The sequence below is a fragment of the Shewanella sp. QJM3NY_23 genome, from assembly GCF_056173105.1.
Genome location: NZ_CM149657.1, coordinates 1,557,133 through 1,672,475 on the forward strand (window position 1 = coordinate 1,557,133; position 115,343 = coordinate 1,672,475).

Annotated in this window: 90 protein-coding genes and 2 pseudogenes (2 of these 92 only partly in view); 61 read left to right on the forward strand and 31 right to left on the reverse strand. The window is 47.4% G+C overall.

Annotated features, from left to right (window positions below; genetic code table 11):
• From AC0VXX_RS07210 to AC0VXX_RS07220, 3 genes are all read right to left on the reverse strand, one after another.
• Window positions 1-114, reverse strand: partial view of an ABC transporter permease subunit gene (locus AC0VXX_RS07210; RefSeq protein ID WP_475516538.1) — the start only. 723 nt of this gene lie to the left of the window's left edge; 114 of the gene's 837 nt are visible here — the first part of the coding sequence; the start codon lies at window positions 112-114; the stop codon falls past the left edge of the window.
• Between the two features lie 247 nt (window positions 115-361).
• Complete coding sequence (locus tag AC0VXX_RS07215; RefSeq protein WP_475516539.1) at window positions 362-1,039, reverse strand: YceH family protein; 678 nt, start codon at window positions 1,037-1,039, stop codon at window positions 362-364.
• Between the two features lie 102 nt (window positions 1,040-1,141).
• Window positions 1,142-1,975, reverse strand: coding sequence for a CvfB family protein (locus AC0VXX_RS07220; protein ID WP_475516540.1), 834 nt, complete (start codon window positions 1,973-1,975; stop codon window positions 1,142-1,144).
• Window positions 1,976-2,406: 431 nt separating this feature from the next.
• On the opposite strand from AC0VXX_RS07220, the gene speA reads away from it, so the two are divergent.
• The 4 genes from speA (at window position 2,407) to pdxH (ending at window position 6,990) form a co-directional block, all read left to right on the forward strand.
• Window positions 2,407-4,320 (forward strand): biosynthetic arginine decarboxylase, encoded by a 1,914-nt coding sequence (speA, locus tag AC0VXX_RS07225; protein ID WP_475516541.1) that lies wholly within the window; start codon window positions 2,407-2,409, stop codon window positions 4,318-4,320.
• Between the two features lie 96 nt (window positions 4,321-4,416).
• Complete coding sequence (locus tag AC0VXX_RS07230; RefSeq protein ID WP_475516542.1) at window positions 4,417-5,337, forward strand: adenosylmethionine decarboxylase; 921 nt, start codon at window positions 4,417-4,419, stop codon at window positions 5,335-5,337.
• A gap of 28 nt (window positions 5,338-5,365) precedes the next feature.
• Window positions 5,366-6,289, forward strand: coding sequence for an agmatinase (gene speB, locus AC0VXX_RS07235; RefSeq protein ID WP_475516543.1), 924 nt, complete (start codon window positions 5,366-5,368; stop codon window positions 6,287-6,289).
• A 59-nt stretch (window positions 6,290-6,348) separates the two neighbouring features.
• A complete protein-coding gene (gene pdxH, locus AC0VXX_RS07240; RefSeq protein WP_475516544.1) occupies window positions 6,349-6,990 on the forward strand; it encodes a pyridoxamine 5'-phosphate oxidase in 642 nt (213 codons plus the stop codon).
• A gap of 161 nt (window positions 6,991-7,151) precedes the next feature.
• Here pdxH and AC0VXX_RS07245 read toward each other — a convergent pair whose 3' ends face one another.
• Entirely contained in the window at window positions 7,152-7,928 is a 777-nt protein-coding gene (locus AC0VXX_RS07245; protein ID WP_475516545.1) for a hypothetical protein, read from the reverse strand.
• Window positions 7,929-8,159: 231 nt separating this feature from the next.
• On the opposite strand from AC0VXX_RS07245, the gene cysB reads away from it, so the two are divergent.
• Window positions 8,160-9,134, forward strand: a complete 975-nt coding sequence (cysB, locus tag AC0VXX_RS07250) for an HTH-type transcriptional regulator CysB (protein WP_475516546.1) — start codon at window positions 8,160-8,162, stop codon at window positions 9,132-9,134.
• Window positions 9,135-9,449: 315 nt separating this feature from the next.
• Here the strand turns inward: cysB and AC0VXX_RS07255 are convergent, their stop codons facing one another.
• Window positions 9,450-10,826: an L-serine ammonia-lyase gene (locus AC0VXX_RS07255; protein ID WP_475516547.1), complete on the reverse strand. Its 1,377-nt coding sequence runs from the start codon at window positions 10,824-10,826 to the stop codon at window positions 9,450-9,452.
• A gap of 354 nt (window positions 10,827-11,180) precedes the next feature.
• Between AC0VXX_RS07255 and nagZ the strand changes: the two genes are divergently transcribed.
• The 3 genes from nagZ to AC0VXX_RS07270 all read left to right on the forward strand — a co-directional run bounded on the left by nagZ (window position 11,181) and on the right by AC0VXX_RS07270 (window position 13,622).
• Window positions 11,181-12,194 (forward strand): beta-N-acetylhexosaminidase, encoded by a 1,014-nt coding sequence (nagZ, locus tag AC0VXX_RS07260; RefSeq protein WP_475516548.1) that lies wholly within the window; start codon window positions 11,181-11,183, stop codon window positions 12,192-12,194.
• Between the two features lie 75 nt (window positions 12,195-12,269).
• On the forward strand, window positions 12,270-12,824 hold the full coding sequence (gene ycfP, locus AC0VXX_RS07265) for an alpha/beta hydrolase YcfP (RefSeq protein WP_475516549.1): 555 nt from the start codon (window positions 12,270-12,272) through the stop codon (window positions 12,822-12,824).
• Between the two features lie 528 nt (window positions 12,825-13,352).
• Window positions 13,353-13,622, forward strand: coding sequence for an acylphosphatase (locus tag AC0VXX_RS07270; RefSeq protein WP_475516550.1), 270 nt, complete (start codon window positions 13,353-13,355; stop codon window positions 13,620-13,622).
• A gap of 179 nt (window positions 13,623-13,801) precedes the next feature.
• Here AC0VXX_RS07270 and AC0VXX_RS07275 read toward each other — a convergent pair whose 3' ends face one another.
• From AC0VXX_RS07275 to AC0VXX_RS07295, 5 genes are all read right to left on the reverse strand, one after another.
• Complete coding sequence (locus tag AC0VXX_RS07275) at window positions 13,802-14,461, reverse strand: c-type cytochrome (RefSeq protein WP_475516551.1); 660 nt, start codon at window positions 14,459-14,461, stop codon at window positions 13,802-13,804.
• A gap of 5 nt (window positions 14,462-14,466) precedes the next feature.
• Window positions 14,467-15,780, reverse strand: coding sequence for a molybdopterin-dependent oxidoreductase (locus AC0VXX_RS07280; RefSeq protein ID WP_475516552.1), 1,314 nt, complete (start codon window positions 15,778-15,780; stop codon window positions 14,467-14,469).
• Between the two features lie 372 nt (window positions 15,781-16,152).
• Window positions 16,153-17,175 (reverse strand): peptidoglycan binding protein CsiV, encoded by a 1,023-nt coding sequence (locus tag AC0VXX_RS07285; protein WP_475516553.1) that lies wholly within the window; start codon window positions 17,173-17,175, stop codon window positions 16,153-16,155.
• The gene (gene mfd / locus AC0VXX_RS07290; protein ID WP_475516554.1) at window positions 17,168-20,650 is read right to left on the reverse strand and encodes a transcription-repair coupling factor; all 3,483 of its coding nucleotides are present in this window, start codon (window positions 20,648-20,650) and stop codon (window positions 17,168-17,170) included. Before mfd ends, AC0VXX_RS07285 begins: the two co-directional genes overlap by 8 nt.
• A gap of 78 nt (window positions 20,651-20,728) precedes the next feature.
• Window positions 20,729-21,322: a hypothetical protein gene (locus AC0VXX_RS07295; RefSeq protein ID WP_475516555.1), complete on the reverse strand. Its 594-nt coding sequence runs from the start codon at window positions 21,320-21,322 to the stop codon at window positions 20,729-20,731.
• 95 nt (window positions 21,323-21,417) lie between these two features.
• On the opposite strand from AC0VXX_RS07295, the gene AC0VXX_RS07300 reads away from it, so the two are divergent.
• Genes AC0VXX_RS07300 through lolE form a run of 3 tightly spaced genes read left to right on the forward strand, consistent with a single transcriptional unit; the run spans window position 21,418 to window position 24,630 of the window.
• Complete coding sequence (locus AC0VXX_RS07300) at window positions 21,418-22,650, forward strand: lipoprotein-releasing ABC transporter permease subunit (protein ID WP_475516556.1); 1,233 nt, start codon at window positions 21,418-21,420, stop codon at window positions 22,648-22,650.
• Between the two features lie 4 nt (window positions 22,651-22,654).
• The gene (lolD, locus tag AC0VXX_RS07305) at window positions 22,655-23,377 is read left to right on the forward strand and encodes a lipoprotein-releasing ABC transporter ATP-binding protein LolD (protein WP_475516557.1); all 723 of its coding nucleotides are present in this window, start codon (window positions 22,655-22,657) and stop codon (window positions 23,375-23,377) included.
• On the forward strand, window positions 23,374-24,630 hold the full coding sequence (lolE, locus tag AC0VXX_RS07310) for a lipoprotein-releasing ABC transporter permease subunit LolE (RefSeq protein ID WP_475516558.1): 1,257 nt from the start codon (window positions 23,374-23,376) through the stop codon (window positions 24,628-24,630). Before lolD ends, lolE begins: the two co-directional genes overlap by 4 nt.
• Before the next feature lie 111 nt (window positions 24,631-24,741).
• Here lolE and AC0VXX_RS07315 read toward each other — a convergent pair whose 3' ends face one another.
• Window positions 24,742-25,254 (reverse strand): DUF2062 domain-containing protein, encoded by a 513-nt coding sequence (locus AC0VXX_RS07315; RefSeq protein WP_475516559.1) that lies wholly within the window; start codon window positions 25,252-25,254, stop codon window positions 24,742-24,744.
• 31 nt (window positions 25,255-25,285) lie between these two features.
• On the opposite strand from AC0VXX_RS07315, the gene AC0VXX_RS07320 reads away from it, so the two are divergent.
• The 5 genes from AC0VXX_RS07320 (at window position 25,286) to AC0VXX_RS07340 (ending at window position 31,855) form a co-directional block, all read left to right on the forward strand.
• Complete coding sequence (locus AC0VXX_RS07320) at window positions 25,286-27,916, forward strand: DNA internalization-related competence protein ComEC/Rec2 (RefSeq protein ID WP_475516560.1); 2,631 nt, start codon at window positions 25,286-25,288, stop codon at window positions 27,914-27,916.
• A 35-nt stretch (window positions 27,917-27,951) separates the two neighbouring features.
• On the forward strand, window positions 27,952-29,766 hold the full coding sequence (gene msbA, locus AC0VXX_RS07325; protein ID WP_475516561.1) for a lipid A export permease/ATP-binding protein MsbA: 1,815 nt from the start codon (window positions 27,952-27,954) through the stop codon (window positions 29,764-29,766).
• Between the two features lie 4 nt (window positions 29,767-29,770).
• Window positions 29,771-30,808, forward strand: a complete 1,038-nt coding sequence (lpxK, locus tag AC0VXX_RS07330; protein ID WP_475516562.1) for a tetraacyldisaccharide 4'-kinase — start codon at window positions 29,771-29,773, stop codon at window positions 30,806-30,808.
• Complete coding sequence (locus AC0VXX_RS07335) at window positions 30,798-30,962, forward strand: Trm112 family protein (protein WP_475516563.1); 165 nt, start codon at window positions 30,798-30,800, stop codon at window positions 30,960-30,962. Before lpxK ends, AC0VXX_RS07335 begins: the two co-directional genes overlap by 11 nt.
• 170 nt (window positions 30,963-31,132) lie before the next feature.
• On the forward strand, window positions 31,133-31,855 hold the full coding sequence (locus tag AC0VXX_RS07340) for a serine/threonine protein phosphatase (protein WP_475516564.1): 723 nt from the start codon (window positions 31,133-31,135) through the stop codon (window positions 31,853-31,855).
• A gap of 68 nt (window positions 31,856-31,923) precedes the next feature.
• On the opposite strand, the gene AC0VXX_RS07345 is transcribed toward AC0VXX_RS07340, so the two are convergent.
• The 4 genes and pseudogenes from AC0VXX_RS07345 to AC0VXX_RS07360 all read right to left on the reverse strand — a co-directional run.
• The gene (locus AC0VXX_RS07345) at window positions 31,924-34,974 is read right to left on the reverse strand and encodes an efflux RND transporter permease subunit (protein WP_475516565.1); all 3,051 of its coding nucleotides are present in this window, start codon (window positions 34,972-34,974) and stop codon (window positions 31,924-31,926) included.
• Window positions 34,971-38,231, reverse strand: a complete 3,261-nt coding sequence (locus AC0VXX_RS07350) for an efflux RND transporter permease subunit (RefSeq protein WP_475516566.1) — start codon at window positions 38,229-38,231, stop codon at window positions 34,971-34,973. The genes AC0VXX_RS07345 and AC0VXX_RS07350 overlap by 4 nt, the downstream gene beginning before the upstream one ends.
• A gap of 14 nt (window positions 38,232-38,245) precedes the next feature.
• Window positions 38,246-39,310: an efflux RND transporter periplasmic adaptor subunit gene (locus AC0VXX_RS07355; protein WP_475516567.1), complete on the reverse strand. Its 1,065-nt coding sequence runs from the start codon at window positions 39,308-39,310 to the stop codon at window positions 38,246-38,248.
• An 838-nt stretch (window positions 39,311-40,148) separates the two neighbouring features.
• A pseudogene (locus AC0VXX_RS07360) lies at window positions 40,149-40,505 on the reverse strand (integrase core domain-containing protein); the annotation flags it as partial.
• A 300-nt stretch (window positions 40,506-40,805) separates the two neighbouring features.
• Here AC0VXX_RS07360 and AC0VXX_RS07365 point away from each other — a divergent pair.
• The 4 genes from AC0VXX_RS07365 to AC0VXX_RS07380 are packed head-to-tail and all read left to right on the forward strand — an operon-like array spanning window position 40,806 to window position 47,010.
• The gene (locus AC0VXX_RS07365) at window positions 40,806-41,624 is read left to right on the forward strand and encodes a hypothetical protein (protein ID WP_475516568.1); all 819 of its coding nucleotides are present in this window, start codon (window positions 40,806-40,808) and stop codon (window positions 41,622-41,624) included.
• 9 nt (window positions 41,625-41,633) lie between these two features.
• A complete protein-coding gene (locus AC0VXX_RS07370) occupies window positions 41,634-42,335 on the forward strand; it encodes a hypothetical protein (RefSeq protein ID WP_475516569.1) in 702 nt (233 codons plus the stop codon).
• Window positions 42,332-46,444: an Ig-like domain-containing protein gene (locus AC0VXX_RS07375; protein ID WP_475516570.1), complete on the forward strand. Its 4,113-nt coding sequence runs from the start codon at window positions 42,332-42,334 to the stop codon at window positions 46,442-46,444. Before AC0VXX_RS07370 ends, AC0VXX_RS07375 begins: the two co-directional genes overlap by 4 nt.
• A gap of 56 nt (window positions 46,445-46,500) precedes the next feature.
• On the forward strand, window positions 46,501-47,010 hold the full coding sequence (locus AC0VXX_RS07380) for a hypothetical protein (protein ID WP_475516571.1): 510 nt from the start codon (window positions 46,501-46,503) through the stop codon (window positions 47,008-47,010).
• Between the two features lie 299 nt (window positions 47,011-47,309).
• Here AC0VXX_RS07380 and AC0VXX_RS07385 read toward each other — a convergent pair.
• The 3 genes and pseudogenes from AC0VXX_RS07385 to AC0VXX_RS07395 all read right to left on the reverse strand — a co-directional run.
• A pseudogene (locus AC0VXX_RS07385) lies at window positions 47,310-47,886 on the reverse strand (transposase); the annotation flags it as partial.
• A gap of 211 nt (window positions 47,887-48,097) precedes the next feature.
• A complete protein-coding gene (locus tag AC0VXX_RS07390) occupies window positions 48,098-48,985 on the reverse strand; it encodes an IS982 family transposase (protein WP_475514295.1) in 888 nt (295 codons plus the stop codon).
• A gap of 797 nt (window positions 48,986-49,782) precedes the next feature.
• Complete coding sequence (locus AC0VXX_RS07395; protein WP_475516572.1) at window positions 49,783-51,072, reverse strand: citrate synthase; 1,290 nt, start codon at window positions 51,070-51,072, stop codon at window positions 49,783-49,785.
• A gap of 435 nt (window positions 51,073-51,507) precedes the next feature.
• Here AC0VXX_RS07395 and sdhC point away from each other — a divergent pair, with 435 nt between their 5' ends.
• The 9 genes from sdhC to AC0VXX_RS07440 all read left to right on the forward strand — a co-directional run bounded on the left by sdhC (window position 51,508) and on the right by AC0VXX_RS07440 (window position 61,687).
• Entirely contained in the window at window positions 51,508-51,882 is a 375-nt protein-coding gene (gene sdhC, locus AC0VXX_RS07400) for a succinate dehydrogenase cytochrome b556 subunit (RefSeq protein ID WP_475516573.1), read from the forward strand.
• The gene (sdhD, locus tag AC0VXX_RS07405) at window positions 51,876-52,223 is read left to right on the forward strand and encodes a succinate dehydrogenase, hydrophobic membrane anchor protein (protein WP_110458168.1); all 348 of its coding nucleotides are present in this window, start codon (window positions 51,876-51,878) and stop codon (window positions 52,221-52,223) included. Before sdhC ends, sdhD begins: the two co-directional genes overlap by 7 nt.
• A complete protein-coding gene (sdhA, locus tag AC0VXX_RS07410; protein WP_475516574.1) occupies window positions 52,224-53,990 on the forward strand; it encodes a succinate dehydrogenase flavoprotein subunit in 1,767 nt (588 codons plus the stop codon).
• 10 nt (window positions 53,991-54,000) lie between these two features.
• The gene (locus AC0VXX_RS07415; protein WP_475516575.1) at window positions 54,001-54,708 is read left to right on the forward strand and encodes a succinate dehydrogenase iron-sulfur subunit; all 708 of its coding nucleotides are present in this window, start codon (window positions 54,001-54,003) and stop codon (window positions 54,706-54,708) included.
• A gap of 216 nt (window positions 54,709-54,924) precedes the next feature.
• The gene (gene sucA / locus AC0VXX_RS07420; RefSeq protein WP_475516576.1) at window positions 54,925-57,744 is read left to right on the forward strand and encodes a 2-oxoglutarate dehydrogenase E1 component; all 2,820 of its coding nucleotides are present in this window, start codon (window positions 54,925-54,927) and stop codon (window positions 57,742-57,744) included.
• Between the two features lie 30 nt (window positions 57,745-57,774).
• On the forward strand, window positions 57,775-58,962 hold the full coding sequence (gene odhB / locus AC0VXX_RS07425) for a 2-oxoglutarate dehydrogenase complex dihydrolipoyllysine-residue succinyltransferase (RefSeq protein WP_475516577.1): 1,188 nt from the start codon (window positions 57,775-57,777) through the stop codon (window positions 58,960-58,962).
• Between the two features lie 101 nt (window positions 58,963-59,063).
• Window positions 59,064-60,230, forward strand: coding sequence for an ADP-forming succinate--CoA ligase subunit beta (gene sucC, locus AC0VXX_RS07430; protein ID WP_475516578.1), 1,167 nt, complete (start codon window positions 59,064-59,066; stop codon window positions 60,228-60,230).
• A complete protein-coding gene (gene sucD / locus AC0VXX_RS07435) occupies window positions 60,230-61,102 on the forward strand; it encodes a succinate--CoA ligase subunit alpha (RefSeq protein WP_110458162.1) in 873 nt (290 codons plus the stop codon). The genes sucC and sucD overlap by 1 nt, the downstream gene beginning before the upstream one ends.
• Window positions 61,103-61,423: 321 nt before the next feature.
• Window positions 61,424-61,687, forward strand: coding sequence for a PepSY domain-containing protein (locus AC0VXX_RS07440; protein WP_475516579.1), 264 nt, complete (start codon window positions 61,424-61,426; stop codon window positions 61,685-61,687).
• 255 nt (window positions 61,688-61,942) lie between these two features.
• Here AC0VXX_RS07440 and fur read toward each other — a convergent pair whose 3' ends face one another.
• Window positions 61,943-62,374, reverse strand: coding sequence for a ferric iron uptake transcriptional regulator (gene fur / locus AC0VXX_RS07445; RefSeq protein ID WP_110458160.1), 432 nt, complete (start codon window positions 62,372-62,374; stop codon window positions 61,943-61,945).
• Between the two features lie 319 nt (window positions 62,375-62,693).
• Here fur and cobB point away from each other — a divergent pair, with 319 nt between their 5' ends.
• The 11 genes from cobB (at window position 62,694) to AC0VXX_RS07500 (ending at window position 73,352) form a co-directional block, all read left to right on the forward strand.
• Complete coding sequence (gene cobB, locus AC0VXX_RS07450; RefSeq protein ID WP_475516580.1) at window positions 62,694-63,434, forward strand: Sir2 family NAD+-dependent deacetylase; 741 nt, start codon at window positions 62,694-62,696, stop codon at window positions 63,432-63,434.
• Window positions 63,435-63,478: 44 nt separating this feature from the next.
• Entirely contained in the window at window positions 63,479-63,949 is a 471-nt protein-coding gene (locus AC0VXX_RS07455) for an ATP-binding protein (RefSeq protein WP_475516959.1), read from the forward strand.
• A 62-nt stretch (window positions 63,950-64,011) separates the two neighbouring features.
• Window positions 64,012-64,713, forward strand: a complete 702-nt coding sequence (locus AC0VXX_RS07460; protein ID WP_475516581.1) for a Type 1 glutamine amidotransferase-like domain-containing protein — start codon at window positions 64,012-64,014, stop codon at window positions 64,711-64,713.
• A 360-nt stretch (window positions 64,714-65,073) separates the two neighbouring features.
• Entirely contained in the window at window positions 65,074-66,264 is a 1,191-nt protein-coding gene (locus tag AC0VXX_RS07465; protein WP_475516582.1) for a thiolase family protein, read from the forward strand.
• Window positions 66,265-66,380: 116 nt separating this feature from the next.
• Window positions 66,381-67,886 (forward strand): CoA-acylating methylmalonate-semialdehyde dehydrogenase, encoded by a 1,506-nt coding sequence (locus AC0VXX_RS07470; RefSeq protein ID WP_475516583.1) that lies wholly within the window; start codon window positions 66,381-66,383, stop codon window positions 67,884-67,886.
• Window positions 67,887-68,082: 196 nt separating this feature from the next.
• Complete coding sequence (locus tag AC0VXX_RS07475) at window positions 68,083-69,240, forward strand: acyl-CoA dehydrogenase family protein (RefSeq protein WP_475516584.1); 1,158 nt, start codon at window positions 68,083-68,085, stop codon at window positions 69,238-69,240.
• Window positions 69,241-69,261: 21 nt separating this feature from the next.
• A complete protein-coding gene (locus AC0VXX_RS07480) occupies window positions 69,262-70,035 on the forward strand; it encodes an enoyl-CoA hydratase (protein ID WP_475516585.1) in 774 nt (257 codons plus the stop codon).
• A complete protein-coding gene (locus AC0VXX_RS07485; protein WP_475516586.1) occupies window positions 70,035-71,168 on the forward strand; it encodes an enoyl-CoA hydratase/isomerase family protein in 1,134 nt (377 codons plus the stop codon). Before AC0VXX_RS07480 ends, AC0VXX_RS07485 begins: the two co-directional genes overlap by 1 nt.
• Before the next feature lie 74 nt (window positions 71,169-71,242).
• Window positions 71,243-72,142: a 3-hydroxyisobutyrate dehydrogenase gene (mmsB, locus tag AC0VXX_RS07490; protein ID WP_475516587.1), complete on the forward strand. Its 900-nt coding sequence runs from the start codon at window positions 71,243-71,245 to the stop codon at window positions 72,140-72,142.
• A gap of 4 nt (window positions 72,143-72,146) precedes the next feature.
• The gene (locus AC0VXX_RS07495) at window positions 72,147-72,905 is read left to right on the forward strand and encodes an SDR family oxidoreductase (RefSeq protein ID WP_110458151.1); all 759 of its coding nucleotides are present in this window, start codon (window positions 72,147-72,149) and stop codon (window positions 72,903-72,905) included.
• A 216-nt stretch (window positions 72,906-73,121) separates the two neighbouring features.
• A complete protein-coding gene (locus tag AC0VXX_RS07500) occupies window positions 73,122-73,352 on the forward strand; it encodes a hypothetical protein (RefSeq protein ID WP_475516588.1) in 231 nt (76 codons plus the stop codon).
• Between the two features lie 3 nt (window positions 73,353-73,355).
• On the opposite strand, the gene AC0VXX_RS07505 is transcribed toward AC0VXX_RS07500, so the two are convergent.
• Window positions 73,356-73,745 carry a MerR family DNA-binding protein gene (locus AC0VXX_RS07505; protein ID WP_475516589.1) on the reverse strand — a complete coding sequence of 130 codons (390 nt, stop codon included), beginning with the start codon at window positions 73,743-73,745 and terminating at the stop codon, window positions 73,356-73,358.
• A gap of 95 nt (window positions 73,746-73,840) precedes the next feature.
• On the opposite strand from AC0VXX_RS07505, the gene AC0VXX_RS07510 reads away from it, so the two are divergent.
• Window positions 73,841-76,150, forward strand: a complete 2,310-nt coding sequence (locus tag AC0VXX_RS07510; protein WP_475516590.1) for a heavy metal translocating P-type ATPase — start codon at window positions 73,841-73,843, stop codon at window positions 76,148-76,150.
• Between the two features lie 373 nt (window positions 76,151-76,523).
• Complete coding sequence (locus tag AC0VXX_RS07515) at window positions 76,524-78,119, forward strand: ABC-F family ATPase (protein ID WP_475516591.1); 1,596 nt, start codon at window positions 76,524-76,526, stop codon at window positions 78,117-78,119.
• A gap of 82 nt (window positions 78,120-78,201) precedes the next feature.
• Here AC0VXX_RS07515 and AC0VXX_RS07520 read toward each other — a convergent pair whose 3' ends face one another.
• The 3 genes from AC0VXX_RS07520 to AC0VXX_RS07530 form a co-directional block, all read right to left on the reverse strand.
• On the reverse strand, window positions 78,202-79,563 hold the full coding sequence (locus tag AC0VXX_RS07520; protein ID WP_475516592.1) for a leucyl aminopeptidase family protein: 1,362 nt from the start codon (window positions 79,561-79,563) through the stop codon (window positions 78,202-78,204).
• Window positions 79,564-79,641: 78 nt separating this feature from the next.
• Window positions 79,642-80,076 (reverse strand): hypothetical protein, encoded by a 435-nt coding sequence (locus tag AC0VXX_RS07525; RefSeq protein WP_475516593.1) that lies wholly within the window; start codon window positions 80,074-80,076, stop codon window positions 79,642-79,644.
• Window positions 80,077-80,384: 308 nt separating this feature from the next.
• Window positions 80,385-82,301, reverse strand: a complete 1,917-nt coding sequence (locus tag AC0VXX_RS07530) for a methyl-accepting chemotaxis protein (RefSeq protein ID WP_475516594.1) — start codon at window positions 82,299-82,301, stop codon at window positions 80,385-80,387.
• Window positions 82,302-83,179: 878 nt separating this feature from the next.
• Between AC0VXX_RS07530 and rnk the strand changes: the two genes are divergently transcribed.
• Both rnk and AC0VXX_RS07540 read left to right on the forward strand, forming a co-directional pair.
• Window positions 83,180-83,593 carry a nucleoside diphosphate kinase regulator gene (gene rnk, locus AC0VXX_RS07535; protein WP_475516595.1) on the forward strand — a complete coding sequence of 138 codons (414 nt, stop codon included), beginning with the start codon at window positions 83,180-83,182 and terminating at the stop codon, window positions 83,591-83,593.
• A gap of 460 nt (window positions 83,594-84,053) precedes the next feature.
• Window positions 84,054-85,100: an NAD(P)H-dependent flavin oxidoreductase gene (locus tag AC0VXX_RS07540; RefSeq protein ID WP_475516596.1), complete on the forward strand. Its 1,047-nt coding sequence runs from the start codon at window positions 84,054-84,056 to the stop codon at window positions 85,098-85,100.
• Window positions 85,101-85,120: 20 nt separating this feature from the next.
• Here the strand turns inward: AC0VXX_RS07540 and AC0VXX_RS07545 are convergent, their stop codons facing one another.
• The 6 genes from AC0VXX_RS07545 to AC0VXX_RS07570 all read right to left on the reverse strand — a co-directional run bounded on the left by AC0VXX_RS07545 (window position 85,121) and on the right by AC0VXX_RS07570 (window position 89,798).
• The gene (locus AC0VXX_RS07545) at window positions 85,121-85,774 is read right to left on the reverse strand and encodes a cupin domain-containing protein (RefSeq protein WP_475516597.1); all 654 of its coding nucleotides are present in this window, start codon (window positions 85,772-85,774) and stop codon (window positions 85,121-85,123) included.
• A 113-nt stretch (window positions 85,775-85,887) separates the two neighbouring features.
• Window positions 85,888-86,637 carry a ribonuclease H family protein gene (locus tag AC0VXX_RS07550; RefSeq protein WP_475516598.1) on the reverse strand — a complete coding sequence of 250 codons (750 nt, stop codon included), beginning with the start codon at window positions 86,635-86,637 and terminating at the stop codon, window positions 85,888-85,890.
• A gap of 39 nt (window positions 86,638-86,676) precedes the next feature.
• Complete coding sequence (locus AC0VXX_RS07555; RefSeq protein ID WP_475516960.1) at window positions 86,677-87,192, reverse strand: DUF1415 domain-containing protein; 516 nt, start codon at window positions 87,190-87,192, stop codon at window positions 86,677-86,679.
• Between the two features lie 115 nt (window positions 87,193-87,307).
• Entirely contained in the window at window positions 87,308-87,901 is a 594-nt protein-coding gene (locus AC0VXX_RS07560; protein ID WP_475516599.1) for a LysE family translocator, read from the reverse strand.
• Window positions 87,902-88,286: 385 nt separating this feature from the next.
• A complete protein-coding gene (locus tag AC0VXX_RS07565) occupies window positions 88,287-89,129 on the reverse strand; it encodes a DUF2797 domain-containing protein (RefSeq protein WP_475516961.1) in 843 nt (280 codons plus the stop codon).
• 171 nt (window positions 89,130-89,300) lie between these two features.
• Entirely contained in the window at window positions 89,301-89,798 is a 498-nt protein-coding gene (locus AC0VXX_RS07570; protein WP_475516600.1) for a glycine cleavage system transcriptional repressor, read from the reverse strand.
• Window positions 89,799-89,981: 183 nt separating this feature from the next.
• Between AC0VXX_RS07570 and AC0VXX_RS07575 the strand changes: the two genes are divergently transcribed.
• The 6 genes from AC0VXX_RS07575 (at window position 89,982) to AC0VXX_RS07600 (ending at window position 98,780) form a co-directional block, all read left to right on the forward strand.
• Window positions 89,982-92,240: an ABC transporter permease subunit gene (locus AC0VXX_RS07575; protein ID WP_475516601.1), complete on the forward strand. Its 2,259-nt coding sequence runs from the start codon at window positions 89,982-89,984 to the stop codon at window positions 92,238-92,240.
• A 60-nt stretch (window positions 92,241-92,300) separates the two neighbouring features.
• Complete coding sequence (gene pstA, locus AC0VXX_RS07580; RefSeq protein ID WP_475516602.1) at window positions 92,301-93,953, forward strand: phosphate ABC transporter permease PstA; 1,653 nt, start codon at window positions 92,301-92,303, stop codon at window positions 93,951-93,953.
• A 77-nt stretch (window positions 93,954-94,030) separates the two neighbouring features.
• On the forward strand, window positions 94,031-94,849 hold the full coding sequence (pstB, locus tag AC0VXX_RS07585) for a phosphate ABC transporter ATP-binding protein PstB (RefSeq protein ID WP_475516603.1): 819 nt from the start codon (window positions 94,031-94,033) through the stop codon (window positions 94,847-94,849).
• An 87-nt stretch (window positions 94,850-94,936) separates the two neighbouring features.
• A complete protein-coding gene (phoU, locus tag AC0VXX_RS07590; RefSeq protein ID WP_110458136.1) occupies window positions 94,937-95,638 on the forward strand; it encodes a phosphate signaling complex protein PhoU in 702 nt (233 codons plus the stop codon).
• Between the two features lie 635 nt (window positions 95,639-96,273).
• Window positions 96,274-98,253 carry a BCCT family transporter gene (locus AC0VXX_RS07595; RefSeq protein ID WP_475516604.1) on the forward strand — a complete coding sequence of 660 codons (1,980 nt, stop codon included), beginning with the start codon at window positions 96,274-96,276 and terminating at the stop codon, window positions 98,251-98,253.
• Window positions 98,254-98,414: 161 nt separating this feature from the next.
• Complete coding sequence (locus AC0VXX_RS07600) at window positions 98,415-98,780, forward strand: YajD family HNH nuclease (RefSeq protein WP_110458134.1); 366 nt, start codon at window positions 98,415-98,417, stop codon at window positions 98,778-98,780.
• Window positions 98,781-98,824: 44 nt separating this feature from the next.
• Here the strand turns inward: AC0VXX_RS07600 and AC0VXX_RS07605 are convergent, their stop codons facing one another.
• A complete protein-coding gene (locus tag AC0VXX_RS07605) occupies window positions 98,825-99,085 on the reverse strand; it encodes a DUF1289 domain-containing protein (RefSeq protein ID WP_475516605.1) in 261 nt (86 codons plus the stop codon).
• Window positions 99,086-99,292: 207 nt separating this feature from the next.
• On the opposite strand from AC0VXX_RS07605, the gene AC0VXX_RS07610 reads away from it, so the two are divergent.
• The 11 genes from AC0VXX_RS07610 (at window position 99,293) to AC0VXX_RS07660 (ending at window position 114,317) form a co-directional block, all read left to right on the forward strand.
• Window positions 99,293-99,607, forward strand: a complete 315-nt coding sequence (locus AC0VXX_RS07610; protein WP_475516606.1) for a hypothetical protein — start codon at window positions 99,293-99,295, stop codon at window positions 99,605-99,607.
• Window positions 99,608-99,622: 15 nt separating this feature from the next.
• On the forward strand, window positions 99,623-100,453 hold the full coding sequence (locus AC0VXX_RS07615) for a chemotaxis protein (protein ID WP_475516607.1): 831 nt from the start codon (window positions 99,623-99,625) through the stop codon (window positions 100,451-100,453).
• A gap of 76 nt (window positions 100,454-100,529) precedes the next feature.
• Window positions 100,530-101,852, forward strand: a complete 1,323-nt coding sequence (locus AC0VXX_RS07620; RefSeq protein WP_475516608.1) for a methyltransferase — start codon at window positions 100,530-100,532, stop codon at window positions 101,850-101,852.
• Between the two features lie 225 nt (window positions 101,853-102,077).
• A complete protein-coding gene (locus AC0VXX_RS07625; protein ID WP_475516609.1) occupies window positions 102,078-103,127 on the forward strand; it encodes a 3-oxoacyl-ACP synthase III in 1,050 nt (349 codons plus the stop codon).
• Window positions 103,128-103,230: 103 nt separating this feature from the next.
• On the forward strand, window positions 103,231-104,103 hold the full coding sequence (locus AC0VXX_RS07630; RefSeq protein ID WP_475516610.1) for an alpha/beta fold hydrolase: 873 nt from the start codon (window positions 103,231-103,233) through the stop codon (window positions 104,101-104,103).
• Window positions 104,103-105,887, forward strand: a complete 1,785-nt coding sequence (oleC, locus tag AC0VXX_RS07635) for an olefin beta-lactone synthetase (protein WP_475516611.1) — start codon at window positions 104,103-104,105, stop codon at window positions 105,885-105,887. Before AC0VXX_RS07630 ends, oleC begins: the two co-directional genes overlap by 1 nt.
• 132 nt (window positions 105,888-106,019) lie before the next feature.
• Window positions 106,020-107,120 carry a 2-alkyl-3-oxoalkanoate reductase gene (gene oleD / locus AC0VXX_RS07640; RefSeq protein ID WP_475516962.1) on the forward strand — a complete coding sequence of 367 codons (1,101 nt, stop codon included), beginning with the start codon at window positions 106,020-106,022 and terminating at the stop codon, window positions 107,118-107,120.
• Window positions 107,121-107,297: 177 nt separating this feature from the next.
• The gene (locus AC0VXX_RS07645) at window positions 107,298-108,185 is read left to right on the forward strand and encodes an IS982 family transposase (protein ID WP_475516612.1); all 888 of its coding nucleotides are present in this window, start codon (window positions 107,298-107,300) and stop codon (window positions 108,183-108,185) included.
• Window positions 108,186-108,705: 520 nt separating this feature from the next.
• On the forward strand, window positions 108,706-111,993 hold the full coding sequence (locus AC0VXX_RS07650) for an nSTAND1 domain-containing NTPase (RefSeq protein WP_475516613.1): 3,288 nt from the start codon (window positions 108,706-108,708) through the stop codon (window positions 111,991-111,993).
• 246 nt (window positions 111,994-112,239) lie between these two features.
• Complete coding sequence (locus tag AC0VXX_RS07655) at window positions 112,240-112,617, forward strand: DP-EP family protein (RefSeq protein ID WP_475516614.1); 378 nt, start codon at window positions 112,240-112,242, stop codon at window positions 112,615-112,617.
• A gap of 563 nt (window positions 112,618-113,180) precedes the next feature.
• Window positions 113,181-114,317 carry a GGDEF domain-containing protein gene (locus tag AC0VXX_RS07660; RefSeq protein ID WP_475516615.1) on the forward strand — a complete coding sequence of 379 codons (1,137 nt, stop codon included), beginning with the start codon at window positions 113,181-113,183 and terminating at the stop codon, window positions 114,315-114,317.
• Window positions 114,318-114,424: 107 nt separating this feature from the next.
• Here AC0VXX_RS07660 and bioA read toward each other — a convergent pair whose 3' ends face one another.
• On the reverse strand, window positions 114,425-115,343 hold the 3' portion of the coding sequence (bioA, locus tag AC0VXX_RS07665; RefSeq protein ID WP_475516616.1) for an adenosylmethionine--8-amino-7-oxononanoate transaminase. It continues 419 nt past the right edge of the window; 919 of the gene's 1,338 nt are visible here — the last part of the coding sequence; its start codon lies beyond the right edge, outside the window — the gene reads right to left on this strand; the stop codon is at window positions 114,425-114,427.

Here is a 115,343-nt window from a genome sequence, read left to right on the forward strand (position 1 = left end):
GGCAAATGCGATAACCGCAACTAATCCTCGCGTGCTGAACAAGATTTTTTTTAGCTCAAATTGAGCTAATAACCATACCCCAGAAATGGAACCTTTTGGGCTGACAATATCCAATGATTAATCCTTTATCTAAAATTGACCGCGCTACACTCACATGAGGTGTAATGCTGCACAGTATTGATGTTATTAATGGTGGTTAATTTGTGTAAATGATATCAATCACATTATTGTGGTCGTTATCAAACAATGGGGCAATGTGCTTCTTCGATACAGTAAATTTATAATTAGAATAACTTGTTATCTCAATTTACGTCTTGATATAAACCACTCTAATCATCAATAAATTAATCACTTATTCCATTCAATCGGTTTTATTACTCAGTAGCTGTGCTACCTGCGCTTTTAGCTCAGCCATTTCTAGCTCTAATTGTTCAACACGGTCAATCAGTTGTGGTTTATTGTCTGAAGACTCTGAGTGGATGGTACCATTTGATATCTGTGTTGGGCTGCTGATGCTATGCTGGCTGAATTCGATGCCGTGTTGACTAATTAACTCTGTAAAACGGCACTCTCGTTTACCTGGTTCTCGCGGCAATTGCTGCACCAGTGGGGTTTGCATATCACTGAGGCCCTTTAAGGCTTGTTCGACTTCGGTGACATCGGCAAAGGCATGGAGACGATTGCTACGTGTTCGCAGCTCACCAGGCGTTTGTGGGCCACGCAGCAGTAATAAACAGATAATGGCGACTTGGGCTGATGTTAATTGCAGATCGCTAAATTCGGTATTGCAAAAGCGGTGTTTGTATTTTACGACCCGTGAGCCGAAGCCGCTTTGCTCGGCAATAAGGCGTTTTTTACTCAGTGAATCTAAGGTGATTTGGGTGTCGTTTTCACTCAAAGCCATCACGGGATCTCGGCTCGATTTTTGGTTACACGCTAGCGTTAAGCTGTTGAGTGACAATGGATATTGTTCTGGAGTGGTGATTTCTTTTTCTAAAAGGCAACCAATGACACGTGCTTCATAAGGGGTCAGATTCATAGGTGTAGGATATTCCGCATAAAAAAAGCATAGCTTTGTTATATCAGAGCTATGCTTTTATGCAAAGGCAATCGTCGTAAAGGACGGCTTACTGCTGGTTATCTATTCAACTAAACGAATACCGTCGGTGTCGATAGTGATTTTTTGCTGCTTATATAAGCCACCAATGCTCTTTTTAAATGCTTTTTTACTCATGCCCAGTGCGGCATATATTTGTTCAGCATCGGTTTTATCTGTAAGTGGTAAAAAGCCGCCTGCTTGTTTTAGTTTGATAATAATAGTGTTGGCATGTTTGTCGAGTTCTTCTTTGACACCTCGTTGTAATACCAAATCAATTTTATCGTCACTTCTTACACGCTTAATAAAACCTTTGAGACGTTGGCCAAAACGCAGTTCTCTAAATACTTCATTTTTATAGATAACGCCCCAATGAGCATGGTTAATGATGGCTTTGTAGCCCAAATCGGTCGTCCCACCAATGATTAAGCTGACCTCTTGGCCATTGCTGTAAGGAGGTGGCGTTTTGTCTAAAAATTTATCTACTTTCGATGAGGCAACAATGCGTTCATCGGCGCTATTAAGATAGACATAGACTAAGTAAGAGCGACCGACTTCAATCTCTTTATGTTGTTCACCGAAGGGTAAAAACAGATCTTTATCCAGTCCCCAGTCCAGAAATGCACCAAATGGACCGGTAGCCACGCATTTTAAGTAGGCAAATTGGCCCACTTCGACTTTAGGGATCTTGGTTGTCGCAATCACCATGTCTTCAGAATCAAGATAGAGGAACACATCGATTTTATCACCGATGTTAAACTGTTTTGGTGCCACTTTTTTAGGCAGTAGCACTAGGCCTAATTCGTGCGCATTAAGATACACACCGAAATCGACTTGTTTGACGATCTCGAGATTACAGGATTTTCCTATCTCAATCATGGGATTCTCTATGGTATTGGCTAACAAACTCGACTGCGGATTATAGTGGAATTTTACTTAAGATGCTGCATTGCACTTAAGTTAAAATGGTTTATTTTTTTATGGGGTTAATCGCTGCATCTTGAGCACTACTGCACCAAAAGTCGGTTACGATAAAGTGTAATCCCCCTTGTGATAAATTATTGTGATAATGTTACTTGCATTGAGTGAGTTTCGAGGTTTTAATTGCGCGCCTTTTTTACTTTAAAGCAGAGTCAATCTAGGTGGTTAAATGACGGGGACTCGGAGTCATTTCTTCGATAGCTGACACTCGAAAATGGTGTTGATGTTGCGGCTTATTTACCTGATATGGTGCGATATTGAGTAACATTAATGTGTTGGTAAGCAAGCAGCTTACTGAATATAAATGTCAATAGACAGGTTGAGAAAATATGAGTAATTGGTCTATTCAAGATGCTTACGCTGGTTATAACGTAAATTACTGGAGCTCTGGGCTCTACGGCATAAGCGAGGCCGGTGAGGTGACCGTATCACCCGATCCGAATCATCCTGAGCACAGTATTGGGTTAAATGAGTTAGCCAAGGATATGGTTAAGTCTGGTGTGGCTTTGCCCGTATTAGTCCGTTTCCCACAGATCCTTCACCACAGAGTTAATAGCTTGTGTCATGCGTTTAACCAAGCCATTCAACGTTACGAATATCAGTCAGATTATTTGTTGGTTTATCCGATTAAGGTTAATCAGCAACAAACTGTGGTTGAAGAGATCTTAGCCAGCCAAGTGTCAAAAGAGGTGCCGCAATTAGGGTTAGAAGCGGGCAGTAAGCCTGAATTAATGGCGGTTCTTGCCATGGCACAAAAAGCCAGTTCGGTGATCATCTGTAATGGTTACAAAGATGTCGAATATATTCGTCTGGCCTTGATCGGTGAAAAACTGGGGCACAGCGTTTATATCGTGCTCGAGAAACTCTCTGAGCTGAAAGTGGTACTCGAAGAAGCCAAAAAGTTGGGCGTCACGCCGCGTTTGGGTTTACGGGTGCGCTTGGCATTCCAAGGCAAAGGCAAGTGGCAAGCCAGTGGTGGAGAAAAATCTAAATTTGGTTTATCTGCGGCGCAAGTGTTAACCGTTATTGACTCATTAAAAGCCAATAATATGTTGGATTGCTTACAGTTGTTACACTTCCACTTAGGTTCGCAAATCGCCAATATTCGCGATATTCGCAGTGGTGTAAGTGAAGCAGGACGCTTTTACTGTGAGCTGCAAAAGCTGGGCGCTAATGTTAAATGTTTCGATGTCGGTGGCGGTCTCGCGGTTGATTATGATGGCACTCGTAGCCAAAGCAGTAACTCAATGAACTACGGCTTGACTGAATATGCCAATAATATTGTCAGTGTGCTTAAAGATATGTGCACCGAGTATGGTCAGCCCATGCCAAGGTTGATTTCTGAGTCTGGCCGCTATTTAACGGCGCACCATGCGGTGTTGATCACCGATGTCATCGGCACAGAAGCCTATAAGTGTGAACAGATTGAGCAGCCGAGTGACGACGCTCCCCAACAACTTAAAAATATGTGGCAATCATGGACAGAAGTGAGCGTACGTGCCGACCAGCGTGCCTTGATTGAAATTTATCATGATGTGCAAAGTGATTTGACTGAAGTGCATTCACTGTTTGCGCTTGGGCAAGTGAGTCTAGCCGACCGAGCCTGGGCCGAACAGATGAATCTGCGTGTTTGTTACGAACTCAAAGGAGTGATGAGCAGTAAATATCGCTTCCATCGCCCAGTGATCGATGAGTTAAATGAGAAACTAGCCGACAAATTCTTCGTTAACTTTTCACTGTTTCAGTCGCTGCCAGATGCCTGGGGGATCGATCAGGTTTTTCCTGTGATGCCACTAAGTGGCTTAGATAAAGAACCTGAACGCCGCGCGGTGATGTTAGACATCACCTGTGACTCAGATGGCATTGTCGATCAATACGTTGACGGTCAAGGTATTGAAACCACGCTTCCTGTCCCTGCATGGAGCGCTGAAAGCCCCTACCTAATAGGTTTCTTCTTGGTGGGCGCTTATCAAGAGATTTTGGGCGATATGCACAACCTATTTGGCGATACTAATTCTGCCGTTGTGCGCCTGGAAGACAATGGTGTGGTCAATATCGAATCAGTGCTTGCTGGTGATACCGTCGCCGACGTTCTGCGTTACGTTAACCTTGATGCAGTTTCGTTTATGCGTACCTATGAAGAACTGGTCAATCAACACATTGAAGAGGGTGAGCGGGCCAATATTTTAGAAGAGCTGCAGCTAGGTCTAAAAGGCTACACCTATTTGGAAGATTTTTCTTAAGCACATCATCATAATGGTATGCAGCATAAAGCCAGAGATAAACCTATGCTAAAGCTGGCTTTATGCACTTTGATGGATTGTTAGGTAGTTAAGACTATGTTGTTTGAAGGCGCAGAGAAGCGGTTAGAGATGGTGATTGACGATGCCAGTGCATCGCTGCGCGGTTTTACTCGTGAATTTTGGTCATCAGCCTTGGCGAAAGCCGGAGCCGAGATATTGTCGGTGCAGACTAATGCCGACTGTGACGCTTATGTATTGAGTGAGTCGAGCTTATTTGTTTGGCATAACAAACTGCTATTGATCACCTGCGGTAATACCAGTTTAGTCGATACAGCTTTGCATATTGTAAAAAGCATTGGCATTGACCATATTGTCTGGTTTAGCTATCAACGCAAGAGCGAACTGTTTCCTCATCTGCAGGCGACTCGCTTTGAAGAGGATATTGATCGATTAAAGCTGTCTATTGCTGGGCAGGCTTATCGTATTGGTGATCTGGACAGCCACCATCATTATCTTTTTTGTAGCGCATCATCTTCCCACAGACAGTACAGCTGCGCGTTACAGCTTTACCATATAAAGGGTGAGATTGCCGATTATCTGTGTGGGCCGCAGCAGTGTAAAGCCACTATTTTATCCTTATTACAACTGTCTGTTATCTGGCCTGAGTTTACCTTTGATGACTATCTATTTAGCCCCATGGGATATTCGGTTAACGGCATTCATGGGCGCGAATACATTACCCTGCACATTACGCCACAACAACCTAGCTCATATGTCAGCATAGAGACCAATATGAAGGCGGGGCACCGGCTAATGGATGGGTTAAACTCATTAATTACTATTTTTAAACCAAGTAGTTGGGATATGGTAGGTGTTAATGCTCCGTTAAGTCATAACGAGTTTATGGCTTCGCAATTATTGGCGCAAAACCACTTAGCATTAAACGATACCAATACCCTTTATATTAGCCATTACAAACCGCACGTTAGCGAACCGCTAACGGTAGTGAGCTTGTGATCATTAGTTAACAACATATGGAGCAGCCATGACCACGATTGCAGATAAGCCTGACTATTCGCTTTATTCCAATGCATTTGGTTACTTAAGACAACCTCTGGATTTTAAACCACTGCAAAGCGATGCCGATGTGGTGATATTGGGTTTACCGTTTGATATGGCAACCACGGGTCGTTCTGGTGGTCGAATGGGGCCAGGTGCGATTCGTCAAGCCTCGGTTAATCTAGCTTGGGAAGAGCAGCGTTGGCCTTGGGATTTTAAATTAAGCGAACGCCTTAAAATGGTCGATGCCGGCGATCTGGTATACGACTGCGGTGATGCGGCAGATTTTACCCAAAGAGTAGAAGATTTTGCTACGGCCATTATCAGTTCAGGTAAGGCGATGCTGAGCTTTGGTGGGGATCACTTTGTGACCTTACCCTTGTTAAGGGCACACTATAAAAAACACGGTAAAATGGCCTTGTTACATTTTGATGCCCATACTGATACCTATTCTCAGGGCAGCAAGTATGATCATGGCACGATGTTTTACCATGCGCCGAATGAAGGCATTATCGATGCTGCTCATTCGATTCAAATTGGTATTCGCACCGATTTCGATACCAGTAACCATCTATTTAAGGTGATTGATGCCGCGACAGCCAATGATTTAAGTGCCGATGATATTGTGGCGCAAATTAAGTCGCGAGTGGGTGATATGCCACTTTATGTCACCTTCGACATTGACTGCCTCGATCCTGCCTATGCGCCAGGTACCGGCACCCCTGTGTGCGGCGGTTTAACCAGCGATAAAGCGATGAAAATCATTCGTGGCCTGCGCGGAATGAACGTGGTGGGCATGGATGTTGTAGAAGTGGCGCCAGCCTACGATTCGGCGGAGATCACGGCGTTAGCAGGCGCAACGTTAGGACTAGAAATGCTGCATGTGTGGGCTAGTGCGCATAAAAAGTAATTGCCACAGCGCACTTGACGACAGTGCTTTGATCCCATTTAGCAAGGAAAGGTAGAGAGATGTCTAAGATCAGTGATATCAGGCGAGAATATACTTTAGGCGGCTTACATCGCGATGAGCTCCCTGAACACCCGATGGCGTTATTCGAAACCTGGTTAGAGCAAATTCGTGATGCCGAGGTGTTGACCGATCCCACCGCCATGTCTGTAGCCACGGTGGATGAAACAGGGCAACCTTTTCAGCGTATCGTATTGCTTAAACGGTTTGATAATGACGGATTTGTCTTTTTTACCAATCTTGCGAGTCGTAAGGCGGAGCAGATTGCCCACAATGCCAAAGTGAGCCTGTTGTTTCCATGGCATGCATTAGAGCGACAGGTGGCGGTCACGGGCGTTGCCGAGCCGCTGTCGACTGCAGAGGTGTTAAAGTACTTTATTACTCGCCCTAAAGAGAGCCAGATAGCTGCGTGGGTATCTAAGCAATCGAGTAAAATTTCGGCAAGACAAGCGCTAGAAAGCAAATTTGCTGAAATGAAAGCCAAATTTAGTCAAGGTGAAGTGCCTTTGCCAAAGTTTTGGGGGGGGTATCTAGTACGTCCATCGAGCATTGAGTTTTGGCAAGGTGGGGAGCATCGTTTACACGATCGCTTTTTATACACTAAAGAGGACAATAGTTGGCAAATTGACCGTCTAGCGCCTTAAGCTGCTTAGTCTTTTTGAGCTAGTCTTTTGAGCTAAGCGAGTAACCTAGTCATCTTAGCTATGTTTGTGACTTGCTCGTATGAAACATAAAAAAATCGCCCATCAATGGGCGATTTTTTATGGAGAGCATTTATGGGTGCGCTGTTAATTTGTTAGCCGCACTACCACTTTTTCTTCGGTTGGAACAATACATCAATATCGTCATCATCATTTTTAGGCCGCGGCGCGTTAGGCGCAGCTTGCTTCTGTGCCCCCATGATCTCATCGAGTAATATTTTAGCTTCATCGACTTTTTTAGTAATAAATGGGTCGTTAGGAGTCATGGCTTTAATAGTATGCAAGGTCGCCAGCGCCTTAGTCACCATCTGTTTAGATGAGCCATATTGTTTCATAAAACTGGCACTGCGGGCGCGCGATAACATTGAGTCGACATTAATTCTTAATTGTAAACTGTCGATACGTGCCTCTTCTTGAGCAAAAATGGTGGGATCAATTTTGCCTTTATTATGCTCGGCTCTCAAAATGGCTTTAAGCTTTTTAAGCACTTGCACTAAGGTGAGGATCTGTTTATCGGTGTCGGGTAAGCGAAAGCTCTCCACCGACGGATTCTGTTTTGTACCGTTATTGAGGGTTTCGATTTGAGCATTAATGTCTTGTAAGCGACGCTGGTAATCCGTTGCCTGATTGCCTCCTAGGCTTACCGACAGTGATAACGCCTCTTGAACGCGTTTATAGAGAATAAGCACAATATTGGTCGAGCAAGGAAACATACCGGTGCAAGACAATACAGTTTCAGTTTCATCTATTATGGCTCTCTGCCTGGCTAATTCTGTTCTTCTTTCTGTCTCGGCACGTTCTTTCTGCTGTTGGATAACATTGATACCGATAACCAGTAGAAGTAATGCACCGATGAGGATCAGAACCAAAGTAAATATCATAGGTCTACCATAATTTATGCAATTCCGTTAATGCTACTATAAATCAACACTCTAGCATAGCTATCTTAGTCTAGCTTTGCGCTAATGTCGTGTGATCTGCCACAACTCTATGCTATATTCTATTTGCTTTAATTTTTTCCGTATACTATAACTAATTCTTATACTTAGGTTCCTATTTAGGCGGTGTTAAGCCTTGGAGCACAGACCTTGCTACTTGCTAAAGGATAGACGATGAAGCTGCAGCAACTTAGATATATCGCCGAAGTGGTTAATCATAACCTAAATGTTTCTGCCACAGCTGAAAATTTATATACATCGCAGCCGGGGATCAGTAAACAAGTCAGGATGCTCGAGGATGAACTGGGCATTCAAATCTTTGGCCGCAGTGGTAAACACCTTACTCATGTCACACCTGCGGGCTTGCAAGTGATCAGTATTGCGAATGATATTCTCGGCAAAGTCGAGAGTATCAAAAAAGTGGCTGAGGAATACACTAAGCCAGATCAGGGCGAGCTGAATATTGCCACCACAGATACTCAGGCACGTTATGCCTTGCCTAATATTATTCGCGCTTTTATCGACCGCTATCCTAAAGTGAATTTGCATATGCATCAGGGTACGCCCTCGCAGATAAGTGAATTGGCCGCCCGAGGTGATGCCGATTTCGCTATCGCAACCGAAGGGATGCATCTGTATTCAGACTTAATTATGTTGCCGTGTTACCACTGGAATCGCTCGATTGTGGTGCTTAAGGATCATCCATTAGCAACACGGTCAAAGATCAGTATCGAAGATTTAGGCCGCTTTCCATTAGTCACTTATGTCTTTGGTTTCGATAGAGAGTCTGAAATCGAGAAAGCCTTTAATCAGGCGGGTATCGACCCTAGAGTGGTGTTTACTGCCACCAGTGCTGATGTATTAAAAACCTATGTCCGCTTGGGCTTAGGTGTGGGGGTTATCGCCTCTATGGCTATCGATCCTGTGATAGATAAAGATTTGGTGGCTATCGATGCCAGCCATCTTTTTGCCCACAGTACAACTAAAATTGGTTTCAGAAAAGGGAACTTTTTACGTACATATATGTATGAGTTTATCGAGCATTTTGCGCCACACTTGACCAAAGATATCGTGGAGAAAGCGGTGGCATTACGGGATCCGCAGCTGATTGAAAATCTTTTTGCTGACATTGAGTTGCCCATACGCTGACGCTAATCGCTTGGATGTTACCTTAGGTGTTGCGACTATACTCCAGGACAAATATCGAAAGTCATACTCGCCAGAGACAATCGATAACAACATTTGATAGTGACACAAACCGATAGTAATAAAAAACTCGCCAAGGCGAGTTTTTTTATGGCTATTTTTTAGCAAAAGCATTGGGGATTAAGCTTTGCTGTCTGCATAGTTTATGCTCAAGCTCCATAACCTCGAGTGCTTGCTCGGCTAGAAGGTTAAGTTAACTGCTAAAATCACGGCAAGGTTACAGGCTAAGCCGTCGGCGACAGATGCAGTATTGTCAGCTTAACACTCTACAATGTTAACCGCTAAACCACCTTTGGCAGTTTCTTTGTATTTACTGCGCATGTCTTTACCTGTATCCATCATGGTCTTAATCACCTTGTCTAATGACACCTTATGGTTACCATCACCGCGCATCGCTAGGCGAGAGGCATTAATAGCCTTAACAGCTCCCATAGCGTTGCGTTCAATACATGGCACTTGCACTAAGCCTCCAACGGGATCGCAGGTTAAACCTAGGTTATGTTCCATGCCAATTTCAGCGGCGTTTTCTACATGTTCTACCGTGCCGCCCATGATCTCGGTTAGCGCTGCTGCGGCCATAGAGCAGGCTACACCGACCTCACCCTGACAACCCACTTCGGCGCCAGAAATCGAAGCGTTTTTCTTATATAAAATCCCGATAGCCGCAGCGGTTAATAAGTATTGGCAGCAGATATCGATATCGACTTCCTGAACAAAAGTATCGTAATAACATAATACCGCAGGAATAATGCCCGCCGCGCCGTTAGTGGGGGCGGTAACCACGCGATCGCCCGCCGCATTTTGCTCATTCACGGCTAATGCAAATAGGTCGACCCAGTCGAGTGCCGTTAACGGATCGACAGAGTTTTTGCCTTCGGCTTTAAGGCGACGATAAAGGGCTGGGGCACGGCGACGTAATTTGAGGCCACCAGGCAAAATGCCTTCTTTTTGATAGCCGCGTTCAACGCAAGTTTTCATGGTTTGCCAGATATGCCATAAGCGCTGTTTAATTTCTTGCTCTTCACCCACCGAGCGCTCATTGGCCATCATCAGTGCTGATATGCTTAAACCGTTATCGACACACATGCTGAGTAATTCAGTGGCACTATTAAAATCGTAAGGAGCAGCCTCTATAGGCGCTGCTGGAGAGGCGTTTTTAGCTAAAATTTCATCTTCATCGAGAATAAAACCGCCACCCACAGAATAATAAGTACGCTGATAGATACACAGTCCTTTTTCATAGGCATATAGCGTCATCGCATTGGCATGGGCGGGTAAACTCTTACGTCTGTGGTAGGTAATGCCATGCTCGCGGCTGAAGCGAACCACTTTTTGATTTGGCATGTTCAATGATTGAGTGTCGTTAACATGAGCTAAAATTTCATCGATAGCATCGGTGTCTACGGTTTCGGGATCTTCACCCATTAGTCCTAAAATAACGGCTTTACCCGTACCGTGGCCTTTACCTGTTTGTCCAAGCGACCCAAAGAGTTCAGATCTTAGCTCATCGGTTGCTGCCAAATGACCATGCTTTTCTAAATCTTTGATAAAGATATTACCGGCTTTCATCGGCCCCACAGTATGTGAGCTCGATGGTCCAATACCAATTTTAAACATGTCAAATACGCTAATCATTTATAAAACCCTGCTTTTGTTCATGGTGATCGTTATTCAATCTTATAATTTTAGGTCTATACATCAGTTTATGCTGACCAAACCTGTGAAAATGTTGTGCTAAGTGTGTCAGCAAATTAAGATTGATAAAGTAGCAGTATCCCATACTTTTGCACTATATTTCGCATTAGTTATTTTTGGGGAAGGGTGTTCGGATTAGGCATATTATGTATATGTATCTTGCAGCGTGAAGCAATTTTAATCAATTGAATCCATTTCTTTTAAGATACATATATTTATCGTTAATCGATATTTTTTGATTTATATATTACAGTACAGATAGCCTTGGTGTTAACCATGTTTTAGGGAGATAAAGTGAGCTATTTAATGATGGATCTGCTGTCGACAACCTTGTCTGAACAGGAGAAGACCCAGTTACAGCATCCTATGGTCGGCGGGATAATTTTATTTAGCCGTAATTATCATGACCGGGCACAGTTATGTGAGCTGGTGGCCTCTATCCGAGCACTACAGCCCGATCTGTTAATTGCCGTTGACCATGAAGGTGGACGAGTACAACGCTTTATCGATGGTTTTAGCCGCATTCCTGCCATGGGCGACATCTTGCCAAAAGCCAATGGCGATATTGAGCAGGCTAGGCTGTGGGCTCGCGAGCTGGGTTTTTTAATGGCAGTAGAGCTATTGAGCTGTGATATTGACTTAAGCTTCGCGCCAGTGCTTGACCTTAATCGGATAAGTCAAGTGATCGGCACGCGTGCCTTTAGTGGCCACCCCCAAGAAGTGATCAGCTTAGCCGATGCCTTTATTGAGGGGATGAGCAGCGCAGGTATGGCTGCGGTAGGTAAACATTTTCCCGGACATGGTAGTGTCGCAGCAGACTCTCACATCGCCCAACCGGTGGACTCAAGATCAGAGCAAGAGATTAGACAGCTCGATATGCTGCCCTTTAAGCAGCTCATTGCCGAGCAACGATTGCAGGGGATTATGCCTGCCCACGTGATTTACGATAGCGTCGATCCTAATCCCGCCGGTTTTTCTCATTACTGGTTACAAGAAGTACTGCGTAGCGAGTTACAGTTTAATGGGGTGATCTTTTCTGATGATCTTGGCATGAAAGGGGCGGGGGTGGTCGGGGGTTATCGCCAGCGTGCCAAAGCCGCACTCGATGCGGGATGCGATATGATTTTAGTATGTAACGATAACCTAGGCGTCACCGAGTTGCTCAGCGATTTTAGTTGGCCAACTTGCTCGCCTAAGGCATCGGTTTCGCAATTACGCGCCGATCCGGTGCAAGTTGCGATCGCGCTTCAAGATGAGGTTCGTTGGCATAAGGCTAAATTGCTAGCCGAGAAAATGGTAATGAACTAACTTTGATATAGCGCAAATAGTAGCAGTAGTAAGTTAGCTAAAGTTAATGTTAAATCTTTATCAATAGGTGACAGGATGATCCTCTATTTTCACGGCTTCGATGCAACCAGTCCGGGTAATCACGAAAAAATGCGTCAATTACAGTTTATTGATAATGATGTGCGTTTGGTCAGTTATAGTACTCTGCATCCTAAGCATGATATGCAACACTTGTTACATGAAGTGAATCGCCAATTACAAGTGTGTGACGATCCGCATCCTATCGCCATTGGTGTGGGCTTGGGCGCATATTGGGCTGAGCGTATCGGCTTTCTTAATGGGCTCAGAACCGTACTGATTAATCCCAATATTCACCCCGAAATCACCATGGTGGGTAAAATTGATCGCCCAGAAGAGTACGCCGATATCGCCAATAAGTGTGTCAGTCAATTTCGCGCTAAGCATCGTGGTAATGGTTTGTGTATTTTATCGCGCCATGATGAAGTGAATGATAACCAAGCAGTGGCCGCGGCGTTAAGCCCTTATTATGAAGTGGTATGGGATGAAGAACAGCGCCACAAGTTTGCTTCATTAGCGGCTCACCTCGCTCAGATTAAAGACTTTAAGTTAGCCCAAGCCTCTCTTGACTGAGTCAGTTCGCGATAACCTGATTGAGCTGAGCAAGGTTGTTGCTCAGCTCAATTTCCCCCATTTTATTTTACGAGCCTTAGCCACCCCGTTTGATTTGGCATAGCTTTGGTTTCGCCTCAGCTTAATTAACTGAAGCTAACCTAGCTATTATTTTTATTTTCAATATCTTTATCTAGAGTTTTTTAACTTAGTTTTGTCGGCGCTCGCTAGGTTTTTTATTGTGTGATTGTTTTATATACATAAAGGGGGCTGTTTAAGCGAATGAGGGTAAAAGTTTATGCTTTTTAGTGTGTTTTCTCTGTCTAGATATAGCTTTAGTAACAGGTTTTGTGATACAAAATGATACATATTGTTCCGCTTGGGTCTAATAGACCGTTCCTGTTTGCGTATGTCGCCCGATGCAGCTAACCACTTTATTAGTTAGCTGTTTTTTTTGCCTAAATTTTGCCCATCTCGATACTTTAGGTTATCTTCTAAGGAGCCAATCAGGTTATCTTCAAACAGTCGAGTTGAGCAAATGAGGCACAGATGAAACGGGTATTATTGACGATATCAGGTAAAGTCCAAGGTGTGTGTTTCAGGCGTTATAGCCTGCAAAAAGCCAATGAGTTTGGCCTGACAGGTTATGTGAAGAACCTGGATAACGGCAACGTTGCCGTGTTATTGCAAGGAGGCAGTAATGCCGTCGATCGATTTATCGCTTGGAGTCATGAGGGCGCGCCTCAATCTCATGTTCAAGATGTGTTAGTCGAAGAAGATGAGGCAGATAATATCTACCTCGATTTTTCGATACATTGAGGCCGATGACCTGCGTATTGTGCCCAAGCAGCAAGAGGGCAGGCCTTGACGTTATCATCGGTTTGTTTGTGCAATTGACCACATTTGATGTACACCTACATTTAATGCACATCTTGTGTAACTAGTGTATTGATTAATGACTGTTTATCATCACTTGACACAAAAGTTTAGTCAATGAGTTATAAGCCATAATAGGTCGAGAGATAGATAAGAATCGCTTCGTGATCTTCAGCTGTTAATTCATTCATTCCCTGCTCATCGACCATCCACTCCAATGTCTCATCCCAGCTTGCTTTGCTTAATCCTTGTTGTGCAACGAGATGCAGCGAGTGACACGAGGAGCAAACCGCAGCGACGAGCTCCATGTTCTCTCCCGGGAGCAGAATACCATCCCCCGCAGATTTTACTGGCAATTGGGCTGCTGGAGTGAGCCAATTTGGCGCTACAGGATTTTTAGTTGCGAGCCACGCAATGATGGCCGCGCGCGTACCAGGATCTTTTACACCTGGAAATGTCATCTTGGTGCCTGGGGCAAATTCGCTGGGTGATGACAAGAATGCATCGAGCCTTTGCGCATTCCATTTTCCCTCATATTGCTTTAAACCATCACTGTAATTAAAGCTGGTGACACTGGCTATCTCTCTCTGTGCCAACCCCCATAGAGGAGGACCTACTAAGGTGACACCGTTGGGCGTCATTTGATGGCATGACTTGCAAACCATGGCTTGTTGTTCACCGGCTAAAATGAGCGCCTCGTTTGCTGAAAGTGGTAAGCTAATCAATATAAATAGACAAAATGAGAGCGGGAAAACCCGCTCAAATAATTTTAGTTTATGCATTACTATCAACCTTTAACTACTAATGCCACACGGTGAAAGGTATTATTAAGGTAGCCTTTTGGATTCCACGCAATAGCAAATGGTTGGCTAATACCATGATCATCAACAGCTTTGGCCCACACTTCATAGTATCCAGCCTGAGGGAACTTCACTTTAGTATTAAAGGTTTGCCAAGCCCCTTCATTGGATGGCGCAGATAGCTTTGCGTCCATCCAAGTTGCGCCAAAGTCGATAGAAATCTGTACTTTATCAACCTTGCGATCGCCAGACCAAGCATGACCCCGAACTAATACTTCGCTGCCATGGATTTCGGTATTGGTTTGTGGCGAGGTGATCAGTGACTTCACTGGCATACGTTCGATAATCTCGAAATCTTCATTAGCGACTTTTTCACCCGGTGCAATAGGACGATTAGGTACACGGTAAGCGGTGCCTGTCATTTTAGGACCATCATGTATCTGATCTCTAACCTGAATACGTGTCAGCCATTTTTGTGAGCACGATCCTGGCCAACCGGGCACGACTAAGCGAAGAGGTGCACCATTCATCGGGTGAAGTGGTTTTCCGTTTTGTTCAAAGGCGATAAGGTTTTCACTGCCCATGGCTTTCGCGATGGGTAGACCCCGGGAGATGGGGAGTTTTTCTTCATCGCCAGAGAGGTGCTTATCTGCACCGTAGTGAGCAGTGTAAACTGCGCCATCCTTAACTCCAGCAGCCTTAAGCACATCAGCGAGTCGTACGCCTGTCCAGTTCGAGCAAGCTACAGCACCGTAGGTCCATTGATTACCTTTGGCTTTGGGTTCAAAGAAAGCACGGCCATTACCACCACACTCCACTAATAGCTGCTGTTCTATTACATCGAAATTTTCCTTGAGATCATCGATGCTGAGTGTCAAAGGCTTATCGACCAATCCATTAATGGTTAAGGTCCAGCGTTCGGCGTTGACCGCAGTCGGTGGAATACCGTTGTTTCGAATAAAATGGCGCGAGGTTGGGGTGATGTCGTCATTTAAGAGGTGAGGTGGCGTCTCTGCGTTCATCGGCCTGTCGTTGAGTACTGTCAGCCCTTCTTTTCCTTCGATCACAACATCATCCAGGCCTTCTGCAAACGCAGCAGGGATCATACCTGCGGGCATGTTTCGATGAAAGGGGATAGCTCCTCCAAGTACCGCGGCCATGGTTGCCAGCCCCGCCCCTTTCAAAAAGCCTCGTCGGTCGGGATAACTGACTCTGCCGAAGATTTTTTCATCGGCTGACTCTGGGTTTTTCGCGTAATACTCGTAGATTCCTTTGTGCTTTTTTTGCTTTCTGTCATCCATATTAAGGTTCCTTTTTAGTCAACGTCTAAGCGGCACGCGTTTATTGAAAGTCAGACGAGTCGGTCTCAATAAAGTACGATTCAATGATGCTGCTAATCTGTAATATTAGTTGACTATATGGCCTTAACAAGATTGATTGCTAAAAATGCTTTAGTAAAACGGCAATGGATGTTTGCTGAAAATAGCTGATTTTTTAATTGTCCGATTGCTATGCATTCGGTCTGATAGAAAGGGGAGAAATTACGGCAGTGAAAACCTTCGGTTGTATGAATATGGTCGAAGATCATATCAATTGCATTGGTATCATGGTGTAACAGCTTGCTGCAAGAATCTAGATAACGCTAACCACTAGCGTTATCTATCAATCACACCTTAATACGATAAAGTCTGATGAGCCGTGTTACCTGCTTGTTCTAGGCTATCTGTTGCAGGCATTGGTGAAGTGGTATCGAGCATTACCCCAATCTGTTTTAAGGTATCAGCACTGATGTCGCTCGGGTGAGTCATTTTTCTGATTTGTAAAATAATGCCCATATTGGGGTGGTCAAAGTAATGAATTTCATCACTTTTAACTCGTCTATTTTGCGCCATCCAGATCTTAAAGAGATAGGGTACCTTAGCCCCAGCGTTATTGGAGGGCAGGCCGTCAGCGGTTTGTGCTGGTAATACTTTGGTGCCTTCTTCGCGAAGCGTTAGCGCGGTTTCGACATATAAGTAATGGTTAAGATAGATATTGATCTTCCCATCGAGCTGCCACAAAGGTGCAGAAGTGGTGGTTGGATTGAGGCCAAGATCGAAATTAAATTCAGGGATCTCACTTGGTGCCATCTGCTGGGATATCGACATACCATCGGGATAATAACGGCCAGAAAAGTCTTCACCAGCAAACAAGCGTACAGGGGTGGCTAAATGGCGTGGCAGCATCGACTGTTGCCATGTCATGTGCAGTAAGCCGCGATGGCCTGACTCTCGATTGAGTTTCTTGATGATGTCGCCAAATTGAGCCTGAGATTGCGCCAATAACACCGTCGACTGGCCCACTTTGGCATACTGAGGTGTGCTGGCGGCGACCGTCATCGGGATGCGACTGGGATGACTGACTTGGCTCGATTTAAGTTGCTGATCACATCTATTTGCATCGTCTATCCACTCTTGGGCGCTGCAGCCTTCAAGCCCAAGACTCGCACCGGTAATATTGGTGCTAAACAGTGGCGTTATCATATCTATAGGCGCGCGTTTATTGATATTGGCCGGGTTTTTCACCATCTCTTCAAATGGCGTGCCTTGGCGCTCAAATAGGTAAATCTCCACTTCAAACCAGCGCTCATCCGCGGCCAATACTGAACTGGAAAGAGTGAGCAGTGTGGTGACCAATAATAGACTTTGTTTAAGCACGTGGTTCTCCAAGGCGGTGTTGCATCAGTTGCGAGATCAGCAATGAAAGTAAGGCTAATCGCTCTTTATCGGTTTCTGTAGGCATGATGAATTTTAACTTACTTGGTCCATCCATACGATAATTTTGTGGCTGGCTTTGCAGCAGACCGATGATAAAGCCAGGATCAACAATATGATCGTCTCTAAATTCAAGGCTGCCGCCTTTGGCGTGCATCTCGATTTTTGCGATACCAAGAGCCGTGGCTTGATGTTTATAAAGGGTTAATTCGAGTAAGTTTTTGGCTGGCTGTGGCAGCAGACCAAAGCGGTCGATCAGTTCCACTTTTAACTCATCGAGGGCGTTTTCATTGGTGCAGTTGGCAATGCGCTTATACAGCGATAAGCGAATATTGACATCATGCACATAATCTTCAGGCAGCAGGGCTGGTATGCGCAGGTCGACTTCACATTGGCCTCTGAGCATCTGCTCCAGTGACGGCTCTTTGCCCTCTTTAAGCGACTTGACGGCATCTTCTAACATTTCCATGTAGAGGGTAAAGCCAATTTTAGAGATGTGGCCGCTCTGTTCATCGCCCAGTAGTTCTCCTGCGCCGCGGATCTCTAAGTCTTGGGTGGCGAGCATAAAGCCTGCGCCGAGATCTTCCAGTGCGCCAATGGCTTCAAGCCGTTTTCTGGCATCTTTGGTCATGCGTTTGGGGTGCGGTGTCATCAAATAAGCATAGGCTTGATGGTGCGAACGTCCCACACGGCCCCGCAGTTGATGCAACTGTGCCAAGCCAAAATGATCGGCGCGCTCAATCACAATGGTGTTCGCGCTGGGCACATCGATACCGGTTTCGATAATCGTGGTGCACACTAGCACGTTGTATTTTTGGTGATAAAAGTCAGACATGACTTTTTCGAGTTCACGCTCGCGCATCTGACCATGGGCGGTGATCACCCGAGCTTCTGGCAACAGGAGTTCTAATTCTCGCGCACGTTTTTCAATCGTCTCGACATTGTTATGCAGAAAATAGACCTGACCCCCACGCAAGATCTCACGCAGTAGCGCTTCGCGCACAGTTGCTTCATCGTATTCACGCACAAAGGTTTTTACTGCTAAGCGCTTAGCTGGCGGAGTGGCGATAATCGACAGATCTCGCATGCCCGACATGGCCATATTCAAGGTGCGGGGAATAGGTGTAGCGGTTAGGGTAAGAATATCGATATTGGCCCTAAGGGCTTTGATTTTTTCTTTTTGTCTTACACCAAAACGGTGCTCTTCATCGATGATGAGCAGGCCTAAATTGTCAAATTTAGCGTCGGTTTGCAGCAACTTATGGGTGCCAATAACGATATCCACTTGGCCATTGCTGAGTTGCTCGAGAATGGCCTGTTGCTCTTTGGCCGTTTTAAAGCGCGATAGCACTTCAATTTTAATCGGCCAATCGGCAAACCTGTCTTTAAAGTTTTCGTAATGTTGCTGGGCAAGCAAGGTAGTAGGCACCAGTATGGCGACCTGCTTGTTGTCATTTACGGCGACAAAGGCGGCGCGCATGGCGACTTCGGTTTTACCAAAGCCAACATCACCACACACCAAGCGGTCCATGGCGATAGGCGAGCACATATCGTTGAGTACCGCTTCGATAGCCGTTTCTTGGTCGACGGTCTCCTCAAACGGAAAACTGCCAGCAAACTGCGCATACTCTTCTTTGTCGAGTTTACAGGCGGTGCCGGGTCTGGCTTGGCGTCTGGCGTAAACATCTAATAGCTCGGCGGCCACATCGCGGATTTTTTCGATAGCCTTGCGTTTTGCCTTAGTCCAGCTTTCGTTACCCAGCTTATTAAGGTGAGCCTCATCATCGGGGCCGACGCTGTAGCGGCTAATCAGATTGAGTGACGCCACAGGCACATAAAGTTTATCGCCACCCGCGTACTCGAGTTTTAGGTACTCAGCAACCAAGCCGCCGGTATCTAAGGTTTCGAGGCCTTGATACAAGGCCACACCATGATCTAAGTGCACTATGGGTTGGCCAACTTTGAGTTCGGCTAAATCTTTAATCAGTGCATCGCTGCTAATTTGGCGCTGTTTATCGCGGCGGCGTTGCTGTGAAATCCGTTGGCCAAACAACTCGGTTTCGCATACCAATGCCCAGCGTTTATCATTTTTGTCGCTAATAATTGCGCCCTGAGATAAGGGCGAGACAATCAAGCCAAAGGCAACAGGTTGGTTGACATATTCATAAAAATGCTCAAACAGCGTGGGCTTGATGTTTATTTTGGCCAGCAGTTCTAGTAGGGCTTCTCGGCGTCCTTCAGATTCGGCGCAAAACAGTATCGGCATGCCCGATTGCACATATTGCTGCAGCGCCAATAGTGGTTGCTTTAATTTATGGTTGGAGGCGATATCGGGTAAGGCTTCAACCTTGGCAGCAATACTGGTGCCTTGATAATCAGTGCCTTTACATAAAATGCGGGGCAGACGTTTGAAGGCTTCAAAAACTTGCTCTGTTAACAGGTATAAGTCTTTAGGCGGCAGTAGTGGCCTTAAAGGATCGACACGGCGATTTTCATAGCGCTGGCTGACCTCATTTAAATGGGTCTTGGCGGCGGTATCTAAGTCACCAATGCCCACTAATTGGGTATGCTCTGGCAGATAATCAAACAGTGTGGCCGTTTCATCGAAAAATAGCGGTAAATAGCTTTCAATGCCTGCGGGCATCACTTTTCGGCTGACCATTTGGTAAACCGATTCGGGCTCTTTAACCACAACCTCAAATTGACGGCGATAGCGCTGACGAAACCCTTCGATAGCGGCATCATCGGTGGGAAACTCTTTGGCTGGCAATAGTCGAATGGCGTCAATTTCACCGCTGGAGCGTTGGGTCTCTGGGTCAAATTGGCGAATAGACTCTACTTCGTCGTCAAACAGTTCGATACGGTAAGGGTGGTTAGATCCCATAGGGAAGATATCGATAATAGAGCCGCGCACTGCAAATTCGCCGTGTTCGTAGACCTGTTCGACCAGTTGATAGCCAGTGTTTACCAACTGTTGACGCACCTGTTGCAGCTGATACGTATCGCCTTTATTGAGCAATAGCACGTTACCGGTTAAAAACGACTGCGGCGGTAATCGCACCATCAGGGTGCTAATGGGCACAATCACCACACTCTTCTTCGCGCTGGGTATACGTGACAGCGTTTCTAGGCGTTGGGAAACCAAATCTTGATGGGGTGAAAAGCTGTCGTAAGGCAAGGTTTCGCGGTCGGGAAACAGCAACACAGGTATCGATTTCGCGCCCAGTAAATAGTGAAGCTCAGTGTCGAGTTGCAAGGCGCTGGGCGTATCGTGAGTGACCACTAAGGTTAAGCCATCATGGGCATCACAAATATTGGCTAGTGTGATGGCCTGAGCGGCGCCATGCAAGTGGCTCAGTGTTTGCGGCGTTTTAACCCCTTTGACTTTCGGGGGCGTTAAGACTGAAAAAGCATTCATTGGGATGAGACTAGTGGCCAAAAATCGACAAAGATGCCCGACATTGTAGAGGCTTAGTCTCGCTAGTGCCAGTGAAAACTAGGGGGCGGTTTGATTGTCTTTTTTCCGTTGTTGTAACTGTTTTTGTTGCACATTAAGGCTGGCTTTGACCAATTGTTCAATATCTTCATCGAGGATTTGGCTAAAGCTTAAGTCACAGATAAAGCCGTTATGTTGGTCATCATTGCCGGCAATGGGGGCGCAAGCGGTGCATTGCGCCATGCACAACATCGAAATCAATGCCTCTTTTATGTGTAGCGTGACCCTATATTGACGCCCCACAAGTAAAGGCTGATCACTGATGACCCGAATGCCACTGCCGCCAAAACACTCTCCAAGGCATTTATCACCTTCATAGGTTTGTTGTTCAAGCACATGTTGCAATACTAAATCGATTTTACGCGATTGCAGTTTTAAGTATTCGACCACGGTACGAGCGTCGTCATCGAGATTTCTCAGCTGTAATAAACAGCCTGCTTCCATGGCTTTTACTTCGCTGATAAGCTGCAGCCCTAGGGGCAACATCGCTTTGAGTTGGCTCTCAGAGGGAAGAGGCTGATCCTCTGGCCATGCGGACAGGTATACTGAAAACCTGTGCTTGACGCTAAAAAAGGAGTTTGAGTCGGTGTTCACAGGATTGCCTCTTGTTTTTATAGTGCTATTACCCCTATTATCGTGCGCATCTCAATGATTTATCAAGGCTCCTGAGCAAAGAGACCCAGCGAAACATGAATTTAGCGTTATCTTGGACCATAGGTTACCGATATTGGCGTGCACGCAAAGCCAACTCCTTCGCCTCTTTTATTACCCTTTTTGCCGTGTCAGGCATTGTACTTGGTGTGGCAGCGCTGATCATTGTCAGCTCTGTGATGAACGGCCTCGAAGGTCAATTAAAACAGCGTATTTTAGGCGCAGTGCCGCAGTTAACCGTGTATAGCGAACAGGATATGGCGCAGTGGCAACAGGCTGCGGCTAAGCTAATGCAACTGGATGATGTGGTCGCGGTGAGCCCCAGTATCTCGACTCAGGCGATGTTGCAGTCGCCGAGCAACATCAGCGCGGTGCAAATTTATGGCATCTACCCCGAAATAGAACAACAAAATGTGGCCTTGATGAACCCCCGTTTTCATCGCTCATTAGCGGTATTAACGCCGGGCGATTACCAAATCGTGCTGGGCGCCGAATTGGCTCGCCGTTTAAGCGTTTCTCCAGGAGATAAAGTCAGGGTGCTCAGTGGTGATGGCGTGGTTTATTCTCCCTTAGGACCTGTGCCAAGCCAACGTCATTTTTACGTGGCGGGTGTGTTTGAGATGGGCTCGCAAGTCGATGCTAATTTGGCCTATGTACACCATGACGATGCCCAGCGCGTGATGCGTCAACAAGCTGGAGAGATCAAACAGTTAAGGTTATATCTGCGTGACCCGTTTAACGCTTCGTCTATTCAACCACAAGTGGTGGCGGCTTTTGCCGAGGATGGTGTTAGCGTCACCACCTCAGATTGGCGCGATAATTATGGCCATCTGTTTTCGGCAGTTAAGATGGAAAAAAATATGATGTCGTTAATGCTTAGCCTTATCATCGCGGTCGCGGCGTTTAATATTGTGTCGGCTTTAGTGATGATGGTGGTTGATAAAACCACCGATGTAGCCGTGCTAAAAACCCAAGGGTTACCCACCGCCAGTGTGATGGGCATTTTTATGATCCAAGGCTCGCTCAATGCGATATTAGGCTTAGTGGGCGGGGTATTATTGGGGGTACTTATCACCCTTAACCTTAATAGCATTATGTCGGCTTTAGGCATCTCCATCTTAGGGGCTGGGCAGTCGTTGCCAGTGCAGTTAGCCCTATCGCAGTTGAGTGCGATTGTGATTGGCACCTTGTTAATCACCTTTTTAGCCACGGTTTATCCAGCATTACGCGCGGCCAATGTTCAACCCGCTAGCGCATTAAGGTATGAATAGTAATATGACACAACAGCAAGACAAGAGCTTATTGTTACAAGTTAACAATGTCAGTAAAGGCTACCATGAAGGCAGTATCGACACCCAAGTGCTGCAAGGTGTTAATCTCGATGTGTATCGCGGTGAGCAGCTCGCCATTGTGGGCACATCGGGCTCGGGTAAGAGTACCTTGCTGCATATCATGGGCACGTTAGATCAACCCAGTAGCGGCACAGTGACCCTGCTTGGCGAAGATTTATATCGGCTTTCGGCGGCGCGTCAAGCTAAGGTGCGTAATCAAGATTTAGGTTTTATCTATCAGTTTCATCACCTGCTACCTGAGTTTTCCGCATTAGAGAACGTGGCAATGCCGGGACTGATTCAGGGACGCCCCCGTCAAGAGGTCGAGCAGCAAGCTAAGGCATTGCTGGAACGAGTCGGCTTAAGTCATCGATTGCAGCACACTCCCAGCGAAATGTCAGGTGGTGAGCGACAACGCACCGCCATCGCACGCGCCTTGATTAATCAACCCAAATTAGTATTAGCCGATGAGCCCACGGGTAACCTAGATGCGGCCAGCGGTGAGGCTGTCTACCAACTTATACGCGAGCTGGGTAGCCAGTTTGGTACCGCATTTGTGGTGGTGACTCACGATCCTAAACTGGCTGAGCGCATGGACAGGCAACTGCAAATGCAAGATGGCTTACTTTATGAGCAAAGTCAGCCGCTAAGTGTGGAGAACTCATGAGTCAGATGCTCTCCTTGTGGGTTGGTTGGCGGTTTTACCGTGCGCGTCAATCGAATCGGTTTATCAGTTTTATCTCTTTTGCCTCAACAGCCGGAATCGCCTTAGGGGTGGCGGTATTGATCACTGTGTTGTCGGCAATGAATGGCTTTGAACGTGAATTAGAACAACGCCTGCTGGGCGTCGTGCCCCATGGGGAGCTGACAGGGGTCAATGAGCCTATTCGTGATTGGCCGCAAATCGCCCAAGATGCGCAGCAGATCGCCGGGATAGTAGCCACTGCGCCTTTTGTGCGTTTACAAGGTTTAATCCAAAAGCCGGGCGGGTTCCAAGGGCTCACCGTGATAGGTATCGAGCCTAGCCTTGAGTCCAAGGTGTCTAATATTGCCCACTATATGAGCCCACAAAGTTGGCAGTCACTGCAACAAACGGGTAATAATATTGTGCTGGGCCGCGGGCTTGCCGACAGTTTATCGCTGCAAATAGGTGATAGTTTAAGCCTTTACACCCCTAATTTGAGTGCGAAATCAAATGAGACTAAACGCATTGGCGCGGCTAAAAGCCATCGATTTGTGGTGTCGGGCATTTTTGAAATTGGCGGCGAATTAGATCTAACCACCGCCTATATACCGCTGCAATATGGTGCGACCATTTTAGGGCTTGCTGACGGAGTGAGTGGCGTGCGCATTAAAGTGGATGACGTATTTGCCGCGCCTAATTTGATCCGCAGCCTTGGTTATAGCCAGCAACAATATATGTACCTTTCTGACTGGACCCGAACCCAAGGGCATCTTTATCAAGATATTCAGTTGGTTAGAGCTATAATGTATTTAGTGCTTGCCTTAGTGATCGCGGTGGCCTGTTTTAATATCGTCTCGACCTTGGTGATGGCGGTGCGCGATAAACAGTCTGAAATTGCCATTTTGCTGACCATGGGAATGGCTAAAACCACGGTAATGGGGATATTTATTGTGCAAGGGGCGTTAAATGGCATGCTTGGCTGCCTCATTGGCGGGGTGTTAGGCGTCACTATTGCACTGAATTTAAGCACGATTGCCAGCAGCATTGAGCAACTCTTAGGTATACAACTGCTGTCAGCCGATATCTATTTTATTGATTTTTTACCCTCGCAGCTGTATTGGCCAGACGTGGCGATGGTGATCGCTTTAGCCTTGGTGATGAGCCTTATTTCGACCCTGTATCCGGCGTGGAAAGCCAGCCGTATTCACCCAGCGCAGGCTCTTGCTGGGCGTTGAGTTTAAGGTCAACATATAGAGATAAAACAAAGGCATTGGTGCAATTAAGTGCCAATGCCTTATTTTTTGCTGGTGCTTAGTACCATGCTTTTATCGCTTATCGCTTATCGCTCAATACTGTCGTTTCTTTCGCTTCCACTTGAATAAAATCGAGTATTTCCACAAGTTGTGAACCACAAAGTACCCTAAGGTGGCAAAAATGATCGCAAATGCCAGGCATCCCACTAGAAAGGGCGGGCCTATGGTTGAAAGTGAGGCTTCAATCCATTGCCAGCTGGCTTGAAAGGCAAACTCTTGTGGCGGATGGCTGAGTAATTTGGCACCAAAAAGATAGGCGGCGTAAAACATAAAGGGCATGGTAATGGGGTTTGTCACCCAGACTAAGGCTACGGCGATGGGCAGATTACAATTAAATATGATGGCTAACGCCGCCGCTAATACCATTTGAAAGGGCATAGGGATCCACGCGACAAACAGACCTACGGCAAATGCCATTGGGGCCGAGCGACGATTAAGCGCCCATAAATTGGGTTTATGCAACAACTTCCCAAACATCTGCAAGTGTTTATGATTTCGCAGTGTTTCTGGTTTTGGCATAAATCTTTCGATGATTTTTTTTGGCATAGCTTAGGTTTGCAGTCTTAAATGATTCAATATGAATCCATTTATGTTCGGTTACTGTGCCACAGTCATCACGGCACTTCTCTGGCCCTCTCTACTGACAACAACCCAAGCTTGGTGCTGTGTAGCGGCCGCTATTATTATCATTCGCTGGTCAAAACTCTTGGCAGGCGGTGTGTTTGCACTCGCTTGGGTAAGTTTGTTTAGTCATCAGTTATTAGCGTTTGAAACGAGTAATGATGATGCCACGATCTCAGTGAGGGCGGAAATCATATCACTAGTTCAGCGAAACAGCGACCAGATAAGTGTCGATATTCGCGTGTTAGACGATAATTCTTATCTCTTTTTTAATAAATTTATGCGTTTAGAGTGGCAAGTCTCCGACCCTGTAAGCCTAGGCGAGGAGTGGTTACTCACCCTCAAGCCTAAGTCGATTTCTAGCCCACTGAATCAAGGGGGCTTTAACCGCCAGCGTTATTACCTTGGTCATCATATTATAGGTAAAGGTAAGGTGGTTGCGGCGCAGCAATTACGCAGTGCCAGTGGTTTACGCTTTAAACTGATTGAGCGACTGCGTCAGCAGGTGAGCCATTTAGCCAATGGTGACTTGATGTTAGCCTTGATGCTCGGGGATAAACAGCAGGTAAGTGAAGCGCACTGGCAAGGGTTGCGCCAAAGCGGTACCGGGCACCTTATTTCTATTTCAGGCTTGCACCTGTCGGTGCTGGCGCTGTGGTGTGTGGGGCTCGCGCGTTATGCGCTCAATCGTTGGCGCCTTGCGCCCTCAATGACTAATTGGCATCTAGCAGGCATCATCGCTTTGGTGATGTGCAGCTTTTACGCCTATTTGGCGGGATTTGCCCTACCGACCCAGCGCGCCTTAACTATGCTGTTGTTAGTGATAGGGCTAGGAATGCTGCGCCGTTTTTCAGCCCCGTTTGAGCGTTTGTTGTGGGCGCTGTTTATTGTGTTAGTACTCGATCCTTTAAGCATTATGAGCGCCGGATTTTGGCTCTCTTTTGGGGCGCTGGCGATTATTTTGTGGTTTGCCCACCGTCAGCAGAAGAGGGGGAGTAGCATTGATGACCATGAAACAGATAGCTGGCGAGGTTATAGGCAAGGGCTTTGGCAAAAACTGGCTCAACTTTGGTCAATTCAGTGGCGCCTAAGTCTGTTGCTGGGCTTACTGCAAGGCTTGCTGTTTGGCGGTATTGCACCCTATTCATTGCTCTTTAACTTAGTGTTTGTGCCTTGGTTTAGTGTGGTGGTGATCCCCTTAACCTTTGCTGTGATGCTGATGTGGGTTTTGGCTGACCTTATACTAAGCAGCATAGGTTTAAGCAGCTTAAGTAGCTTGAGCATGGGGCCTCTGCTGAACTGGTTAGATAGTGCCATCACGCCACTCACGGCGAGTTTCTCTCTGTTAGGTTCATTGCCTTTAAACTGGGTAGCCTTGCCAGCGAATATCGCGGTAGCACTGATATTTGCCTTATGTGGGCTGTTTTTGCTGCGGCTGTTATACGCAAGCACCATTCCCGCGCTAACAATGCACGCTTATTCAAATGGCCGCTTAAAGCATGCTAGCTTTGATGAGCCCGTTATGGGTCATTCAAGCGGTAAGGCGGCTCGCGTCAGCGCCGCCAAGTTATCGGTAAGTGCTGTGATTGTGGTGGGTATCTTATTATTGCCTAGCCTATTATTGCTGCTCACCCCTTGGTTGACTCAATACGACAAGCGTTGGGCGCTACATTTACTCGATGTTGGCCAAGGCTTAAGTGCGGTGGTGATTAAACAAGGCCGCGCCGTGGTGTATGACACTGGCGCCGCCTTTGGTAGCCAATTTAGTTATGCCAAATACACGGTTATTCCTTTTCTGCAGCAGCAGGGGATTACTGAGGTGGATTACTTATTTCTGAGCCACGGCGATAACGATCATGCCGGTGGCGCCGATGTGCTAGTACACATGTATCCGCACACTCAAGTGGTAACCGATCTTGATCATCATGGTGCAATCGCTTGCCGCCCACAACGTTGGCATTGGCAAGGGCTGGTTATTACCTTGCTTGGACCACTGCAGCCCCAGCAAGGCAATAATGGTTCCTGTATTGTGCGCGTCGGTGACGATACACATCAAGTGTTGCTACCTGGCGATATTGAAGTTGAAGCCGAGCAGCAATTAGTTGAACGAGCCAAGATATTGAGTTTGTTTATGGCGGATATGAGCCAAGGCAGTGCACCGCGCGGCTATGGTGTGAGTGATGACGTTACTAATAGTTTTAAAAATGGCGTTAATAACGGCAACGGCTTTGATGATGCATCTAAGGACCAAGCGAGCGGCAGTTTTTATGATGGGCTGCGCAGCAGCATCTTAGTCGCCCCTCATCATGGCAGTAACACCTCGTCGAGCGAGGCGTTTATCCAAGCCGTCTCACCCGCTGCTGTGCTGTATGCGGCTGGCTTAAATAATCGTTATGGATTTCCTAAGGCAAAAGTGATTGAGCGCTATCAAATGGCCGAGGTTGAGCAATACACTGTGGGGCATAACGGCCAGATCAGCGTGATTTTTGACCAAGATAATGTGAAAATAAAAGGCTATCGGTATGATTATGCACCGTTTTGGTATAATCGAACGTTTGAATTTGGTCAGATGCTCAATACAGAGTAGAATGTGTTTCTTTGCACCAACATATAGAATCGTGAATGACAAACTCTTCTAAAAGTGAAGTGAGCACCGTTTTTTTCAGGTTGCTGACTTATCTTGTTCCCCTTAAAGGGGTGCTATTTTTGTCTATCGTTGGCCTAGTGTTATACGGCCTTGTAGACGCAACGTTTATCTATTCGATCACCCCGTTTATCGATCAGGGATTTGCCAGCAATGTGCCAAGCACACCGAGCATAGTCAACGGCGTTGATATGGGCTTAAGTGGCGGCTTCAACTCCGATAATGATGTGCTAAAAATTGCACCCTTTGTGGTGGTTGGCTTATTTACCCTGCGGGGCTTAGCGAACTTCTTATCCACTTATGGCATCTCTTACATCAGTGCGCGCATGATCATGGATATGCGCCAGCAAGTGTTCGAACATTATCTTAAGCTGCCAGTAAGCTATATCGATTCTGAAAGCAGTGGCAATCTGATCTCCAGAGTCACCTATGATACCGAGCAGATCGCCAGAGCCTCTGGCAGCGCGCTGATCACCATAGTGCGTGACGGTATTACTGTTATCGGTATGCTTGGGGTGATGTTCTATAACTCGTGGAAATTATCCCTGTGTATTTTGATTGTCGGCCCCTTGATTGGCGTTGTGATCACTGTCGTTAGCCGCAAGTTCCGTAAGGTGTCTAAACAGATCCAAACGGCCATGGGGGGCGTGACCTCTGTGACCGAGCAGATGATCAAAGGCCATAAAAACGTACTGGTCTTCGGTGGACAAAAAACCGAATCCGCACGTTTTGCTCAGGTGAATAACGAAAACCGCTCACGCACCATGAAGCTGGCCTTAGCGCAAGCGATTAGCCAACCTTTGGTGATGGTGATAGGTTCATTTGCATTGGCATTTGTGCTTTATGCGTCAAGCCTTGACAGTATGAAGGCCGACCTTACCGCGGGTACGTTTGCCACCATATTGGCCGCCATGATGGCGATGCTACAACCGATTAAGAGCTTAACCCGCGTGAACGCCGAGTTTCAGCGTGGTATTGCTGCTTGTAGCACCATTTTTGAAATTTTAGATACGCCAGCGGAAGTCGACACCGGTACCTATGAAACCGATCGCGTCGAAGGCCGTTTACGCTTTGATAACGTCTGTTTTCGTTATAATAACCAAGAAAACTTGGCGCTTAATGGCGTGGACTTTAGTGTTAATCCTGGCGAAACTTTGGCCTTGGTTGGCCGTTCGGGATCGGGTAAATCCACTATTGCTAGTTTGATCACCCGTTTCTATTCCGATTTAGAGTCGGGCGATATCACTCTGGATGATATCAGCTTACGAGACTACAAGTTGGCGTCACTGCGCAAGCAAGTGGCGGTAGTGTCACAGCAAGTGACCTTGATCAACGACACTATTGCAGCCAACATCGCCTATGCCTATCCGGGTGAAGTGAGCGAAGAGAAAATCATCGAAGCGGCTAAACTGGCCAATGCGTATGAGTTTATCGCCGATATGCCTGAGGGTATTTATACCCAAGTGGGTGAAAATGGGGTGATGTTATCGGGCGGCCAACGTCAACGTATCGCCATTGCCCGAGCCATATTACGTGATGCGCCGTTATTGATCTTAGATGAAGCGACCTCGGCGTTAGATACCGAATCGGAAAAAGCGATTCAGGGCGGCTTAGATAATTTAAAGCAAAACCGTACCTCGATTGTGATTGCTCATCGATTATCGACGATTGAGAATGCCAACCAAATCTTAGTCATAGATCAAGGCCGCGTAGTAGAGCGCGGCTCACATGCTGAGCTGCTGGAAAAACAAGGCATCTATTACAACTTGTACCAAATGCAATTTAGTAGCTAAGTCGATGCAAGGTTTTGTTAATCGCCTCTGGTACGCTAAGGCAAATGTGGGTTATCGACTGCTTGCCTTAGCCTTGCTGCCACTTTGTGGGTTGTTTTACCTGGTGACGGCCACTCGGCGTCTATTGTTTCGAGTCGGCATAAAGTCAGCGACTCAGATGCCTGTGCCGGTTATCGTGGTCGGCAATATCACCGTTGGTGGCAGTGGCAAAACGCCCACCGTTATCCACTTAATTGAGCTACTACGTCGCCATGGCTATCGTCCCGGTGTGGTGAGTCGTGGTTACGGTGTGCAGTTTAGCGGCGTTAAGTCGGTATTACCGGGCATGCCCGCCCGAGAAGTTGGTGACGAGCCCGCGATGATAGTGGCGCGAACCCAAGTGCCTATGGTAATTGGAGCCAAGCGAGTTGAAGCCTGTCATGCCCTGCTGCAAGCACATGATGTTGATATCATCATCTCCGATGATGGCCTACAGCACTATGCGCTGGCCCGAGACATTGAACTATTGATCCTCGATGGTGAGCGCCGTTTCGGTAATGGTTATCTGTTACCCGCAGGCCCGCTGCGAGAAGGGCGCTGGCGTCAGCAGGCGGTTGACTTTACTTTAGTTAATGGTGATGAGTGCCAAGAGGGTGAATGGTTAATGCAACTGCATGCAGCTCAGTGGCAACCAGTTAAGCCCCCACAGGGCGATGGCTTATCGGCAGCGGCATTTAGCGTTGAATCACAGGCGGTCGCCATTGCTGGCATTGGTAATCCTCAGCGTTTTTTTAATACCCTAAACCAGCTGGGGATCTCGACGCAAAAGCAACATGCATTTGATGATCACCACCCGTTGACCTTAGCCGATATCGATACCATTGCCTGTGGTGCACAGGTCTTGATGACAGAGAAAGATGCGGTTAAATGTCGCGAATTTGCAAAGCAAAACTGGTGGTATCTGCCGGTAGATGCCAAGATAGCTCCACAGTTCGAACAGCAGTTGATAGCTCAGTTACAACAGCGTAAATCAGTACAACAAGGAAATTCAAATGGCGTTTGATAAGAAACTTTTAGAGATAGTTGCCTGCCCAGTTTGTAAAGGCAAACTTGAATATAATAAAGCTAAACAGCAGCTTATCTGTAAAGCTGATCGTCTCGCTTATGCAATAGATGACGGGATCCCGGTATTATTAGCCAATAAAGCCGAGCCGTGAACCGACGAGGCTTAATCTGCCACAGGCGCGCTTGTACAGGCGCGCTTGCTTTACTACTCATCTGTTATCTTGTCCCCATTGCCTATAGTTACAGCAGCTAAACGGCGATATATTGATTTTCTCTAATCGACTGCCCATAATCCCCCCTCAGCCTAATCGGAGTTCAACGTGTGACTAAACCTGCTATACAAGCTGTTATCGATAAAGTGTTAGCCGACAATAAGGGTAAGCGGGTGGTCAGTTTCGATGTTGAAGGCCAGACTTATTGGTTGAAGCAACCTGAGCGCTTAACTGGCGCCATGCGATGGTTAAAGTCTCAGCCGATGCAGTCGTTTCAACTTGAAATTAGCACACTGCAAAGCTTAGCCGCGAAAGGCGCACCTGTGCCTGAATTAGTGAGTTTTGGCGATGACTACCTAGTGGTCGCCGATGCAGGTATGCCTGTCAACGGTCTGTTGGCCGATAGTGATGACCCACAACAAAAATTACAGATTTTAAAAGACAGTGCTAAAGGCTTAGCCCAATTGCATCAAGCCGGTTTTGCCCATGGGCGCCCAGCCCTGCGTGATATCTGCTGGCAAGAAGGTCATATCACCTTTATCGATTTTGAAGCCAACCAACAAGATAAAGATATGGCGCGCCAGCAAGTACGTGATCTACTTGTGTATATCCATAGTCTGTATCGTTATTTAGGCGCCGAGCATCAGCTGATAAACCCTGCATTAGCCCATTATCGTCAATGCGGCGGCGAAACGTGCTGGCGTTATGCGCAAAAACGTCTCTCGCCTTGGCAATGGTTAGGGCAACTTTTATGGCCATTTCGTTACAAAGGCGGCAAAGATCTTAAGCCTATGTACTGGGTGCTTAAAGCCTTTCGCAGTAAAACACACTAAGCCCTATATCATCCTCTTGGATGATCTCTCCCCTAAGCGATATCGGCGCCAACGAGTACCTCAACTGACTAACGACTTACCCACGGGGTAAAACGCTGTGCGCGCTGCTGTGCCTTGCTCAGTGTGATGCTGGCTTGGTGTCGCAGGCGATATAGCGCCTGATAACACAGTGGCACCAGATAGAGGCTAGTGATGGTGGAAAAACTCAAGCCGCCGATGATGGCGATGGCCATAGGTGCGTAAGGCGGGCCACCGCCACCGAGTTGGGTGTCACCCATTGCCAAGGGGATTAAACCTAGCACAGTCGTCGCCACCGTCATCAGCACCGGACGAAGGCGGGTGATGCACACCTTGTGTATGGTATCAGGCAGTTGTGATAATTGCGGCGTTTGCTGATTAATTTGATCCACCAAAACGATACCGTTATTGACCACGATCCCCATTAAAATCAATATACCAATCATAGACATAATATCCATCGGCGTGTTAGTTATCAGCAGTGCCCAAAACACACCAGTGATGGAAAACAAGATCGAGGTGATAATGGCTGTGGGCAGCAGCAAGGATTCAAACAGCGCCGCCATCACTATGTAGATCATCGCCACCGCCAATATCATATTGGTGGCCATAATCGCTTGGTCTTCATCTTGGCGCTCAAATCCGCCGCGCAGCGAGTAACCGTATCCTGGAGGAAATGACACCGCCTGCATCACATCTATGATGGCTTGCTGCGCCTCTTCGGTGGTGATGTCGTCAAGGTTAGCGCCAATTGATAATGCCGTGAGTCGCCCGTAATGACGGATAGTATCGAAGCGGGGCTTAATGTTGATGTCGGCAAGGCTTTGCAGCGGATAAACGCGATTGTCGATACGCACTATGGGTAATTGCTTGAGTTTTTCAAGTGAGGTTTGCCACTGCTTTTCATAGGCAAGCTCGATACGCAGCTCACCGTTGGGATCGTGCCGAAATGAGCGCAGAGGCACGCCGCGCAGTGCCATAGATACGTTTTGCGCTAGCTCTGTCAAGCTTAGCCCGAGCCTCGCCGCTAAGGTGCGGTTAAGCTGGATCACTACCTCTTGCTGAGTGCCATTAAGCTCAGAATGGACATCCGTTAGCCCTTTGATGTTGCTTAGTAAGGGGACCACTTGCTCGCTGATATTGATTAAGTCTGATGTTGAGCGGCCCGTTAAGGTGACACGTATGCCGCTATTTTCATCGCCCCAGCCAAATTGCGGCGTAGCGATCGAGAACTTAGGAAAGCCATCACGAATTTGGCGTTTAAGTGCCTTGATATCGATATCCATATCTTCTTGTAGTAATAACGTGGATTGACCGCGATCGGCCGCGTAGTAGCTGTAAACTGAATCGATATAAAACGCCTCTTTGTTGGCGTAGAGATAGTCCTCCATGCGGTTTATCATCGCTTCAGTGACGGCTAAACTATGACGCCCATCGACTTGATAATTAATATAAAGGCGATTATTGCCTTCACCGTCAGATTGATCTTGTTTCACTTGGCTCAGGGGCAGTGCGGTGGAAGCCAAAATAAGCAGCGCAAAGACGCCAGCACGTTTTGGCCGGTGTAAGATCCAGTCAAGGCTTTGCTCATAATAAGCTTGTAAGGTGCTAGTTTTTGGTGTGCTATCTACCTTGAAGTGCAGCTTACTTAGCATCAAGGGGATTAAGGTTTTCGCGACCAGCAGTGATGCGGCCAATGAGATACAAATGGCCACGGCCACATGTTCAAGAAAGATGGTCAACTGCACTTTAACCCCAAAAATATTGGGCAAAAATACAATGGCGGTGGTGAGCGTGCCAGCCAGCACCGCCAGAGCCACCTTGTTAACGCCATTTTGTACCGCTTGCTCTGCACTGGTGTTATTGGCGTGTTGTTTTTCCTGTAATACGCTTTCTGTCACGACCACGGCATTATCAATCAACATGCCGACGGCCAGCAGTAAGCCCATCATGGATAAAATATTTAAGCTGTAGCCTAAAAAGTACATGCCGGCTAAGGTCATGCACAGTGAGATAGGTACCGAGGAGACCACCACCAAGGTCATTTTGAGATCCCGCAGAAACAGGTACAGCACAGCAAAGGAGAGCAGGGCGCCCATTAAGCCGGCCAGCAGCAGATCTGACAATGACGACTTTACCCCATAAGCTTGATCTTCCATGATAAACAGCTTGATCCCTTGAAATTGGGGATCTTGTTTGGCCGCTTCAATCACCTTGAGTACGCGTTCAGAGACATCGACTAAGTTAGCCCCCGACTCCTTAAACACATCTAGCCCTACGGCATAATTTTGGTCCAGATGGCGGCCATCGAGCCGTTCTGGCAGGGCGTAATGGATACTGGCAATATCGCCTAAGGTGATGCCCGGGGCTAAGGCTAAGGCCTTGATCTCATCTAAACCACGAAACTCGCCTTTAGGCGATACTTGATACACCTTATCATTGGCGCGTATTGTGCCGGCGCTGACAATAAAGTTCGCTTGGCGCAGGCGCGCTTGTAACGCGTTAAGGGATAGGTTGCTGGCAGTGAGCTTATCGGCATCGAGCCTTATCTCTATCTGTTTTTGCTCCACGCCATATAGGGTCACTTGCGATACCCCCTCGATCCGCTCCAAGGGCCTTTTTAACTGTTTATCGAGCAGATCAAAGGCGCCAGAGAGTGCACGGTCGCTGGAAATTCTCACCGTCAGCAGTGGCATATCGGCGGTGGAAAACTGCCTGATAAACACCCGCTCAACATCTTGGGGCAACAGGTGGCGTACGGCATCGACCTTTTCTCGCGCTTCTAGGCTTTTCGTTGCGACGTTCTCGCCCCATTTCATCCGCAGTTCAATCTCGGCGCCATTTTGCGATGAGCGCGATCTTAACTCCTCAATCCCGCCCATGGTCGCCAGAGATTGCTCTAAAATATTGGTGATTTCCCGCTCCACTTCGCTGGGGGTCGACCCCTTATAGGGCACCTCAATCAATACCTGAGGAATATCAATACCGGGAAACATCTCCAGCGGTAACAGACGGCTGGAGGCAAGGCCGAACAGTAAAATGGCGACAAAAAACATGCTGGTGGTCACGGGACGGGCAATCGCTAAGCGGGTGATATTCATTGTGCCTCTCCCATGGCTGGCGCGGCTGGTGTAGGCTCAGGTTCTACTTGATACTGCTTACGGTCAAAGAGTGAGTAAAGGGCTGGGATCACCACCAAAGTTAATAAGGTGGCAAGGCTCAAACCAAAGATGACGGTTATCGCCATAGGCGCACGCACTTCACTGCCATCACCCAGCCCTAATGCCATCGGGGCAAGCCCCAGCGCGGTGGTCATGGTGGTCATGATAATAGGGCGCAAACGGGATTTGGCCGCTTGTTCTATCGCCTGCGCTTTTTCTATGCCTTGCTGGCGCAGTTGATTAATTCTATCCACCAAGACGATGGCGTTGTTGACCACTATGCCGGCCAGCATGATAAGGCCAATAAATACCACCACGCTTAAGTGGGTTTGTGTAATGTATAAGCCTAATACACTGCCGCCGACAGCCATGGGCACGGCAATCAAGATAAGTAGCGGATGGATAAGGGATTCAAATTGACTGGCCATCACGAGGTAGACCAAAAATATGGCCAGCACTAAGGCGATTTGCAGTGATTTAAATGAGTGTTCCATCTCTTCATTTTGGCCGCCAAAGCGGATCTGTATGGTGCTTGGTATGGTTTGCTGGCGTATGAGCGCCTTGGCTTCTGCCACTGCCTCGTTTAAGTCACCAAAAGCCAAGTTTGCCGAAACAATGGCCACACGTTGCTGACTGATGCGATTAATCGCAGACGGCCCCAAGTTAAGCGACACCTCAGCCACAGCGCTCAGTGGAATGGGCTGAGCGCTGTTGGGGTTGATTATCATCGAATCGATATCGCTTATCTGGTTACGCTCTTCAATATGGCTGCGCACCAAGATATCAATTTTACGATCTCGCACTGTGTATTGGCTGGCGATAGTGCCGCCAATGCGCTGGGCGATGCGGTTAGCAACCGTTGGGGCATCCATCCCTAAGGCGGCAAGCCGTGCATGATCGAAGCGAATACTCAGCTCGGGTTGGCCATCGCGCAGGCTGGTGTTGAGATCGGCAAAACGTGCAGACTCAGATAGCGTGTTAACTAGGTTATCGGCTGTGTGTTTTAACTGGGCTAAATCGTAGCCAATCACTTCGATTTCCAGCGGCGTTTTAAAGCTAAACAATTGAGGGTGCTCGATAGTGGCATTGAGCGCTGGAATGCGCATAGCGGTGCTTCTGAGCGCTTGGCTGACCGCAATAAAGGCATGGTGATCGGCTAATACCACTTGTAATCGGCCCCAGTTTTCGCCGCCGCGAGAGGTGTCGGATGTCATTAACCCCCCGCTACCGGCTTGACTATAAGTGTGTTTAACATCACTGCGGTCTTTAATCGCCAAGGCGAGGGTTTGCAGTACCTTGTCGGTTTCGCTCACCTGAGTCCCTGGGGGTAACTCGATCTCTAGGTAAAATTCGCCTTGCTCCATCGCCGGAATAAGCTCCATGCCTAAACGAGGCACTAAAGTCATGGTGCTCGCAGTAATGACCATGGCAATAACGACAGTAAGCCTGCTCCGTTTAAGCGCAAAAGGGAGCAAACCATGATACGCCAGTTCTAATAGCTGATAACCACGATTAAATAACTGACTGATGGGGCGCATAATAAGACCGATTAACCAAGCAAGCACCCGAGTGAGCATTAAGACTAAGGTCAATATTAGCGAGGGTAAATAGCTAAATAGCAGTACAAATGGCAGCGAAAACACTGTGGTGGCGTAATGTTTCGCTTTCGCCATCTTGGTGTCCGCCAGCGGCTTTTTAGCTTGGGGCAATAGCTGTGGCAGGGCGCTAAAGCCTTTACGCGAAGCGAGCATAGGGATGGTGGTTAATGCCACCAGTAATGAGGCGAGCAGGGCAAAAGTGACGGTTAACGCTTGATCAGAAAACAGCGCCCCAGCGACCCCGTCGACAAAAACCAAGGGCACAAATACCGCCAAGGTGGTTAGGGTCGAGGCAAAAATAGCGCCAGCGACCTCTTTGGTGCCAGTCACGGCCGCGTCGAGTTTACTCATGCCGAGTTTTTTACAACGGTCGATGTTCTCCAATACCACAATCGCGTTATCAACCAGTAAGCCTACCGCCAGTGCGATGCCGCCAAGCGACATGATATTGAGGCTGATGTTGGCAAAATACATCATGTTAAAGGTGGCGATAACCGAGAAGGGGATAGAGATGGAGATAATCAATGTGGGCAGGATATCGCGTAAAAACAGATAGATCACTAACATAGACAACAGGCTGCCCAGTAGGGCGGCCATGGTCACTTCACTGACCGCGCTTTCGATAAATTCTGATTGATCGTAAATGACTTGCAGCTGAGTTTTTTCGCTGAGCTTATTGAGCTTTTCCAGTTCAGCTTTGATGTTGCGCGCAACCGCGACCGTATTAGCATCACCTTCTTTATAGATAGCCAGCTCGATAGATTCTTGCGAGCCGATGCGGGTGATGTCACTGCGATCTTTGTGGCTGTCGATAATGTCAGCGATGTCTGACAGTCGCACCAATGTGGTGTTATCACGGTAGATGATGATCTGCCCGAGATCTTGCAAGGAGTTAAATTGATTTAGGGTGCGCACCAGATATTCTTTCTCGCCTTGCACCACCTTACCAGCGGATAAGTTAATGTTTTCAGAGGCTATGCGCTCACGTATGGTGTCGGCGTTAAGATTAAGTTGGTTTAACTTTTGCTGGTTTAATTGAATATGAACCTCTTGCTCTAGCCCGCCTGAGAGCCTAACCGCCGCGACACCGCTTAATGCCTCGAGCTGGCGTTTGAGCTCCTCTTCTGCAAAGGTGCGCAGCTGTTTGAGCTCAATGGGCGTAGCCTCTGGTTGCGATAGGGCTAAACGTACAATAGGGTCGAGGTTAGGGTTAAAACGCAGTAATAGGGGTTTATTGACATCGAGTGGCAATGCGATGGTGTCGAGTTTTTCGCGCACATCGAGACTGGCCATATCCATGTCGGTGCCCCATTCAAACTCAAGCACCACATCTGACATCCCAGAGCGTGAAATTGAGCTGATTTTACGCAGCCCTTTGACAATGCCAGCAGCTTCTTCGATGGGTTTTGAGACTAACTGCTCAACTTCAACGGGCGCAGCGCCGTTATATTGTGTGCGGATCGTGATGGTCGGGTAACTCAGGTCTGGCAGTAGTTTTACCGCAAGGCGAGAAAAGCCCACCATACCAAATAACAAAACCGCCAACATGAACATCCATACCGAGACAGGACGCTTGACTGATGTAGTAATTATCGACATAAGCTCAACTCCTGTTATTGCTGCGCGCGGGCGACATCGAGTGCACTTATGACATCAACTAACGACTTATCTTTCAGGTTTTGCTGACCTCGAACCACAATTTGCTCACCCGGTTTGATCCCCGAGATCACTTCGACTGTGTCGGCTTCACGATACCCGAGGCTGACTTGGCGACGAGTGGCATTGTCTCCTTCAATCACATAAAGGGCATACTGGTTATCTTGATTGATCACCGCGCTGTAAGGCACAGTGATCACATTGGTGTGCGTGTCGTATCTGAGCTCAACCCGGGTAAACATGCCGGCTTTTAATTGGGCCTGTTGGTTGGGCACCGACAGCGTCACCTTAAAGGTGCCACTTTGGGCATCGACAATGGGGCTGATCCGCAGCACTTGGGCGACAATGCCGTTATCGGCTTGCTGACTGGCAAACAGTTGTGCGTCTTGCCCCAGACGCAGGCGATCGAGCTGAACTTCCGGCAGGTGCACTATGGCATATAATTCATCTTGGTTGACCACGTAGAAGAGCTCATCAAACTCTTTAGCCATATTGCCTTGCTTAACAAAGCGGGTGGCGATGACCCCATCGATAGGCGATCGCACCAGACTCTCCTCTACTTGCAATGCAGCTAAGTCACGTTTTGCGCTGGCCGCCTGCAGGTTATATTCAAGTTTTGCCATCGTGTCGGCGCTGATAAAGGCTTTATCGGTCATTTTATTGAGTCGGTTGAGCTCTTGCTCGATGATCTCAACCTCGGCTTGAGAGCGGGCTAAATCGTAGCGTTGACGTTTAGCGTCTATGACCGCCAGTAACTGCCCTTTAGTGACGCGATCGCCTTCTTCCACTTTAATGGTTTCGATAAGCCCAGCAATACGGGAAACCACCTTAGCTTCAAGCGGCGCCTCTAACGTACCAGTTGTGCTGTAGAAGGAGGAGACATCCCCTTGAACGACAGTCGTGGTTTCAACGGGAATGGCGTATTTAACCTCCTCTTTTTCCTCGGGGGCAGGGCTGCAAGCACTCAATAGTGCTGCAAGTAGGATAGGTAGGATGACGGTCTTATTATTGTGTGCTTCCATGTCGTTAAACTCATTGGTGTGATTTCATTAGCGGTTATAAAGCATCAAATGTGCCAAATATTTTATAGCTTTATATACAATAAGTTAGCTTTGAAATGGGTTGTTTTGTTGGTGAGCCGTATGAAAGATGTAGCGTAAAAGTTTAAATGTTGCGGTTTTTAACAATCGGTGGTGAACTCGATGGTGATATCGGCATTGGCCGCGTCTTATTGCTTAAGCGTGTTTGAAGACACACCTACACTGACGCACCTACATTAGGCTATTTCGTTATTTCGTTTCTTCGATTCAACTTCATCTGGTGCGAGTAGTGAGTTAAAAGCTAACGTGGTTTTGCCCCAAAGTTTGGTGGCCTTGGCATGAAGAACAATGACATTTGCTTGAGTAGCGGCAGGCAGCATTCTCATTTATTGAAAGTGTTTGAAGGTCGAACCTTCACTGTTATTAATCGCCTGTCCGGCGGGGAATGTGCAAGCGCTCTTTTGGCTCGGTGAGTGAAGCGTCGCTTCATGCTAACGAACGAGAGACAGGGATTGTCGAACTGGCTTTTAGATAGGGATATCGTTGTGAGCCGTCCATGGAGGCTCCACGGCGGCATCCATGCCGCCAAGGGCCAAAACCGCGCTTACACCTATCTCTAACGCCTCTTCGATTTGACTGCATTTGGTGTGAGTGGCGAGTAGAAAGCTAACTTAGTTTTGCCCCGTTACGAGTTAGCGCCAGCATATTGCTCAATGCTGCGGTCAACTCTTTGTAATACATTTTCTAATTTCGTTTTGTTGATTGTCCCCACGTCATAGAACGGTGTTTTTCAAGGTAGTAGTCACTCTTTGCTTAAATATTAAGCTGCATTTATTACATCATCTGCGGGTGCCTTATCTGGGTTTAACACTACAGGGTCAACCGCCTAACAATTTCTAACGTCTTTGGACCAACGCATGGGCTTTCTTGCCTTAGCCGTTTCGAGAACGTCCTTTCTCTTGGCTTAGATAGTGCTATCTTGCAGCATATGACGTTGTCCTAGTGAGACAAAGTTGAGCTTGTTATGTTTATGCTCTTTGTTATACCTCCTCATAAACTTCTCTACCCATTCCCTTGCCGCGGCTGAACTGCCAAAGGCTGATTTTGGCCACTGCGGACGGTATTTTAAGGTATTAAACAGTGACTCTGAAAAGTTTTTTTCATTATTCACTCTGGGCCATCATCATTAATCTGCATTTCACCGAGTTGTTCGACTCATTGAGCAGGATCTGACCGAACGATTGCAAGGCCTCGCTAAGGGGGAGGCTATAGACGTTGTCTTCTAGTCTAGGGAAGATTATTCCTACAAGGGTTGGATTACTCAGTAATTAAATAAATTTCGCTGCCAATAAGCCAAACTAAACATTTGGCCCCAAGACCTGCCGGGACCGAATTATTACGTTGACAAAAGTTAATGTCCTTGGTAGCTTGCGAGCTCGAATTAACAATTTGACAACAATTTTACAGGGATGTAATAATGTTTAAAGTAATTGCGCTGTTCGCTGTGTTACTCTTTTCTGCATACATAGAATCTGCTGAATATCCTTCTCATGTCGGTAAATCACCGTTTAGTTTCGATAAAATTAACACCCCTTCAAATACGTTTGTTGTTTCGGATAAAGGTCAAGACAATGACGTATATCTCAAGCGCGACGATGCAAAAATTTTTGACTTTCAATTCAGCCTGAAAATCGATCGTTATGTCGGTGATGTCGCCAAACTCAAAGAAAACAGGTTGATATCGGATAAGTTCATAATATCTATGCCGGTATTCGATGTCGACAACGAATCCGCATTACAAGACTGCGATTATGATGGTGAGTTAGACCATTTGGCCGCAGAAATAGATGAAGTGTATTTCAATGGCGAGAAAATTGGTGTCTTATCAGGTTCAAATGAATTATGGGTAAATAATACCTTTGAACTGGATATTTCGAAATTAAATCTGCCTACATCTCCTGGCGAGGTTAGTGAAAACTTAGTACAGATAAGAATCGATGCCGGAAATGAGTTTGTGGAACTAAGTTCTGGCGCCATTGGTTGTCAAAAATGGGCGGTTGAAGTTGATTATGTGACTCTGGAATATGAAGTGGCCGATCCCGTTCTGTTTTTACCTGGCATGGGGGGGAGTACATCTGCATTTAACAATAGTGGTTACATACAAGTCGTAGAAGACTTGGGTTTGCCATATCGGATAGTTGACCATGACCATTACCCAGAAAAGAATGCTTGTATCAATAATGATGCTGGATCAATAAAAGAGTTTGGTGTTGATATTTTAAATGCAGCTAAATAATTTTCAGAAATGTATAAAAATAATAACTTTAATCTGATAGCACATTCAAAAGGAGGATTGAATGCAAGGTATTTTGTATACCTGACCAATGATAGACATGTCTTAGTTGAAAATGGGGTGATGGATGGCAGTGTTATCTTAAAACCTATGCGCGTCAATTCGCTAGTGAGTCATGGTTCACCATTCTACGGCACCATACTCGCTGATGCTATTAAATTTGACCAGATTAAATATTCTATTGCAGCTAAAATATTGTTTGCAGATATATGTGATATCACTATTGATGTGGCGACAAAATTTTCTGACGATTATAGTTTTACACCTGATCAGAATTTTTTGTCTATTAGTGGCAATATTGATGCTGATGATAATGGAACACTCTCTTCTGATGAAGTAAGCGGCAATCAGGTTAATCAGCATTTCTCTCAGAGAATGTTCGATTTAATAAAGGGGGTAAATCATTATGAAGTAAATTACGAGAAAGCGTACTTTCAAAGTTTTGAATACGATAAGCCAATTTATGTGCCGATACCGAATTATTTACCAAAACAGAATGATTCAATGGTCAGTGTTGATAGTGCATCGCCAATGGACTCAAATAAAAATGTTTCAATTTATGCGAATCATGGAACTGTAATTAAAGAAGAAGCTCAAAGGATTTTTTTAGACGAGGTTCATAATGGTATATTGGGTTGGAGTGTTATAAAATGAGAAAGCTAACTCTGAATATAATTGCATGTATTTTTGCTATACTTCATGTTTTTACTGCTGATGCAATCCCACAAAGCATACAGATCCATAAATCAACCGAGATTATAAGTGGAGGGTTTTCAACGTCATTTATGTCACCTAGCGTTGATAAGTTTATTATCACAATCCCGGTGTTTGATGGTCTTAATATAAACGAAAGTGATATTGAGTTAATTACACCATCTGGGGTGATTATTAATGCTAATAACGCTTCACTCTACAACTGTAATTTTTTCTTTTTTACTCCTTCTACTCCAGAGGAACATCTGTTTTCTGTAACAAGTAGCTATATTATTGAACTCAGTAATGTTAGCGCAGGTAGCTATATCATTTTAGGGAAAGCGAATGGTTCGTCAACTACAATCCCAATAAATATTAAATTCCCTACTTCAAAAGTTAATTTCGCATTGACAGTCGGGGAGGTCGGCCCAAATAAAAAGCCAATTACCGTTGGAAATATTTTTCCTGTGTATGTTCAACTAACTGATGGCGGTGTTCCAATCACTACAGCCGATGTCTCGTTTGAGCTCTTAAAAGATGGCATTGAAATAAGTAAAGTCATAGCTTTAGATGATGGATCCGAAATGGACTTTAAAGCTGGTGATGGGAGTTATCATGCTTTTTTCACCCCTGAGGTTGAGGGGGAGTACACTGTGCTTGTCAGAATTAATGGTACTAATTTAAACGGTGAGAGGTTTGAAGTCAGTGTTGACCAAAGCTTTAATTCTATACTCCCACAAGTATATGTTACCGGCAGTGTTAATGAGATATTGGTCGACTTGGATAAAGACGGTTATATTGATGAACTCAGATTGGAGTTTGAGACGACTGGCCCATTTCAATCGACAGGATTTTATTACAATAGGGTTACGTTAGAGACCGAAGATGGTACTAAGATTTTTGCTGGGAGCAAAATGGATGCTACAGAAAATAAAATTTTTGTAACGTTTAAGGGCGAGAAACTAAGGAGTCTAGGGTATTCAGGTAAATTTACAGTTTCAGATTTCTGGCTTGATTATGGTTATTTGAGGATTCAAGATAAAGATAATTTATACACTACTTCATATTTTGAACAAGATTCCTGGGAGCGTGACGATTTACTTTATTTAGGTAATGTGACATTCGAGCCTATTGACAGTGAGGATGGCCGTTTCATCGAGATGATAGACGTTTCTTTTGAGGTAGATACGTTGCCAGCGGCAGCAAATTTCGGCTACTCAGTAACAGTTACCACTGAAAGTGGCGAACACGTTGGAGTTTATGGGAGTTCTAGCATTGAGCTGATTAAGGGGACTAATAGAATCACATTTTCTATTCCCGCAGCTGATTTTTCAAAACTTCAGTCAAATACGGCTTTGAAGATAAAAGACTTACTCATGTATCCCTTGATAAAAGGCGGCAATGTTATATCGAAACGAAATGTGGCAACCAGTTTATTATATTCATGTTGGGACTTTCGAGGCTGTTCAACGGCCGACAATGCGATTCCTGTGGCGGTAGATGATGCAGTGACTTCTATTGGAAAAGCAATGTATGTACATGCTGCTCAAAATGATCTTGATGATGACGGCGACTTACTTAAGGTTAACTCAGTAACACCCGCTCAGCATGGGGTAGCAGAAATAGTCGGTAATTCTATTCAATATACGGCAAGTTCAGGCTTTGAAGGTGATGACGTTTTCCAATACGAAATAGTTGACATTTATCCAAGAAATAATATTTTGAAGGGCGGTTCTGCAATTGGCACTGTGCGCGTATCGGTAAAACCCAACCATGCACCTATTGCCAATGCTGATTCCTATCATATCCCCGAAAACATGACCTCGTATTTCAAGGTGCTAGTTAATGATACTGACTCGGACGGCGACGGACTCTACATTTCTTCGTTCACGCAACCCAGTCAAGGCACTCTTGTCAATTATGGCAATCAACTTGGATACACTCCAAGCCCAGGTTACCTCGGCAATGATAGTTTCAGTTACACCATCATTGACTATGATGTTGTCACCAACATCGCCAAGGGCGGAACCGCGACATCTCAGGTGACTGTGCAGATAGGCAACGTGGTAAATCGTCCTCCAGTTGCAGTGAATGACGCCTATTCACTGTCTCCTGGATCCCAGTCAGTTTTGAATGTGTTGGCAAACGACACAGATCCTGATCAGGATGACTTGCGAATTTCAGCCTACTCTCTGCCCGGCAAAGGCAGTATTGTGGTAACAGATAAGCTCATCACTTACACTGCCAATCTCAATGCCAGTGGTACAGATACTTTTGCCTATTCGATTTCAGATGGCAGGGGCGGGTCTTCCACTGCAATAGTTAATATTAACTTTGTGCATGCAAACAACCCTGCAGTGGCCGTGGATGATGTGTTCGAAACGACCCAAAATACCACTCTAGTGATAGATGTGCTGCGCAATGACTATGATCTCGAAGGGGACTCCTTCAATGTTATCCGCTTCACTCAGCCATACAATGGAACGGTGACAAGAGGTATAGCAAACGAGCTGATTTACTCCCCTGACGTTGACTTTGTTGGTGAAGAAATCTTCTCATACACAATTCAAGATGCCCAGGGCAACCTTTCTACCGCACCGGTGCATTTGTCGGTCAGTAATAATGGACCTCAAGTTGTTGCCCTTGACGATGCTGTCTCTATTGCCATCAATACGTCAATCGAGATCGATGTCTTAAGCAACGACTCGGCGTCATCATCTCAAGCATTGACTATTTCTGATTTTACTCAGCCGGCACATGGGACGGTAAGTCTTGCAAACGACAAGTTAACCTATACCCCACAAGCTGGCTTCTTTGGGGATGATGTGTTCACTTATAGGGTAGTAATAGATACACTTGGCAATGCAGCTTCTGCTTCTGTATATGTTACTGTGAATAAAGGCAACACAGCTCCAGTTGCCATGGATGATGTTGCCTTTACCCAGGCCAATGTTGCCGTGAGTATCGATGTGCTTTCTAATGATACTGACGCGGATAAAGATCCCATTCAGTTAATCGACTTCAGTCAGGGCGCTCATGGCGGCACTCTTTTGTCTGGCAGCAACATAATCTATCAACCAGAGTCTGGTTATATCGGCCAGGATTCTTTCACTTACCTGATTGCCGATCCATCAGGTGACAGATCTCAGGCGACAGTCCTAGTGAACATTGTTGATGGCAATCGTGCACCTTCAGCCGAAGACGATGCCATTAGGGTCTATCAGGGCGCAAGTATCAAATATGACGTTCTGTCCAACGATTCAGATCCCGATGGAGACCTGCTGACTATTGAGTCTGTCACTCAAGCAACTAACGGCTTCACGGAAATAGAAGACAATAAGGTTAAGTACACGGCTCCGGCAAATTTTGTCGGTACGACCCAATTTACTTATGAGATCACAGATGGTCAGTCAAGGGCTACTGCTAGCGTCTTAGTCACTGTTGAGCCAAACCCAAACACCGCACCTGTTATCGAAATTCATGCTCCAATCGATGGTCAAGAATTTGGTTTTGGATCGTCAATCCAGCTAAATGCCACCGCATGGGATATTGAAGACGGTGATCTAGGTAACTTTGTAACTTGGACCTCCAATATCGATGGTGAATTAGGGGAGGGGAAATTGGTGGATGTCATCTTGTCCCCTGGCCAACATGATATAGAGGCAATCATTGTCGATTCCAGACAAGAAGTGTCTTCAGATTCAGTGACTATTATCATTGTGCAAGCTGCTGGTCAGGTATTCACCAACGTTTCACAGTTCGAGATACCTGATAATAAAGGTTATGGTGTGTCTTCAAGCATCACAGTGCCCTCGGATATCTATCCATCGGGCATCACAGTATCAGCCAAGATATCGCACCCCAACCTGGCCGACATTGCGATTCAATTAATATCACCTTCTGGTCGACATTATAACTTGGCCAACCCTGGTAGCTATGTTTTGAATGAAACATGGATTATTGACTCGAATATGATTGAAACGGTGAAGGGTGTTTGGACGCTCAAGGTTAGCGATCAAAAGAAAGATAATCTTGGCACATTAACACAGTGGAGCATTCAGTTTGATTAAGTTAAGAATGTTAGAGGCGTTGTGTTCGCTATTATTCGGCGCTGCACTGTTTTACAGTGCAGCGCCCGGAGATTAAAGGTGTCTCTTTTTTCCCTATGTTGCTGGATTTGGAGCCGCTCTACATATGCTTTGCTATCTGGCTGATATTATCCGGTCTTGTCGCTTGGTATTTCGGGCCTACTAAATGGCCGAATATGTTGATTTTTGGGGCCATAGGCATGCTGGCTGTTGTCTTGGCATACCCTGTTGAAAAAAGAATCTATCAGCCCCCAAGCAAGATAGTTGCCGCGGCGGCACAGTATTTGGACGACAACAATGTCTTATATAGTGATTTCAGGGCAATTGCACGGACTAGAAGCTTGTTTGATCCATTTAGACCTCATTATTGGGCTATTCGTGTTTACGCCAATAATAAATTTCCCAGTGAAGTAGAAACTGATGATTCCTGGGATCTAGAAAAGCATGGGCAGTTTGAGGTGTTTGTTAGAGAATCATTTTGGGGAACTCTGGATATTAAAAGTGGAACATGGTCATCCGATCCCTCATTTATTTGGCATAAGAAATAAGTCGCATAAATTATGGACACCATCCAACAACACTTCAACATCATTCAAGACCGTCGCTAGAGCGCAAAAGAAATTAATCGGGCTAGCCATTATAAAACAATAACATAATGCACTTTCGGCATGTGCTCAGCAAGATTCTGGGATGATACCGCTAGAGGGGCAATATGGCATGAATTTATGTAAGCAGATTAGCTAAATGAACTGATTTCCTTTAAAAATAGTGATTTTTAGCCACAATGTCCCAACCCAATTGTTGGTTAATTTGATTGGGAATAAATGGCTGTTACAGAACTTTGGGATTAGCCCACTTTTAAGTGCTGGCAGCAACTGGAAAAGTGTCGTCGCCGTTTCTCTAGATGCTCACAATAGCTGGTAATCTCTTGAAGTGTGTCCACTGGGCCATGAAATAGCTTGCCAAACTCAGTGGTGAGTTTGAGCCAATTGTCTTGAGGGATATTCAATCTTGTGAGCAACTTAGCGCTATTTGTGCTGATAGCGCCACATTTATCGTTGCGAATAATTCGACCTGTATCATCGACCAGTTCGAGATAATCTTGCAATGAAAACGCAATGCCTTTTGGTTGATTTTTACGCTTTCAGTGCCGCCTTAATTCGTAATTGAATGCTGGTATGGTCCGATTGCTCTGGAGTGTCAGCCATCTTAGCTCTGATAGGATTCAGATCGACATAAGCCATACAGGCTAATACTGCAGCTTCATCAAGCAGAGCTTGCGACTTAAAACGTCCTTCCCAGAAGCGACCAGTACAGTTGTCCTCTTGATTTGCCTGCCGAGCAATAGGCTCATTAAGACAACGCATGAACCAGATAATGTCGCATAACCTGCTTCGATAAATGGCAATGATGTGCTCTGATCTGAGTTGTCTTGGTAAAAAGAAAGATTCTGTGCCTCAGTGGTTTAAAGGCTATTCGAAAATTGGGTATATTAGCCTAGAAAGTGAAACCTTGTATAAGTTTTGGGTTAGAGTTCATGATAATGCTTATCTCGCTCTATATTTGACGCAAAATGAAACTGGATTTGATTTGCTCGAATTCGGCCTCGGCGAAGTTAACTAACCTCAGATCGGTTTAACGTAACACTGAAATCACGTTGAATTCTGCTGATGTAATATTGAGTTGTGGCTTATTCTCTTTGAGTTGATAAGCCACTAAACCTCCTATCACATTAAGCATGAAACCATGTACGCTGCGGTGCCGCGTATGCTCTATTTGTGAGATGTTTTTTAGCTGGTCATTGATTGTTTCGATAATAAATCGTCTAGAAAGCATGGCTCTATCCCATAATGATAAAGCCTTTGCTTTCATGTTTTTACGCACGTTATTAACGATAGTTACCCCACGTTCTAATAGGTCGCCTGCTAACGCTTTGCCGATATACCCCTTATCAGCATAGAGTTTATCCATTGATTCAACGACCATACCTTTTACGGGTTTCGTGTCATGCACATTCGCAGGTGTTATTTTGGCTGCAACGATGCCGCCTCGATGGTTCACAATAAGATGAAGTTTAAAACCATAGAACCAGCCCATCGTGCCTTTTCCTCGGCTGGCGAGACCTGCTAGCGTTTTATGCCTTGGAATTCGTAAATTATGACAAACCTTAATGCTCGTTGAGTCAACGAATTCGATGCCTGTTGGGGCGCTTTTTAAAGAGGAAAAATAACTGCACATTGGAATGACTGTACTCGGCATGACTTCAAGAAATCGAGTGTAGCTGAGTAAGTTTGGAAAATCAGATTTGTAGAAACGAGCCAGATATCCTGTGTAAAAATTCTTGAAGTCACGATGATTAGACATATGGAAGGCAATGATAATTGTCATAATTTCACTCATCGTCATTCTGCCAGCGCGCTTACGCTTGCGGGTTCCATCAGTTAGACACTGTTGTTCCCATTGAGGAATAAAAGCATTACAAAAATCATCGACATCACAAAATACATCCACTAAATTATTCATATGCCCTCTGCGTGATTGATTAATCTTGGTCGAGAGATCTGATCACAAAGAGGGCTATTAGTTCAATTTCTTATCCCGAGTTCAGGTTAACTAGTACACCTGACATGCATATTCAAATTGACGTCTAACCGTTGGCTGGCGTTACCCATAGAAATTTTAATCCGAAATTCACGAATTAGAGCTAAAAATCTAACAAAGTTCTGTCCAAAAATAATTTAGCTTTTAATGCCCAGAATGACACCTGTAATGCAAAATCGAAGAGGGTTAGAACTCGGGGGGATTACCTAGGTGCGGCTGAGGCCTTCGATTTCAGGGATGAAATCGCAGAGCGCCCAAGGATGGGTTTACAGCGGTGCCGAGGAAGTACCTGCACGAAAGGCCTGCGGCAAGCAATTCAAAATGATGAAGGTTAACGCTACCATCAATCAATAAAAACCAACTCGACTAAATGCTACAAGCCAAAAATGCCTCAACCTTCATTCGAAGGCCAAGATAATTTTGTCCAAAAGCGATTTGCTTTTAACGGTTCTGTGGATACCAATTACGGCTAAACCGAAGATATAGATAAGTCGGTGTAGGTGCGGCTGTGACCTTCGATTTCAGCAGTGAAATCGCAGAGCACCTAGGGATGATTCTTTTCAAAAAGAGAGTCAGCGGTGTCGAAGAAACACCTGCACGTAAGCATGCTGTAAGCAATTGGTTGCCATGAGCATGAGAGTTAACGCTACCATTAGATAGATGCGAATAAAAAAGGCACTCAATGAGTGCCTTTTAACGTTTAGCAAAGATCGTTCTGATTAGCCGCGTTTGTCTAAATCGACAAAGCTACGCTCAGGTGAACCTGTGTATAGCTGACGCGGACGACTGATCTTGTGACCAGGCTGATCTAGCATCTCTTTCCAGTGGGCAATCCAGCCAACAGTACGTGCCAATGCAAATAGCACGGTAAACATACTGGTCGGGATACCGATAGCTTTCATGATGATGCCTGAATAGAAATCGACATTCGGATACAGCTTCTTAGACACAAAGTACTCATCTTCAAGTGCAATGCGTTCAAGTTCCATCGCCACATCAAGTAGCGGATCGTTCACTTTAAGTTCGGCAAGCACTTCATGACAAGTTTCACGCATCACTTTAGCGCGTGGGTCGAAGTTCTTGTAAACGCGGTGACCAAAGCCCATTAGGCGGAAAGGATCGTCTTTGTCCTTAGCGCGTGCAATAAACTCAGGGATGCGATCAACTGTGCCAATCTCTTCAAGCATGTTTAAACAGGCTTCGTTGGCGCCGCCGTGAGCCGGACCCCAAAGTGAGGCGATACCCGCTGCGATACACGCAAATGGGTTAGCTCCAGAAGAACCCGCTAAACGAACGGTAGAGGTTGATGCGTTTTGTTCGTGATCGGCGTGAAGGATGAAAATACGATCCATCGCGCGTTCAACAATTGGGTTGACCTTATATTCTTCGCACGGTACAGCAAACATCATGCTTAGGAAATTACCCGCGTAACTTAGGTCGTTGCGTGGATAGATAAAGGGTTGGCCAATTGAGTATTTGTAGCACATGGCTGCAATCGTCGGCATTTTAGACACTAAACGGAACGCGGCGATTTCGCGGTGATGCTCATCGTTTACGTCTAAAGAGTCTTGGTAAAACGCAGATAATGCGCCCGTCACACCACATAGCATCGCCATTGGGTGAGCGTCACGGCGGAAACCACGGAAAAACGAAGCCAATTGCTCGTTAACCATAGTGTGAGTCTTAACCGTGTAGACAAACTTATCGTATTGGGCCTTAGTGGGTAACTCACCGTAAAGCAATAGATAACAAAGATCTAAATAATCTGAATCGACGGCTAATTCGTCGATTGCGTAACCACGGTGTAAAAGTATACCTTGGGCGCCATCAATGTAAGTGATAGCGGATTCGCAGGATGCTGTCGCTAAAAATCCTGGGTCAAATGTAAAGTGACCTTTGCTACCTAGTTTGCTGATGTCGATTACATCAAATCCTGCTGTCCCTTTTTTAATAGGCAGGTCAATCGAATCGTTCCCTGGTAATTCCAATTTGGCTATATTATCAGCCATACCCCGTTCTCCTTACTTCATTCTTATGTGAGTGCGGCTTTGTCAAACGCCAATACTTTACAGTGAATCTAGATCACATTTCAATTTAAATAAGCGTTTAAATTCGTTAGACCATGGTCTTAAATTGGCTGAAGCCCTTATCAATACAGGAACTTGGCAGATTTTTTTACCAAAAAAACTAAATTTGCATAATGTGATGTTTGTATTTGACATTTCGGCGGCGTATACTTGCCTCGGCTCGAAAAGAGCTACAAACAAACCAATTCATAAACCATTTCTTACAAGCTTAATTAGTGATTTTTGAATTAGTTAACAGTTTGTTTAAACTTTTCTTTTGTGGCGAGACGAGGTGGTAAGTTTGCTTGCTGATCAAATTTCGTTCGAAAGGGGTTCGATAACAAAAATAATGCTCAATGGAGCAGAAGTGAGCAGAACGTGAAAAAGCAAAGACCTGTCCATCTAGATCTGCAGACCATTCGCTTTCCTGCAACAGCGATTGCGTCAATCCTACACCGTGTATCCGGTGTTATCATGCTGTTTGCCGTCGGCATTCTTATCTGGTTGTTGAGTGAATCACTCGCATCTGCTGAGAGTTTCGCAGGCATACAATCTCTGTTTGATAACTTGTTCGTTAAGTTTGTCGTCTGGGGAATTCTAACCGCGCTGGGTTACCATCTTGTCGTTGGCGTACGCCACCTCATCATGGATACCGGACGTTGGGAAGAGTTAGACTCAGGTAACGCTTCAGCGAAAGCCGCCTTCGTTATTGCCGCGGCACTGTCAATCATTGCGGGGATTTGGGTATGGTAACAAATGCAGCAAGTCTTGGACGCAGCGGCGTTCATGATTTTATTCTTATTCGTGCTAGTGCAGTTATCCTTACTTGTTACACTATCTTTTTAGTAGGATTTATCGCCGCTAGTTCTCCTCTCACTTATGACGTCTGGCATGGTCTATTTAGCACTCTGCCGATGAAAGTGTTTACATTATTGGCCCTAGTTGCACTATTAATCCACTCATGGATTGGTATTTGGCAGGTGCTGACAGACTACGTGAAATGCGTCAGTTTGCGTGGTGTACTCCAATTCGTCTTCGTCGTGGCTGCCTTCTCTTATTTGGCTGCTGGCATTGTTATTGTGTGGGGTGTTTAAGTGAGTATTCCAGTTCGTGAATTTGATGCAGTCGTTATTGGCGCTGGTGGCGCAGGTATGCGCGCTGCACTACAGATTTCTAAAGAAGGTAAGAGCTGCGCGCTGTTATCGAAAGTGTTTCCAACGCGTTCTCATACCGTATCAGCGCAGGGTGGTATCACCGTAGCGCTGGGTAACGCCCATGAGGATCACTGGGAACAACACATGTACGATACCGTGAAAGGTTCCGATTTTATCGGTGACCAAGAAGCGATTGAATTTATGTGTAAAACCGGTCCTGAAGCCATTATCGAGCTTGAGCAGATGGGTTTACCATTCTCACGTTTTGACAATGGTAAGATTTACCAGCGTCCGTTTGGTGGCCAGTCAAAGAACTTTGGTGGTGAGCAAGCGGCCCGTACCGCAGCGGCTGCCGACCGTACCGGTCATGCTTTATTGCACTGTCTTTATCAGCAGAACGTAAAGCACAAGACTGAAGTGTTCTCTGAGTGGTATGCACTGGACCTAGTCAAGAATGATGACGGCGCGATTGTCGGTTGTACTGCAATCGAAATCGAAACCGGTGAAATCGTTTATTTCAAAGCCAAAGCCACGATTCTAGCGACCGGTGGAGCAGGGCGTATCTACGCTTCTACCACTAACGCCCACATTAATACTGGTGACGGTATTGGTATGGCGATGCGCGCTGGCGTGCAGATGCAAGACATGGAAATGTGGCAGTTTCACCCAACGGGTATTGCTGGCGCCGGTGTTTTGGTGACCGAAGGTTGCCGTGGTGAAGGCGGATACCTGCTCAACAAAGACGGTGAGCGTTTCATGGAGCGTTATGCGCCAAACGCGAAAGATTTGGCATCACGTGACGTGGTTGCACGTTCAATGATGACTGAAATTCGTGAAGGTCGCGGCCTCGATGGTCCATTAGGACCACACTGTCTGTTGAAACTTGACCATTTAGGTAAAGAAACCCTAGAAGCGCGTCTTCCTGGTGTGTGTGAACTGTCTCGTACCTTCGCTCACATCGATCCCGCCGATGGTCCAATTCCAGTATTGCCAACCTGTCACTATATGATGGGTGGTTTACCAGCGAAAGTCAGCGGCCAAGTGATTCGTAAGAATGAAGATGGCAGCGAGCAAGATGTCGTCGGCTTATTTGCTGTCGGTGAAATTGCTTGTGTATCAGTACACGGCGCTAACCGCTTAGGTGGTAACTCACTACTCGACTTAGTGGTATTTGGTCGTGCTGCGGGTCAACACTTAGGTAAAGCGCTTGACGCCACTGTCGATCCAAAAGATGCGACAGATGCTGATATCGCCAAGTCGCTTGAGCGTCTAAACCGTTGGGAAAGCAATAAAGACGGTGAAGACCCAGCCACAATCCGTAAAGATCTGCAGCTATGTATGCAGCTTAACTTCTCAGTATTCCGAAGCGGTGACGCTATGGCTGAAGGTCTGGCTGAACTTAAGGCTATTCGCGACCGTTTAGCGAATGCTAAGCTGTCTGACAACTCACAAGAGTTCAATACTCAACGTATCGAATGTCTTGAGTTAGACAACCTAATGGCAACGGCGTTAGCCACAGCCTATGCAGCAAACTATCGTACTGAAAGTCGTGGCGCGCATTCACGTGAAGATTACCTTGAGCGTGATGATGAAAACTGGCTGTGTCACAGTCTTTTTGACCCAGTGACTGAGCAGATGACTAAGCGTGATGTGAACATGGAGCCTAAGCTTCGTGCCGCGTTCCCGCCAATCAAGCGTACTTACTAAGGACTGTCAGATGAATTTAAAGATTGCTATTTATCGCTATAATCCTGACGTAGACACTAAGCCTTACATGAAGGATTACACGTTGGAAGTGGCTGACGGTACCGATATGATGGTGCTTGATGTGCTGATGCAACTTAAAGTACAAGATCCAACATTGGCGTTCCGTCGCTCATGCCGTGAAGGTGTGTGTGGTAGTGATGGTGTCAACATGAATGGTAAGAACGGCCTTGCGTGTATCACGCCAATATCTACCTTTAAGGGTAAGACTATTGAGATCCGTCCACTACCAGGCATGCCTGTCGTACGTGATCTGATTGTCGATTTGACTCAGTTCTACAAACAGTACGAAAAGATTAAACCTTATTTGATTAACGATGAGAAAACGCCTGCGCGTGAGCATCTGCAATCACCTGAAGAACGTGCACACTTAGATGGTCTTTACGAGTGTATTATGTGTGCTTGTTGTTCTACAGCCTGTCCATCGTTTTGGTGGAACCCAGACAAGTTTATCGGTCCAAGTGGTCTATTACATGCTTATCGATTCCTTATCGATAGCCGTGATACCGCGACTGAAGAGCGTTTGTCTGAGCTTGATGATGCATACAGCGTATTCCGTTGCCATGGCATCATGAACTGTGTGGATGTTTGTCCGAAAGGATTGAATCCGACTAAAGCCATTGGACACATTAAGTCAATGTTGCTTAAGAGAGCAGTGTAAATGCAACAACCTGAGCTGATTCTAATAATGATATAGCTCATGAAGAGTCACTTCTTCTTTGAGAGGAAGTGGCTCTTTTATGTAATGGAACTACACATGTGCCGTACAATCTGGATTCTCGGGGCGGCAGATAGATTGCAATTGCAGTGCGATTAACTGGGATTGCATTTTTAAGACTTTGGCTAAACACGTGTATCAAGTTTGAAAGGAATAGAAATGCACCAAGGCATCATGAAAGCCTGGCTCGATTCGTCTCACTTAAGTGGCGCGAACTCGACCTATGTAGAAGAGATGTATGAAGCCTATCAAGAAGACCCACAGTCAGTATCAGACGACTGGCGCGCGGTATTTGATAACCTCCCATATGCCAACGGCGCAACAGATGTGCCCGAAGCTGCCCACTCAAAAGTACGTGAATATTTTCGTAGTTTAGCGTTAGAAGGCCGCCATAAGAGCTCTGCTCGTATTACCGACCCTGATGTGGATGCTAAACAAGTTAAAGTCCTACAGTTGATCAACGCTCACCGTTTCCGCGGTCACCAGAATGCGAATCTGGATCCCCTCGGTTTATGGAAGCGCGATGCCGTCACTGAACTGGACCCTGCCTTCCACGGCTTAACTAGCGACGATATGGATCGTGAATTCAACACAGGTTCATTTGCGCACGGTGGCGACACCATGAAGCTAGGTGATCTTGTGAATGCACTGAAGGCCACCTACTGTGGTGCTATCGGCGCTGAATACATGCATATCACAGATACCGATGAGAAACGTTGGATCCAACAACGTTTGGAGCCATCCTTAGGTAGAGCTAATTACGATAAATCCACCAAACTCCGTATTCTCGAAGGCCTTAACGCCGCCGAAGGTATGGAAAAATACCTCGGCGCCAAGTTCCCCGGTGCTAAGCGCTTCTCACTCGAGGGCGGTGACGCACTCGTGCCCATGATGCGTGAAATCATCTACCGTGGTGGCCAAGCCGGTACCAAAGAGATGGTCGTGGGGATGGCTCACCGTGGTCGTTTAAACCTATTGGTGAACATTCTCGGTAAAAAACCGTCAGAACTGTTTGATGAATTTGCTGGTAAGCACAGCGACGAATTACTCGGTTCAGGCGACGTTAAGTATCATCAAGGTTTCTCCTCAGATTTTGAAACGCCAGGTGGCAATGTTCATCTAGCCCTTGCGTTCAACCCATCGCACCTTGAGATTGTTAACCCTGTGGTGATGGGCTCTGTCAGAGCACGTCTCGATCGCCGTGGTTGTAAAACGGGTCTGCAAGTGATGCCCATCACCATTCATGGTGACAGTGCTATTGCAGGTCAGGGGATAGTACAAGAGACATTTAATATGTCTCAAACCCGTGCCTTTAAAGTGGGCGGCAGTATTCGTATCGTGGTCAATAACCAAGTGGGCTTTACCACTAACTTGACTGAAGATACTCGCTCAACAGAATACTGTACCGATATCGCTAAGATGGTGCAGGCGCCTATTTTCCACGTTAATGCTGATGATCCTGAAGCGGTTGCCTTCATTGCGCAGCTGGCGGTTGATTACCGTAACGAGTTTAAGCGTGATGTGGTTATCGATCTGGTTTGTTATCGTCGTCATGGCCATAATGAGGCCGATGAGCCAAGCGCAACGCAGCCATTAATGTATGCCAAGATTAAAAAGCATCCTACGCCGCGTAAGATCTATGCCGACCGTCTTATCGAAGAGAGCACGTTAGCCGCTGATGAAGTCACAGGCTTGATCAACGACTACCGTGATGCGTTAGATAAAGGTGATTGCGTCGTTAAAGAGTGGCGCCCAATGACGCTACATACGGTTGACTGGACGCCTTACCTTAATCGCGAATGGGACGAAAACTACCCAGGTGCAATGTCTATCGAGCGTCTGCAAAATCTGGCTGACAAGTTAAGCTATGTGCCTGAAAATCATAAGTTGCAGTCACGTGTCGCCAAGATTTATAAAGACCGCGTTGCCATGGCAAAGGGTGAAAAGCTGCTGGACTGGGGTTTTGCTGAAACCTTAGCCTACGGCTCAATTCTTGAAGATAACAAGCGGGTGCGTATTACGGGTCAAGACTCAGGACGCGGCACCTTCTTCCATCGCCATGCGGTATTGCACAATCAAAACGATGCAACGGCTTATCTGCCACTGCGTAATGTCGCCGACGAGCAAGGCCCTATCGATATCTCCGATTCGGTATTGTCTGAAGCGTCAGTACTCGCGTTTGAATATGGCTACGCCACAGCCGAGCCTGGCGGATTAACGCTTTGGGAAGCTCAGTTTGGTGATTTCGCTAACTGCGCGCAGGTAGTGATTGACCAGTTCTTGTCATCGGGTGAGCAAAAATGGGGCCGTCTATGTGGCTTAACCATGCTGTTACCACACGGTTATGAGGGGCAAGGTCCAGAGCATTCCAGTGCGCGTCTAGAACGTTTCTTGCAACTTTGTGCTAACCACAATATGCAAGTGTGCGTGCCATCAACGCCTGCGCAGGTTTATCACATGCTGCGTCGTCAAGTGGTACGTCCTATGCGTCGTCCACTGGTGGTCATGTCGCCTAAATCTTTACTGCGTCATCCGTTAGCCGTCTCGAGTATGGAAGAGCTTGCCACTGGCACCTTCCAAAACGTGATTGCGGAGATCGATGAGCAAGATAGCAGCCAGGTTGATCGCGTCGTGTTCTGTAGTGGTAAAGTGTACTTTGAGCTGCTTGAAAAGCGTCGCAAAGAGAATCTCACTAATATTGCACTGATCCGTGTCGAGCAGTTGTATCCGTTCCCGCATGAGGACATGGTACAAATCCTGGCGCAATATCAGCACGTTAAAGATTTCGTTTGGTGTCAGGAAGAGCCGCAGAACCAAGGTGCCTGGTATTGTAGCCAACACCATTTCTGGGCGGCTATTCCAGCAGGCGCACAGTTAACCTATGCAGGCCGTGAAGCATCTGCTGCCCCGGCTTGTGGTTACCCAGCACTGCATGCTCAGCAACAAGAATCTCTAATAAATAGCGCATTAAAACTGTAGTAATTGATAATTTAAAAAGGATAGCTTTCCATGAGTATCGAAATCAAGGTACCCGTACTGCCAGAATCAGTTGCTGATGCAACCATCGCCACTTGGCACGTTAAAGCTGGCGAGCAAGTGACTCGTGATCAAAACTTGGTTGATATCGAAACCGATAAAGTGGTACTTGAAGTGGTTGCGCCAGAAGATGGTTCAATCGTTGAGTTTCTAGCCGAAGAAGGCGACACCGTTCTAGGTGAAGCTGTGATTGCTAAATTCGTTGCTGGCGCGGTTGCGGGTCAAGAAGTGACTAAGGCGCAAGCTGAAGCACCACAAGAAGCGGCAAGTGATGAGTCAAATGATGCGCTAAGCCCATCCGTTCGTCGTTTAATCGCCGAACATAATGTTGATGCGGCTAAAGTTAAAGGCACTGGCGTGGGTGGACGTATCACGAAAGAAGACGTTGAAGCCTTCGTGAAATCGGCACCTGCTGTTAAGCCTGCATCAGCGCCAGCTGCTGTTGTTGCGCCTTTAGGTGAGCGTAGCCAAAAACGTGTACCTATGACACGTTTGCGTAAGACCATTGCCAATCGTCTACTGGAAGCGAAGAACTCAACAGCCATGTTGACGACCTTCAACGAAGTGAACATGAAGCCTATCATGGACATTCGTAAGCAGTATCAAGAGGTGTTCGAGAAGCGTCACGGTATTCGTCTAGGCTTCATGTCTTTCTACGTCAAAGCCGTGACCGAAGCACTTAAACGTTTCCCTGAAGTGAACGCCTCTATCGATGGTGATGATCTTGTTTATCACAACTATTTCGATGTGAGTATCGCAGTATCGACGCCACGTGGTTTGGTGACGCCAGTACTGCGTGACACAGACACCATGAGCCTAGCTGATATCGAACGTAACGTGCGTGAATTGGCGCTTAAAGGCCGTGACGGTAAGCTGACTGTTGAAGATATGACAGGCGGTAACTTTACCGTGACTAACGGTGGGGTGTTTGGCTCGCTAATGTCGACGCCTATTTTGAACCTGCCACAAAGTGCGATTTTAGGCATGCATGCCATTAAAGATCGCCCAATGGCAGTGAATGGTCAGGTTGAAATCCTGCCTATGATGTACCTTGCACTCTCTTACGACCACCGCATTATCGATGGCCGTGAGTCTGTTGGCTTCTTGGTTGCCATTAAGGACTTCCTCGAAGACCCAACTCGTCTACTACTCGACCTGTAAGACGACGTTGATTCGATGCCCATCGCTTTGGTGGGCATCACCCTCGCTACTGGCTCCTATGAGCTGGTTGGATTTGATAAGAAGTATACGGATAGATCATCATGAATTTGCATGAGTATCAGGCAAAATCCCTATTTGCCGAATATGGTTTACCAGTGTCAGAAGGTTTTGCTTGTGATACCCCTCAAGAAGCGGTAGAAGCGGCAGGCCATATTGGCGGTGATATGTGGGTTGTTAAGTGTCAAGTACACGCAGGCGGCCGTGGTAAAGCAGGTGGCGTTAAAGTTACCGGCGACAAAGAAGAGATCAGAGCATTCGCTGAAAATTGGTTAGGTAAGAACCTTGTGACTTACCAAACTGACGAAAAAGGTCAGCCAGTTGCTAAAATCTTAGTCGAAAGCTGCACCGATATCGCTAACGAACTTTATCTTGGCGCTGTTGTTGACCGTGCGACTCGTCGCGTGGTGTTTATGGCATCAACTGAAGGTGGTGTTGAGATTGAGACTGTGGCTGAAGAAACGCCAGAGCTTATTCACAAAGCCATTATCGATCCGCTAACGGGTCCACAGCCTTACCAAGCACGTGATCTTGGCTTCAAATTGGGTCTAAACCCAACGCAAATGAAGCAGTTCACTAAAGTGTTCATGGGTCTGGCTAAGATGTTTAACGACCATGATTTCGCACTGCTTGAGATCAACCCGCTGGTTATCACTACCGAAGGCAATATTCACTGCCTAGACGGTAAGATAGGTATCGATGGCAACGCATTGTTCCGTCAACCAAAAATCCGCGACATGCACGATCCATCACAAGATGACGCGCGTGAAGCACATGCGGCTAAATTTGAGCTTAACTATGTTGCCCTAGACGGTAACGTAGGTTGCATGGTAAACGGTGCCGGCCTAGCAATGGGTACAATGGACATCGTTAACCTACACGGCGGCAAGCCAGCTAACTTCCTAGACGTTGGCGGTGGAGCAACTAAAGAGCGCGTAGCTGAAGCATTTAAGATCATTTTGTCTGACGCTAACGTTAAAGCGGTTCTTGTGAACATCTTTGGCGGTATCGTACGTTGTGACATGATTGCCGAAGGCATCATTGGCGCAGTGAAAGAAGTGGGTGTTGAAGTGCCAGTTGTGGTTCGTCTTGAAGGTACTAACGCTGATCTCGGTCGCGAAGTATTGGCTAACTCTGGTCTTGACATTATTGCAGCTGAGTCACTAACTGACGCTGCAGTTAAAGTTGTTGCTGCTGCGGAGGGCAAATAATGTCTGTATTAATTAATAAAGATACCAAGGTCATTTGCCAAGGTTTCACTGGTGGTCAAGGTACTTTCCATTCTGAGCAAGCTATCGCGTATGGCACTCAAATGGTTGGTGGTGTTTCTCCAGGAAAAGGCGGTCAGGTTCACTTAGGTCTACCCGTATTTAATACTGTTAAAGACGCAGTGGCTGAAACGGGCGCAACAGCAACCGTTATCTATGTACCAGCACCTTTCTGTAAAGATGCCATTCTTGAAGCTATCGACGGTGGCATCGAGCTAATCGTTTGTATTACTGAAGGCATTCCGACTCTGGATATGCTGCAAGTTAAGGTTAAGCTTGAAGAGACTGGCGTTCGCATGATCGGTCCGAACTGCCCAGGTGTTATCACCCCGGGTGAATGTAAGATTGGTATCATGCCTGGTCATATTCACAAGCCTGGTAAAGTCGGTATTGTTTCTCGCTCTGGTACGCTAACGTACGAAGCGGTTAAGCAAACCACTGACGAAGGTTTCGGCCAATCAACTTGTGTTGGTATTGGTGGTGACCCAATTCCTGGTACTAACTTCATCGACGTATTGGAAATGTTCCAAAACGATCCACAAACTGAAGCCATCGTGATGATTGGTGAAATTGGTGGTACGGCTGAAGAAGAAGCGGCTGAATATATCAAAGCTAACGTGACTAAGCCTGTTGTTTCTTACATTGCTGGTGTGACTGCACCAGAAGGTAAGCGCATGGGTCACGCTGGTGCGATCATCGCTGGTGGTAAAGGCACTGCAGAAGATAAGTTTGCAGCACTAGAAGCCGCTGGCGTAACTACCGTACGTTCACTTGCTGATATCGGCAGTGCACTACGTACTAAAACAGGTTGGTAATCTTACCCACTTGTAAAAAGGCGCCTTAGGGCGCCTTTTTTTGTGGGTTATTTTTGATCTTTCAGCTTGATAACTCAGGGCTAAAGCCATTAAATGCCGGTATCTTGCCTCTGTTATGTCAGTTAATCGTGCTGTGTTTTTTATCAGGCTGTCATATAACTGTATCTATATAAAAACGCATTTTTTTGCTTCTAAAAATTATTGAACAACAAAAATTCCTATGATAAAAATTGCCGCGAAAAAGAGACGATATGATGTAAGTGGGCGTCAGATCATCGCCCCAATTAACGTGTTATCCAAATGCAATGAAGGAGAGATATTATGAAGTCGCTGTTTGGTGCAATGATAGCTTTTACTTTATGCCTTGGTGCGACTCACTCTTTTGCACATGAGAAGCCCCCCGTCGATGCTAAACCGCTTTCTGAAGTGATTAAGGCATTAGAAGCGCAAGGCTACTCGCCCATTACTGAAGTCTCTGTTAAAAGAGGCCAGTGGGAAGTGGAAGCTTACAAAGATGGGGTAGAGCGTGAACTGCGTATCGATCCCATTGATGGCAAAGTTGTTTCAGATAGATTAGACGATTAAGCCGAGGTCATGTTTGGGTAAATTTGAGCTTTAAAGTGTCAGTGACACGTTTATTGATAAGGACTGTCATGCCGAGGCTGACTGCCACCTTTAGGCATTGTCTTCTTAGGCTTATGCATTGACTCCTCAAATGTGAAAAGCAACCAATGAAAAAGGGATCCTAGGATCCCTTTTTCATATCAGCTCTTGGGCCTTGTGGCTATCAAGATAAAAGCTGCTATTAATTTAGCGATATCGCCTCTGGTCTATTAACCATTAAGCATCGCCGTGATCGCACTCATCATTAGTGCAAACACCATAGAGATAGAGGCTATGATTGGTTAATTTAATATTGTGTTTCATCGCGATCTCATCTTGACGACGTTCAATCATGTCATCGGAAAATTCGATCACCTTGCCGCAAGATAAACAGACTAAATGATCGTGATGATGTTGTGATGATAATTCGAAAACCGCTTTGCCGCTCTCGAAGTGATGCCTAGTGACAATGCCTGCATCATCAAATTGATTTAATACGCGATAAACGGTGGCTAACCCAATTTCTTCACCAATATCGAGTAGCTTTTTATATAGTTCTTCTGCACCGATATGTTGATTTTCGGGTCCTTGCATCAGTTCGAGGATCTTGACTCGTGGTAAGGTGACCTTTAATCCCGCTTTCTTTAGCGCTTGATTTCCATCTGTCATTATAAATCTCTTGATTGCAGAACCATTAGCAAAGCCAATAGAGGTTCAGTTGTTGATATTGGGAACCATTATAGGGTCTGAATTTAAAAACTTAAACCTTTGATCTTGCATATTGTTCGCTTAGGCAGCAAATAGACAATAATAGATAGTGTCGTCGTAAAAAATAATGAATTTTACACATACTTTTTATAGTGTTATTTATACTTATGCCCAATACAGCTCACCAGTGAGTTCTGGCAGGCTTACATTAAACATCCGTGTATTGACACCTGGCACCGAGTCAGTATTGAGCTAACGATAACAAGAATAAGGAAAGCAGATGTATCGGCAGATCGTGATATTAACTGGGGCAGGCATCTCTGCCGAGTCAGGGCTAAGAACCTTTAGGGATCAAGACGGGCTGTGGGAAGAACATAAAATCGAAGATGTGGCGACCCCAGAAGGGTACGCGCGTGATCCTGAAATGGTAGAGCGTTTTTATAATGAACGCTGGCAGCAGCTGCATGATGGTCATATCGAACCCAATGAGGCACATAAGGCGCTAGCCAGGCTCGAACAAGAGTTTGATGGCCAGCTACTTGTGGTGACGCAAAATATTGATGACTTGCATGAAAGGGCGGGTTCTCGCCGCTTACTGCATATGCACGGTGAGCTCACTAAAGGCCGCTGTCCGCGCTCACAACAGACCTTTCTATTAACAGATCATTTTGGGGTTAACCATACCTGCACCTGTTGCATACCAGCCCAGCGTTTGCGGCCTCATGTGGTGTGGTTTGGTGAGATGCCTATCGGCTTAGACCGTATCCAACATGCGCTCGATACTTGCGATCTATTCATTGCCATCGGCACCTCAGGGACGGTTTATCCGGCAGCCGGATTTGTCGACACGGCTAACCATCATGGTGCGCAAACCGTTGAAGTTAATATTATGCCAGCCGATCGCCACAGTCAGTTTCAATATCATCTGCAGGATAAGGCCAGCCGCATTTTGCCGCACATGGTTGATACGATTTTGCGTGGTGACAAGATTAACGATGAGCTAATAGGTGCGCCGCAGTAATGCAATTAGATATAGATCTTGATACAAGCGCCGCGCTCGATGGGATGCTGGCCAGTCAGAATGTTCAGGCTGACAAGTTAGCGATTATTATGCGCGGCTTGCCTGGCAGCGGTAAAAGTTATTGGGTTGAACAGTTTATTGCAGCGCAGCCTCCGGCAGTAGCGCAACAGATAAGGCAGCGGGGTTATTTTTCGACCGATAACTTATTTTACCAACAGGGGCAGTACCAGTTTAATGCCAGTCGGTTGAGTGAATACCATCAACGTAATTTAACCCTGTTTATTCAGGCGTTGGCACGGGGTGAGCCGATTGTTATCTGTGATAATACCAATATGGCCTATTGGGAATATATGGCCTACGACGCGGCGGCAAAGGCGCTAGGGTATCGGGTGCGTATTGTTTTAATTGGCGATCCGCTGGATGAAGCGCATCAGCAAACGTGCGCCGAGCGTAATCAGCATGGGGTGGGATTAACGCAAATTCGCGCTATGGCCAAACAATTTGAAGATTTTTAAATCGGCAAGTTTGGTGGCTGCATTGCAGCAAGAATATAACAACTGAGATAAGGACGTGCAGTTTGACGGGGAAGTTAACATTAGCGTTATTGAGCGATATTCACTGCAGCGCGGCGCAGCAAGCCATCGCCTGCGTGTTGGATACGTTAACAGAGGCACATTTGCCTAGCGCAGATCCTATTAAAGTGGGTTATCTTGCCTCTGCGCATGAGCCTGAACGGGATTATTACAGGCAAACCCAAGTGGTCTATGCTGCACTCGGCGCTGAACTTTGCTGTTATACCGACCTGCAACAAAACTATTCAGTGCCCGCATTACAGGCTTTATGCCAATGTGATGCGATTCATCTTGCTGGCGGTGACACATTTGCGTTTCTTGCGGCTTTACAGCAACGCGGTGCGATGAGTCTTCTGCAAGCTTTTGCAGCAAAGGGCGCGGCAATGATCGGCTTAAGCGCCGGAGCGATGTTAATGACGCCAAACATTACTTCAGCCTCTTTGTGTGGCGATCAAAACCAAGTGCCACTTAGCAACCTGTCGGCGTTAGGCTTATTACCCTACCAATTTGTCCCCCATGTTGATTTTAGCCAGCACGGGGTCGATATCAGCGTCGCGGCGGCTCAGCTCATTGCGTCACAAGAATTGGCTCAATATCCGCTAATTTTATGCGCCGATAGTGATGCTATGGTCTATCGAGATCAGCAGCTAATCGGTTTTGGTCAACCGTTATTGTTTGACGGTGTAGGCTTGATGGCGCTCACTTAGCGAGTACCAATAACTTTGTTTTATGCCTAGTTTTTATTGATAGCCTTTTATTTGTGTTATCAATTTAAATTATTGATTTTAAATATCATATAGTTTAACTGCCCCCCAAGATTCGCTTGCCTTTATCATGGTAGGTGTCCGCTCTTTATTTGCCACCAATCCTTTTGGCACCCACGCACATTACGCAAAAGTGTAAATCCAGACTGACAAAACCTTAGACTAAAGTTATACCATTTTGGCGAGTTAACACTTGCTTTACGTTCGCGTAAACGTCACAGTGATATTATTTGAAATTGATCACAGTTCATCACGTGTTATCAACATGTGGTTCGAGCAAAAAATACCGAGATGGAGCGGAAGATGACTAACGAGCAAACAAATCAAGATATCGTGATTGTGGCAGCTAAGCGCACGCCAATGGGCGGCTTTCAAGGCGCACTGTCGAGTGTGACATCGCCAACACTGGCGGCTACAGCCATTAAAGGCTTGATGGATTTCACTCAGCTTGCAGGCAATGATGTTGATGAAGTGCTCATGGGGTGTGTTTTGCCAGCGGGTCTTGGTCAAGCGCCGGCCCGTCAAGCCACTTTAGGCGCCGATTTGCCATTATCAGTGGGTGCCACCACAGTCAATAAAGTCTGTGGCTCTGGGATGAAAACGGTAATGTTAGCCCATGATCTAATTAAAGCAGGCAGTGCCAATGTTGTTATCGCCGGCGGCATGGAGAGCATGAGTCAAGCGCCTTACCTACTCGATAAAGCCCGCGGTGGCATGCGTATGGGGCACGGTAAAGTGATGGATCACATGTTCCTCGATGGCCTTGAAGATGCCTATACCGGCGGTGCAATGGGTACCTTTGCTCAAAAGACCGCCGATGATTTTTCTATTAGCCGTGAAGCGATGGATAACTTTGCGCTAAGTTCACTGCAAAAAGCCAATGCTGCGATTGAAACGGGTGCGTTTAAAGCTGAAATTACCCCTGTAACAGTGAATAGCCGTCGTGGCGATCTGGTTATCGACACCGACGAGCAACCTGGTAATGCACGCCCTGAAAAAATCCCCACACTGCGCCCCGCATTTGCCAAAGACGGTACTATCACGGCGGCCAACTCCAGTTCAATTTCCGATGGCGCGGCGGCACTTATGCTCATGACCCGTGAGCAAGCCGAGCAGCTAGGGCTTGAGGTGCTGGCAACCATTAAGGGTCATACCACTCATGCTCAAGAGCCGTCGATGTTTACGACAGCCCCAGTCGGCGCCATCACTAAGCTGCTCGACAAAGTCAGCTGGAATAAAGCCGCTGTTGATCTATTTGAGATCAACGAAGCCTTTGCCATGGTTACTATGCTCGCCATTTCCGAACTCGGGTTGGATGAAGCTAAAGTTAACGTTAACGGCGGCGCCTGCGCGCTCGGTCACCCAATAGGTTGCTCTGGTGCGCGGGTACTGGTCACCCTAATCCATGCCTTAAAGGCTAAAGGGCTTAAGCGTGGCGTGGCATCTTTATGTATCGGTGGCGGTGAAGCCACCGCGATGGCGATTGAAATCTAATCCATTTGCTCGGGCTAATCATCTGTTAGCCCATTGGCAAAACCTCTGTTAACTGTGTGAGTTTTTAGCTGTCACTTACATTTTTGTCTTAGTTAGAAAGATCTTAGGAAAGCAATATGACGATTGAAGTTAAACATTACATCGATGGTGAATTTACATTAGGCCAAGGAACGCAGCAGATCTCGGTAACTAATCCGGCCAATAATGCAGTGATAGCGACCATTAATGCGGCGACCCCATCAGAAGTGGAAACGGCCATTGCCAGTGCGAAACAAGCCTTTGCTACCTGGAAAGAGGTGCCGGTATCAGAGCGTGCGAGGGTAATGTTTCGCTATCAACATCTGCTCAAAGCCCATCATGATGAAATTGCCACGATTCTAGCTCAAGAAACAGGTAAAACCTTTGAAGATGCAAAAGGTGATGTGTGGCGCGGTATCGAAGTGGCTGAGCATGCCTGTAACATTGCCAACCTCATCATGGGAGAAACCGTTGAAAACGTGGCCCGCAGCATCGATACCTATAGCTATACCCAGCCTTTAGGTGTCTGCGCCGGTATTACGCCGTTTAACTTTCCGGCGATGATCCCATTATGGATGTTCCCTTTGGCGATCGCCTGCGGTAACACCTTTGTGCTTAAGCCGTCAGAGCAAGATCCGATGACGCCACAGCGTCTTGTAGAACTGTTTGAAGAGGCGGGCGCGCCCAAAGGTGTGCTGCAGCTGATCCATGGCGATAAAACGGCGGTCGATGTACTGCTGACCCATCAAGATATTAAAGCCATTTCCTTTGTCGGGTCCGTTGGCGTGGGTCAATACATCTATAAGACGGGTACCGATAATCTTAAGCGTGTGCAAGCGTTCGCCGGTGCTAAGAACCACTGCGTGATCATGCCTGATGCCAATAAACAGCAAGTGATCAATAACTTAGTCGGCGCATCGGTCGGTGCTGCGGGGCAGCGTTGTATGGCATTGTCGGTCGCGGTATTTGTGGGTGAAGCGAAAAATTGGATCCCCGAGCTGCGTGATGCCATCGCCAAAGTCAGACCTGGCTTATGGGATGATAAAGAGGCTGCTTATGGCCCCGTTATTAGCCCCGCCGCGAAAGCACGGGTGCTTAAACTGATTGCTCAAGGTAAAGCTGAGGGCGCCGAATGCCTGCTCGATGGTAGTGATTTTACTGTCGAAGGCTATGAGAGTGGTAACTGGGTCGGTCCGACCATGTTCACTAACGTGACCACGGACATGAGCATCTACCAAGAGGAGATCTTTGGTCCCGTGCTGTGCTGCATGGAAAGTGACACCCTTGAAGACGCGATTGAGATAGTGAACGCTAGCCCATACGGCAATGGTACTTCAATCTTTACCGCCAGCGGCGCTGCTGCGCGTAAGTATCAGCATAATATTGAAGTGGGCCAGGTGGGGATTAACGTGCCAATTCCTGTGCCGTTACCTTTCTTCTCATTTACCGGTTGGAAAGGCAGTTTCTACGGTGATCAACATGCCTACGGCAAGCAGGCGGTGCGTTTCTACACTGAGACTAAGACCATCACCGCGCGCTGGTTTGAGTCGGACATTTCTGATGCTGAGCATCACGCGCCGAATATGACCATAGCATTGAAGTAAGTGAGCCTTGTTCGGGAGGCTCCCGAGCTGTTTGCGTGGGGGTTAAGTTTCTGCTTAGCCCCTATGGCGTAAGGCGCTGTTTTGGCACAACCCTTAACCTTATATTCTACAATCAACAAGCAATGCACCAATATAATCAAGTCGTTAACCAACAATATAACGGCGAATAATCACAGGTGCACAAGGAGTTAATCAGATGGATTTTAATCTGAATCAAGACCAACGTCAGTTTGCCGAGCTGGCAACCCAATTTGCCAATGAAGAGTTAGCCCCCTTTGCTGCCAAATGGGATGAAGAACATTACTTCCCAAAAGAGGTGATTCAAAAAGCCGGTGAGCTGGGTTTTTGCGCCTTGTATTCGCCAGAATCGGAAGGCGGCATGGGTTTATCGCGTCTCGACTCATCGATTATCTTCGAGCAGCTATCCATGGGCTGCACGGCCACCACGGCCATGTTGACCATTCATAATATGGCCACTTGGATGATCACCAGCTTTGGCTCGCAAACGCTGCGCGATGAGTGGTCAGCGCCATTAACCACAGGCGAAAAACTGGCGTCTTACTGCTTAACTGAGGCGGGCGCGGGCAGTGATGCGGCGTCACTCAAAACCAAAGCTATTCGTGAAGGCGACGAATATGTGATCTCTGGCGCTAAGATGTTTATCTCTGGCGCGGGCGCGACCGAAATGTTGGTTGTGATGTGCCGCACCGGTGAAGCCGGTCCTAAGGGGATCTCCGCCATTGCCGTACCAGCAGACACCGCAGGGATTAGTTACGGCAAAGCCGAAGATAAGATGGGCTGGAACGCCCAGCCAACCCGTGAAATTACCTTCGATAATGTACGAGTGCCTGTGAGCAATCTGTTAGGCGAGGAAGGGCAAGGTTTTACGTTTGCCATGAAGGGCTTAGATGGCGGCCGCATCAATATTGCCACCTGCTCAGTGGGCACGGCGCAAGCGGCGCTGGAACGCGCGACCCAATATATGAACGAGCGTCAACAGTTTGGTAAGCCGATTGCGGCGTTTCAAGCGCTGCAGTTCAAGTTAGCCGATATGGCGACCGAGTTGGTCGCCGCAAGGCAAATGGTGCGTTTAGCCGCTTTTAAACTCGACAGTGGCGATCCTGAAGCGACCGCTTATTGCGCCATGGCAAAACGGTTTGCCACCGATATTGGCTTTAGCGTTTGCGATAGTGCTTTGCAGCTTCACGGCGGTTACGGTTATATCCGCGAATACCCATTAGAGCGCCATTTCCGTGATGTGCGCGTGCATCAAATACTTGAAGGCACCAACGAAATCATGCGGTTGATCATTGCCCGTCGTTTGCTCGATGAGAATGCAAACCCAATCCTGTAATTGTGACCAAGGAGACTAAGAATGAGTGCCATTATTGAAACCATTGTTGGCCACACGGCTATCTTGACCATGAACAATCCGCCTGCAAACACGTGGACGGCTGACAGTTTACAGCTGCTTAAGCAAAAAGTGAGTGAACTTAACGCCAACAAAGATATTTACGCGTTAGTGTTAACGGGTGAAGGCGACAAATTCTTTAGTGCAGGCGCCGATCTCAAACTGTTTGCCGATGGTGATAAAGGTAATGCGGCTACCATGGCCAAACACTTTGGCGAAGCGTTCGAAGCCCTCAGTGGTTTTCGTGGTGTCTCGATTGCCGCAATCAACGGCTATGCCATGGGGGGCGGTCTCGAGGTGGCGCTTGCCTGTGATATTCGCATCGCTGAAGCGCAAGCTGTGATGGCATTGCCTGAGGCGACTGTCGGCTTACTGCCTTGCGCGGGGGGCACGCAAAATCTCACCGCCTTAGTCGGGGAAGGCTGGGCTAAGCGAATGATCTTATGTGGTGAGCGTGTCGATGCCGACAAAGCGTTGCAACTGAGGTTGGTCGAGGAGGTCGTGGCTAAAGGTGGCGCGCTCGATGCTGCAATGACGCTGGCGGCCAAAGTGGCCAACCAGAGCCCAAGCAGCGTGACTGTATGTAAGCAGTTGATTCAAGCGGGCCGTTCTATGCCACGCACTCAGGCACTGCCGCTGGAGCGAGAATTATTTGTTGGCCTGTTTGACACCCAAGATCAGGCCGAGGGGGTTAATGCGTTTTTAGAGAAGCGCCCAGCAAAATGGACCAATAGCTAATGAGTATTGAGCAAAGTAATAGCGTGATATTTCAAACCTTAGGCACCTTATCGGGCATGCAGGTCGGGGTGGCCACGCTGAACATGGAAAAGGCGCTTAATGCGCTCAATATGGAGATGATCCAGGCGCTGACGCGTCAACTGACTGCGTGGGCACAAGATGATGCCATCGCCATGGTGGTGTTAGATGGTGCCGGTGAGAAAGCCTTTTGCGCCGGTGGCGATGTGCGCGCCCTGTATCACGCCTCTAAAGAGACGCCGGGTGAAGTGACCGACATGGCGAGGGTGTTTTTTACCGACGAGTATCATTTAGATCATCTGCTGCACACCTTCGATAAACCGGTTTTGGTGTGGGGCGATGGCATAGTGATGGGCGGCGGCCTCGGACTCATGGCTGGCGCCAGTCATCGCATTGTCACCGAAAAATCGCGCATCGCCATGCCAGAGGTGACCATTGGACTTTACCCTGATGTGGGGGGCAGTTATTTCTTAAATCGTATGCCTGGCCATATCGGCCGTTTTCTCGGCATGACCGCTTATAACATGAATGGTGCCGACGCCTATTTTGTGGGGCTGGGCAATCATTATTTGAATAGTGCCGATAAAGAGCCCTTATTGGACGCGCTGTCGAGCGTGGACTGGGAAGCCGATATTGGTGCCAATCATACTAAACTCAATGCATTAATTGAGGCGATGTCGGGTCGCTGCGCTATCCCGATGGGATCCAGCACATTGGCCGATAATCAAGGGTTAATTGATGAGTTAATGAGCGGTGATTTAGCCCAGATCATGGCCAAAGTGACAGCGGCGCAACATCAGCTACCTTGGCTTGAACGGGCGATTAACACCTTATTGGCGGGCAGCCCGCTGAGTCTGCATCTGGTGTATGAGCAATCACGTTTAGGCACAGAATTATCACTTGAACAAGTGTTTCAGTTTGAGCTCGGATTGAGCTGCAACTGCTGCGCGATAGGCGATTTTGTCGAAGGGGTGCGCGCATTGCTTATCGATAAAGATCGCCAGCCGCAGTGGAAGTTCGCCAGTGTTGACACTGTGCCAGAGGCGGCAGTATCAGCGCTGCTGACGTCCCCTTGGGCAGCAGCAGAGCATCCGCTCGCCACATTAGGCCAATAATGGCCCATAAGGTCGATGGGGGGATTCCCCCGCGACCATTACCCTATCAACTTAGCCCCTAAAAGGAGCGAAATATGAGTACGGTTGCATTTATTGGTTTAGGTAACATGGGCGGCCCAATGGCGGTTAACCTAGTAAAAGCGGGTTTTACCGTTAAAGCGTTCGATCTGTCTAAAGATGCGCTGCATCATGTGAGTGAGCAAGGCGCCATCCCTGCGCCCAGTGCCTGTGCAGCTGCGGCATCAGCCGATATCGTGGTCACCATGTTACCTGCAGGCAAGCATGTGCGCGCCTTATACCTTGGCGACGATACCAATAAAGGGATTATCGACGTGGTTGGCCAAGGTACCTTATTAATCGATTGCTCGACCATTGATGCCCAGAGCGCGCGTTTTGTTGCCGAGCAAGCCAAAGCTAAAGGGTTAGAATTTATCGATGCGCCCGTATCGGGCGGTACCGCTGGCGCGAGTGCTGGCACGCTTACGTTTATCTGTGGTGGCAGCGACAGTGCCTTTGACCAAGCCCAAGGGGTATTAAATGCCATGGGGGCGAATATATTCCACGCAGGCGCCGCTGGCGCTGGGCAAGTGGCTAAGATCTGCAACAATATGTTGCTGTCGGTCTTAATGGTTGGCACCAGTGAATCATTACAGATGGGGATAGATCATGGTCTTGATCCACAAGTGCTTTCTGAGATCATGAAAGTCAGTAGTGGTGGTAATTGGGCGCTAGATAAATATAATCCCTGTCCAGGTGTGATGCAAAGCGTGCCGTCATCGAACGGTTACCAAGGCGGTTTTATGGTGGATTTAATGGTAAAAGACTTAGGCCTGTCGCAAGAAGCGGCGCTGCTGTCTAATTCCAGTACCCCGATGGGCTCCTTGGCACGCAGTTTATATGTCAATCATGCCCGCCAAGGTAACGGTAAGCGTGATTTTTCGAGTATTTTTGAGCAGTTTAATAACAAAGGGTAAGTTGATGGATTTAAAAGATAAGGTAGTCGTCATCACAGGTGGCGCAGGCGGACTTGGTTTTGCGATGGCACAAGAGTTAGCGGCTGCTGGGGCGAAATTGGCGCTTATCGATGTCGATCAAGAAAAACTCGAACGCGCCTGCGCCGATATTGGCGCGGCGACCGAAGTTCAAGGTTACGCTTTTGATATCACCGATGAAGAAGATGTCGTGGCGGGGTTTGGTTACATCTTAGAAGATTTCGGGCAAGTAAATGTGTTAATCAACAATGCTGGTATTTTGCTCGACGGCATGTTGGTCAAAGCCAAAGATGGCAAGGTGACCGACCGTATGTCATTTGCGCAATTCCAAGCGGTGATCAATGTTAACCTGACAGGTTCATTCTTGTGTGGCCGTGAAGCGGCAGCCGCCATGATTGAATCACAGCAGCAGGGCGTGATCATCAATATCTCTAGTCTTGCTAAGGCCGGAAATATTGGTCAAACCAACTATGCGGCGTCAAAAGCCGGTGTAGCTGCGATGTCGGTTGGTTGGGCGAAAGAGCTCGCGCGCTATAATATTCGCAGCGCAGCCGTAGCGCCAGGCGTGATAGAAACCGAAATGACAGCGGCCATGAAGCCAGAAGCGCTTGAGCGTCTTGAGAAGATGGTGCCGGTTGGCCGTTTAGGTCAAGCGAGTGAGATAGCCTCGACGGTAAAATTTATCATCGAAAACGATTATGTGAACGGCCGAGTATTTGAAATCGACGGTGGCATTCGTATTTAAGCTAAACGTCTTGATACACCAAGCAAAACGGGCATACGCCCGTTTTTTGTTGGCGGATTTCATCAATGGGCTAAATGAGTGATACTTAACTAGCTTGTTCAGTCATAAACGTCATATACGTCGCAGAGAGTTTTGATATTCGTCAGCGATTATGTGAGCAAGATTTAAATACCTTGTACACTGATATATACGTCATATAGAGGTTAGGCAGAAATTATGTGGATAGAAAAAGTGGCTAAGCAGTTGATGTTACTGGTTGGCATTGTGGGTGTGTTAGTGATTTACAGCGGCTTCTTTTATCTGTTGTTTCAGCCACAAGGGCCGCAGTTACCTTGGTATATTTTGATTTCTCCTTGGTTATGTATCTATTTTGGCTTAAACACGCAGCAACAGCGCAACACCCAACGCTGGTTAATGCAAAAGTTACCGTTTAAGCGTTCAAATTAAGCGCTATTTTTCGCTTAAGCCCTTTAAAATGGCACAGTCTGGTTGGGCGCCGCCTGCGCAGTGATCGATCAAGTCACTCAGTTGTTGTTTCAGTTGACTCAGTTGCTCGATGCGCCGGTTAATCTCAGCAAGATGCACATTGGCAATGCGCTTGACATCTTCGGCGCAGCGGCCGGTATCACTTTTTAAACTCAGTAGCGCGCGGCAATCCTCTAGGCTGAAACCGAGCTCGCGGCAGTGGTGCAAAAAGTGCAATTCATCCACTTGAGCATCGCGATAATAACGGTAACCATTATGGCCGCGTTCGGCGCACACTAAGCCAATATCGTGATAGTAGCGGATACTTTTAACCGATAAGCCTGTTAGTTTTGCTGCCTCACCAATATTGATCATATTTAACCCCACACATTGACTCTCCCATTAGGGGAGACATTACGCTTGATGGTAGAGAAAGACAAATTAGTATCCATCACAGAGGAGTCATACCCATGGATAAACTCACCTTTTATGTGCCGACCATGAATTGCGCCAGCTGCGTAGCCAAAATTGATAAGGCCATGGCGGCGTTAGCTAGCGATGGTGAGCAGGTCGAGACATCAGTCAACCTTGCCGATAAACAGGTGACAGTGGTGGGTATATCCCAGGCGCAGCGGGTGGCTAGCGCGTTAGCAAACGCCGGTTATCCGGGCCAGCAAGTGATCGACCAGCAGTTAGCGATCAAAGAGCGGCAAGAAAATGAGCGTAAGGAGTACCGCACCCGGTTATGGCAATCTATGGCAGGGCTTGCGCTCGGTGTGCCTATGATGCTGTGGGGATTGTTAGGTAATGAGATGATGATCAACAGCCCCGCACAGCAAGTAGGCTGGGGGATCATGGGGGGGCTCACCTTAGTGCTGCTTATCACCACAGGTGGGCACTTTTATCGCGGCATGTACAGCGCGCTTAAGGCAGGCAGTGCCAATATGGATACCCTTATTGTGTTGGGCACCAGTTCGGCGTGGCTCTATTCTATGCTGGTGGTTGTCATACCCCAGTGGTTCCCAGCCGACACCCGCCATGTTTATTTTGAGGCCAGTGTGATGATTTTAGGCTTAATCAATTTAGGCCATGCGATGGAGCTGCGCGCACGCGGTAAAACCAGTGAGGCGGTCAGTAAACTGATTGGCTTGCAAGTGACCAGTGCCACTCGGGTGACAGATGATGGCGATGAAATTGTCGAGATTAGCGCCATTAAGATTGGTGACAAGTTGCGCCTTAAACCTGGTGAGCGTGTGGCACTGGACGGTGACGTGCTTGAGGGACAGGCACTAATTAACGAAGCGATGTTAACCGGTGAGCCTGTGCCAGTAGAGAAGCAGCAAGATGATAAGTTAAGCGCTGGCACGGTTAATGAAAACGGCAGCCTAATTTACCGGGTTACCGCAAGGCAACAACAGACTAAACTGGCAAAAATTATTGAACTGGTGCAACAGGCGCAAACCTCGAAACTGCCAATAGGCAGGTTGACCGATAAAATTGCTGCCTATTTTGTTCCTGTGGTGGTGTTGATCGCCATTGTTGCCGCCATAGTGTGGTTTGTGGTGGGGCCAGCTCCCCAGTTGAGCCACGCGCTGGTGGTATTAACCACGGTACTGATTATTGCCTGTCCCTGTGCGTTAGGGCTAGCGACGCCGATGTCGATTATGGTCGCGGTGGGCCGCGCGGCGCAGATGGGCGTGTTACTTAAAAATGGCGAGGCGCTGCAAAGTGCCAGTAAAGTCACCACTGTGGTGCTTGATAAAACTGGCACCATCACCCAGGGCAAGCCTGCAGTCACCGATGTGGTCACAATCGCCAAGATGACCGGTGACAATCAGCATACTGGCAACCAAGGTGTCGATAATGAGGCGCCAAGTCCTCTTAGTGAAGATAAGTTAATTGCCTTGCTGGCCAGCGCGCAGCAGCGCTCACAACACCCCTTAGCGGCGGCCATGATCACAGAGGCGAAACGCCGTGAATTAGTGCTTGGTGAGGTCGATAGTTTTGACAATATTACCGGCCAAGGAATTGTGGCCAAGGTGAGTGGCCATACATTGGTGGCTGGTAACCTTAAGTTAATGCAAGCAGAGCAGATCAGCGATATTGAGTTAGCTTCACGCCATGTCAGTGATTTTGCCCAAGTAGGAAAAACGCCGATTTATTGTGCCATAGATGGTCATCTACAGGCCGTAGTGGCGATTGCCGATCCCATAAAGGCCGATGCTAAAGCAGCAGTGGCAGCCCTGTTGCAACAAGGAAAAAAGGTGGTACTGCTCAGCGGCGATAATCAGCACACCGCAACAGCTGTAGCGCAGCAGGTGGGTATTAGCGATGTTATCGCCGAGGTGAGTCCAGAGCAAAAGCTGGCGCTTATCGAGGAGCGTCAATCAGAGGGCGAAGTGGTTGCCATGGTGGGGGATGGCATTAACGATGCCCCTGCGTTAGCCAAAGCCGATGTCGGTATTGCCATGGGTAGCGGTACGGATGTGGCGATAGAGAGTGCTGATGTTACCTTGTTGTCAGAGCGAGTCATGGCCTTGGCCGATACCTTTATGCTGGCTAACGCCACGATGAACAATATTAAGCAGAATCTGTTTGGCGCCTTTATTTATAACACCTTGGGGATCCCCGTTGCCGCTGGCGTCTTGTTTCCGTTCACGGGCTGGTTACTTAGCCCTGTGGTAGCTGGCGCGGCGATGGCGCTGTCTTCTTTGACTGTGGTAACCAATGCTAATCGGTTACGAGGACTGCGTTTAGGGGCCAATAGTCGCGACAAATAGAGGTTGGTCTGAGCTGCCTTGCGTCAGTCGAGTGGGGTGTTATGGTTTTAGTCACGGTCAACACTCTCTTCGGGCTGGCTTGGTTGTTGTTAGCCATGACACTGACCTTCAGCTAATCGCTAATATCGCTTAACACTGAGCCATGACGTAGCTTGGCTACGTCATGGTGTCGATATTTTATGCGACTTTTCTGGGGAAACTTTAGGGTTGTCATTGCTAATTACCGCCTAAATCGCTATAGTATCGCGCTTTAATTTGTCCCTTTTAGCGCGGTGTATCCTCACTGCATCCTTGACTGAGTGTATCCAGTCAGTTTGGGTATCAGATGGTCACCATTGGCAGCGCTTCGCTTAACTAATTTCGGAATTTCACATTGATCACAACAGCTAATATCACCATGCAGTTTGGCTCTAAGCCGCTGTTTGAAAACATCTCAGTCAAATTTGGCGGCGGCAATCGCTACGGTCTTATCGGCGCTAATGGTTGTGGTAAATCAACCTTCATGAAGATCTTAGGCGGCGAGCTTGAGCCTACGTCGGGTAACGTATCGCTTGATGTCAACGAGCGTCTAGGTAAGTTAAGCCAGAACCAGTTTGGTTATGAAGAGTTCAACGTGGTTGATACTGTGATCATGGGCCATGCTGAGCTGTGGAAAGTCAAGCAAGAGCGTGACCGCATCTACTCTTTGCCAGAAATGAGTGAAGAAGATGGCATTAAAGTGGCTGAGCTTGAGATGGAATTTGCTGAGATGGACGGTTATACCGCCGAATCTCGCGCCGGTGAATTATTGCTGGGCGTGGGGATTCCGCTTGAGCAACACTTTGGTCTGATGAGTGAAATTGCTCCTGGTTTCAAACTGCGTGTGCTGCTTGCTCAGGCACTGTTTAGTGACCCAGATATCTTGCTACTCGATGAGCCTACCAACAACTTGGATATCGACACCATTCGTTGGTTACAAGAGATGCTCAACCAGCGTAACAGCACCATGATCATCATCTCGCACGATAGATATTTCTTAAACTCTGTCTGTACTCACATGGCTGACTTGGATTACGGCGAACTGCGTGTTTATCCGGGTAACTACGATGAGTATATGATGGCGGCTAACCAAGCTCGTGATCGTTTGATGTCTGATAACGCTAAGAAGAAAGCACAAATTGCTGAACTTCAAGGCTTCGTTGCACGCTTCTCGGCTAACGCATCTAAAGCTAAACAGGCGACTTCACGTGCTAAGCAGATTGATAAAATTAAGCTTGAAGAGGTGAAAGCCTCAAGCCGTGTGAATCCATTTATTCGTTTCGAGCAGGAAAAGAAACTGTTCCGTAACGCATTAGTGGTTGAAGATTTGGCTAAAGGTTTCGAGAATAACCCGCTATTCAAAGGCGTTAACCTGATTGCAGAAGTGGGTGAGCGTATTGCGGTACTGGGTGAAAACGGTGTGGGTAAGACCACCATGTTACGTACCCTTATCCATGATATTCCACAAGATGAAGGTACCATCCAATGGTCTGAAAACTCAGCCATCGGCTATTATGCCCAGGATCATGAATCTGATTTTGAAAACGACATGACTTTGTTTGACTGGATGAGCCAGTGGCGCAAACCAGAAGATGACGATCAAAGCGTTCGTGGTTACTTAGGCCGTATGTTGTTTGGCTCTGATGACATCAAGAAGTCAGTCAAGGTGTTATCAGGTGGTGAAAAGGGCCGTATGCTATTTGGTAAACTCATCATGCAAAAGCCAAACATCTTGGTTATGGATGAGCCAACCAACCACTTGGACATGGAATCGATTGAATCGCTCAACAATGCGCTAGAGATGTATGAAGGCACATTGTTGTTTGTCAGTCACGACCGCGCATTTGTATCATCACTCGCCACCCGTATCATAGAGATCACCGCCGATGGCGTGAACGATTTCAGAGGCACTTACGATGAGTTCTTGCGTAGCAAGGGTGTCGATGCTTAATCGCCGCTAACCCCCATTGATAAAAAAGCCCAAGGCAATTACATTGCCTTGGGCTTTTTGTTGGTTGGCTGTTTTAAAACGGCTATTTAGCGAAACGTTGTGCTAGATATTCAAACACCGCTCGAATACCAAAGGCTTCACCACCAATGGGGCGACCGGGTAAGGTGCGGTTGTTCCACGCCATGACATCAAAATGGCTCCAGCTTATCTTGTCATCCACAAAGGCTTCAAGATACAAGGCGGCGGTGATCGCGCCGCCAAAAGGCGTCTTACCACAGTTGGCTAAGTCGGCAATATCGCTGCCAGTAAGATCAAAGTAGGCTTTATGCAGCGGCATGCGCCAGACGGGATCTTCAACCTTAAGTCCTGCGGCGGTAATACCTGCAGCCACTTCGTCATCATTACTAAAGAAGCCTGGTAATTCAGTACCTAAGGCGATACGCATGGCGCCGGTTAAGGTGGCAAAGTCGATCAACAGATCGGGCTTTTCATCGCTGGCATCGGCAAGGGCATCACATAAGACTAAGCGGCCTTCAGCGTCGGTGTTATCAATCTCAACGGTTAAGCCTTTACGGGTGGTGATCACATCGCCTGGACGAAATGCATTCGCCGAGACCGCATTTTCCACCGCGGGTACCAGTACGCGCAGGCGCACAGGCAGGTTACTGGCCATGATTTGATGGGCTAAACCAATCACATGCGCCGCGCCGCCCATATCTTTCTTCATCAAGCGCATGCCTGCACCGGGTTTAAGATCTAAACCGCCCGAGTCGAAACAGACCCCTTTACCCACCAGTGTTACTTTAGGCGCATTTTCATCGCCCCAGGTTAAATCGATAAGCCGTGGCTGGTTGTCACTGGCGCGGCCAACCATATGGATGGTGGGGTAGTTTTGCTCAAGCAGTTCATCACCGATGATTTGCGTCACTTGGCCGCCGAACTCTTCAGCCAAGGCCTCCATGGTGTCGCCCAAATCTTGTGGCATCATGTCGGCAGCAGGGGTGTTAACCAGATCGCGCACTATGGTCACCGAACGTACCAGTTTTAATGTACTGGCGACCAAAGCGGCATTATCAATAACAAGTTGAGGATACTGTTTATCATTTTTCTTGTAACGATCGAACTTGTAAGCCCCTAATGCCCAACTGAAAGCCGCGACTTTACACTGGGCTTCGCTGGCATCGAGGTAGTACTGATTGGCGGGCAGTTGGTTGACGATATCGCCGCAAACCCAGTAGGCATCGGGTGAGTCGCTGACATAAACAACCTGTGCTAGCTCTCCGTCTGCGGCGGGGATAAGGCTTAATCCTTTGCCTGAAAACTGGGTGGCCTTCAGCCAATTTTGCTGTGCTGCTGGCAATTGTTCATGCCATTGTGAAAAATCTTCAGTTGAAATTATCGACAAGGGGATGCCGTTGGAGCCAGTTATAAGTAGTGGAGTCATTGGGTATCATCTTATTTGAGGTCAAAAAATCAATTAAGATTATCACGCTAGCGCCACAAGGTGAATGTGGCGGGTGATTTACTGCGGGGTATTGCTGGCTTTTTCTACGACGTGTATATCACGTTTATGCTGTTGGGCCACACGGTTAAGTTGGGCCTTTCGCTCTGATAAATTATTGAAAGAACTGGGCAGTATCTCAACGCCCACCACCTTAGCCAGTTTTACCACTAACGGAATAGTGATTGGCGCAAAGGGTAACACGGCAAAAACGCCTAAACCTAGGCCCTTAATAAGATCGGCTAATTGTCTATTGGCTAGCTTTAACTCATCTTTACTCGCCTGTTTACGAGTGTAGCGTTTGTAGGTCACCAACATCTCTTTGGTTTCCTGCTTTTCTTGTGACAGGGCATCTTTAAGTACCAGCATGTCGCGTTTTAAACGCAGACCGACTCGACGTCGACTGATGTGAAATACTCTAAAGGGGGCTTTATGTAATTTGCGGTAAATTTTCATAGCGTGATTGTCTCATAGGGCAATCATGACACCTACCTTTATCTCTGCTTTATAGGGCATTTTTTGGCGTTATCTATGATACAAACCGTTTATTGTCATCACGTAATAATGTATCGCTTAAATGAATATCGCTGGGTAACGCAGGCAAAGTTAAGTAGGTAGGCGTTCGCTCATTTGTTTAAACAGGTTTTACTTACTTGTTTCAATGGGCTTTGTTTAGAGATGCTGGCAGTGTGATCCTCGTAGAAAACTCTCCCGTTATGTGTTGGTACATAACGGGGGAGTTGATTTAGGTCGCAACAAAGGGGTTACACGCGAAAACGCGCCACTAAAACCTGTAATCCGGCTGCCAGTCTGGCCAGATCGTCACACGCCTGTGCGGTTTGCTCTACCGATTGGCCGCTTTGCTCTGCAATATCACTAATAGTGGTAATGCTGCGGTTGACCTCTTCTGCGGCCAATGATTGTTGCTCTACGGCGGCCGACACTTGGATATTCATGTCGTGAATCGCCTCTACCGACTGGTTTATCTCGTTGAGTGTACTTTGGGTGCCCGCAATTTCAGTGACGGCATCATTACTCTTTTGGCTGCTACGTTCCATAACGTTGACCGCTTCTTGAGTGCCGCTTTGAATACCTGCGACCATCTGCTCGATTTCACCCGTCGATTGCTGCGTGCGCTGGGCTAGGTTGCGCACTTCATCGGCCACCACGGCGAATCCTCGGCCCGCTTCACCCGCGCGCGCGGCTTCAATCGCGGCATTGAGGGCGAGTAGGTTGGTTTGCTCTGCAATATTACGGATCACCTCAAGGACTTGTTCAATGCTGCTACTTTGCACTTGTAGATCGCGGATGGTTTGCGAGGCTTGTTCCACTTCTGCCGCGAGCGAGTGAATCGCATCGACGCTGCGCGCAACCGTGCGATTGCCCTCTAAGGCGACTTCAGTGGTCGATTGCGCATTTGCTGCCGCGTTATGGGTATTGCCCGCTATCTCTTGGATAGAGGCGGCCATTTCGGTCATGGCGGTGGCCACTTGAGTGGTTTGGTCACGCTGGGTCACTACACCTTGGCGGGTTTCCCCAGCCACTGCCGATAACTCTTCTGTGGCGGCGGCCATTTGATTTGTTGAGTCGGCGACTTGCTGTACCAGCTCTTGAATTTTAGAGATAAACAGGTTGTAGCCTTTGGCTAAATCACTTAATTCATCTTGACCGCTCTCATCTAGCCTGCGGGTCAGATCGCCTTCACCTTCGGCGATATCTTGCAGGGTCGTGACGGTTAATCTCAATGGTCTAATAATGGTTTGCGACAAGCCGTAAGCAATAAACATGGCAAATGCAATGGCTGCGATTGCCATGATGATGACGAAATTGCGCGTATTACTGGCAGAATCAGCATAAAAGCTTCTGTCCATAGCAATTTCAACAACTGCAATAGGTTTACCAGAGAAGTCATTAATACTTCTGACCAGTGTTGCCCATGGGCGGCTTTGGCTATTATTTTGGCCAATAACGGTTTGGCCATTCCACGCTGCTAAGATAGCGTCTTGACTGACGAACGATTGCCCATTAATGGTTGAGGCTAACACTTTGGTGCTGCCATTGTTGACGGCATGAATCGCAATATCCACATTGCTACCAAATGCTTGGCTAAATCGGCTGGCGAACTCTTGAGACAAGTTAAGGCCAAACTCAATAGACCCTGTATGTTGTCCTTCGAAGCTCATCGGTACTAAGCCGCGGATCCCTATGCCTGCAACGCCACCGTCCATGCCTCTAACGGGTTGACGTGAGCGATTCACTTGTACAATTGTTTCGCGCAAATTGGACAGGTCGTCACCGTATTTGTCTAGTTTATGCAAGCGTAAATAAGAGGTGGCAGGGGCAGTATGAAACTGAAATTGCGCTACGCCATAGTGCTGTTTAAGCACATCAAAAACGGGCTTGAATTCGCGGGTAAGCTCAGCACGGTTGCCCTCTGCAAAGGCTTGTTTTACCGATGGTTGATTGGCGACAATCGCGCTCATGGCTTCGGCAAACAGCGCCTGAGTGTTAATTTGCGAGCTGGCGGCGCCATAGAGGCTCTCCATTTCCCGTTTCTCTGCTTCTGAGATCAATTGATTAGAGTTGACTAAGTAAAATATCGCCATAATGGCGACAGTCAGCGCCACTAAACTGGTAAAACCGCCCGCCAGACGAGTTCCGATGGTAAGATTTCTAAACACTTGTTGCCCCTTTACTTTTTTTATTTGCAGCCCGTGTGGCAACAAATCAAATTGAGATGGTTACATAATTAAACACGACGAATTCCCTTCTTTATGTTTATGAGTTTGCTTGTTCTCGAGCTGGCGTCATTTTTGGCTCTTGCATATATAGCGACAATTTTAAGATAAAGTTGATCTAGAACAAGGAACTTTACCTATAAAAATGCCCGATAGTGGTTACGCTTACAAATAAGCGCTACCTAGGCTAATTTTTGCTAACACAGTTAACATTTTAGTTGCCTTTGATTACCGTTATTGTATGTTTGCATGCTGAGTATAGTTAATGCTGTTACGGTTGCCGCAAGCATTTTACAGAGACTCATTTTGGATTAATAGCGTCTGCATCTCACAATTAATAAATACTTGTAACAATCTTGCATTGAAGTTTTAGGGGCTATTTATTAAGCTGTCTTTAACGCGCAAGGTTTATCATGGTTTTACACATCTATATCATCCCAATATAGCCAATTGCTTTTAGTTAGTGTTTAATTTATAAGTTTTATCGTTATGAAATAGTAAGGTTTTTATTTTTAATCTTATTGTTTTATTGCGTTCGGTTTACCCTTTTTATCAGTTGCCTATTTTTCGCTTTATTGCCATGATAATGGCCGCTCAATCGCTAACGCAAAGTTAGGTCTACTGGAGGGTAAGGGGGCGATGTTTGTCATGCTCTGGTTTGGATAATATGGGGCTTATGATTGGGGACAGTTCGATCATAAGTGCCTAGGTAAGATAGTCGGCTCAGCGCTGCGTTACAGTGAAGGCGTTTGAGCCTAATCGCATGCCTTGGTGGCGATGCGTTAGTGATAATAAATTTACACAGGTTAGGTAGAGTAATTATGAGTAAGAAGCCAAATATTACAGTATCTTCTATCGACTTAGCTCGATTAGAAAAAATGATTGATTCGTTAGATGGCCAGCACTGTGCTGAAATTGATGACCTAATGACTGAGCTTGAGCGGGCAGAGATCCTGCCTCCTGAGCAGATGCCCGCTAACATAGTGACCATGAACTCGACAGTGCGCTTTAAAGTGGCCTCATCGGACAAGGAGTTTTCGTTGACCTTGGTTTATCCTCAAAACCACAATGGCGATGTAGGTCAAATTTCAATTTTGGCCCCAGTGGGCAGTGCGTTACTGGGTTTAAAAGAAGGCGATGAAATTGAGTGGCCAAAACCGGGAGGAGGACAGTTATTGGTTAAGATCATTGCGGTTGAATATCAACCAGAGCGCGCGGGTGAATATCATTTATAAATGTCATGACTGAAAATTGTCAAGGCTACGCGCAATACGCTTATTCAAGCTAAATTCAAAATACCGTGCTGCGTTAACGTGAGCCCAATGCTTATTATAAAATAACTCTGGTATTAACAGGTTATTGATTGAATGAGTTGATAATTGGGCTCACTATTTATTAGACTGACTCTTTATTACATCTACATCGTGAAATTCATGCTGAGTGAGTTTAACTCTGTAGGCTTTGGTGTTTGAGGATAAATCGGTACAGCCAAGAGAGGCGTTGCTCATCACATGATGGTTACATCGCGGCTGTCGTTACCTTAACCCTGCCTTGAGCATTCGCGCTTGAGCTGGGTCGCCAATTAAAGTGCAACACTCACGGATACCCGCCACGGATACAAGGGGGTTGTGTCACTAAAAGCTACAACTACAACTACAACTACAACTTAACCATAGCCCACAAAGGATGTTGCTTATGGATCATCAAATGAAATCACTTTTGGGTATTGAACTGCCGATCATTCAAGCGCCCATGGCCGGGGTACAAGGCAGTGCATTAGCGATAGCCGTTAGTGATGCTGGCGGTTTAGGCTCCTTACCATGCGGTATGTTGACGCCAGAGCAAGTGATAGATGAAATCAATACCATTAAGCGCGCCACGGCTAACCCCTTTAACCTCAACTTTTTTTGTCATCAGGTGCAAGCCTATGACGCGCAGCAACATGCCAATTGGCAGACACAATTATTGCCCTATTTTAATGAGCTGGTGATCGAATGTGACAGTCAGCCTAATGGTGCCAGTCGAGTCCCTTTTAGCCATGAGATGGCCGATGCTATTGAAGCATTTAATCCGCCTATTATTAGCTTTCATTTTGGTTTGCCTGAGCCAACACTGCTTAAACGGGTTAAAAGCTGGGGCACTAAGGTGATCTCATCGGCGACCACGCTTAAAGAGGCACTCTGGCTTGAGGCCCATGGTGTCGATGCCATCATTGCCCAAGGCTTTGAGGCTGGCGGCCACCGTGGCATGTTTTTAACCCGTGATGTGTCAACCCAAATGGGGCTGGCGGCGTTGGTGCCGCAATTGGTGAGTCAAGTCCAGGTGCCAGTGATTGCCGCTGGAGGGATAGGCTGTCACCAAGGGGTTAAAGCCGCACTCACCTTGGGGGCGGTCGGGGTGCAAGTGGGCACGGCTTATCTGTTGACGAACCAAGCGTCCACATCGCTGCTGCACCGTGAGGCCATCACGAGTGATGCCGCTATGCATACTGCCATTACCAATGTGTTTTCAGGGCGCCCGGCGCGAGGCATTGTTAATCGCCTGATGCGAGAATTGGGCTACATTAGCCCACACGCACCAGATTTCCCCTATGCTGCGATTGAGTTGACTCAATTGAGACAAGCGGCAGAAAAACAACACAACAGCGATTTTTCACCCTTGTGGTGTGGGCAAAATAGCCAAGCTTGCCGCGCCATTTGTGCCAGCGAGCTGACCCTGTCTCTAGCGGGAAAAATACAATAAGCAAACCTGTTTAGGCGCGGCTATATCACTTGCAGGTGGCCGGTTTTAACCCAAATGACGGTTTCTTGTTCAACGTAGGGGAAATGTTCGCTCATGTGCGGGCTGCGAAGCCAAGTATGGGTTGGATATACCCCAAATTCATCACGAAACTCACCCGAGAGCACTAGGATCTCCTCGCCACCAAAATGGCGGTGGGGTTGAAAACGCTCGCCCGCAGGCCATTTGACTAAGGCCACATGCTCATGTTCAAACTGATGTAAGCCCATGACTTGAAGGCCACCTATGCCTTGTCGCCAGGGAGTATTGCGGGTGTCGATGCGCACAGTGCTGCTGTCATGTGGATCAAATTGATTAAGCTTAACCAATAAGGTGCAACCTTGCTGGCTAAAGGGGGCGTGCTGGCTGCCGGGAGGGTTACGGATGTAACTGCCGGCAGGGTAGTCGCCGTGCTCATCAGAAAACACACCTTCAAGTACTAAAATCTCTTCACCCAGTGGGTGAGTATGAGTGGCAAACGCCGAGCCTGCCTCATATTTGACTATGCTGGTGGTGTGGCCAGACTCTTTGGCTTCACGCTCAAGTGGCTTACGCCATACCCCTTTGGCTGGGCTTGCTTGCCAGTCTTGCTGTTGGGTGTCGATAGCCAACCGCTGAGTGAAATCCATGTTGAACATATTGTTATTCTCCAACTCATTGATGTGCTGTGTTTAAGCCCATATGGGCTTAAACGGGATGTAGGCTATGGTAGACCGAGATTAGCGCGATTTTATTGCGCGTAATATGTCGATTAACCGGCGCGCAGTGCCAGTATCTCATCGAGCGAAAATGGCGCAGGGTAGCGGCTAAAGTCGCGGTCTTGCTTATCGATAGCATAGATAGACATGCGATCGGCGAGTTCATTACCTTCAATGCCCACGTGGGCGGCAACATGGGATATTTTGAGCTCAGTTTTGAGCTCATCATACAGTGCGTGAGCCTGTTGGATTATCTCTAAATTAGCAATGTCGCCTGCGGTTTTGCGCTTCCAGCCTTTGGCTTTCCAGCCATAAGCCCAATTGGTGATGCAATTTAAGGCATATTGAGAGTCACTGTGAATATGAACGCTGTTACCGCGTGCAAGTTCGGTTTTTGCCATCAGCAGTGCTTGCTGCAAGGCATTTAATTCGGCGGTGTTATTGGTCCCCTTAGGGTTATATAAACCGTACCACAGCTCGGCAAGTTCACCTTGTCGATACAGTGCTAGCCCAGATCCCGCTTTGCCGGGATTGGGCTCACAGCCGCCATCGGTATAGATATCCACATCACTGTCTGGGGCCGCGCTGGCGTTGGCAGTGGCTTGGCTTTTCGGCTTGTTAGCCGATGGGCTAGGGCGGGCACTGACGCCACCTTTAGCAAAAGCGGCTTTGGCTTCGGCTTCGGTCTTAAATGACTTATAGCGGGCGCCTGCAAAACCATCGACTAAGGCTTTGGTTTGAGGCCAGCTGGTAAAAATACCGGTTTCTCGTCCTGCCCAAACCACATAATATTTTGTTGCCATGTTTATCTCGTCTTAAAGTTGTGCCAGTCGTTGTGAGTATTATTGCTTGCAGTCTCGCAAGAGTTTGACGAAAAATTCAGTGCCTTTACGTTCGGCAAAGGCGATATTACGCTCGGGGATCGACTCCGGATCAGCATAATTGGCCAGCGCCTGTTCCATGCTCGCTTCATGAATAATATGCAGTGTCGGATAAGGGGCGCGGTTAGTGTAGTTGGCCGCACTATCTTGTGGCTCGCCATCGAAACAGTAATCTGGATGAAAGCTGGCCAGTTGATACATCCCCTCATAGCCTTGCTCAATAAGCAGATCATTGGCCATGTCGACCAAATCCAGATAGAGGTAAAACCCTTCAAATCCGCGCGGTAAGATCAGTAGCGTGGTTTCTATCTCGCTATGGGCATCGAGAAGTTGGCATTCATCGATTAAGGCGTTGAGCACTTCATCGAGTTGGCGGTTTTCCACGACTTGGTAACGTATGGTATCGGCCAACACCTCTTGGCGGGCAAATGGGCAGATATTGTATTTCATGATGACCCGTTCGACCCAATGCTGCATCTCGGTGGCTATGGCCTGGGTAAAGTCATCGGTTGCTGGTCGTTGCAGTGTCACCTAGTGTCTCCATTATTATCAATATCCCCTAAGCCTATGACGGCGCAATCGTTGGGGAGAATTAAGGCGCGATCATAGGGATGATAGACAGCACAAGCAAGAGTGCCATGGTGATGTTAAACGCTTTTTGTTGCCGTTGGTTTTTTAGTAACCGTTTTAAAGCAACCCCAAAGCCTAACCAGACGATGGCACAGGGAAAGGCCACGCTTAAAAAAACCGAGGCAATGGTGAGGACTTGACCTGTGAGCGGTTGCTCTAGGGTGGTAAAGGTGGCTACCGCGCCCACTGCCATGATCCAGCCCTTAGGGTTAACCCACTGAAAAGCCGCGGCCTGGATAAAACTGAGTGGTCGACTAGTGTGTTTGCCCTCCATCTTACTGCTGCTATTAGCAATCAGCCAGGCAAGATAGAGTAAGTAGGTGATGCCAATATATTTTATAGCGACATGCAGTATGGGGTAACTTTGAAATAGGGTGCTTAAGCCTAGGCCTATCGCCAGCACCATGGCAGGAAACCCAATGCAGATCCCCGCAAGATGAGGCAAACTGGGTTTGATACCAAAGTTGACTCCTGAAGACATCAACATGATGTTATTAGGCCCTGGGGTAATACCAGATGAAAACGCAAACAGCGCAATAGCCAAGACAAGTTCCATGGACGTAATCGTATAGTCGCTTAAAGTCAGTGGCACATCATCGCTGAGAATATCACGCCTTGCCAGTAAAAAATGTCAGTCATCATATCGGCGCTATGCTTGCGGCAGGATTTGTTACCCTGCTTGCGATAGGGTGATAATCCCTTGTTGCTTGTTTAAAGAGGGGGGAACAAAAGCGGTGGTAAAAGCGGGCTAAAAATGTTGGTCAAAAGGAGTTAACCCCCATCGCCAGTCTACAGCCTCCTCTTTTCACTTTTTGAGGCAATACTCTCAGATTTTATAGCAAGTTAAGCGCTTATCTATGATGACGATTGTCGATAATGAGCGAGGCGAATAAAGACAAAAGGCGCCATCGGCGCCTTTATTGAGCATGGCTAAGAGAGTATTAATCCTCGTCTGAGCTGAGGCTTATCTCGTAGGAGGTGAACTTTCTTAGGTTGATAACGCCCGTATCAAAAATCAGGTACTGGCCTTTAATCCCCATAAGCGTGCCGCTGACCACAGGATCTTTATCAAAGTTATGTGAGGCTATTTTGCTGGGGAACGCGTTGACAGGGTAATCAATGGCGACAATCTCTTCATCGAGTTGCTCAATAGCATATTCACCATGTTGCATCGATAACTCGTGCATCCGGGTCTCTATTTGCGGTAGCAGCGCCTTGGCGTGGGCGGCTAAATCTAGCGGCTGGGCGTTGCCCTTGAGCATAGTGCGCCAATTGGTTTTGTCGGCAATCATTTTTGCTAACTCCACTTCCACTAGACCCGATAACTGCCTGCTTGAGACCTTCAATATGGCTAAGCCTTGGGTGGCGCCCTGATCTATCCAGCGGGTCGGCAACTGAGTATGGCGGGTAATACCCACTTTTAGGCCCGAGGTGTTAGATAAATACACATAGTGCGGCACGAAGCAGTTATCTTCGCCCCACTGCGGCTCGCGGCAGGTGCCTTGTTCAAAATGGCAGGTTTCCGGTTTCATAATACACATATCGCAGCTGGCGAGCTTTTTCATGCAGACGAAACAATGGCCTTGTGAATAACTTTTCTTGGTTTTTTTACTGCAATGACTGCAGTAAATATGGCCAGTGTGAGTAAGGGTGACTTGACGGCCGATAAGCGGATTCATCTCGATAAGTTGGTCAGACAGTGGCAACTGGTATTGTACTTGGCCTTGGCTATCGAGCGCAGAACGCATCTTGTGGATGTTTCCGCTGATTGGGGCATTTGGCATCATGGAGTCCGATATAAAATAAATAAAAATAGCTAAATAGTGCGAGTAGCGTCGCGATGACGCTAGATTATATCAGATTGCTAGCAATGTTTTTGATTGGTTTTACCGATTGTTAACTGGCCGCGAAGCGGATGATGAATTAACAATCGGTATCGCAGGTTCCGCTTAAGCTTAGGCGTTGGTATCGAGCACCACGTCATCGCCGATAGTATAGAGCGCTAAGCGCAACTGTTGTTCGATGTCATCATTAGGAATATTTAGGCTAAAGCTAGCCCTAAAGAGCGCCACGCCAGTGTGACTGGCGCTCTCATATTGGGTCGATAGTCGCTCTATATTGAGTCCGAGTTCACTAATTTTATTGGATATTTGGTGTACAAGCCCGGGTCTGTCGTAGGCTACCAGCGAATAAGCTTGGTAGCGGCTAGGGGTGAGCTTATGACGGGTTTTGGCATAGGTTAGGCTTAAGCCATCGATACATTCGAGGTTCTCGAGCAAGGTTTCCCAATTGGCTGCTGGCACTTCAAGTAATAAGATAGCCGCAAATAGACCATCGATATGACGCAGCTCTGAGTCGAGCCAATGGCCACCGTGTCGGCTAACGATATGAGCTATCTGTTCAACTAAGCCTTGTTTATCGGCTACTTGCAGGGTAACTAGGTATCGTAACATTTCGCTAAAACTCCGTAAGTTGGTTAATATCGATGCCATTGTGTCGCTGTAACAATAATGTCATCTTGACGTCATATAATCTCGACCGTCAGCAATGGGATGTGGATGTTTGACTATTGTTAACATAGGTGTAACAACAATCCCAGTGAAAACTCTACAGAACAAACATAAACGAGGTTCTTAATGGAAACTCAGGTAACTCAACCTGGTTCTACTACAGCAAAACTGTTGATGGGAAGGGGCTCTAATCGACGAGCTTGGCAAGATAAGCTCACCCAAATAGGAGTAACGCTTGGCGGCATCATGGTGTTTGTGGCCTTGCTGTTGATCTTCTTTTATCTGCTGTATGTAGTGAAGCCGATTTTTGATGGCGCCGATGTGACGCCGGTTATGACCGCTCAGCTCGATAAACCCGATGTCGCCACCTTGATGGTGGGCAGCGATGAGCAAAATGAAATTATCTATCGGGTCACCAGTCAAGGTGAAGTGCAGTTTTATCGCACCGCCACAGGTCAGCTGATTGAAACCAGTAGCATAGAGATCCCCTCCGATACACGCATTGTCAGCAGTGCCACCGCCTTTCCTAGCCAGCAACGCTTCGCATATGGCTTATCAAATGGCCGGGTGATCATCGCCGATATTCAGTTTGGCGTGACCTATCCAGATAACCAGCGACTCATTACCCCGAATATCAGTTTTCCGTTAGGGCAACCTTCACTGCAAGTGGCCGATGGGGATGTGGCGCTCAATCAGCTCACTTTTGCTTACTCAAGCGATAGAATGAGCTTTGCCTATCGCAGCGACGCGGGTCAATGGTTTCTTTCACGCCAAGAGGGCGAAGAGAACATGATGACCGAGGAGGTGGAATGGACAGCGACCTCCAGCGTGATAAGTGATGCGCCAGTGCAAGTGCAGCAGCAGTTAATGACGCCAGATCAACGCCAGTTACTGCTGCGTTCGGGTAATCGGCTATTTGTCTATGATATTCGCGATGCAGAAGCGATCACCTTAATGCAGGTGATTGAATTGGAGCGAGCCAAAACCAAGGTGACCGATGTCTCCTTGTTGGCAGGTGCCAGTTCGGTATTGGTAAGTTATGATAATGGCTTGATATTGCAGTATTTTCAGGTTAATGGTGACAAAGGCCGCCAGTATCAAGAGATCCGCCAATTTAGCAATCAGGCGGGTGTTAAGCGTATCGCTAGCGAGTTTTATCGTAAAAGTTTCGCCACTATTAGCGACTCAGGCGAGTTAAACCTCTTATATACCACCAGCCAACGTAAGCTATTTTCCCAACGCTTTGATCTTAAGCAACCTGGCGTGATGGGCTTTAGCCCGCGCTCCAATGCCTTAGTGGTCGAGGCGGGCGGGCAATTACACTTGTTTGCCGTGGACAATAGTCATCCAGAGGTGTCGTGGAGCGCCATGTGGGACAAGGTGTGGTATGAGGGGTATCCTGAGCCGCAATATGTATGGCAGTCGACTTCGGGATCAGATGATTTTGAAGCTAAACTAAGCCTAATGCCCTTGGCATTTGGCACCATGAAAGCGGCCTTATATGCCATGCTGTTCGCCACGCCGCTTGCTATTGCTGGCGCTATCTATACCGCATACTTCATGTCGCCAAAGGTGCGTGCCGTGGTAAAGCCCACCATTGAGATCATGGAGGCCTTACCTACGGTGATTTTGGGTTTCTTAGCTGGTTTATGGTTGGCGCCGTTAATTGAAGATAATCTCCCAGGGCTCTTGCTGTTACTGGTGCTGCTGCCCTGCAGCATTTTGCTCACCGCTTTTGCTTGGCATCAGTTGCCTGGGCGCTGGAAACAGCGCCTGCCAGAGACCTATCAAGAACTGATGCTGTTACCGGTTATCGTGTTTGTGGGGTGGTTCTCGTTTTACATTAGTCCCGTGGTTGAGCAGGCATTCTTTGGCGGTGATTCGCGCATGTTTATCACTAACGAGCTGGGGATCACTTTCGACCAACGTAATGCCTTAGTGGTCGGCATTGCCATGGGCTTTGCCGTGATCCCAACGATTTTTTCCATCGCCGAAGATGCAGTGTTCTCTGTACCGCGTCATCTGTCTAACGGCAGTTTGGCCCTAGGGGCGACTAACTGGCAAACGTTGACCAAGGTCGTGCTACTGACTGCCAGCCCAGGTATTTTCTCTGCAGTGATGATGGGGCTTGGGCGCGCTGTCGGCGAAACCATGATAGTACTCATGGCCACGGGTAATACGGCCATTATGGAGTGGAGTGTATTTGAAGGCATGCGCACCTTGGCAGCCAATATCGCGGTCGAGATGCCAGAATCTGCCATTGGTAGCTCCCATTATCGAGTGCTGTTCTTGGCGGCGTTCGTGCTGTTTATCTTTACCTTCTTAGTTAACACCATTGCTGAAGTGGTGAGACAGCGTTTACGTGAACGCTACAGCTCATTGTAGTGGAGGCCAGTATGTTTTCGACATTAATATTTTCGCCTGTGACCTTAAGAGGCTTATGTAATGGGTAAGTGGTTTAAATCGGGTTCGCCGTGGATCTGGATGACGGGCGGCGCCGTGAGTATTAGCTTGATTGCCGTGTTGGGATTGCTGCTGTTAATCGCATGGCGCGGACTGAGTTATTTCTGGCCAGCAGAGATCTATCAGTGGGAGTTAGTGGATCAACAAGGAGTACGTTCAACCTTGATTGGCGAGATTTACGACACCGAAGCTGTTCCTACCGAGCGCTTGTTGTCGGCGGGGCACCAGTTTAAGCAGCATCCAGGTGAAACGGTCACCCGTTACTTAATTAAAACGGGTAACCGTGAGTTTGTGAATTTGGACTTTCGTTGGGTGTTGGCCACTGACATCGTCTCGCGCACCGCGCCCTATGATGTGGCTAAGCTTGAGCGCAGCAAAAATGGCGATTTTTACGGTTATCCTATTGCCATTATCGAAGATGGCAAACGATTAGCGTTAGATGATGTGGAAGCCTCATTTGAGGCACATATCGAGCGGGCCGTCGCCTTGAGTGACCAAGCGGTGTCGCTGCAAAAAGGCGACATTGGCTCGATTAACTATCAGCTCGAAAACTTACGTCTCAAGCAGCGGGGTTATGAATTAGATAACGCCCTGACCGACAGCCGTAAGCAGGCGCTAGCGAGCGAACGTGAGCGGCTGCAAAATGAGTACCTTGAGCTGGAAAAAACCTTCTTTGCCCTGCGTCAAGCGGCGGCTCGCGATGCGGTTGTGGTGCGCGATATGCGCGGTGAAGAGGTGGTGCTTAAACTCGATACTATTTTAGGCGTCACCTATTCTAATCGTTTAGGCATCGTCGGTAAGTTAGTCCACTGGTTTAAAGGGGTGGGCAATTTTGTCAGCGCCGATCCCCGCGAAGCCAACACCGAAGGTGGCGTGTTTCCGGCCATTTTTGGTACCGTATTTATGGTGATGTTGATGGCGGTGATTGTGACCCCCTTTGGTGTCATTGCCGCAGTTTATCTACATGAATACGCCAAAAAAGGCCCCGTCACTAAGATGATCCGCATTGCGGTGATCAACTTAGCCGGCGTGCCGTCGATTGTATACGGTGTGTTTGGTTTAGGCTTTTTTGTCTATATGTTGGGCGGCTCGCTCGATCAACTGTTTTACCCCGAGGCCTTACCATCGCCCACCTTTGGCTCACCTGGGGTGATATGGGCCGCACTCACCTTGGCTATTTTGACTTTGCCTGTGGTGATTGTCTCCACCGAAGAAGGCTTAAGCCGTATTCCCAGTGCGGTGCGTCAAGGCAGCTTGGCACTGGGGGCGACGAAAGCGGAAACCCTATGGCGCATTGTGTTGCCCATGGCGAGCCCTGCGATTATGACCGGACTTATTTTAGCGGTAGCCCGTGCTGCCGGTGAGGTGGCGCCACTGATGTTGGTGGGTGTGGTTAAATTAGCGCCCACATTGCCGATAGATATGAACTTTCCATTTGTGCATTTAGAACGTAAATTCATGCATTTAGGTTTCCATATTTATGATGTTGGTTTCCAGAGTCCCAATGTTGAAGCGGCGCGACCCTTAGTGTATGCGACCTCATTTTTATTGGTGTCTGTGATTGTGAGCTTAAACTTAACGGCCATCGCCGTGCGCAACCACTTGCGTGAGAAGTATCGCTCGCTAGAACATTAATTGGGCATAGATTACATAGTGCTTAAGCTCGGCTTGAGCGCCAATATCCCTTTATCCTGAAGTGATTAGGAACAGATATGATTTCGATAGATAAGTCGGTAATGCAAACCGCGTCGGTAGATTTAGATAACTTAAGCAGTGAGCAGACGGCACTAGAGATCCGCAACTTGGATCTTAAATATGCCGATAAACAGGCGCTCTTTGATGTGTCGATGAAGATCCCGAAAAAGCAAGTGACCGCCTTTATCGGCCCCAGTGGCTGTGGTAAGTCGACCTTGCTGCGCTGCATCAATCGCATGAACGATTTAGTGGATAACTGCCATATCAGTGGCGAGATTTTACTGCATGGGCAAAACATTTACGCCAAAAATGTCGATGTAGCTTCATTACGTCGCAATGTGGGCATGGTGTTTCAGCGTCCGAACCCGTTTCCTAAGTCGATTTATGAAAACGTGGTGTATGGCTTGCGTTTACAAGGCATTAATAATCGTCGTCAACTCGATGAAGCAGCGGAGCGCTCGCTGCGCGGCGCGGCCATTTGGGATGAAGTCAAAGACAGATTACACGATAATGCCTTTGGCTTGTCGGGCGGGCAGCAGCAGCGTTTGGTGATCGCAAGAGCCATTGCCATTGAGCCAGAAGTCTTGCTATTGGATGAGCCCACATCGGCCTTGGATCCTATCTCGACCTTAACCATTGAGGAGCTGATCACCGACTTAAAATCGCAATATACTGTGGTGATAGTGACCCATAATATGCAACAAGCCGCAAGGGTGTCAGACCAAACGGCCTTTATGTACATGGGAGAGTTAGTGGAATATGCCGACACTAACACCATCTTTACCACCCCTAAGCAGAAGAAGACCGAAGATTATATCACCGGGCGTTATGGCTAATCTCATTGAGATAGCAAGCTTTGCTTGGTGGGCTAAGTCTATTGCCGATGGCACGGAATTGATGACATTTAACAAGGTTGAATTTTAATGGAAAACATGAACTTAAATAAACATATCTCGGGTCAGTTTAACGCTGAGCTGGATGATATTCGTCATCGCGTATTGGCCATGGGTGGCTTGGTCGAACGCCAGTTAGAGCAAGCGCTCGATGCGCTTGGCAATTTAGATGTCGAACTGGCGCAGCAGGTGATTGAGGGCGACCATACGGTCAATGGTATGGAGGTGTCTATCGATGAAGAGTGCACCCGCATCATCGCCAAACGTCAGCCTGCTGCCAGTGATTTACGTTTGATCATCGCCATTTCGAAAACCATCACTGACTTAGAACGTATCGGCGATGCGTGCGTTAAGATTGCTAAGGCGGCATTAGATAAGCGATTGAAAAATCAACAACCTCTATTGGTCAGTATCGAGAATATGGGCCGTCATGCCACCCGCACCTTACATGCCACTTTAGATGCCTTAGCGCGCATGGATGCCGATGTCGCCCTTGAACTGCATAAAGAAGATATTAAGCTCGACAGTGAGTATGAGGGCATTATTCGCCAGTTGATGACCTATATGATGGAAGATCCACGCTCAATTCCCGAAGTACTGGATGTGTTATGGGCGGCTCGCGCGGTCGAGCGGGTAGGGGATCGCTGCCAAAATATATGCGAGTACATCATTTATTATGTCAAAGGCAAAGATGTGCGCCACACTTCCTATGAAGAGATGAAAAATATCTAGGGCCTGTTGATCTTTTAAGGTTGTTTTTGCAGCGAATTGCTGGGTATTTATACAAGGCAGAAGCTTCGCAGTGTAGTTATTCTACATAAAAAGCTGAGAACGCAGTAAAAATCCCCAACAAACGCTGCCCGAAGGGTTCGGCTAAAAACGTTTTACTCTTTGTTAAGTGAATTTTGCTTAGATGACTAGGCTGCAATCCACTCGCCTCGATTAAAACGTTTTTTTCTCGAACAAAATTCAACCAGCAAAGATCAACAGGCCCTAGCCAGTCGGGCTAAACTCAGCCGCAATAAGGGCAGTCTTCAAGACTGCTCTTTTGTTTATCAGTATCGATTAATATCTGCACGATTTAGTCAAGGGGTGAATTGATAAGGGATTTCGGGTATACTGCGCCAGCTTCTGGTGAAGGTAGATTGTATTCAATAGCGCTTTATTAATGGTTGTTATTTAATGTAATTTGTTGCGTAGGTCGAGATTGTTTTGACCTATGCCGTTGTGTATATCTTGTTTAAATGTTCACTCAGAAGCGTGCTAACCCTGGCCATATGACTTAATGGCATCTCATGGGTAGCATCAAATTTAACTAGGCAGTCAGCAGTTTGGCTGTGTGGTATTAGTTTATGTTGAGAGGAACTATGTCGATAAAATCGAGTATCAACCCGCCGGTGTTTTTTTCATCGGTGGTCATGATCTTTATTATGGTGTTTGTGGGCGCAGTGTGGCCTGAACAAGCGCAAACCATCTTTAAATCTGTCCAGCAGTGGTTAGAGATTAAAACCGGTTGGCTTTATATCTTAGCTGTGGCGGTTTTTTTAATTTTTATTATCTTTGTGATGGTCAGTCGCTTTGGCGACATTAAACTGGGCCCCGACCACTCTGAGCCCGATTACAGCTATCAAAGCTGGATAGCCATGCTGTTTTCGGCAGGTATGGGGATTGGTTTGATGTTTTTTGGTGTGGCAGAGCCGGTGATGCACTTTTTAGCGCCGCCCGATGCCGATCCGCAAACCATTCAGGCCGCCAAAGATGCCATGAAAATCACCTTTTTCCACTGGGGTATTCATGCTTGGGCCATCTACGCTGTCGTGGCGTTGTGTTTAGCTTACTTCTCTTATCGCCATAAATTACCCTTGCTGCCCCGCAGTGCTTTATATCCGTTAATCGGTGAGCGCATTTATGGCCCAATAGGTCATGCGGTGGATACCTTTGCGGTATTAGGCACCTTGTTCGGTGTGGCGACCTCATTAGGCTTTGGCGTGTTGCAGGTCAACTCTGGGCTCAATTACCTGCTTGGGGTACCGATTTCTGCCATGGTGCAGGTGATCTTAATCATCGTTATCAGCTTAATCGCGACCTTATCGGTGTTTTCTGGCCTAGACAAAGGGGTGAAGCGCCTCAGTGAGCTTAACCTGGGTCTCGCCATCTTACTGCTGATATTTGTGTTGCTATTTGGCCCAACGGTCGCCTTGTTACAGGCGTTTGTCCAAAATACCGGTGCTTATTTAAGTGACATCGTCGGTAAGACATTTAACCTTTATGCCTATGAGCAAAAGAACGATTGGATTGGCGGTTGGACCTTGCTTTATTGGGGGTGGTGGATCTCTTGGTCTCCATTTGTGGGCACCTTTATTGCACGCGTATCCCGTGGACGTACCATTCGTGAATTCTTAATCGGTGTGTTATTTGTGCCTTCGGCCTTCACCTTTTTGTGGATGACCGTATTTGGTAACACAGCTATCGACGCCATTATGAACCACGGCGCTACCTATTTGAGCGACGCGGTCTCCTCTGATGTGTCGGTGGCCTTGTTTAAGTTTTTCGAACATATGCCAATGTCGACCCTGTTATCGACTATCGCCTTATGTCTGGTGGTGACTTTCTTTGTTACCTCGTCTGATTCAGGGTCGCTGGTGATTGATAACCTGACCTCGGGCGGCGATCCCAATGCACCGGTATGGCAGCGTATTTTTTGGGCGTTATTGCAGGGTGTGGTGGCTTCTGTGTTGTTGCTTGCTGGTGGTTTACAAGCCTTGCAAACGGTGGCGATAGCCAGTGCGATGCCATTTTTGCTGATCATGCTATTAATGTGCTTTGGTCTATTTAAGGCATTGCAGGACGACTGGCTTAAGATCAACAGCGTACAATCGCATAATACCAGTGTGCAATACGCTAAGACCAACGTCAGTTGGGAAGATCGCATCGATGTACTGGTGTCGCATCCCAGCCATGAAGATGCCGTGCTGTTTTTAAAACATGTTGCCGCACCCGCTTTAGAAAAGGCCTGTTTAAGCTTTGTGAAGCGTAATATTCCGGCGCAGATGCAATATGTTGAAGACAGAGTGCGCTTTATCATCCAAGAAACAGAGCAGGGTGACTTTGTCTACGGCTTAAGGATACGGGCTTATACTATCCCTAATCCATTAGAAGCCGAGATTAAAGACGGCGATGTTAATTATTATCGGGTGGAAGTGTTCCTTGAGCATGGCGGTCAGCATTATGACGTGATGGGTTACACCGAGGAGCAGATTTTGGCCGACGTGGTGACCCAGTATGAGCGCTATTTGCATTATCTGCATCTGTCGAGCTCAGAATATGTCAGCGACGAAAACACTTAATATCCAATAGATCACTGCAAGTGATTTAAAAGCCCAAATCTTAGGATTTGGGCTTTTTTTATTGGGATGGTTAGCGCTGTTGGTGCTGCACTATTTTGGTTGCACTTAGGTAGACCAATGATTATTCTTGCAGGCAATTATTTTTTGAAGAGAGACAGTTCATGTCAACCCATCAAGGTCAAAGCAAGCTAGACAAAGTGCTGGCTGAGGCGCGCGAATATAAAGCCAAACGAGAAACCGGTTACCGTGAGCAGGCGTTAAAACTCTATCCTTGGGTGTGTGGGCGTTGTACCCGCGAGTTTACTCACTCCAACTTGCGCGAGTTGACCGTACATCATCGCGATCATAACCATGACAATAACCCCTCAGATGGATCAAACTGGGAGCTATTGTGCCTCTATTGCCATGACAATGAACATGCTAAGTATGAAGAGCTGATCCAATATGGCGCGACCACAGAAACCAAAGTCGAGGCGGCCACCTATAACCCGTTTGCAGACTTAAAAGGGATGATGAGCAAAAAGTGATAAGCGCCAACGGCCTATCGCTAGCATAAGATGCCGAGCCGTTATCAACTGTCTTGCTCAAGCAAGCGTTGTTCGGCTTGGCGCCACTTGTCACGGCTAATGACCTGCCCCTTATTCTGCGCGCTGGCCTGAGACGGCTTGCTCTGTTTTAGCAGGGCTTTGCGTTGATTAACCGCTTCGATAATCGCCTGTTGACGGGCCTCGCTGGCCTGTCCCCAACCAACAATCTCATCAATATGGCGAAAACAGCCCACACAAATATCATCGTCATTAAGGCCACAGCGTGCGACACAGGGTGAGCGCATAGGTAAACTCTTGTTCATTGTTTTGGGCGCGATTCTACGTCAGTGGCAAGGCAGATTCAACGTCGCTACCTTTGTGCTTAACAATAAAGCCCTCCTAGGCGTTTTTGCTGACGCTATTGAGATTATCTAATCACTATCACTTGAGCCGCCTGCAGAAAACACTTACTTTAAGAGGTACTTCAATCTGCTTACCTCACGAGTTATGTTATGCGCAGCAATATTCAGTTTTTCTTAATAGTCATCATGTTAATCGGCGTTAGCGGCTGCTCATTACTGGAGATTAAATTAGAAAGTGGTATCGAACCACTACCTAAGGAACAGCTGAATATGCGGGTGTTTAGTCGTGAGTTCAGTAATACCTTCTACACAGGGGTTGAGCATAGCGCCGATAAAATTGCGGCGCTAGCGCCCGATGATGTGGCTATCAAGTCTAACTCCCTGATGTGGAAAATCAACAGTGAGCAAGCTTTGCAGCGGGCGATCTTTCAGGCATCGCCTATGGCAGCTATGGTCGATACCTGAACCTTAACGGCTCAAATGTCGGCCTTTTTTGCCTCTGGCGCAGGTCAACAACTGTTTGGCGAGCAGCAAGCCATTGCCGTCACCGCTAGTCAGCAACTGCAACAAGAGTTCGAGCAGACAGTGAAAGGCTTTGTCAACGAGGTCGATTTTAAGCAGTATCAGGCGGTTGTTAATCAGTACGTGGCCGATAATCCACTGACCGATATCACCTTTGTGCGCCGTTCCGCTTTTAGGGATTGGTTAGACTTTAAAGCCATTCATGAGTTTGAAGCGGTGACCACATTTGGTACCGTGCCCGAGGTGATGAGTGATATTTCCGATCGCATGGCGATGATATCTGAGCAGATGCCTAAGATCCTTGGCTGGAAAGCAGAGCTTTATGCATTGCATTCAAACCTAAATGTGGAACATATTCAGGTGACCTTGGCCAGCATCAGCGAAACATCGGCGCGTTTTCACCGCTTAATGGAGCAGAGCCCACAAATGATGCAAGACTTAGCGGTGGATCTGCGCCGCGAACTGACCCCACTATTACAACAGCTCAGTGAAGCGACCGATAGCAAACTCGTGCAGCTGTCTGCCGAGCGACAAGCACTCGAATCTATGGTTAAAAATGAGCGCCTTGCCCTAGAGGAGATGGTGGCAAGAGAGCGTATGGCTGCCGCAGCCAATTTGGATCAAATCGCCCAGCACTCGGTTGAGGTGGTGTTTGCGCAATTAACCGCCACGCTCAAGAGCCTGATCCTCTATTTTGTCTTATTTTTGCTGGTGATCTTTTTTGCGCCGCTCGGCTTGGGCGTTTGGCTGGGCAAACGCATGGCGCTTAAGCCGCAATCGCCTCAATAGCGCTATGCTGGCTGCGGTAACTTGATTACAATAAAAAGGCACTCACCGAGTGCTTTTTTTTTATGAAGGAATCAACATGTCTTATGGTCAAACCCTGCAGGTACTCGGCGCATTACTACATAGCAGCCGTGGGTTATGGCAGGTCAAAGCATTCGAATGTCATCATCTGCCTTGGGAGGCACACTACCCGACCTTGGCTAAGCAGGTGTGGCAAATAGGCGATGATGATATCGACGCTATTGATGTCGATACGCCGCGCTTACTGTCGACCTTGCTGCCAGCACTGACGCACGATCTTAACGCAATGGCCAATGGGAAGTCAGCTTCTGCGACTCAGGCGCAGGTATTCTTAGATTCGCTGGGGTTATTGTCGGGCGGCGCGCCAGACCAAGAGCTGCGCCATGCGCCACGCGCCGCTCAACCGCAGGCAAGTCACGCGGTACAGAATGTGGCAGTCACCGGCTTAGCCGATGAGGTGGCGCCCCATTTTAGCGCCCACATTAAAGGGCGTAAGTGGCAGCAGATCAGTGCATTTACCCAGGCCATTGCCGATGATAAGCACGATGTGCTCGAGTGGTGCGCCGGTAAAGGTCATCTGGGGCGGTTAATCGCTAAAGCGCAGCAGCGAAGTGTTATCAGTCTTGAATGGCAATCGGCCTTATGTAATAGCGGTCAAGCCTTTGCGCAGCAGTGGTCACTGCCGCAACGGTTTGTCTGCGCCGATGCCTTTAGTCCCGATGCCGCTCGGTTGCTAAAACCGGCTCAGCAAGCGGTGGCATTACATGCTTGTGGCGATTTACATGTGGCGTTACTGCAACAGGCAAGGTGCGCGAACACAGCTTCACTGGCAATATCACCTTGCTGTTACCATCTTATTCGCGCTAGCCATTATCAGCCGTTATCGCAGGTTGCTCAGCAAAGTGGACTTAACTTAAGTCGTCACGATCTGCAGTTGCCTTTGCAGCACAGCGTTATCGCCAATGACAAGGCCACCGAGCTGCGCCATAAAGAGGTGGCGTGGCGCTTAGGTTTTGATAGCTTGCAGCGTGAGGTGAGCGGGCATGATCATTACTTGCCGATACCGTCGGTAAAACAGAGTCAGCTCAATGGCGACTTTAAGGCATTTTGTCTCTGGGCCGCAGCGCAAAAAGGCGTATCCTTGCCGGTAAACTGGCCTGTGGAGCATTATTTGGCACTAGGGTATCGACGCCAGCGACTCACGCGGCGTATCGATCTGGTGGCGCACCTGTTTCGTGACGTGCTGGAGCAATGGCTCTTGCTTGATAGAGTATGCTTTCTCGAAGATGCGGGTTATCAGGTCAAGTTAACCACTTTTTGTGATAAGCAGATCACCCCGCGAAACCATCTGATTTTGGCTCAGCGTCACCCCCATGACTAAATCGGCGCTGCCTTGGTTCTGGGCGAATGCACGTGCCACTTGGTGAGATAAAACCGATAGACTTGGTTAAAGAGGCGACACTTGTCGGCTTATTGTCGAAAAAAACCGCTCTATGGTGGTTTTTTATTGAATCATGCGCCGTTTCTTGCTCAAATGTCGGGTTATCAGTGAATAATAAATATTGGCGCGGTTAGTGTTGATATATTGAGCGAACTACACGGTTGCATGAAATATTCTCGCGTTTTTATAAATAGTCTAGCCTATGAGCTGGCACCTGTAGTGGTCTCCACTTCAGAGTTAGAGTCTCGATTAGCCCCTCTCTATCAAAAATTTAGGATCCCAATGGGGCAACTTGCCGCATTAACCGGGATCCAAGAGCGTCGTTGGTGGCCTAAAGGCCACAGATTATCTGACGGCGCCTTGGCTGCGGCGCACAAATCAATTGAAGAAACCGGCATCAGTGTTAGCGATTTAGGCGCGGTGGTTTACACCGGCGTTTGTCGTGATCAACATGAGCCCGCCACAGCATGTCGCATCGCGGCGGAGCTTGGCGTCTCAAAAGATACTGCCATTTACGACATCAGTAACGCTTGCCTTGGGGTGTTGTCGGGTATTCTCGATATCGCTAATCGCATCGAGTTAGGCCAAATCAAAGCCGGGCTTGTAGTTTCGTGTGAATCGGCGCGCCATATTGTCGACATCACCATAGACAACATGCTGGCTGAGCCAACGATGCAAAATTATGCGCAGTCGTTAGCGACCTTAACTGGCGGCTCGGGCGCGGTGGCGGTGTTATTAACCGATGGCAGCATCCCCTTAAAAGGCGATCGCCAGCATCAGCTGCTGGGCGCGAGCCATCTGTCGGCCCCCGAGCATCACAATTTGTGTCAGTGGGGCTTGCAAGAAGCGGGCACGCAACTGTACCGCGAATTTATGCGCACCGATGGTGTGGCCCTATTGAAAGAGGGGGTCGAGCTGGCACGACATACTTGGAGCCATTTCCTTGAGCAGCGTAACTGGCTGGTGGAGCAGGTCGACAAAGTGATTTGTCACCAAGTGGGCGCCTCTAACCGTAAACAGGTACTCAGTGCGCTTAATATTCCGCAAGAGAAAGAGTTTCCCACCTACCAATTTTTGGGCAACATGGGCACTGTCTCGTTGCCGGTCACCGCTGCCATGGCGCATGATCAAGGCTTTTTGCGTAAAGGCGATCAGGTGAGTTTTCTTGGGATAGGCAGTGGTCTAAATTGCATGATGCTTGGGCTTAAGTGGTAATTGGCCACTGATTGTCCCCATAGTGTTGTCTCAATCAAACAGATTATCTCGATAGCGGCGCATCGGTCGTTATCGAGGACAAAAATGGTATATAGGAAAGATCATGCTCGATACGCTATTTCCCTTTAAGCGCAATTATTTCGATATCAATGGTAACAAACTGCATTACGTCAACGAGGGCCAAGGCGAGCCGGTGGTGATGGTGCACGGTAACCCAAGCTGGTCATTCTATTATCGTAACTTGGTATCGGCCTTAAGCGATAACCATCAGTGTATTGTGCCGGATCACATTGGCTGTGGTTTGTCAGATAAGCCAGACGATAGCGCATACGATTACACCCTTGAGCAGCGTATTGATGATTTAGAAGCCTTATTAGATCACCTCAACGTTAAGCAAAATATTACCCTTATCGTGCACGATTGGGGCGGTATGATCGGCATGGGCTTTGCGGCGCGTCATCCTGAGCGGATTAAAAAATTAGTCATCCTCAACACTGGCGCGTTTCACCTGCCAGAGGCAAAACCCTTTCCGTGGGCCTTATCTATCTGCCGCAACACGCTGCTAGGTACGGTATTGGTGCGCGGTTTTAATGCTTTTTCATCGATTGCATCTTATGTTGGCGTTAAACGTCAGCCTATGCCGAAAGCGGTTCGCCAAGCGTATGTTGCGCCGTTTAACTCTTGGGCCAATCGCATCTCGACGCTGCGTTTTGTGCAAGATATTCCGCTTAAGCCTGGCGATAGAAACTATCAGTTGGTGTCGGATATTGCCGCCGCCTTGCCACAGTTTGCCACACTGCCTGTGATGATCTGTTGGGGCCTGCAAGACTTTGTGTTCGATAAGCACTTCTTAGATGAGTGGCAACGGGTGTTTCCGGGTGCTCAAGTGCATGAATTTGCCGATTGTGGTCACTACATTTTAGAAGATGCCAGTGATGAGGTTGTCGCTCATGTTCGCCAGTTTATGGCGCACTAATGACACCGCCCGTTTGCAGTAGCCCAGCCGATAGCTTATCCGGTAGCTCATCTGTTAGCCCAGTGCAGGCAAATGTCGTTGATAAACCACAATTAAATGCCGATGGTGCCAATCTGTGTCGCCATCTGCACAGCGCCGCCCAGCAAACCCCAACGCAACTGGCGGTGGCGGTGCAGCAGGCCCACGGCGGTTTGTTGACTAAAAAGTTCAGCTATCAAGAGCTTAGCTTCGATGAACTCGATAAGCTCAGCTCGCGTATGGCATTTGCCCTCGAGCAATACGGCATCACTCGCGGCATGAAAGCCGTGTTAATGGTCACCCCCAGTATCGATTTTTTCACGCTCACCTTTGCCTTGTTTAAGGCGGGGATCATTCCTATTTTGGTTGATCCTGGCATGGGAGTAAAAAACCTTAAGCAGTGTTTTGCAGAATCTCAGCCCGATGCTTTTATTGGTATTCCTAAAGCGCACCTCGCTAGGCGCTTGTTTGGCTGGGGTAAACACAGCATTAAAAAACTCATCACCGTTGGCGGCAAGGGCTGGTGGGGCGGGGTGTCCTTGCCTCAACTCTTAAGCCAGGTGCCAGTGGATAAGCCTTATCCAATGGCGCTGCTGAGTCATGATGAGATGTGCGCCATCTTATTTACCAGTGGCAGCACTGGTACGCCAAAAGGGGTGGTCTATTCCCACCGCATGTTTGAGGCGCAAATTAGCGCGCTTAAACACGATTATCAGATAAGCCATGGCGAGCGTGATTTAGCCACTTTCCCGCTGTTTTCCCTCTTTGGCCCAGCGCTAGGCATGGCTTCTATTGTGCCTGATATGGATGCCAGTAAACCTATTACGGCCAATCCTAGCCATATCTTTGCCGCGCTCGAACGCTATCAATGCACTAACATGTTTGTTAATCCGGCGCTGATTGAACGTTTAGGTGAGGCGGGCACAGATAACCACGCGGTAACACTGCCTAGCCTAAGACGGGTGATCTCCGCCGGTGCACCTGCCACCATCGCTTCTATAAAACGCTTTAGTCAGCTACTCAATGATGATGTTGAGGTGCTTAACTCCTATGGCGCGACAGAATCCTTACCCATCAGTAAAATGGGCAGTCAGGCCCTATTTGCCACTACAGATATCACAGATAACGGCGGTGGGATCTGCGTAGGTGACGCCATAGAGGGAGTCGATATTGCCATCATTGGGATCGATAACGCGCCCATTGCTCAATGGGATGACAATTTGCGCTTACCTGCGGGTGAGATTGGTGAAATTGTGGTGTCAGGGCCTATGGTCAGTCGATGCTATTATCAGCGTGACAGCGCGACGCTGCTTGCCAAAATAGTAGGCAATGACGATGTTATTTATCATCGTATGGGAGATTTGGGTTATCTCGATGCTGACGGGAAATTATGGATGTGCGGGCGCAAAGCGCACCGGGTCGAGGCGTTAGCGCCTGACAATGAGGGCAGCATCAAACGCTATTTCTCTATTCCCTGTGAGCGTATTTTTAATACGCATCCCAGCGTTAAACGCTCCGCCTTAGTGGGTATCGACATCGACGGTAACACCACGCCCCTGATCTGTTTAGAGCTGAAGCAAGGTTTAAGCTGCAGTTGCTCGGCGCAGCTGTATCACGAATTACGTGAGTTAGCCCAAACCCATGAGCAAACAAAAGGGATAACACGGTTTGCCATTCATGGGGGGTTCCCAGTCGATATTCGTCATAACGCTAAGATTTTTAGAGAAAAATTAGCACTATGGGCCCAAGCCACTTATAAAGAATAAGCAAAAATTGCCCCATTGATCTCGCCGCAAGGTAAAAGATAAATGAGTCTGACTGAGCAATGGCCGATAAATGACTGAAAAATGATGATGGCTACGGATAGCATGACAGCAGAGAGTATAACAGCAGGTAGCATGACAGCAGAGCACACCACAGCGCCAAGCCTGGCGCAGTTTCACCCACAAGAGCAAGCCGCCTTACAGCAATTAGCGCAGCGTGCGCCGCGGGTGTTAGTCACTGGCGCTGGCGGTTTTTTAGGTAAGGCGATTTGTGAGCGGCTTGTCGCTGCTGGCATCAAGGTCAGTGGTTTGGCCCGTGGCACTTATCCAGAGCTAACCGCCATGGGCGTCAATATGCTCAAGGGTGACATTATTGATGCCAAACAGGTTTCTGATGCGCTGCAAGGTTGCGATTTGGTGTTTCATGTGGCCTCCAAAGCGGGCGTGTGGGGCGATAAATCCAGCTATTATCTGCCTAATGTGGTGGGCACCAACAACATTATTAACGCCTGCTTGGCGCATAATATTCCGCGCTTGGTGTATACCAGCACCCCCAGCGTCACTTTTGCCGGAGTCGATGAAGCATTTATCGATGAAACGCAGCCCTATGCCGCCAGTTACCTTAACTATTATGCTGAGTCCAAAGCCCGCGCCGAACAACAGGTGGTGGCGGCCAATGGCCAAGTGTTGGCCGATGGTAAGCTGTTAAAGACGGTATCGCTCAGGCCGCACCTTATTTGGGGGCCTGAAGATCCCCATTTAGTGCCACGCGTGATTGCGCGTGCTCGGGCCAAACGACTGAAATTGGTTGGCCGAGACGATAAACTTGTCGATACCATTTACATCGCCAATGCCGCCTATGGTCATCTATTGGCGGCGCTGGCCTTATATGACGACGCGCCATCTTGTGCGGGGCAATGTTATTTTTTAAGTAACGATGAGCCCATCACCATGGCGGCCATGCTAAATAAGATCTTAGCTTGTGCACACTTGCCTGCGGTTACCCAACGCGTGCCAGCTAATCTTGCCTATGGGGTGGGGGCACTGCTCGAAGGTGTCTATTGGCTGCTGGGTAAACAGCAAGAACCCATCATGACCCGTTTTGTCGCTAAGCAGCTGTCGACCAGCCACTATTTTGATATTTCGGCGGCCAAAAAGGATCTGGGTTATCAACCGCTGATCTCTATCGATGACGGTATGGTGTTATTAGCCTCTTGGTTACAGCAACAAAAGTGACTTTAACTATCTGTCTAACGCCTTAATTTATACGCGCTAACTTATCCTCCCATATACGCACTAACAATGAGTACTTAATATAAGTAGTTAACCTGAACTCGGGATAAGAAATTGAACTAATAGCCCTCTTTGTGATCAGATCTCTCGACCAAGATTAATCAATCACGCAGAGGGCATATGAATAATTTAGTGGATGTATTTTGTGATGTCGATGATTTTTGTAATGCTTTTATTCCTCAATGGGAACAACAGTGCCTAACCGATGGAACTCGCAAGCGTAAGCGCGCAGGCAGAATGACGATGAGTGAAATTATGACAATTATCATCGCCTTCCATATGTCTAATCATCGTGACTTCAAGAATTTTTACACAGGATATCTGGCTCGTTTCTACAAATCTGATTTTCCAAACTTACTCAGCTACACTCGATTTCTTGAAGTCATGCCGCGTGCAGTCATTCCAATGTGCAGTTATTTTTCCTCTTTAAAAAGCGAACCGACAGGCATCGAGTTCGTTGACTCAACGAGCATTAAGGTTTGTCATAATTTACGAATTCCAAGGCATAAAACGCTAGCAGGTCTCGCCAGCCGAGGAAAAGGCACGATGGGCTGGTTCTATGGTTTTAAACTTCATCTTATTGTGAACCATCGAGGTGGCATCGTTGCAGCCAAAATAACACCTGCGAATGTTCATGACACGAAACCCGTAAAAGATATGGTCGTTGAATCAATGGATAAACTCTATGCTGATAAGGGGTATATCGGCAAAGCGTTAGCAGGCGACCTATTAGAACGTGGGGTAACTATCGTTAATAACGTGCGTAAAAATATGAAAGCAAAGGCTTTATCATTATGGGATAGAGCCATGCTTTCTAGACGATTTATTATCGAAACAATCAATGACCAGCTAAAAAACATCTCACAAATAGAGCATACACGGCACCGCAGCGTACATGGTTTCATGCTTAATGTGATAGGTGGTTTAGTGGCTTATCAACTCAAAGAGAATAAGCCACAACTCAATATTACATCAGCAGAATTCAACGTGATTTCAGTGTTACGTTAAACCGATCTGAGGTTAGTTAATATGATTCGTTAATATGAGATTCATTAATAGTGTTTGAGTTGTTGCGACTCACTCATCATGACTTAGCATGTGTGCCATTTGGGCTAAGGTTTAACAAGCCACTTGTTCTATGCTTTGCAGTGGCATGTGTGCACACCCTATCCAGCATCCAGCATCCAGCATCCAGCACCGTTATCTATCTCCTACAAACCCCATCAACGCCCATAATGCCTACGCCAGAGTCTCACTGAATGGGTTTAGCCGAATAAAAAAGGGTTAATGCTGACAAAGCCAATATCGGTAAAGCCAATATGGGCCAGCTAGACTGACTCAAGTTAGCCTAGGTGAGGCTAACTTGAGTCAAAATCTGGCAACGCCTTGAATAATCTCATTCTTATCTGGTAGCACGCGTCTTATGTTTAATTGACTTCACCTCAGACTACGCATAAAGTTGTAGCCAAAAAATATCGCCAACAACATTTTGCTAACGCGATCAATACGTTTAGGGTATCTCTTTTACATGGATGAGCAGGTTTTTTATTTTGGTGATTGGCAGGTTATTCCCTCGGCCAACACCCTTCGCTGCGGTTCAGTGGTTAAACAACTTGAGCCTAAAGCCATGGACGTATTGCAGCTGCTCTGTCGCCATCAGGGGGAGGTGCTCAGTAGTGATGATATCGTGGCACAATGTTGGCCATCGGCCGATATCGGCGACAATCCGCTACACAAAATTATCAATCAACTGCGCCGCGCCTTAGGCGACAGTGCCACCCAGCCCACTTACATTGAAACCATACGTAAGCGCGGTTATCGCACGCTTGCCGAGGTGAGTTATCCTGTCGGGAGTGAGCAAGCAGCCAAAACCCAAGTCTGGCAAGGCGACTCTCCCTATCCCGGCCTCAAAGCCTTTGGGCCTGAACACGCAGGAGTGTTTTTTGGCCGCAGCGAGCAGGTCGCCACCTTGTTAGAACGCATTGCTCAGCAGATCCAGTTTGGTCGTGGGTTCTGTTTAGTGCTTGGCCCCAGTGGCAGTGGTAAATCCTCTTTGATCAGCGCCGGTGTGATGCCCAACTTAATGAGCGAGCACGGTTATAATGGCCTTAAAGTTAAGTCTTTTAGTTACTTAGATCTTGCTGATGTTACCAGTGGGCAACTGCTGATGGATTTAGCCAGTGTGATGCTCGATTGGGAGATCAACGATGTGCCGGTATTTGACGGCTCAAGCGCCCAAGCGTTAGCCCAGTTGCTGCAGACCGAGCCCAAAGCCGTGATTGAGCATTGTAACACTGCACTTCGAACCCATGCGGATCATCTGTCGGTGCTGGCACTGTTTATCGACCGCTTAGAGGTACTGCTCTCATCGCCACTGTTTAGCGAGAGCGAGCGGCATCAATTTGTCGAATTGATTGAGCTGCTGGCCAGTTCGGGCAGTGTATTCATTATCAGCGCCTGTCGTAACGATTTTTACCCCTTGTTGGTTGAGTACCCTAGTTTAATGGCGGGTAAATCTCGCGGCGCCCATTTTGATCTTGCGCCGCCGAGTCGCCAAGAGCTGTTACAGATGATCCGTCTGCCAGCGATTGCGGCCAATTTAACCTGGGAGTTTGATGAGCGCAGTGCCATGCCGCTCGATGAGCTGATCTGCTCCGATGCCGCTGGTAACCCTGACACCTTGCCTATGCTGCAATTTGTGTTGCAGTCGCTGTATTTGCAACGCAGCGAAGATAATCAATTAAGTGCCAGTGTCTACCACCAACTTGGCGGTATCGATGGCGCGATTGGCAAACAAGCCGAAGAGACCATTTGCCAGTTAAGTGCGGCGCAGCAAGGCTGTTTACCCCGAGTCTTATCACTGCTAGTGACCTTAAAGGAAGATGAGAACAGCATTACCAGCCGCACTGCGCGTTGGTCACAGTTAAACAGTCAGGATGAACAGCAGCTAGTACAAGCCATGGTCGATAGCCGTTTGTTTGTCTCCCATCTGCAAAATGGTGAGCCCTGTTTTAGTGTTGCGCACGAGGCCTTGCTCAGGCGATGGCCTAGGATCACCGCATGGATAGAGGCGCACCATCATAGCTTAAGCATTAAAAGCCGCCTGTTTCATCTGTCGCAGCGCTGGCTGAGCGAAAACAAACAAAGTGCTTACTTGCTTGCGGCAGGTAAACCGCTCAATGAAGCTGAGCAGCTTTGTGATAACCCGTTTTTTACCCTAGATAAACCAGAGCTGGCGTTTATAGCTGCCTCACGGCGTCGCGCCCAAGTTAGGCGCTGGACGGGGCGCGCGACGGTCGCATTGTTATGTCTGCTCACGTTTATCTCTATCTTAATGAGTGTTAAAAGTCACGATGCCGAGCAACAAGCCCAGCAAAAGCGCTTGGCTGCAGAAAACTTACTCGGATTTATGGTGGGGGATTTTGCTGACAAGCTGCGCGGCATTGGCCGAATGGATCTGCTCGATGGGATCAGTAATAAAGCGCTGGAATATTTCAGTGACTTTTCGGTGGATGATGATGAGAAACATCTCAGTTTCGATGCCCGTTTTCAGCATGGTCAAACCTTAGAGGCGATGGGTGAGGTGGCTTATTCGCGTAATAAAGTCGATGAAGCCCGCAGCGCACTGTTAGCTGCTCAAAACAAAATGGCGCCGCTGTTAAACTTGCACCCCAATCATTTAGATTTACTCAAAGCCTTGGGGGCCAATGCCTTTTGGCTAGGGCAACTGCATTACGATAACAGCGATTGGCGTGCCACACAGCCTTGGTTTGAACAGTATCTCAATTATAGTCAGCGGATGTATCGAGTGGCGCCTGATAATGTAGACGCCATGATGGAGCTCTCTTACGCTCATAACTCGCTGGGCTCTGTGTATATGAAGCGAAAGGATTTTAGCCGCGCTACCGCCGCCTTTGAGCAATCACTGCAACTGAAGCTACAAGCGCTAACGCTAGAACCTGATAACAGTCAGCGAATTGCCGATGTGGCTAATGCACGATCTTGGCTAGCAAGTGCCATTTTATCAACTGGTGAAATTGATCGCGCACTAGACATCCATCAACAGATCCAAAGTGAGTTTGAACTGCTCCAGTTTAAGAAGCAGCCTTATTTACTTGACAGAGTAACGAGTAGTTATTATATATCATCAAAGTTATTGTTTTGTAAGGGTAATATTGTTAATGCTTATGAGAAGGCATCCAAAGGTTTAGAAACTATTGACGAGGCGTTAGTGGTAGATCCCGATAATCAAGTTTGGAAGTCAATTAGATATTATTCATTGTTCCAGTTGCTGGAGCTGAGCGATCAATATTTTGACAGCGACAATGCCTTTAATATTGAGAGATTAGCGGTTTTGTTAACGGCAGATGAACAACTGACTCGCTCAGCTAAAAATAGGGAAGTGTGGGCCGCGTTTCAATACGCGGCGGCGCGGCACTTGTTTAATGTTGGCAAGCATGAACAAAGCCAGCGCTATATTGAGCCTGCTATTGCGTCCTATCAAGCGTTAACCAAAGAGTTTAGCCAAAATTCTAGCTATACCCTGAGATTGGCAGAAAGCCAGTTATTACAGGCGCAGCTATTACAAAAAAAGTTATCACAAAAAACACCTGTTAACCCAACACAGCACAGCGCAGAGATCACCGCACTGTGCGCTAAGGCCCACAGCCTGCTTAGCCCGATAGTGTTACAGGATAAAGATCCCCGTTACGGGATCCCGCTGGCTAAAGCGCTCGACTGCTTGGGCGAGTTAGACAATAGCAGCGAGCTAGTGCAGCACCTCAGCAGCGCAGGCGTTGGCAGTATAACGTTTTAGTGCTTGGCTTTATTTATTCTGTCGTCAGCCAGTAGTAAACCTGTAGTTCAACCATTATTCGCTAATAGCACTGCTCACATAAGCGATTTAAATTGTTAATCAAGTTGTAAACATTAGCTGTATAGGTAAAAGTTGTAATAAAAGACAGTTAATTTATAGGTAGTGATGTCAATCATCATTTTTGTTCTAGTGCTTAGTTTCTAGTGCTTAGTTTCTAGTTTCTGGCGTAATTTAAAAGGAAATCAAATGTCTAAAGCAGCCGGTCAGGCCCATTATGTGAAAGTGAATGTCGATTTAGAAAACGGTGAACCCGTATTCAGTTATCGCCATTTTAACGGCGAGCCTTGTGAAGGCGATGTTACCATTACCGAGGCGGGTACGATTACTTATCAGCTTAATGATAATACCGGCAAAGGCCTTAAATTCACCGGCGTGGGCTTTATAACTCCCTTCGATGGTATTGTCGATGCGGTAACGATTAGCAGTGATGGCACCTTAATTCAAATGGTGGACCTAGATAACACCTCAGGCACCACCAAATTCCAGTTTGTGTTATCCAATGCCGCCAATACATTGCTAGTGTTAAGTCCCGATCCAGAGGTTATTAATCGAGATGTAAAATAATGTAAATGTTAGGCGCTGCATTGAGTTGCAGCGCTTTTTGTGCTTTCGCTCCCTCCCTTAATTTTCTTCATTGAACCCCTTGTTTTATTAATGTCTCGTTATGCGCGTGCATAGATTAAATGGCTTCACTGACTCGGTTGGCATGAGGTTGGTTAACGTTGGGGCGAACAAATACATAATTAGCGACTCTTTATCTGTGTTGTCTATCGCTTATCTGTGTTGTCTATCGCTTATCTGAGTCGCTTATCTCAGTCGCTTATCTTAGTCGCTTATCTTAGTCGCTTATCTGAGTCGTTTATATTGGTTGTGCATATTGCTTATGTATATGTTGCTGCAGGTTGTTTGTATGGGTTATTTATCTGCATTGTTTATCTTGTTGAGCCAATAATCAGCCTCAATGAGGTGCTTTTCTCGCTTGAGTTAATCTTCTGTCACTATTTAATATCAATAAAACCAATGGTTTGTGTGGGAAGGGTACCGAAAGGTTAATTTCGCTTCGCTGCTGTAGTCTTTATCCCATAAGGTGAAAGCCGTGACTGCCTGCCAAGGTCGAGGGATAAGATATGCAAGCTGATAAATGCGTAAACATGATTGAGCAATACCGAGGTGATAGCTTGGAGACACTCAAGAAACTGGATGATAGATGGGCTGCCTACCGTGGCGATGCTGATGCTACAGCAGATAGTTCTTTATCAACTCACCGTGGGTGTGTTGATACTGATAGTGCGGCCATACTGGACACACCTTTCAACGCAAATGTAGCCACGCTTAACTTCCCCTCTACCAAGGTGCAGCCCGGACTGTTAACCACACTGGCCAGTGTTATTAACCATGTTAATGAAGCCATTTTTATCATTAATGAGCAAGGCGTGTTACAGATGCTCAATCCGATGGCTGCGACCTTATTTGGCGCATCAATAGAGGACTTAACGGAGCAACCTTGGAGTGATTTTTTGCAACCTGAGGTGAAAGAGCGCTATTTATCCCTACTAGCACAAGGGGCTAACGGCCAAGAAGCACTGGCGAATATGGGCACTAAGGAGATAGTGCTGCAGCGCGCCGATAGCTTGAGCTTAGATGTCGACTTATCCCTGTCTTATTTACCCGCTTCGCCAACGGGGCAGGGAGCACTGTACATGGGCGTGATGCACAATTTAACTCGCCATAAGGCGCAATACCAAGCCTTAAGGCTGCAGGCGCGCACCGATAAGTTAACTGGATTAGCCAATCGCCATGCGTTTGATGAAGAGATAGAGCGTTGCTGGGTCGATTGTAATAATGGCCATCAGCCACTGAGCTTAGTGGTGATCGATGTAGATTATTTTAAGCTGTTTAATGACAGATATGGTCATGTCAATGGTGATGCCTGCCTGAAGAAGGTCGCGGCGGTGATTGACAGTGCATTACCCACCAGTCAATGCATGGCTGCGCGCTACGGTGGGGAGGAGTTTGCGCTTATTTTACCTAACTGTGATGCTACCGCTGCGCAGCTTTGCGCCCAACGCGTACAAACTGCCATTAATCATTTGTCATTTACCGACTTGAGGTTACATGGTTCGGTGCGTGTTAGTGTCAGTCAGGGGATTGCCGTGGAAACCTTAGGCCAATATCGCACCTCTAAATCCCTGCTGTGCGCCGCCGATACTGCCCTGTACCGGGCCAAATCTGATGGTAGAAACCGTATTAATATCAGAGTCTAATGGGTATCTGCGTAATAGAGAGCCTGACGGCTCTCGATTACGCTGGCAAACTGGCAGGCTCAGTACTTAGCACTTAGTTTGCGCAATTAGCTTTTAGCTTTTAGCCATTAGCCGTGACTGATAAATTGTGGCTGTACTTGCCCGTTAGCGCTTTGCTCACCCACCATTTTTGCCACCGATGTCATTGCATTGGTCAGCTGAGTGAGTTGCTGCTGATCAATGCAGTAAGGCGGCATAATGTAGATTAAGCGCCCAAAAGGGCGGATCCAGACACCTAAGTCAACAAACGCCTGCTGTAACTGGGTGGTATTCAATGGTTGTTGCATCTCTATCACCCCCACTGCGCCCAGCACTCTCACCGCGGCCACGCTAGGCAATGTGCTTGCTGGCGCTAATTCTGTCTGCATTTGCGCCTCAATTTGTGCCACCTGCTCAATCCACTCATTGCGGGCGATGAGATCTAAACTTGCACTGGCCGCGGCGCAGGCCAGTGGATTACCCATAAAGGTTGGCCCATGCATAAAGACCCCCGAGGGCGAGTCACTGATCCCTTGGGCAACATCGTCACTACAGAGCGTGGCAGCAAGGGAGATATAACCGCCTGTTAGGGCCTTACCCACACATAGGATATCGGCTTCAATAGCGGCATGCTCATAGGCAAACAACTTACCGGTGCGGCCAAAACCTGTGGCAATTTCATCTAAAATCAGCAGCACTTGGTATTCATCACACAGGGCTCTTAAGCCTTTGAGGTAATCGCTCGAATAAAAACGCATGCCGCCAGCCCCTTGCATGATGGGTTCGATAATCACCGCCGCAATGCTCTGGTGGTGTTCATCGAGTGCATCGCGCATCGAGCTAAGATCATCGTGTTGTAATGGCTCACCAAATGGGGTTTGCGGCGCATTAACAAACAGCTGTTGGGTGACCGCATTACCAAACATGGTGTGCATGCCGCCTTCGGGATCGCACACGCTCATGGCGGCAAACGTGTCACCGTGATAGCCATTTTTTACCGTTAAGATA

What these genes read in the sequence shown, in the direction of transcription:
- lpxK (WP_475516562.1), top strand. Translation starts at nt 29,771, where the DNA reads ATGCAAGGTTTTGTTAATCGCCTCTGGTACGCTAAGGCAAATGTGGGT.
- AC0VXX_RS07275 (WP_475516551.1), bottom strand. Translation starts at nt 14,461, where the DNA reads ATGCATAAACTAAAATTATTTGAGCGGGTTTTCCCGCTCTCATTTTGT.
- fur (WP_110458160.1), bottom strand. Translation starts at nt 62,374, where the DNA reads ATGACAGATGGAAATCAAGCGCTAAAGAAAGCGGGATTAAAGGTCACC.
- AC0VXX_RS07355 (WP_475516567.1), bottom strand. Translation starts at nt 39,310, where the DNA reads ATGGAAGCACACAATAATAAGACCGTCATCCTACCTATCCTACTTGCA.
- rnk (WP_475516595.1), top strand. Translation starts at nt 83,180, where the DNA reads ATGAGTAAGAAGCCAAATATTACAGTATCTTCTATCGACTTAGCTCGA.
- AC0VXX_RS07615 (WP_475516607.1), top strand. Translation starts at nt 99,623, where the DNA reads ATGTCGGCCTTTTTTGCCTCTGGCGCAGGTCAACAACTGTTTGGCGAG.
- AC0VXX_RS07655 (WP_475516614.1), top strand. Translation starts at nt 112,240, where the DNA reads ATGTCTAAAGCAGCCGGTCAGGCCCATTATGTGAAAGTGAATGTCGAT.
- AC0VXX_RS07570 (WP_475516600.1), bottom strand. Translation starts at nt 89,798, where the DNA reads ATGTTACGATACCTAGTTACCCTGCAAGTAGCCGATAAACAAGGCTTA.
- AC0VXX_RS07350 (WP_475516566.1), bottom strand. Translation starts at nt 38,231, where the DNA reads ATGTCGATAATTACTACATCAGTCAAGCGTCCTGTCTCGGTATGGATG.
- AC0VXX_RS07315 (WP_475516559.1), bottom strand. Translation starts at nt 25,254, where the DNA reads ATGCCAAAAAAAATCATCGAAAGATTTATGCCAAAACCAGAAACACTG.
- AC0VXX_RS07415 (WP_475516575.1), top strand. Translation starts at nt 54,001, where the DNA reads ATGAATTTAAAGATTGCTATTTATCGCTATAATCCTGACGTAGACACT.
- pdxH (WP_475516544.1), top strand. Translation starts at nt 6,349, where the DNA reads ATGTCTAAGATCAGTGATATCAGGCGAGAATATACTTTAGGCGGCTTA.
- AC0VXX_RS07375 (WP_475516570.1), top strand. Translation starts at nt 42,332, where the DNA reads ATGAGAAAGCTAACTCTGAATATAATTGCATGTATTTTTGCTATACTT.
- AC0VXX_RS07255 (WP_475516547.1), bottom strand. Translation starts at nt 10,826, where the DNA reads ATGATTAGCGTATTTGACATGTTTAAAATTGGTATTGGACCATCGAGC.
- AC0VXX_RS07540 (WP_475516596.1), top strand. Translation starts at nt 84,054, where the DNA reads ATGGATCATCAAATGAAATCACTTTTGGGTATTGAACTGCCGATCATT.
- AC0VXX_RS07465 (WP_475516582.1), top strand. Translation starts at nt 65,074, where the DNA reads ATGACTAACGAGCAAACAAATCAAGATATCGTGATTGTGGCAGCTAAG.
- oleC (WP_475516611.1), top strand. Translation starts at nt 104,103, where the DNA reads ATGACACCGCCCGTTTGCAGTAGCCCAGCCGATAGCTTATCCGGTAGC.
- AC0VXX_RS07555 (WP_475516960.1), bottom strand. Translation starts at nt 87,192, where the DNA reads ATGCAGCATTGGGTCGAACGGGTCATCATGAAATACAATATCTGCCCA.
- pstB (WP_475516603.1), top strand. Translation starts at nt 94,031, where the DNA reads ATGATTTCGATAGATAAGTCGGTAATGCAAACCGCGTCGGTAGATTTA.
- oleD (WP_475516962.1), top strand. Translation starts at nt 106,020, where the DNA reads ATGACAGCAGAGCACACCACAGCGCCAAGCCTGGCGCAGTTTCACCCA.
- cobB (WP_475516580.1), top strand. Translation starts at nt 62,694, where the DNA reads ATGTATCGGCAGATCGTGATATTAACTGGGGCAGGCATCTCTGCCGAG.
- AC0VXX_RS07545 (WP_475516597.1), bottom strand. Translation starts at nt 85,774, where the DNA reads ATGTTCAACATGGATTTCACTCAGCGGTTGGCTATCGACACCCAACAG.
- AC0VXX_RS07440 (WP_475516579.1), top strand. Translation starts at nt 61,424, where the DNA reads ATGAAGTCGCTGTTTGGTGCAATGATAGCTTTTACTTTATGCCTTGGT.
- AC0VXX_RS07630 (WP_475516610.1), top strand. Translation starts at nt 103,231, where the DNA reads ATGCTCGATACGCTATTTCCCTTTAAGCGCAATTATTTCGATATCAAT.
- AC0VXX_RS07620 (WP_475516608.1), top strand. Translation starts at nt 100,530, where the DNA reads ATGTCTTATGGTCAAACCCTGCAGGTACTCGGCGCATTACTACATAGC.
- lolD (WP_475516557.1), top strand. Translation starts at nt 22,655, where the DNA reads ATGACACAACAGCAAGACAAGAGCTTATTGTTACAAGTTAACAATGTC.
- AC0VXX_RS07575 (WP_475516601.1), top strand. Translation starts at nt 89,982, where the DNA reads ATGGAAACTCAGGTAACTCAACCTGGTTCTACTACAGCAAAACTGTTG.
- AC0VXX_RS07335 (WP_475516563.1), top strand. Translation starts at nt 30,798, where the DNA reads ATGGCGTTTGATAAGAAACTTTTAGAGATAGTTGCCTGCCCAGTTTGT.
- AC0VXX_RS07320 (WP_475516560.1), top strand. Translation starts at nt 25,286, where the DNA reads ATGAATCCATTTATGTTCGGTTACTGTGCCACAGTCATCACGGCACTT.
- AC0VXX_RS07510 (WP_475516590.1), top strand. Translation starts at nt 73,841, where the DNA reads ATGGATAAACTCACCTTTTATGTGCCGACCATGAATTGCGCCAGCTGC.
- speA (WP_475516541.1), top strand. Translation starts at nt 2,407, where the DNA reads ATGAGTAATTGGTCTATTCAAGATGCTTACGCTGGTTATAACGTAAAT.
- AC0VXX_RS07270 (WP_475516550.1), top strand. Translation starts at nt 13,353, where the DNA reads ATGAAACGGGTATTATTGACGATATCAGGTAAAGTCCAAGGTGTGTGT.
- AC0VXX_RS07600 (WP_110458134.1), top strand. Translation starts at nt 98,415, where the DNA reads ATGTCAACCCATCAAGGTCAAAGCAAGCTAGACAAAGTGCTGGCTGAG.
- AC0VXX_RS07475 (WP_475516584.1), top strand. Translation starts at nt 68,083, where the DNA reads ATGGATTTTAATCTGAATCAAGACCAACGTCAGTTTGCCGAGCTGGCA.
- AC0VXX_RS07395 (WP_475516572.1), bottom strand. Translation starts at nt 51,072, where the DNA reads ATGGCTGATAATATAGCCAAATTGGAATTACCAGGGAACGATTCGATT.
- speB (WP_475516543.1), top strand. Translation starts at nt 5,366, where the DNA reads ATGACCACGATTGCAGATAAGCCTGACTATTCGCTTTATTCCAATGCA.
- AC0VXX_RS07505 (WP_475516589.1), bottom strand. Translation starts at nt 73,745, where the DNA reads ATGATCAATATTGGTGAGGCAGCAAAACTAACAGGCTTATCGGTTAAA.
- AC0VXX_RS07280 (WP_475516552.1), bottom strand. Translation starts at nt 15,780, where the DNA reads ATGGATGACAGAAAGCAAAAAAAGCACAAAGGAATCTACGAGTATTAC.
- AC0VXX_RS07650 (WP_475516613.1), top strand. Translation starts at nt 108,706, where the DNA reads ATGGATGAGCAGGTTTTTTATTTTGGTGATTGGCAGGTTATTCCCTCG.
- AC0VXX_RS07645 (WP_475516612.1), top strand. Translation starts at nt 107,298, where the DNA reads ATGAATAATTTAGTGGATGTATTTTGTGATGTCGATGATTTTTGTAAT.
- AC0VXX_RS07390 (WP_475514295.1), bottom strand. Translation starts at nt 48,985, where the DNA reads ATGAATAATTTAGTGGATGTATTTTGTGATGTCGATGATTTTTGTAAT.
- AC0VXX_RS07520 (WP_475516592.1), bottom strand. Translation starts at nt 79,563, where the DNA reads ATGACTCCACTACTTATAACTGGCTCCAACGGCATCCCCTTGTCGATA.
- AC0VXX_RS07215 (WP_475516539.1), bottom strand. Translation starts at nt 1,039, where the DNA reads ATGAATCTGACCCCTTATGAAGCACGTGTCATTGGTTGCCTTTTAGAA.
- AC0VXX_RS07550 (WP_475516598.1), bottom strand. Translation starts at nt 86,637, where the DNA reads ATGGCAACAAAATATTATGTGGTTTGGGCAGGACGAGAAACCGGTATT.
- AC0VXX_RS07660 (WP_475516615.1), top strand. Translation starts at nt 113,181, where the DNA reads ATGCAAGCTGATAAATGCGTAAACATGATTGAGCAATACCGAGGTGAT.
- AC0VXX_RS07610 (WP_475516606.1), top strand. Translation starts at nt 99,293, where the DNA reads ATGCGCAGCAATATTCAGTTTTTCTTAATAGTCATCATGTTAATCGGC.
- AC0VXX_RS07365 (WP_475516568.1), top strand. Translation starts at nt 40,806, where the DNA reads ATGTTTAAAGTAATTGCGCTGTTCGCTGTGTTACTCTTTTCTGCATAC.
- mfd (WP_475516554.1), bottom strand. Translation starts at nt 20,650, where the DNA reads ATGAATGCTTTTTCAGTCTTAACGCCCCCGAAAGTCAAAGGGGTTAAA.
- AC0VXX_RS07500 (WP_475516588.1), top strand. Translation starts at nt 73,122, where the DNA reads ATGTGGATAGAAAAAGTGGCTAAGCAGTTGATGTTACTGGTTGGCATT.
- odhB (WP_475516577.1), top strand. Translation starts at nt 57,775, where the DNA reads ATGAGTATCGAAATCAAGGTACCCGTACTGCCAGAATCAGTTGCTGAT.
- cysB (WP_475516546.1), top strand. Translation starts at nt 8,160, where the DNA reads ATGAAGCTGCAGCAACTTAGATATATCGCCGAAGTGGTTAATCATAAC.
- AC0VXX_RS07595 (WP_475516604.1), top strand. Translation starts at nt 96,274, where the DNA reads ATGTCGATAAAATCGAGTATCAACCCGCCGGTGTTTTTTTCATCGGTG.
- AC0VXX_RS07625 (WP_475516609.1), top strand. Translation starts at nt 102,078, where the DNA reads ATGAAATATTCTCGCGTTTTTATAAATAGTCTAGCCTATGAGCTGGCA.
- AC0VXX_RS07525 (WP_475516593.1), bottom strand. Translation starts at nt 80,076, where the DNA reads ATGAAAATTTACCGCAAATTACATAAAGCCCCCTTTAGAGTATTTCAC.
- AC0VXX_RS07605 (WP_475516605.1), bottom strand. Translation starts at nt 99,085, where the DNA reads ATGCGCTCACCCTGTGTCGCACGCTGTGGCCTTAATGACGATGATATT.
- AC0VXX_RS07480 (WP_475516585.1), top strand. Translation starts at nt 69,262, where the DNA reads ATGAGTGCCATTATTGAAACCATTGTTGGCCACACGGCTATCTTGACC.
- AC0VXX_RS07370 (WP_475516569.1), top strand. Translation starts at nt 41,634, where the DNA reads ATGTATAAAAATAATAACTTTAATCTGATAGCACATTCAAAAGGAGGA.
- AC0VXX_RS07485 (WP_475516586.1), top strand. Translation starts at nt 70,035, where the DNA reads ATGAGTATTGAGCAAAGTAATAGCGTGATATTTCAAACCTTAGGCACC.
- phoU (WP_110458136.1), top strand. Translation starts at nt 94,937, where the DNA reads ATGGAAAACATGAACTTAAATAAACATATCTCGGGTCAGTTTAACGCT.
- AC0VXX_RS07560 (WP_475516599.1), bottom strand. Translation starts at nt 87,901, where the DNA reads ATGGAACTTGTCTTGGCTATTGCGCTGTTTGCGTTTTCATCTGGTATT.
- msbA (WP_475516561.1), top strand. Translation starts at nt 27,952, where the DNA reads ATGACAAACTCTTCTAAAAGTGAAGTGAGCACCGTTTTTTTCAGGTTG.
- ycfP (WP_475516549.1), top strand. Translation starts at nt 12,270, where the DNA reads ATGATCCTCTATTTTCACGGCTTCGATGCAACCAGTCCGGGTAATCAC.
- AC0VXX_RS07470 (WP_475516583.1), top strand. Translation starts at nt 66,381, where the DNA reads ATGACGATTGAAGTTAAACATTACATCGATGGTGAATTTACATTAGGC.
- sucC (WP_475516578.1), top strand. Translation starts at nt 59,064, where the DNA reads ATGAATTTGCATGAGTATCAGGCAAAATCCCTATTTGCCGAATATGGT.
- sucA (WP_475516576.1), top strand. Translation starts at nt 54,925, where the DNA reads ATGCACCAAGGCATCATGAAAGCCTGGCTCGATTCGTCTCACTTAAGT.
- AC0VXX_RS07220 (WP_475516540.1), bottom strand. Translation starts at nt 1,975, where the DNA reads ATGATTGAGATAGGAAAATCCTGTAATCTCGAGATCGTCAAACAAGTC.
- AC0VXX_RS07345 (WP_475516565.1), bottom strand. Translation starts at nt 34,974, where the DNA reads ATGAATATCACCCGCTTAGCGATTGCCCGTCCCGTGACCACCAGCATG.
- AC0VXX_RS07230 (WP_475516542.1), top strand. Translation starts at nt 4,417, where the DNA reads ATGTTGTTTGAAGGCGCAGAGAAGCGGTTAGAGATGGTGATTGACGAT.
- AC0VXX_RS07565 (WP_475516961.1), bottom strand. Translation starts at nt 89,129, where the DNA reads ATGCCAAATGCCCCAATCAGCGGAAACATCCACAAGATGCGTTCTGCG.
- AC0VXX_RS07245 (WP_475516545.1), bottom strand. Translation starts at nt 7,928, where the DNA reads ATGATATTTACTTTGGTTCTGATCCTCATCGGTGCATTACTTCTACTG.
- lolE (WP_475516558.1), top strand. Translation starts at nt 23,374, where the DNA reads ATGAGTCAGATGCTCTCCTTGTGGGTTGGTTGGCGGTTTTACCGTGCG.
- sdhD (WP_110458168.1), top strand. Translation starts at nt 51,876, where the DNA reads ATGGTAACAAATGCAGCAAGTCTTGGACGCAGCGGCGTTCATGATTTT.
- mmsB (WP_475516587.1), top strand. Translation starts at nt 71,243, where the DNA reads ATGAGTACGGTTGCATTTATTGGTTTAGGTAACATGGGCGGCCCAATG.
- pstA (WP_475516602.1), top strand. Translation starts at nt 92,301, where the DNA reads ATGGGTAAGTGGTTTAAATCGGGTTCGCCGTGGATCTGGATGACGGGC.
- sucD (WP_110458162.1), top strand. Translation starts at nt 60,230, where the DNA reads ATGTCTGTATTAATTAATAAAGATACCAAGGTCATTTGCCAAGGTTTC.
- AC0VXX_RS07495 (WP_110458151.1), top strand. Translation starts at nt 72,147, where the DNA reads ATGGATTTAAAAGATAAGGTAGTCGTCATCACAGGTGGCGCAGGCGGA.
- AC0VXX_RS07300 (WP_475516556.1), top strand. Translation starts at nt 21,418, where the DNA reads ATGAATTTAGCGTTATCTTGGACCATAGGTTACCGATATTGGCGTGCA.
- AC0VXX_RS07455 (WP_475516959.1), top strand. Translation starts at nt 63,479, where the DNA reads ATGCTGGCCAGTCAGAATGTTCAGGCTGACAAGTTAGCGATTATTATG.